This is a genomic window from Agrobacterium sp. ST15.13.015 (genome assembly GCF_027871645.1).
GTDB lineage: Bacteria > Pseudomonadota > Alphaproteobacteria > Rhizobiales > Rhizobiaceae > Agrobacterium > Agrobacterium leguminum.
The window spans coordinates 56,967-168,076 of the sequence record NZ_JAQAHF010000010.1 but is presented as its reverse complement, the minus strand read 5'-3'; the positions used below and the strand labels follow the sequence as shown (position 1 = coordinate 168,076).

Here is a 111,110-nt window from a genome sequence, read left to right as displayed (position 1 = left end):
TCCTGGTCCGTCAGATCCTTGAGTGACGGAAGCTTTTTCTTCGCATGGCGGCGGACCTCCTCGAACCTGCGGCGGTAATGATCGCCGTTGAAGGGTTTCCATTCGCGCTCGTTCAGAACCGCCCAGGGCGATATGATGCCGGCATCGTTACGGCGCTTCTGGGCGGCGTCCATTCGCTTCTTGAGCTCCGGAGCCTCGATGATGGAGACGATCGCGCCGGTCTTGGACTGCTGCAGGATGATGCGGCCGCGCTTGTGGCCCTTGCGGGTGTATTGCAGGCGGTCCGCCTGGCGCTGGCCGGACCATACGGCAAGAGTGAACATGTCGCCCATTTCCGGTTGGTTGAGCGCGTCGGCCGTCTCGATCAAAACCTTGAGCTCCTGTTTCGAGGCGATGCGCAGGCGCGCGTCTGGCGTCTTCATTTTGAGCTTGTGGGCAGGGTTTATCAGCATCGAGGGCAGGCGGCCGCGATCCATCGCCCATTGCAACGCAACGCCCAGAATACGCATTGCGCCGACGGCTGACGTGTTGCCCACCTTCACCCGAAGGCTCTCATAAATCCCGATGCAGATCGGCTTTGTGAGGGCTTCCGCTTCCGAGCTCCACACGTCCGGTTCGTGCTTCTGGATGATGCGGCTTTTCTGGCGGTAGTCGTCCCGGGTCTTTTTGGACAGATCCCCGAAGCGTGGGTTTTTCGTCTCGTTCAAAAACTCGTCGAACAATAGGCTGACGGGGAAGGCCGGCCGGATCGCGGCGATCGGCATTGGCGGAATGACCTTTTCGCGCGGTTCGCCGGCCCGCAGACGCTGCTTGCGTTTGTCGAGCTCGATCTTGCTGGAGAGCTTGCGTGACCAGTCTAGAGCCTCGCCGGCGCTCATCCAGCGGCCGTCCTTGTGCCGCAGATCCTCGCCCGCATAACCCGCCTCCCGCAATGTCTTCGAGGGATTGAAGCGCGGCCGGCCGTTGCGCCAGGACACGTGTGGAATTTTCAAATCGTCTTTCGCCATGAATTTTACTCCTTGATACAAAAATGCCCGGCGGTCACGCGAAACAAAGACCGCCGGGCAGGCAGGCTCCGGGAGACTGGAGCCACTGGAGAGTTAGCGGGGCCGGTGGTCCGCCATTGGTACCGGCCCCGCATCACCGCCCGCTGCGGGGGAAGCTGGCGGTGATTGCTTCCGGCGCGTGGCGCGCCAGATTGCGATAAAGGTAAGCGTCTGTGCGATGAGCACCGGCGCGATCGACATGGACCACTGCGCGATCGTCATTGTACGGTCCTCAGTGTGGGGCGGCGAAAGCGTGCCAGGTTGAATACCGGGCAGCCGCTATCGGCGTCCTCTAGAGCGCGACGGGCTTCGATGAGCATGATTGTCCGCGACGCCTTTGCTGCGATCGCGCCCTGCAGGTAGGCGTCGATCTCGGCCCTGGCGGCGCGCATTTCGCGCAACTCGTCCTCGAGGCGCTTCATCAGCGCGTCCTGGACGCTGCCTAGGCGCTCGAGCTCGTGGATGGTTCTGTCTGCGCTCATGGTGCGTTCTCCTGCTCGATGAAGCGGGCGAAGATGTCCTCGATCTCAGCAAGTTCCTTTTTCGCCTTGACGAGCGCCGCTTTGGCAACGTCTTCTGCGATGTCGCTCATTTCGGCAGAAAGGAGTTCCATCGCTTGGTAATAGCCGCCCATGCCGTTTGCCCATGTTTGGATTACGCTGACGTTCGGCTCGTGCAGTATGGTGTCGCGGCTGGCCGGCTCCAGCCACTCGATTGCCTTCCGAAGATGCTCGGCGCGGTTGGCAGAGGCGGCTACCCGGCTGGCGAAGGTTTTCATATCGCTCATGCGTCACCGCCTTTCTTCTTCTCCGCTCGAAGAATGCGGCGGGCGTGCGCGGCAGATTTGCGCAGCTCCTCCATACGGTCATCCACCATTGCCAGAAGACGCTTTGCAGCTGCCGCCTTGTCGGGGAAGATGCCGAAGCCGTCATCCGTCTGCGTGACGCGCAGATTGTTGGGGTTCACGCCGACCGAGATTGCAAAGCTCGTCACGCTGGCGCGTGGTGGCGGCCGGTCCAGTCCGCAGATGCGGGCGGCAAGCCGGATGCCCAATGGCTCCGTCGACGTCGCGGGCTTCATTTCCTGTTTGTCCGCACCGTTCATGCTTCACCACCTTTCACGGCCGTCAGCTTCCGGTCTACAAGCGCCTCGATCTCGGTGAGCGGAATGCGGCCGCAGGCTACTTTGGTGAGTTCTGAAACGAACCGCATACGCAGATCGTTGTTGTAAGGTGCCAAATTAGCAAAGGTCGGGTAGGCCTTAATGAGCGTCTGCAGATGGAATTCGAGCTTGTCGAGATCGTACCTGCATTCCACCTGCGTTGCGGGTTCCCGTGGCTCTATATCGACTTCTATGGCGATCAACTTCGAAATCGCGTAGGGTATAGAAGGCTCTGGCTTCGCAGGAGACAGCGCGGCTTCCAGCCTGTCTGCCAGTGCGCCGATGCGTTTGACCTCGTGATGGTCGCGAAGAACCTCAACGATGAGATCGCGCACGTTCTGTGCTGGAGTAGCCTCAAGAGCGCGGTGGATTGCGCTAAGAGCAAATTCCGCATCCTCGGCCTCGATAACGCTGCAACCCTTGTAAGTCAGGATGGGACGCCCGGCAGAGTTGTCGACTTTCCAGTCGCTCAGTTGCATCTTCTGGTTCATGCGTCACCTCGAAGCTTCTGCAGGGCGAGACCGCCGCCAGTGGTGAGGGATATGTTCGGCACGCGGCCGCGCACGAGCTGCTTTTCCTCGAGGCGCTTGATGGTGGCCAGATTGAAGCGCTTGTTGCCGACCTGCAGGCGACCATCGACGATGCGCTGCTGGCGGAAAAAGTCGATCGAGGCGAGGGCATCTTTTTCTGCCCGCTCGAGGTTCTTGCGAGGATCCAGCACGGCCGGGTTTTCGGTGAGGGGCGTCATTGTCATGCCGGTTCCCCCTCCGCCAGCTGCTGCTGTATCTGCTTGACGTGGACAAGGTAATTTTCGCCCACCATCTCCTGATACATGCGGGCGGTCATCTCGATGGCCTTGATCGGCATCGTCTGGGCGGCCACGGATGCGTGGACCGAGATATGGAACCGCGCCATGGCGATCATCAGCGTGGCAATCTCCGTGCCGCGCTGCAGTTCGGAATTGATGAAGTCGCCCATCCGCTCGGCGAAATCGCTGGCGGCGAAGCGTGCCAGGCACTGCTTGAAAGGATCGTCGCTGAATAGCGCCTCCTCGAAGCTCATGCCGTTTTTCAGGAACTCCATCTTGCTCATGCCGCTGCTCCCGCCGCATAGGTGGCTGTGAGCTGGGCGCGGTCTACGTGGATCCGGACAAGGGATCCGGCGGTGCGCATTGCGTGGGCCTTGATCTCGCCGTACTGGCGAAGCCATTTTTCCATGCCTTCCCGATGCCAGCGCAGTTTCTTCTGCCCGGGCAAAGGTGCCGGCATGCCGTGCTCGATGATGAGGCCGTTGCGCTTGCGCAGAAAGGTTGCTCTTTCCAGGCCGAGCGCTTCGGCCACTTCTTCCGCCTGCATGAAGCGGTCGTTTGAATTCTGGAGCATGTTTCGCGTCTCCCCATTGCTGAATTGCAATGCTGCAAATCAATAAGCGAAAATGCTTATTTGAGCAAGCGCATATGCAAATCTGCTTAAGCGGTTTTGACGCTGCTGCGATTTTAGGAGCGCTCCTAAATTTAGCGATTTGGAGCGCTCCTAAATTTAATGGACGATAAGTCGTAAGCATGAAAAAGGAGCGCTCCTAAGTTTAACGACTTGGAGCGCTCCTTAATTTAAGACCTGCTATCCTAAATGCGACGCTTAGTGTTCCCAGCGGATCAGCCCGACGCGGACGCCGAGAATTGATATGCGGTCTTCATCGACGTGCTCGGGCCGCCCTGGGCCAAGCCGCATGCTGTGTGTCGTGATAAATGGTGCCTGATACAGCCGCATTACCATCTCGGCGCTGCCGCTTGCCAGATCCAAAATCTGTGCCAGCACCACGTCGCCACTGCTTGCGCGAGCATTCTGGTCAATTATGGCTATATCGCCGGGCATAACGCCGATACCGTCTAGGGCGGCACCCTTCATAACCCACGCCTCTATGCCGTTCTTGCCAGCCTTGGCTGCATCGACGGCCGCAATAACCCACTTCGGCCATTCGGTATTATCTTGCTTGAGAGGGATTGTGTCAGGCTCTGCGGTTCCGGATCTTGCGCGGCCCGGCATCTGGTGCGGGCGGAAGCCGGAGTAGCTGGCGACCTTTTCGAGTGACGTCTGGGTGATGCCGACCGAGTTGCTGTTGTCATTGATAAAGCGAGTTATCGTTGACGCGGCCATGCCTGAATTCAGGGCGAGCTGCGACGGCGACAGGTTTAAATGTCGTGCAATCGCTTTAAGCCATTCTTTTGTTTCGCGCTGATCAAGTGCCATGCGCGCAAAACTAATCCTGTGTGGTGCTAACGCAGTCACTAAAAAACACCTTGCGGAATAAGCAATTTCGCTTATCACATTAAGCAAATCAGTTGACAAGGTGATTTGCATGTTTTCCGACATTGAAGCGAGACGGGCCGCAGCGGGCATAGATCAGAAGACGCTCTGTGAGCGCGCTGGTGTTCACGAGACGACCTACACGGCCCGGAAAAGCGGTCGCCGTACTCTCTCGGAGAGAACCATAAAGAAGCTCGACAATGCGCTTGCCGAGCTCATCAGCGAAAAGCGCGCGGTGCTCGAGGAAATTCAGGATCCGGAGACGCGGCAATGAGAAAAGCCACGCCCGCGATGTTATCCGCCCTGTTGTGGTTGAGGAACCGGAACGGTGATGGCGTTTTCGATCGCAACCAGGTGCTGACCGCTGCAGGCGAAAGAGCGCCTGTAATGCGCAGCACCTGGTCAAAGCTCGAAAACGACGGACTGGTCGAGCGCTATCTGAACAATCGCCGCCTTCGCATCACTGATGCCGGAAAACTCGTTGACCTTCGTGGTGTGCGGGAAAGTGAGGCGTCTGATGACTGAGCTTCCGCAAATGGCACTGTCGATCATGCAGCCATGGGCCTGGCTGATCGTCAACGGCCACAAGGATATTGAGAACCGCAAATGGTCGACGACGTTTCGCGGGCTGGTGGCTATCCATGCCGGCAAGAAAATCGATGGTGACGCTGCCTATGATCTCGCCGTCGGCGATCATCCGGTGACAGGTACTGAATACGAGTTTCCAGACATTCCCGATCGGTATCAAACCAGCGGCATCGTCGGTGTCGCCGAGATCGTCGATTGCGTGCGATCCAGCGAAAGCAAATGGTTTGTCGGTAAATATGGCTTCGTCATACGCAACGCGCGGCCGATCGAGTTTATTCCGGTGCGTGGCGAGCTCAGCTTTTTCGAGTGGCGCAAGAACCTGCCGGTGGCGCCATGATCCTCGCCGAAGACTGGATCCAGCAGCTGGACGAAAACGCCGACGAACTGGGGCTGACTGACACCATGGTCTGCCTGGGCGGCAAGCCGCCGGCGGAGTTTGCCGAGAACCGCGCCTTTCATCTGCAGCTGATCGAGGATCTCGCTGCAGAGGCGAAGCGGCGCGAATGGCCCGGGGCGCAATTCTGCTTCTACATGCGCCGTGACGGCTTCGTTTCCATCTACATCGCGCCGTCGAAAGGCGGCGAATTGACCTTGTCCGGTCTCGCGGAACACCGCGAGGCCCAGAAAACCGCGACCAGCAAGCCGCCCGAACTGGTGGCGCTCGTCTGAAATGTTCACGCCGGTTTGTATTGCGTCCGGCCTTTGCTTGCAGGGGCTGATAATGAATTCTGTCGCCGAAATAGATCTGGCGATCAAATCCGCGGGGCTCGTCGAGTGCGAGGTATTGCGCGCCGCCGGCGTCGCATCGCGGTATCTGTACAATATCCGGGCCGGGCTCCGGCCGCTCACGCCGCGCACTGTCAACCGCGTGCGCCTGGCGATCGCGCAGCTGAAACGCCAGCGGGATCTCGAGGCGAAGGGCAGGGATCTGGAACTGCGGTTTCCGGAGCGTTCCTCTGCCATCCGGTCTTATCGCCTGGCTGTGGCGCTGGTGGCGCACAAGGCCAATGTGCAGCCGGGTTTCATCCTCGCCGCCGATCCTTCCAGGCGCGCGACGGCCGACGAACAATGGATGCGGGCAACCAGGCTGCGCCGGCTCGCGATCTACATCACCGTAACCTACCTCGATATCCCGCAGGCGGACATGGCCCGCGCCCTTGGCGTGAGCAAGGCCACCGTTTCGCTTTTGCTGAAAGAGCTCGGCGACGAACGCGAGCGGCCGGAGATCGAGGCGGCGCTGGCCTATGTTGAGGAGGCGTTTCAGTCATGAGCTGGGAATTCAAACCGGGCATGCGCGTGGTGTGCGTGAATGATGATTTCGGGGCAGATGCTCCTGCCGTTTCCACGCGCTTGGGGATCACGTTGCCGACTAAAGGCACGGTTTATACGCTGCGAGAGGTCGTGAAATGCGGTTGCTGCACTCACTTAAATGTGCGGCTAGCGGAGATCCGAAATCCCATCATCCGGATGCTTGACGGCGGCCAAGATGAACCGGCTTTCGGTGATTTTCGCTTCCGGCCGCTGGATGAAAGCCGCCTCGATGTATTCCGCGATCTGCTGGTGGATCTCCCGAAAGAGGAGGAGCTGGCGTGACGGACCAATTTTGCAGCTGCCCGACCTGTGGCGCGCGCCTCAAGCCCGATCATTTCAGCTTCGATCCCGATAGCGGCCTAGTTGTTGCCGGCGGACGTTTCGCCGTGTTGCCGCGCCGGGAAATGCAGATCTTCGAATACCTCCTCGAGCGCCGGAACCGTGTCGTGACGCGGGGCCAGCTCTTTGAGGAAATTTACCGGCGCGATGACGAGCCGGACAACGAAGCCGTCGTTGAAAGCCACATTTCAAAGCTCCGGAGAAAGCTCGTGCCGCTTGGCATCAGCATCAGTTCCGAGCGCTTCAAAGGCTACCAGCTCACAATGGAGGTGAAGCATGACTGACGTATCGCAGGATCTCGGCCAGAAGCCGGAATTGAAATGGATCGCCATGGATAAGATCCGTGTCGATCATAACTACCAGCGCGAGATCCGGCCCGGCCGCGTTGCGCAGATCCTCAGGGAGTTCAACTGGGCCCACTTCCAGCCGGTCATGCTCGCCGAGCAAGAAGACGGCACCTTCACCGTTTTTGACGGTCAGCACCGCGTTGCGGCCGCCCGAGCCCATCCTGGTGTAACCGAGATCCCGGCCGCCGTGGTTCAGATCGACGGCGCACGCGAGGAGGCTGGCGCATTCCTGGGCGTCAACGTCAACCGTACCAACGTTTCCACCGTGGAGAAATACTGGGCAGGCATCGAGGCCGGCGACGCCGACATGATGGCTGTTTGCTCCGTCCTCGAGGAGGCCGGCTGCGAAGTTGTCCAGGCACACGGCTTGAAGCCGGCCGCCAACAGAACGCACGCCGTGACAGCGGTTAGCCGGGCGATCAAGTCTTATGGCGATGCCGCCGTGATTTCCGCCTGCAGGGCGATCGTCGCGGCCTGGCCGAATGATACCGGCGCGCTGAATGGCGTCGTCATCCAGGCCATTGCCCGCCTGTATCGGAACAACAAAGCCACGATCAACGACGAGCGCATGGTGATGAAGCTGCGCGGGAAAAACCGCCAGATCCTTTCCAGCGATGCTGAGGCGATCCGGCGGCTCTCCGGAAGTGACGCCGGCCTGGCGCTGAGCAAGGCGCTTGTCGAGATCTACAATAAGGGTCTGCAGACGAACACGATTTCCATCGGCGAAAAGCGGTGAGTGGCGACCCATGAACCGTTCCGATACCTCCGAAATCAAACAGGCATTGAAAGACCGCATCGAAAGCGTCTGCCAGCGCCTGCTGCCCACCGGCAAGAGGCAGGGGCGGCTGTGGGTGTCTCACAATCCGATCGAGAATGATTTTCACCAGACGCCGGAGCTCAAGGTCGCGCTCGATCGAGATCCCGGCGCCTGGAAGGATTACCGCACCGGCGAAAAGGGCGACGTGCTCGGCCTGGTGCAATATCTGACCGGCGGTGATTTCCGCGCGGCCATGGATTGGTCGCGCGATTTTCTCGGTTTGCGCTCGATGACGGCCGAGCAGCGTCAGGACATGAAGCGTAGGGCCGATGATGAGCGCCGCAAGGCGGAAGCCCGGGCGGAAGCCGATCGGCTGAAACGCATGGGCCGGGCAGAGCAGGTCTGGAACAGCGGTTACCAGGACGGCGCGCGATCGACGGCAGAAGCGCACGCCCGGGCATACTTCGCCGCACGCGGTTGCCCGATCGACGAGATCCCCAACCGCGATATGCAGACATTCCGTTTCGCGGCCGCCCAGGAATACTGGAAGCGGGCACAATTCCGTCATGAAAACGGCCGGCGCATCAAGGTGCAGGACGGCCCGAAGTTTCCGGCCGTGCTTTCGGCCATGCGCATGCCCACGGGCCAGATCTCGGCCGTGCACATGACATTCCTTTCGCCGCTCGGCCCGCAAAAGCTGCCGGTGACCGGCGATGAAACCGCCAAGATTATGTTTGGCGAGGCGCGCGGCGCGATGATCCGGATCAGTCACGGTCCGGAGGGCGAACCGCCGGAAACGGCAACGCGGCCTTATCCGCTCATCCTCTGCGAAGGCGTCGAAGACGGTCTTTCGCTGGCGCTGGCCATTCCCGAAGCCCGTGTGTGGGCGGCCGGGTCGCTCGGCGCCATGGCCTCGGCGCCAGTGTGGTTGCCGTGCGTCGGCTCCATCATCGTTGCTCGCGACAATGACTGGGAAAAGAAAACGGCCGTCAAGCAATTCGAACGGGTGATGGAGGAGCTTTCGCGCGCGGAAAAGCCGCTGACCGAGATGACCAGCCACCTGGGCAAAGATTTCAACGACCTGATGAAAGGGGAAGATGATGAGTAACGAGTTCAGAAAAAAGCCTGTCGTGATCAAGGCGCGGCAGCTGCTGATGGAAAATCACCAGGACGTGGCCAACTGGATTGCCGGAAGCGGTTACGAGGTTCGCCATGCAACAAAGCCACCAATGCGGGCGGTGACGGGCCTCGTTATCAAAACGCTCGAAGGTGACATGGCTGCCGACTATGGCGACTGGATCATTTGCGGCGTTGCGGGCGAGTTCTACCCGTGCAAGCCGGATATCTTCGCTACGACCTATGACCCGGTTATTTATGGCGGCGACACGGATCCCGCGCCTGCAGCCGCCGCAGAACACAGCTGGTTCTCGCAAGCCGCCCTCGATGTCACGGCCGAACGTCGCCGGCAGATCGAGGCGGAAGGCTGGGGCAATGTGCATGACGACGGCCACACGAATTTCGAGTTGAGCAAAGCGGCCGTTGCCTACGCCCAGCGCGCGGCGATGGTCCACGATGTTCGCATACTCGAGGAGGAGCGCAATCACGTCCCGAGCATCTGGCCGTGGACACGCGCCTGGTGGAAGCCGAAAGACCGGCGCTCAGATCTCGTGCGCGCCGCCGCGCTCCTTATCGCTGAAATCGAGCGCCTCGATCGTGCGGAGGCCAAATCTTGAGCGAGATCGGCCACAACATCGAAACTTCCGAGACCGTCGCGGCCGCCGAGCTGCGCCAGTTCATCGAGCGCTTCGAGCGTCTTGAGGAGGAGGGCAAGGCCATCAATGCCGACAAGGCTGATGTTCTCAACGAGGCCCACGGGCGCGGCTACAACAAAAAAGCAATCAAAACCATCGTCCGTCTTCGCGCCAAAGATGCCAACCAGCGCATCGAGGAGGAGACGATTTTGCAGACCTACATGGCCGCACTGGGCATGGAGTAACCACAAGGAGAAAGAGCATGTCGAAACGTAAAGGACAGACCAATGGAAGCACCACACGAAACAAACCAACGTCGGCAGCAAGCGGAAATGCGCCTGAGATCGATGCTGCAGGCGCACCTCGATCAGCTGACGGCGCTCCCTTGGACACCGCGTCGATCGTGGATGGATCTAATGGCGTCGACGGCGCTGCAGACGGCAAGGGGCTGAGCGATGGCGGGCGGCAAGAGCTACCGGGGCTGGAAGCCGGCGAAGGCGCAACACCAGGCGCTGACACCAAAGCAGCCGATCCCGCCGGCGAAATCGTTTCGGGCGATATCGGCGCTGGATCCGGTTCCGGATCAATCGAAAATGACGGCGACGCAAGCGCTGATGGTGCAACGGATGACGGAAAGAACGGCTCCGTTTCCCGACAGGGCGGCGACCAGGCCGGAAGTGTTGGAGGGGGAGATCCTTCCACCGCGGACGGAACAGGAGATGCAGGAGGAAGTCCACAAGGAAATGGTGATCAAGTCGCAGCAGCTGCAGACGGCGATGGATCGGGTATTGCTGGGCCTGATATTTCGCCAGATCTGAAAGCCGCGCTCGAGCTCGCCGGCTGCGATACGGCCGAAAATCTCATCGACATGGCGCGGATCGGCTCCAACGTCATGGAGGCGATCGACGATATCCGGAAGCTCGACGGCCCGTTCAAGGATTGGGCCCCGATGGATGATCCGGCCGAGATCGTCCACGACCTTTTCAACGCCCTCGAGTATGCCCGGGAAAGAGCAGGGGCCACGCCGGCGTCGGATCCGGACGGCAGCCCGGCCAGCAACGAAGCGCCTCCGGAGATTGATTGCTGCCCGATCTGTGACGTTCCTTTCAAGCCGGATGATGTTTGCGCCACCGATGTTACGGAGGGAACTTGCCATGCCGAGTGCCTGGCAGGAACTTCGGTCGTCGATCTTGAGACCGGGAAGCCCCACGACGGGCCAATCTGCACCTTCCTCTATTCGGATGATGTTCCCGGGATGCCTGCGGCGACGATCGGCGCGGAGATGGCGATCATGGACAACCTGGCGGGATCCGCGATGCTCTCGGCCGAGTTCGCCTGGGATGGTGCATGGGATGCGTTCTTCACCCATACCCACCCGGAAACATGCGCCGATGGACAGCCGGAATTCCCACTGTCTCCGACCATGGGCCGCGACCTCGCCGAGTACGTCCGCAGGATCGGCCGTCGCGCCACGCCGGAAATTCTCGTCCAGCAGCTCGTCATCCTCAAGCATCGTCAGTCTGCAGATCTGAGCGAGCAGGAACGCATTGCCCTCCGGACATTCGTCGCGACCTTGCTTGATCTCGACGACTTCGCCGCGGCTGAAAAGAAGCGCCTCGAGGAACTGGCGGCCGAGAAGCCGGAGCCAAAGCCCCTACCGATCGAGGACACGACCATGGAGACCGTCAGCGGCACCATGGACACATTTTAATCCAGCTTACCAACGGGCCCGGCAATGGTGCCGGGCCAAACCACGAGGAGAATGCCATGAATACCACCGTTGACAGCGCCAGCGATGACCGCACCGTAAACAACACGATGCGCCATGCGTACCGCGTTCTGTCTCCCGAAGAAAAGGAAGATGGGTGAAATCAAGGATATGGGCCTTGCCTTTCATGATCGCATCGCCGGGCTCGGCAACAGCCGCGAGATCTCGCTTGCCAAGACCAAGGTGGAAGAAGCGGTCATGTGGGCCGTGAAGCACCTGACGGCCTGACCGGCCAAAAGCAATACCCGCCGCGCCTGCGACCAGGTGCGGCGACTTCCTCTCATTCATGCGGGCAGTTATGGCAAGAAAACCGAAAATTCAGGGTGGTATCCAAGGCATTCGCGCGCAGTTCCTGGACGCGCAGCAGGTGCTGGACGAAAAGAAAGAGTTGGTCGATCCGGACGCCAATCTGCTGCGCAATGGCATCAAAGCCGGCCAGTGGGAAGGCGCACCTCACCACAACATGCCACCCGATTGCCCGATTACTGTTCTGGGCAAGAAGGGGGAGACGATCTATGTCATCAACGCGATCGGCGAGCTCGAGGAGATCACCCGGCATGATCTGCCGACGTTGCTCCGGATCTTTTCCCCATTCGTGAATTACGTATTCTGGGCATGGCCGGCCTGGTCGAAAGCCAAGGGCGAGCCCGGAAGTGAAGGTTATGTTCCGCCGAAGGTCGAGCGCGTGCAGCGTGACCAGGCCTGGACGGCGATCATTGGCGAGGCCGGCCGCAAAGGCCTGTTCGATCCGCAGAACAATGTGCGCGGCCGTGGCGGCTGGAAGGCGCAGGATAAATTCATCTGGCATAGCGGCAAGCACCTGTTTTCTGTCGACATTAAAACCGACAAAAATAACCGAGCGACCGACTGGCAGCTGCAGGCGGCCAAGCCCGGCGATTACGACGGGTTCTTTTACGCCCAGGACAACGATACCGTACACCCGTGGCAGACGCCGATCGGCGTCAACGACAGCCCGGCGCATATCATCCTGCAGGATCTGAAAAGCTGGAAATGGGAGCGGCCCTACATCGATCCGATTTTTTTTCTGGGCTGGATCGGCTCGGCTTTCCTTTCTGGCGCGCTTGACGTTCGCCCGATCATGTTCACCATGGGTGGTGCCGGCACGGGTAAATCGACCCTGCACGGGATCCTTCGGGCGCTTTTCGGATCCGCGCTTTATTCCACGGCCAACACGACGGCCGCCGGCATCTACCAGAATATCAGGCAGGACAGCCGACCGGTTGCCGTCGACGAATTCGAGCGCAAGGCGCAGGGCCAGAAAGAGCAGGCCATCATCGAGCTTGCCCGCCAGTCATATTCCGGTGCTAAGGGATATCGCGGCGGTGCGAACGGCGACGGTACCGAGTTTGAATTGCGCTCGAGCTTCATATTTTCGGCGATCCTGCATCCACACCTTGGCGTCCAGGACCGCACCCGCATGATAATTCTGAACCTCAATGCCCTGGATAAAGACGCCAACGCAACGCAGCCGCTGATCAAGGAGGAGTGGGGCCGCATGATACTCCGGCAGATCATGGACGGCTTTCATGACTTCTATTGGCACATTCTGCCGAAGTGGCGGCAGATCCTTTCTGACCAGCGCCTGGCGTTGGATCCGCGCGCGATCGACACCTATGGCACAGTATTGGCGTGCGCGGAGCTCCTTGTGGGAGAGCAGGGGCTTGTTGACGCTGGCATGCATCAGGATCCCACCGCCGATGGCGTTCGTCTGGATCTCGATATGCTCGTGGAAACCATTGAGGCCGCGACGTCGGCCGACAGAGCGGAGCAGGTGCCGAAATGGCAGGAAGTCATCGAAAAGATCATGGGCGCGAAGGTAGACGCCTACAAGGCCGGCGAGCGGCAGACCGTTGGCGGCATCATCGAGGCGCTGGAAAACGATCAGCGCAGTGACATGAACATTGATGAAGCCCGCGCCCGCCTGGCGCTGATCGGGCTCGGCCTGCGCGACAAGAACAAGCCCTGCAGGGGATATGCACTGGCGATCCCTCACAACGATGACAATCTAAACCGGGTGTTCGCCGACGGTGAGTTTAACCACGGTGGCTGGACGCTGGCGCTGAAACAGGCACCGCAGACGATCGTGCCGCGTGAGCTTTCGAAGGCGGACAAAACCGTGAAGATCAACCGTGTGGCCAAGACGGTTACGCTCGTCGACCTGGCTGGTTATGACGAGCGCATGGAGGCTGCTGGGTGACCGTTGAACTCGTTCGCTATTCTTTGGCCTGGCGGCGTCCAGATATCCCGCCGCCTGGCCCTCGTGTGCTCAAAGCCATGCTCGTCCCTCGAGGTGAGCGATGCCCGCCTGAAATCATGGCCCTGTGGGTTCCTGGCGGCGGCTACAGCATCGGATGGGAATTGGTAACGCAGCAGCCAATCCGGCGCTGGAGCCGTGAAGCGAAATCAAAAGCGCGCATACGGAACCTGCAGCACCGAATGCGGAAGAAATACCCTCTGTTTGCGGACACATTTATACAGGCCGAGCTCGAGCGCAGGCCGGCATACTACGCGGCCGAGGACTAGCGTTAGTCAGCGCCGCCGCCGTCAATCAGCCCGCTGGAGCGATCCGGCGGGCCTTTCTGTTTCTACCAGCGTGATATCGGCCGTTGCGGCCGCTCGGCCTTCCTGTTGCCCGGGAGAACGAACGTGACGCTGATCCGCCGGTTGCCGCATCGCGGACATCGCAGCCTGCCGGCGATGCTTGCCAGCGGGAAATCCCGGCCGCGTGTCGCAACCAGCGTCATCATGTCCAGATCATAGCGCCATTCGCATTTGAGCGCCGCGTGGCCGAGATCCACGCGGCCGTCCACACAGCGTGCGAACAGCTGCCAATCCGCGTTGAATGCTTCTCCGATCGTCTCAACCATGGGCGACTGAATTACCAGAACAGAATGAGAACATCAATTCACTTTCGTCAGCCCACACCCTGTCCTTATTGCGTCATTTTCCCCCGCCCTTTGCCCCTCGCATTTAACTCTCTTACCCCCGCCCCGTGACTTCAAAAGCGGTGTCCGCGCCGCCGCATTGAACGGCGATTGGAGAGAGGCGACACGAGAGAAGAAATGCCGGGGCCAATCGCTACGAAAGCTTGGAGCAAGTGAGGCGCGGACGGTGCCAGCGCCTGCCGTTGCAGCCTGTTCACGGCCTAGGCCTCCGCTTCGCTCCGGCCTTGTGGCCGCTCACTACGATATGCCGGGGAAAATCCCGGCGCTGGCACTTAACACGGGGGAATGCGTCATAGCGTGAACGTTGCGGGGCCTGTCTGCCCTGCCGGGTGCGGGTGGTTACCAGCGGTTACCATTCGGTTGGCGGCAGAGTAACCGCGATAAATCAATAAAATCAGAGGCTTGTAATGTCGGTTGGCGAGTTACCCATATATTGCACCCTTTTACGCGCGCGCGTGCATACGCGTAGATGGTGATTTGATGGTAACCGGGTAACCGGTAGGTATATGTTCCTGTTTTTCTTGCAGAAATGCGGTTGGAAAATCGGTTGCCACCGGTTGGCGAAAGCCGCCGCCGGTAACCGGAATAAACAAATAGGGAAATATCTGGTGAGCGACGAAACCGAGCAAAATCAGGGGCTTCAAGTGGCACACACGCCGCCGGAAATTTCGCCGGAGCGCGCCGCGAAAGTCGGATCGATGGCGGCGATGACGGAAACTGTCATGGCCGGCCTTGCCCAATCCATCGCGGGCGGGCGCGAGGAACCCGAGCAGCAATCCCTCTTGCTTGCCGATCCTGAGGGCGAGAACTGCCTATTCGCCGGTCCGGTCAAACACGTCGCGTCAATCATGGATGCCGCCAAGCGGGCGAGGGGGAGGCCGAAAGGCTCCCAGAACCGCCGTTCCACCGATCTGGCGAACTACCTGCTATCCATGGGCTATCGCGATCCGGCTTTGAACCTCGCTGACCTGGCCAACTCCAATCCGGTGGCGCTTGCCGCCGAGCTGGCCTGTCTCCCAACCTTCGAAGGTGCTACGCCAGAACAGGTGATGGAAGCGGCGGTGCGGACTGGCGTGCTCGACCGCGACCAGGTGTTCAAGATGATGAGCAAGGCATACGACATGATCGAGGATGCCAACGCCGAGCTCATGCCGTTCTTCCATGCCAAGCGACCGCAGGAAGTCCATGTCAAGGAAACCAAACTCGGCGTCATGTTCATCGGCGAAATGTCGACTGAACGGCCAGCCGCAGGCGCGGCGCTGGACCTGACGCGGGTAGATGCGCCGAGCGAAAAAGATCAATGAAATCAATGTCCGTTCGTGCGACTTCGAGGGCTTGCGACATATCTATAGATAACCATTTGAAATCATTGATGCCGCAACTGATGGTAAATCAGTGGGCAGGTTTGGTTTCCGGCCTCGCGCGGGCGGGAAACCGGCTGGCCTCCTGCCCGTGGTGGGGGTGGTTCATGCGGACGCGGGCAAAGGCCCGCGACTTCACTTTGAAAAGCCCCTTCGGGGCTCCCCCTATGGGTGTGCCGCCTCACACACACGGCCCTTTTGGCCATTGCCCGACTTAACGGTGGCGGGCGGAAACTAATCTTTCCTCATCGAGGGCGGGCGCGGGCGCGCGGGCTCTGGGTTTTGAAAGGGTTTCAGGGTCATGGGAAATATCGATGTTGCGCGCTATGTGCCGCCGGGTCCGGTGGGCGCGGCTTTCATTCATTCGAAGGGGCCCATTGATATCATTATGGGGCCTGCCGGCTCGGGAAAGACTGTTGCCAGCTGCATCAAGGGGCCGTTGCTCGCTGCCTCGTACATGCCCGTGTGCAGGGACGGGCGTGTGCGCGTGAAGCTGATCTGCGTTCGTGACACCTATCGAGACTTCGCCAGAACGGCGCTGGCGAGCTGGCACGAAATGTTTCCGGTCGGTCACCCTTGGCAGCGGCCGGACAAGGGGTATGAGGGCGGGCAGGATCGCCCGGTCCGCCACCATCTGGTCTGGGAAGCTTGGCGCGGTCCGGATAAGGTGATCGTCGAATTTACGCTCGAGACCGGCGCGATCGCGGACAGCAACGTGATGCAGTTCGTCAAAGGCTATGAGGTCTCGATGGCCTGGGGAAACGAAGTGGACATGATGAGCCCGGAAGTTCCGGGTGCTCTGTTCATGCGTACCGGCCGATATCCGCCGGTGAAAGACATCGCGCCTTCCGAACTTGATCGAGTTTCGCGCGACGGCCGCGAGGCGATGCGGCGGATGGGGATGACGGTCGACGACACCGAAATCACCCTGCCGCGTATGTTCTGGGGCGATATGAACCCGCCGGACGTTGATCATCCGCTGCTGAAGGAGGTTGGCTGGGAGGATCCTGAAAAGAAAAACCCGGCCTATAATTTTTTCCGCCAGCCGGGCGGCCTCGATGACGGAGCGGAAAACCGCGTCGGCCGCCCGCGATCGGCTTACGAGATGGATCTGCGCGCCATGTCGGAAAACCTTTCGCGGCGCATGGTGCATGGCCTGCCCGGTTACGCCCAGGACGGAAAGCCGGTCTATCCAGAGTACAACGAAAAAATTCACAAGGCAGACCAGCCGCTGGCGCCGACGCCTGGCCGTGGCATCACAATCGGCATCGATGGCGGCGGATCTCCGTCGGCGACCATCGGTCAGCCCCAAGCGAACGGGCAGGATCGTTTGCTTGCCGAGCTGGTGACGGAACCCGGCACGGGACCCACGCGGTTTTCTTTGATGTTGCTGGATCTGCTGATGAGCCAGTTTCCCGGCCTGCCTATCATCGGGATCTATGGCGACCCCGCGATTTTCTACGGTGGTGACACTGAAAACGACGAAATGAATTTCGCGATGACGGTGCAGAAAACGCTTCGCTTCCCCATCATGCCCGCTCCTTCGAACGAACCCGGCGTGCGCCAGGACGCGGTGCGCATGGGGCTTACAACGATGATAGACGGCCGGGTTCCGGGCTACCTCGTCGATCCGCGCTGCAAGATGATCCTGGGCGGATTTGCCGCCCACTACAAGCTGACGAAGCAGGCGACGATCGGCGGTACCGACAAGCTGGCTGTGGTCAAGAATTCTTACTCGCACCCTCACGACGCCGAGCAATACCGCCGGCTCGGTTATATCGGCCTCGCGAACGTCATTGCCCATGGGGCTAACAGCGCGCTGCCGGCCGGCGTCGTCAGCTTGCATGAACAGCGCTTGGCGCGCAATCAGCCGAAACTGCAGCGGCCCGGAGATTTCAGCGTATGGGACGTCTGAACGTGAGTAGCCCCGCCGCCTGGCTCGACTGTCTCGCGTGCGCGGGCGGGCGGGCGCTCGCGCGTAAGGCTGCGATCTGGCAACGATCGAACGGCGAGAGTGTCGCGCTGCACATCGATGGCGAGCTGTTGGCGGTTGCTTATCTCGTCCCGGATGATGAGGGGCGATGGGAATTCTGCCTCACGCTGCGCCCGCACGCCCGCGCGTATATGCGTGAGCTCGTCCGGTTTGCGCATTTGACGCTGTTGGCCTTCGCCCAAAATCGGACCGTCATAACCTTCGTGACGGAAAACAACGAAAGCGGCGTGCGCATGGCGCGCCTGGTCGGCTTCCGTCACCAAGGTGCAACCCTCTGGATTTTTGACGGGGAACATCATGGGCGGCATCGTACAGAACCTTTTCGGCGGCGGCGGCAAAAAACAGGCGGCCGACGCTGCGAAGAAGCAGGAAGAAAGCCAGCAGCTGCAGCGTGTGGCGAATGACCGCCAACTGGCGGAGGCCAACCGCAACAAGCAGGCAGTAGGCGCGACCCGCAAAGCGCCTCGCGGTCGTCGTCTGTTCGAGGATGGCGGCACTGATGCGGGCGGCTCGAGCGCGGTGCTCGCCTGATGGATGGGGATTTCAACGTTGACGTCCAATCCCTGAAAACCCGTGTCGACAACACCTGGGGTGCGCGTGCTCATTGGACCCCGATCTATCAGGAAGCCTACGATTTCGCCGTGCCAATGCGTCGGCCGAGCGGTGGGGCAAACGGCAAGGCCCGTGGGCCTGATCGGCTTTTCGACATGACAGCGCCCATGTCCGCGATGTATTTCGCGGGCAACCTGCAGCGGGATCTGTTCCCGGCCGGGCAATCCACGTTCGAGCTCGAGGCTGGCCCGCTGGCTGCCATGGCGCTCGAGGATGCCGAAAAAAAGCAGTTCAATCGGGAGCTATCTCGGGTTTCGAAGCTTATTCACCCGTTCTTTCTGGCGGGTGATTGGGATACGGCCATCCACGAAATGTGCATTGATCTGGCGGTCGGGACCGGTGCGCTTCTGCCCGTCAAGGGTACGCCCAGCAATCCCATCATGTTTGCCTGCATACCCTTTGACCAGTTGGCGATCTCGACTGATGCTTATGGCCGAGTCAATCTGGTTTCGTGGCGGCAGCGGTTGCGGCGTGACCAGATCGTTGACGCCTGGCCGAAAGGTCGCTTTCCGGATGATTTCAAGGAGAAGGCGAAAACCAAGCCATCCGAAGAATTTACGGTTTACCAGGATTGGTGGGCAGATCCCCGCCCAGGCGGTGGCTGGCACTTCGGCGCACGCATCGACAACACACTGGGGCTTGTGACGCATGAACGTTACCGGACCCAGCCGATTGCTATCCCGCGCTACTACCGCGTTCCCGGCGAAGCTTATGGACGTGGTGTCATCCTCACGGCGCTGCCGACGATCAAGACGCTGAACAAGGCGCAGGAATTGGCCCTGAAAAGCGCGGCTATCAACATGCTGGGTATCTGGGGGTATCGCGCCGGCGGGACGTTCAATCCGAATACGGTGCAGATGGCTCCTGGTCAGTTCTGGGCCATGCAATCGACCGGCGGCGTTCTCGGGCCAGACGTGCAGCGGCTCGATCCTGCAGGTGCAAATATGAATGTTGCCCAGATGCTGATCGGAGATCTGCAGGGCCAGATCAAGCAAGCCATGTTCGATACGCGCTTACCGGATTACGAGGGTACGCCTCGATCGGCATCGGAGATGGCGGGTCGCCTGCAGCAGCGGGCGAACATTCATATCGGTGCTTTCGGCCGCCTGGTGCGCGAGATCATGCCGGTGGTTGTGCCTCGTGCGGCTGAAATCCTGATGGAATTCGGCATGCTGCCCAGCATCCAGCGGGTGGATGATCTGTTGGTTTCGGTAAACGTCCGTTCGCCGATGCAGGCCGCACTCAACGCCGATCGCATCGCAGCGATCGCCAACTACCACGATATGGTCATGGCCTTTGCCGGACCTGAACAGCGCGAGCTCTATCTCATCCAGGACAAGGTCATGGAGCGGATCGCCGACGGTCTGCAGATCGACAAGGATCTAATCCCCGACGAAGCCGAGAAGAAGAAAGTTCTCGTCAAGATCGAGGATGCGCGTCGCCAGCAGATGGAGGCGATGATGGCGGCGGAGGTTGCAAAGCAGGCTCCGGGTGCGCTCAAGGATCTGGCCGTGGCTGACATGCGGAGGGCTGCTTGATGTCTGGGCCTTTTATTCCAGAGCGTGCTGCCCAGCCCATGGATTTGCTCGAGCAGCTGACGGAAGACGGTAGTGGTTGGGATGGGCTGGAAGCGCTGTTCCGTCCGCAGATGCAGGCTGCGCCGCTGCAGCCGCATGAGGGCGTCGCCAAGTTCATGTACGGGCTTTACCACACCGCCGAAGGCCGGGCGATGTTCGAATGGATGATGGATATCACCCTGCGCATGCCTTTGCGCTCAACCGGCCAGACCTTTGAGCAAACCGCGCTCAACACCGCAACGCGGCAGGGCATCAATGGTGTGGGTGAAGCGATCCTGGCCGCGATCGGCCACGGTGGAAAACTTGTCGAAAAATCACAAAACCAGAATGGAGCTGGATCATGAAATTTAGATTTTTAGGCGGCGTCAATTTCTTTGACGCGATGCTGTTCAATTCAGAAGGCGGTGGCTCGGGTGGCGGCGGTGATGCTGCTGCAGCAGCTCCGCCTGCAGGTTCCTCCGCGTCGGCAACTCCTCCCGCCGACGCGGGCGTGCAGCCGCCTCCATCGGCTGCCGCTCCTCCGGCGGGTGCTTCGTCACCGCCCGCCGGAGATATCTACAAGCCGGACGGGTTGGCCGATCATTTGCTTGGCAAGAGCAATAACGAGACGATCGACAACATGAAAAAGGCTCTTGACGGTTACCGCGATCGCGACGCGGCAAACAAGGTTGGGGCAACCGTTGAAGCCTATGCAGAGTTTTCCGGCGACATTCCGGAAGCGATCAAACCGCATCTGGAAACACTGAAAAGCGATCCGCTCACCGCGCGCATGCAGCAATTCGCCTTCGAAAACAAGGTTCCGCTGCCAGTTTATCAGGGTATGGTTCAGCAGTTCCTTTCGGTCTCCTCTGAAATGGGTCTGATGGAGCCAGTCGTTGACGAGAAGGCGGAGCGGGCCGCGCTCGTTCCGGAGGTTGCGAAGCACCTGCCGGAGACGGAACAGCGCCAGGCTGTCGAAAAGCGGATGAATGAAAATTATGCGTTCCTTGACAGTGTCGCCGCCAAGGGTGTTGAAAACGGCGGACTTGCAAAGGATGACGTCGAATTCGCCAAGGCGATGCTTGGCGACAGTGCCAAAGGACACCGCATGTTCGAATGGATCCGTGGCATAGCCGGCGGCGGGCAGGGCGGCGGTCCAGCGATGCAAATCGGCCAGACCGGCGGACTTGATCCGAAGGCGGAGCTCGCCAAGCGTGGCGGACTTCCTCAGAACACGGTTGGCCACAAAGATTTCGACCGTGCGTCTTACGATCAGCTGCAGGCCGACTATAAACGCGTTTATCCCGGCTGACGCACTGAACGGCTCCCGCCCGCTGGCATGATTTGCCTGCTACCGGACGGGAGCGACCTGGGGAACATGCTGGCTATCCTTCACCGGACCCAGTAGTGCCCGGCTAATCGGCCCTCACGGTGATTTCGTCCATCACACCATTTGAGGGTCACACATGCCTGTTGAAGCTTGGTTCAAAGAAAAAATCCGCGACGACGTTGCAACCCGTCTGAAGTCCAAGGGTGGATTTCTCGACGGCACGATGAAAACCGGCGAAAACGTCGCCGGTACGGTCAAGTTCCCGATCGCGGGCGGCCGCATCAAAATGTACAAGCTTTCCGGCGCAATCGAGGAAGTACGTCCGCAGGGGCTCGACATCGACGTCGTTTCCTTGCAGGCCTCCGACTATACGGCGGAAGCGACCATTCGCAACCAGGACACGCTGCGCCAGGCTCCGTCTTATCAGGCGGAAGTTGCCGACGCGATGTCCAAATCGGTGCGCATGAAGCGCGACAACCTGAAATTCGATGCGCTCGACGCCTTCTGCAACGTCGGCAATGCCAACATTCCGGGCGGCGGCCCGACCGTTCCGAAAACGATCGGCGACGGCAGTGCGCGCATCGACCTTCCCTTCGTCAACCGTGCTGCCGCGCAGGTTCGTGGCGTCGGCTCGGATGAGGAAATTTACTACCCGATCCCGTTTATGTGGTTCGAGCAGCTTTGCTGGTACAAGGAATTCTCCTCCAAGGACTATCAGGGCGATAAGGATCTTCCCTTCGCTCAGTCCGGTATCGTTGACAAAAAGACCTGGAAGGGCATCCATATCATGGCGCTGCCTGATGAGCATTTCAACTACGGCACGGCCAAGTGGGTGGAAGGTCAGGACGAATGGAATGCCGGCTACCTCGATACGTTCATGTGGACGAAATCCGCCGTTGGCTGCGAAACCTTCTGGTCGAAAGAGCAGATGGACATCAACGAATGGATCGGCAAGGCCGGCAAGCCGCTCCTCTGTGACACGGCTCTTTCTGGTGCGGCCATCGGCCTCCTCCCGGAAGGTGTCAAGCGTCTGCGTTACCTCGCAATCAACGATACGGTTCGCCCGACCTGATGTGACATGCCGCCCGTTTCGCGCGGGCGGCTCGCCCTCCTGTCTCAACTGAAAAGGATACGACTATGGCTCATCGCCCCCGCGATCTGCGCCGCCGGACCACGATCAGCATTCCCGGTCAGCGGCAGATCATGTTTTTCGACTATGCCACCGTCCACACGCTGGCTGAGGTACAGGCCGCCGGTTTCTTCAATGACAGCCGTGACAATCTGACAGTCGGCAGCATCATCGATTGCGTCGCGGATATCAACGGTACGACGGCGCGCGTGGTTCTTCGCACCACGGCCGTGCCGCCGACCGGCAACGTCACCGTCGCCGTAGATGGTGGTCTGGCCGCGTCTTAATTCGCGTCGCACTCAACGATGGACCGTGGCCGGTATTCTCTGGCCACGGTTTTCTTTTTTTCGGGCGGTGGTCATGGCAATCAACAAGACGACGATCATCAACCAGGCGCTGACGTTGATCGGCGCTGGCAGCATGTTCTCTGTCGACGATGGCTCTGAGCTCTCCGAGCAGATCGAGGCAACCTGGCCGATGGCCGTTGACCACATCTTTGGCATGCATGATTGGAGCTTTTCGAAGAAAACGTTCAAAAACAGGCGTCTTGCTGACCGTCCTGAGAACGGCTGGGCTTACGCCTTCGAGTTGCCAGGTAATCGTCTAGGCCCGCCGCTTCTCAACCTCGAAAGCGCTGGAAGCAATCCACGCACGTTGCGAAATTTCGCGCTCGAGGAAGGGCTACTTTTCGCGAATGTTCCGGACACCTGGTCGCAGTGCAAGGTGCTTGTGGATCCTGATTACTGGGATCCGCCCTTCCGCTCCGCCTTCATTGTTGCGCTCGGCGGGTATCTTGCAGTGCCGGTTTGGCAGGATGCAGATCTGCAGGATCAGAAATTCACCCAGGCATTCGGCACGCCGTCGCGTGAAGGGACGGGCGGCATGTTCGGCCGCCTGATGGCGCAGGACAAAACGGCCGCGCCGATCGGCGCTGATTTTATGGCGTCGGATCCGCTGACCGCTGTTCATCATACCGGCGGGCGTGGCTTGCTTCCCTGGCACGGAGAGTTTTGATGGCGCGTGTTGCGGGACAACTGAAAAGCTCCGCCAATGCGGGGCAGCTTGCACAAAGCCTTCTCGGGAAGGTCAACCTCAAGCAATATTATTCCGGCGCAAAACGCATGCTGGGTTTCGAGCCTATTCCGCAAAGTGGTTTTTCGCTGTTGCCAGGATCCCGGCTTGCTGGACTTGCTGCCGCAGTGCCGGTTGTGCAGACCACGCTCACCGTGAGCTCGTCGCTTTCCTACACTCTGTTTTTTATGGCTGGGCAAGTGGAAATCTGGAGACAGGATCTGGTGAAGGTCGCAACCGTCGCTGTGCCCCAGATTACGGCGCAGATATTGCCTGAGATCGAGTTTTACGGTGAGGCCAACACCGTTGGAATTTTTCATCCGTCGATATGGGACGGTATCCGTTTGCTGCGCAACACCACGAATGATGCGCTATGGACGGTTTCCGCCTGGCCGTTTCAATTCATTCCCGACGTCGATCTTGGCGGGTCTTACACCAAGACTGATGATGTTTGGGAGATTTACTTCCGTTGGGGATCCGGCGTCGACAATGTCGTCGTCTCGCTCACCGTCGAAGGGTCAACCACGGCAGCTGTTTCGATGGGGGCTGCTCCCGGATCTGGTGACTGGGGAGCGTTTTCCAACAGCATGCGTGCGGCTATCGCGGCGCTGCCGGGGTTTGTGTCGGGGGTTTCTGTCAGTGATCTCGGTGGATCCTCCACTTTCCGTCGTATTCAAGTCCGTTTTTCAGGAATTCTGCAGGGTGCCGAATACGATCTCGATGCATCGATTGTGAACACCTCAGAAATGTCTGCGCTCGCCACGCATTCCAGCATCGGCGAAACATCCGGCGAGCCGCTGATTTCCTCTGCTCGCGGTGGTTTCTCCGGCATGACCAATTATCAGGATCGGTCCATTTACATTGCACCGAAGGCAAAGCCGGCCGCGATTGGCATGTCGCGCATCGGTGAGTATTTCGATCTCAATATTGAAAGCCAGTCGGAGAATGCTGCCCGCCTTGAGGCATTGCGGACAGAGGTTTCCGAAACTGCGCTCTATGCGCTGGATGCGACTTATCTCGTCGTGTTTACCGACAGGGCGGAATATTTTGCCTCAAACCGTACGGTCGAGCGCGGGAAGCCATTGAACTGGGTGCGCGCATCTGCGATCGGCACGAAGAAGGGGTGCAAGCCCGTCTTGATGGATAGCACCATATATTTCGTTTCGCGTGATGGCGGCAGGCTTTATTCTGCCAGTTACGATGCTGTATCGGAAGCATTCCAGCCATCTCCCGTCAACGATCTCAACAACGATATCGTGTCGAACATCGGCCGGATGATAGTGCAGCGCAAGAGCGGCAATATGAGCGGCGATCGGCTTTGGTTGTTGCGTGAGGATGGCCGCCTCATCTGCTGTGCGGCCAATGTCAGCCAGGACATCCGACTTGCTGCATGTGAATGGCCCGTTGCTGGCAACGGCTTTGTGCGTGGTATCTCTGTCGATGGTCTCGATCGCGTGTGGATCACGGTCGACCGAAACGGCGTCTACAGCCGCGAATTGCTTGTGGAGCAGGAAGATAGTCTTTTCCAGACAACTGTTTCCACGACGACGGATCTTGCCGGTGCGGTTGCCGGGCTCGCGATGTTTGAGGGCAAGACTGTCTGGGCGGAAATCGACGATGATATTCATGGGCCATTTGTTGTTTCAAGTGGCTCGTTTCAGACCGATGTTGCGGGACGGCCGGCCATCGTCGGTGTCTGGACGCCGCCAATCTATGAAAGCATGCCCTATGTGCGGGTGCTTCCAAACGACGACGTCGTGCGGCGTCCTGGCAAGGTGGTTTCGGCACGCCTTTACCTCGAGGATGCGGCCAGCATCGCAATTGGCGCGAATGGGCGTGCCGCGCGTGAGGTGCCGCTGCAGCTCGCGAACGACAACCTTGATGCCAAAAAGCAGAATTTCACCGGGCATAGGACCGTTGCCGGCCTGATTGGTGTCTGCATGGATCCGACACTGACCATTACGCAGGTGCGGCCTGGGCGGCTGCGCGTGCGGGATTACATCGCGGGGGTGAAACTGTAATGGAATTGGCAGCGAGTTTTGTGACGTCTATTTTTGGGGGCGGCGGTGCTGCTGCAGCGGGTGCTGCCGCCGGCACCACGGCAGCTGCAGCTGCGCCGGCTGCTGCTGGGTTTTCTCTCTCGACGTTACTGCAGGGGACCGCGACTGTCCTGGGTGTCGTTCAATCCATCAGTGCGGGAAAGGCGGATGCTGCGGCATTAAATGCAGCAGCTGATGATGCCGCCCGCGAGGTGCCTTTGGAGACGCTGCAGGGCATCAACCGTCGTACAGCGATCAAGCAGCAGATGATGGAGAGTATCGGAGAGCAGGATGTTGCCTATGCGGCATCCGGGGTTGATCTTTCCTTCGGTACGCCGACGCAGGCGCGAAAAGAAGCCTTCCGGCAGACCGATCTCGCCGTCACCTCAGATGTGGGAACTGAGCAGACACGTGTCGGGCGCTTGCAGGAGCGCGAGGCTGAGTATCGAAAGAGAGCGTCGCGCGCAAAGCGGTCCGCCATGGTTGATGCCGCATTGACCGGCCTCAAGGGTGCAACTTCCATCGCAGACAGGTACTGACATGGCAAATAGACGGCTGGATCCTGTATCCTATAAGCCATTCCACGCGCAGCCACTCTTGAGTGAGGGGCTGCTATCGGTTTCACGCGAGGGCGGAGATCTCGAGCGCAAGGTCGCGGCAGGCCTTGCGCGCATGGCTGACGAATTTGGTCAGCGTGCTGATCGCGAGGCGGAGCGAGCTGGTGAACTCGCCGGCAGGCGCGCGGCGCTGGAGGGTGCGCCAACGGCTTCCGTCATGACGGGTGGCGGATATTCAGGCGAGAAAGTTTCAAGTGGGGTCCGCGTGAAGGTGCCGCCCGCGGAGCTCCGGACGATGATTGCCGACGCGGCTGTGCGTAACGGTGTCGATCCGCACGCCTTGACGGAGATCGCCGGCATTGAGAGCTCATTCAATCCCTACGCAAAGAACAGCAGCTCATCGGCAGGTGGGCTTTTTCAATTCGTCGATAAGACCGCCGGGCAATACGGGTTGAGAGACCGCTATGATCCCGCCCAAGCGTCAGATGCTGCCGCTCGACTGATGCGTGACAATCGCAATCATTTGCGAAACACACTCGGTCGCGACCCCAGTGCGGGAGAGTTATACCTTGCACATCAACAAGGGGCGGGCGGTGCCTCGAAGCTGCTTGCAAATCCAAATGCCTTGGCTGTTGACGTCGTAGGTCATGATGCGGTTCGTCTGAATGGCGGGACCGCTGATATGACGGCTGGCCAGTTTGCGAGCAAATGGATTTCGAAAGTTGCTCCCGGCGGTGGCTCCTACGACAAGCTGCCGTCTGCGTCGTCTGTTGAGCCGGTTTCCGTTACTCCTGTCCGCGAGGAGGTCACTATCACCTCGGGCAAAGTGGGTACCTTCCGCCCAACCGGGCGAGACACGGTTTATGGTCGTGCTTTCGACGTCAAGGGGACCCGCACTTATCTGGAGATGGCTGATGCTGCCATGGTGCAAAACCAGCAGGCGGTCTATGAGCATTACAAGGATGATCCGGCGATGCTTGAAAAGGCATTGTCGGAAAATCTGACGGCAGATCTCCGCGACAATGTTTTCGAGGAAATCGCGCCCGAATATACTGCCGCTTATAATAAGCGATCTGCGGCCCTATTGAGTAAAGCCAGGGCGGATCAGAAAGAGCGGGCCGACGCTGCAAACCGTGTCGATTTTCTTGGCCGCGTCGATGATCTGGAAAATCGTAAAAGCCAGCAGCTCGCCGGCCTCAAGGTGGATGACGATGCAGCCGGTGCGGCGCTGGCGGACACGCAGTCGACGATCGATGCGCACTATGACAGCGCCGTTGCGCGCGGTGTGCTTACGGTAGCGGAAGCGGAGAAGGCCAAGCGCAAAAGCCGCTCTGATCTGACGGTTGGCTTTTACACGAAGCAAGCGGCGACGATGAATGCCGACCAGATCAAGACAATGCGCGCAGATATGCAGCGCGACTACGCGGCCGGAAAGCTGGATGGTGTGACGGCCGATGACTGGGATGCGATCGACAAAGGTCTGACCGGAGCTGAAAGCGCCCGCCGGACGCAGGACACCAAATCGAATGCGGACCTCGAGAAGCGCGGGGAGGAGATGGCAAAGCGCATCGCCCGTGGTCTTCCGGTTGGCGCTGACGAGCTGGCGCGTTTCCAGCTCGATGCTGGTACAGCTCCGCGCGGGAAGGAAATTGTTTCCTCCACGCTCACACGGATGAAAGTTTCCAACGCCATTCGAACCCAGCCGATCAGCGATGTTGAAAAATCCGTCAAGGCGATCCTGGGTGAGAATGCGACGGCTGACGATATCGATTTTGCCCGCAAGGCGATCGCGGATCATCGCAAGGAACTGCAGAGCGACCCGCTCGGTGTTGCGGAGCGCTTCGGCGTGCTCCCGGTTTCGGAGGGCTTGCCACTGGATGGTGACGTTGATCCCGCGATGGTATCGGGTGCCTTCTCTGAGCGCATCAATGCATCGAACGCCGCGGGGCAGCACTTTGGTGTTTCGCCGCGATACTTCCGGCCGGGTGAGGCCGAGCAGATCGAGGCCGCGGTGAAAGCGGATCCGACAAAGGGGCTGGCGATCGCCGCCGGCCTAGTCGATGCGGCCGGCCGTGATGCCGATCGCGTTTTGCGCGAGTTGGGTGAAGCTGCGCCGGCGGTGGCTCTTTCCGGCGGGCTGGTTGCGGCTGGTGGCAATAAGCAGGCGGCGCTCGATCTCATTTCCGGTTTCGGTAAAAGTCCGGAGGGCAAGGCCTATACGGATATTCCGAATACAAAGCGCATTCCGGTCGCGCAAAAGATCGCCGGCGATGCGCTGCAGTTTTCTCCTGCGGAGGTGAACCGGCTGGATGAGGCGGCCGCCGCGATCGCGCGCAAGCGTCTTTACGATGCCGGCATTGATCCCAAGAAGGATGATGCGCGGCCGTTCTACGAGAAGGCTTATCAGGAGGCCGCAGGCGCCACCTTTTCAAATGGCGTTCAGTTTGGAGGCTTCACAAAATTTGGTGGTGGCGTCTTTTCCCGCGCGCGACAGATCCTCGTGCCGCCATCGATCCGCGCTGACAAATTCGGCGATCTCATCGATGCGCTCGAGGATAGCGACGTGGGGCAGGTGGTGGCGAAGAACGGCCGCACCTGGACGGCACGTGATTTTCAGAAGGCTGCGCCTATTGCTGTCAACGGTGGTTATGCATTTGCGTTGGGCGATCTTTCCAGCAGCTCGCCGCAGTTCATCGCCGACAAGGACGGCAATCCCGTTGTGCTCGATCTTGCTGGCATGCGCGGCAAGCTCGGTGCGCGCGTTCCGGGGGCATATCGATGATACAGCTGCCGAACGTCAAGGAATTGCCTGCAAGCCGCTCGGCCGGTCCCGAAAGCTGGGGTGAGGCCTGGACGAAGGCCGCCGGCGCGACCGATGAAACCATGCGGCTGATCGAGAACACGAATGCGGATTATTATGGTCTCGATAAAGCCTATGAAGAACGCATCAAGCTCATCGCCGACATAACCGGCCAGACGTTGCCCAATCCCATGCGCGAGGCGGCGGCTGTTGATCTGGATCCAGATCGCGCTGCCGTCATGGCGATGTCACTGGGTGGTGGCGGTACGGCGTTTTCGTCGGTTGATGATGAAACCAGGGCTTCTCGAGAAGAGGAATTCAACGCAAGAGCTCTTTCCCTGTCGGGAAAATATCGGCAGGAAATCGAGCAGGTTTTGTCCACCAGTGTCGAAGAAGCCCACAATCAGGTGATGCGAGATGCCGAGAAGGCGTCTCAGGAAGCACTGAATTCGCCCGAGCTCGGCGCTGCTGGCCGATTGGGCGCGCAGCTCGCCGGCGGCCTTCGAGGGGCGGCCAGAGATCCGACGCAATGGGGCATGGCAATGTTTGGTGCCGGCGGCGCGCAATCGGCGACGGTTGCGGGGCGGATCGGCAAGACCGTGCTGACGGAAGCGCTGTTGAACGGTGGGCAAGAGCTTGTCCTGCAGGGGCTGAGCCAGGAGCGCAAGCGCGCTGCCGGCCTCGAGCATGGCATGGGTGATATGCTGCAGAACGCCGGCGTTGCAGCAGTGTTCGGTTCGCTGTTTGGCGGGTCCATCCAGGGCGGTGCGGAGCTAGCTCGAGTTTATCGCATGGGAAAAGGCGGCGAAGATATCGTTGCGCGCGTCCTCGATGGCAACCCGCAGCCTGGTGATATCGAGGCGATGGCGAAGGCCATGAATGTTGAGCTCACGCCGGAAAAGCTTGATCTCATCAATCGCAGTTTCGAAGAACGTGTTCTCGATGATTACATGGTGGCGCAAGATGCCACGCCCGCCCAGCTCGTGGTTATGCAGGCGGCAGAGCGATATGCGGCAGATCCGGACAATTTCCCGCCTCCGGAGATCGTCGAGCGCATGCTTGCGGAGCAGGAGGCCGGCCGCCTCCTTACGATGCGCCCGGATGACTACGAGCGGATTTATAGCGGCGATGCAAATGCGATCGACGATATCGCCGACACCTTCTTCGCATCTGACATTGCCGATGCATCGCGGCGCATCGATGCTGCCACCTCGCGGGTGGAGGCGGCGGCGGATGCTGTATCCGATCGGGCCATTTCGCCCCAGCCGGCGGCGCGTCGGGTGGAAGATCCTGCAGGGGCATCGTCATCGGTGCAGTCGCTGCAGGAACAGACGATCCGACCGCGCAACGTTGCAGAGCCGTTGGACGATGCCGGCATGCTTAATGCCGAGATCCGCGCTGGCGAGCTCGCTGAGCCTGCACGCGATGTGAACGGTAATCCTGAAAACTATTTCGACTTTATGGCGATCGAGGATGGTGACGGCAAGGTCAGCGTGGTGTCCGCCCGTGAAGCGCTTGAAATGGCGTCGGAGCCTGAATTTCTCGCCGATCTTTTGGAGGCATGTAAACTATGAGCTTGCGAGATTGTCTGGCTTCCGCCGTTGCGCAAGGTGCGATCAATTCGCGCCAGGCGGATGAGCTGCACCGCTATTACGACGCCCGCTTTAACAGCAAGCGCACGGCCATGTCGGAGCGGGAGGCAATGGCCGCCGCACGCGATGAGGTGGCGGCCGCCTTGCGCGCCGACGCCAAAGAGATGCGCCGGCAGGTAAATCTGACGGAAGCCGCCCGCAAGGATCTGGCAGGCTTCATCGAGAATTATCGCAATAAGAGTGGCCGTCCGGACAAGCTCGATGCGGTTTTGTCTCTCATGATCCATAATGGCTTCAAGGGCACCCAGAGCATGGCCGGTAAGGCCAATGCCATCATCGCCATGGCGCATCGCCAGCTTTCCGATGTGATGTATCATTTCCGCCGCTCCAAGGGTCTCGGTCGTCGTTTGAATAAGGTGGACATTCCGGACCTCATCACCGCCATGCATGGCGAGCATGTGAGCAACCCGACCGCTAAAGCGCTTGCCGGCGCTCTTACCGGCGTCCTCGAGGATCTGCGTCTGCGCTTCAATGATGCCGGCGGGAATATTCCGAAGCGCCAGGACTGGGGCATCGTGCATAGCCATAACCGGCGCGCGATCCGCAAGCTCGGCCGGACGCCGGAGGAGGCGCGTCAGCGCTGGAAAGATTTCATCCGGCCGTTGCTCGATCCGGAAAACATGACCAATCCGAACACGGGGGAGGTGATCGGCGCCAACGGCCTCGATAGCTCGCTTGATTATGTGTTCGAAACCATCACCTCCGATGGTTGGGCGCATCGGAGGCCGGAAGGGCGCAAGTTCGGCAAAGGCAAGGTTGCCAGCAAGTACCAGGACAGTCGCTTCCTGATTTTCAGGGATGCAAAAAGCTGGCTGACCTATAACGAGAAGTTCGGTAGCTCCGACGCGATCGGCTCCATTTTCAACCACATCAACAGTGTGTCGCGCGATATCGCTGCCATGGAGCGTTTCGGGCCGAACCCGGACGCGACGATCGAATGGCTGAAGCAGGCAGTGCAGGTCGATATCGGCAAACGGCAGGCTGGAGCGCTCACTATCGAGGGTGTGAAAGTTCCGGGGTTGGATGCGGTGAAGATTGCGGAATACCGTGTAGACAGTCTCTGGCGGGCATTGCGAGGCCGGGAAACCGTGATGAGTGGTCCGGCCCAGTGGGCAGGCGATATCCGAAATCTCGCAACGTCGGCAGCGTTGGGCTCAACCGGCATTCTGGCCGCCGCAACGGATCCGTTCGTGGCTGCTGCCTCCCGCCGCCTTGCAGGCCTGCCGGTCGTTCGCGGTTTCGGCGGGATACTCAAACGCTTTGCCAGTGACGGTGATAGAAAGGCCATGGCACGGCGGGCGATGATCTGGGACGATTATCTGCACACGATGAATGAAAGTGCACGCTTCGTCGATCAGATGTTTGGCCACGAATGGAGCCGATACGTTGTCGACCGGTCGTTGACCTGGAATGCGCTTTCGCCCCTGACCGATGCCCGCAAGCGCCTCGAGGCGACGGCCTGGCATGAGACGCTGGGCGGCCTGGCTGAAAAAGATACAGACTGGATCGACCTTAACCCGCTTCTGCAGCGCGCCATGGAAGGTTTTGGCATTACGCCCGACGACTGGCATAGGATGCGCGCCGGCGTTGACAGTATGGGTTTTCTGGATCCCGGCGGCGTTTTCGAAAAAACAGGTGATCGGACGCTTGCAGAGAAATATGCCGAGCTGATCCAGCAATGGCAGGAAAGATCTGTGCCGGCCGGAGATCCGCGTATCAAGAGCGTGCTGACCGGCAAGGTAGAGCGCGGCACCATTCTCGGGGAAATTGCCGAATTTGGTTCCCAGTTCATGAGTTTCGGCATGAGCTTCACGGCGCGGCAGATGGAAGCGATGTATGTCTATTCCATGCTTTCGAAAAGCGCTGGCGGGCGGATCGCGCGCGGATCCGGATATTTTGCTGCCATGGCTATTCCATTGACGATGGGTGCGGCGATGTACACCCAAATATTGGGTGTCCTCAACGGGAAAGACCCCGAGGACATGACGGAGGTCAAATTCTGGGTAAAAGCCTTCGTCAAGGGCGGTGGCGGCGGCCTGTTCGCTGACTTCGTCGACAAGTCGGAAAACCGCTTCGGGCAGGGTCTCACTGCCACGTTGGGTGGCATCGGTGGCGCGTTCATTTCGGACACTGTGGATCTGACGCTAAAGGGCGTTCAATCGATCATCTACCCGGAGGATCAGCAGGTTGGCCGCGCGGCGGCGAAATATGTCGGCCGCTATACGCCGATCCTGTCTTCGCATCCGGCAACGCGTCACTGGTATCGCCGCGCCTTCGTTGACCAGTTGCAATGGTTGCTGGATCCGGACGCGGACAAAAGCTTCAAGTCTCAGAAGGCGAAAGCCTCGCATTGGTGGGAGCCTGGCGAGCTGACGTTCCGGCGGCTTCCCAATCCTGAAACTGCGCTGGGGACAGATTAGAGTATAGCTTTTAATTTGTTGTGGCTTCGTGCCATGGTTGTTCTGTCGCTTTCTTCTGGGGGTAAAATGAAAAGAGCATTGATTATCAGCCTGGCGGTTATGCTTGCCGGTTGCACTGTCACGCCGGATAAATACGCAGCATCGCTGCCGGAAAATGATCCGAAATACAACACGAAGGAATGCCGGGATATTAGAAAGGCCGCGCTCGAGTTTGACAACAAGACTGGTCAAAGAATGGCGGTGGGGCTTGTCGGCGGCGCGTTGCTCGGTGTGTTTTTCCTGCCGTTTGCGGCCGCGAGTGATGCCGAGCGTGAGGAGGCGCGTAAACTCTTCGCGCGTGAGATCCATATGCGTTGCTCGAGCAAGCCTCTTCCGAAAAATCTCGAGGTAACATCAAAGTCTGGAGCCGATCGCGCCAAGCGCACTTAACGTTCCCTTCACTCCCTTACGCTCTGCCTGATCGAAATTTCAGGCAGGGCAACCATGGCCGATACACCCTATCCATTGCCGCGCCAGTTGCGCATGAGTCAGATCCTGCTGGGTGATGGCCGGCTCACTTATGGGCCTTTCGATTTTCAGATTTTCGATGCTGAGGACGTTTCTGTTTTCACCCGCCTGGCAACTGGCGGAGACTGGACGCTGGCGTCGGTTGGTGTCCAGAAAGTTTCCGGCCATCCTTTCGATCACTTCACCATCGAGTTTCCCGCGACCATATCGAGCCTCGTTCAATATGTAGTTGTTGGCGAGCGCCTCCCAGAGCGTACCGCAGGCGTTCGCAAGGGGACGCAAATCAATCCAGACGCTGTAGAGCGAGAGTTCTCAAAGATCGCTTCCACATTGCAGGAACTGCGCCGAGACGCCAACAGGGCAGTCCTGCGTGAATTCGGCGGGCAGGGCGTCATACTCGAAAACGGCATTCCCGATGGTAGCTCACTATACATCGAGGGGAATACCCTGCGCGCGGGCCCTCCGGCTGGCGCAATCGGTGACTATGTCGCAGAGGCGGCGGCGCACGCCGCTGCAGCTCAAGCCTCAGAGCAAAATGCGCAAATCTATTCGCAGCAGTCGTCGGTTTCTGCAGCGCAATCGCAGGCCAGCGCTGCCCAGGCGCAAAACCTCGTGGATGCAGCGCAGGCTGCATATGTCGGGTTTCAGCCCGGCACTTTTTACGATCTCGGTTGGCTCGAGGATGATCTCACTCTTTTTGGTGACGATCTCGGCTGGCTCGAAAATCTTTAACAGAGCGGAGAATTACGTTGGTCACCCCTATCTCTCAAGTCAAATCGACCGCAGTTGGTGTTGCCACAAAGGTTATTCCCCTGGGCGTCTTTGTCTGGAATGTCGTTACTGGTCGGATCCATGGCGGTGATGGCGTTACTGTCGGCGGCATCCCCATGGCGCGCGAAGATCAAAAGAATGATGGCTCGTTTGGTTACCTGACCGAAATCAAGATCGATAATTATGCGGTCACCTCCGGGGATAACGGCAAAATCCTGCTCGCCAACAAGGCAACATCAATCAGCTTCGCCCTTGATGCTGCTGTGACGTTGGGTGCCAAATTCACGATTGCCGTAAAAAACATTGGCGTTGGCGCTTTGTCACTGGTGCCGAACGGATCGGAGCAAATAGACGGGCTCAATGCGCCGTTCGTCGTACCTTCCGGCGCTTCTGCTGTTCTCAAGTGCAATGGAAGCTCCTTCCGAACTGTTCTTGCCACGCCCGGAATTACCGGTGAGGGGATGGACCCGTGGGCTCTCGTTCCGTTGGGCGTGCCTATTCCGGCTGACGTCGGCATGGCCGGTTTTGTCGCGCCGCCCAAGAACAGGAGTTATCGTTACATCCTTCTTTCCGCCGGTGAGGCTGGCGTTGGTGGTTATAATGAGGCCGTCTTGACGGCTGAGAGTGTTTCGGGATCCAGCCCCACCATCAGCGCAACCGCAACAGTGTCGCTTGTCGGCTCGCCGTTTAACGGTGCGACGGCGCGCCTGATCAACACGACGCGAGAAATCCTGCGCCCCGGCTCGCCCGGCGTTCTGCAGGCGGGGCAGATCTCCTCGCACACGCATGGCGTCAACGATCCGACACACGGTCACGTTTTGCAGAACCCTTCGGACAACAGTCAGGTCTTTGCCTATGCGGGAAATAGCCCCGGCACGAATGGTAACCAGATCGGCCTCGGTGGCCAGGGCGGCGCAAGTCCTGGAACGGCCGTAAGGAATTCTGCCACGGGCATTACCATTCAATCGACGGGCGGTGATGAAAACCGAATGCGCAACATGGGTGCTAATTTTTATCTGAGGATCAAGTGATGCCATATGCTTTTGAAGGTGGTATTTCCACTGAGCCGCGTGAAGACGCGATACCCATTTCAGACGCTGACTACGCTCTTGCCCTGCAGGCCATCTTGGGTGGGCGCGCGGTTTCGATCGTCGGCGGCTTTCAGATCGTTGATGCGCCGGCCGCTGTTGAGCCAGATCCATCGGACCATCTTGACCTGGCGCAGTGGAAAGCGCTCCTCATTTCCGATATCGATGCCAGCGCTGAGATCGCGCGATTGCGATACATCACGGGTGGCAGCGGTCAGGCGATGACATATCAGCAAAAGGCTCAGGAAGCCGCGCAGTGCCTTGCTGACAGCGCTCCTGTTGGGGAGAACTATCCGCTTCTTTCTGTTGAGGTCGGCATCACGGCGTCCACGCTCATCGATGTTGCCCAGATCGTCAATGCGGCCTATCGGTCATGGTTGCAGATCGGCGCGCAGATTGAGGCTTTGAGGCTTTCTGCCAAGTCGGCCGTGATGGCGGCGACAACGATCGCAGACGCAAAAGCGGCAGCAGCGGTCGCTTGGCCGTAGCTGACGCATTTGACCGCACATCCTTGCCACTACCATGGCTCCAGTTGAAAAACCGGAGCCATTTTTTATGCAAAAGGGTGCTTTCTTTGATGCTGTACGCGGTCCGCTTTTTGGTGGAACGCTTTCCAGTTCGCAGGTTAACGGAACGGAGGCGATCCTTGATCGCGCTCTGGCTGTGCGCACACCGTTGCGGCATCTGGCTTACATGCTGGCAACGACCATTCATGAGACGGCAGCGACGATGCAGCCAATTCTCGAAACCCGCAGTCCCAAGGAGAGAAGTAATCCCTCGATCGATGTTGCGATCAAGCGGCTGGATAATTCCTTTGCCGCGGGAAAGCTGCCGTGGGTGAAAAAACCGTATTGGCGTAAGGATGATGAGGGGAAAAGCTGGCTCGGCCGCGGCCTCGTTCAGCTTACTCACAAAAGCAATTACGACCGAATGGGAAAGATGGTCGGCGTCGATCTTGTGGCAGATCCTGATAGGGCTCTGGATCCTGGTATTGCGATCAGCATCATGTTTTTCGGAATGACGAGCGGCGACTTCACCGGCCGCCCGCTCTCGGATTATCTGGATGGCCGGACCGCTGACTATGTGAACGCACGCCGGGTCATCAACGGTATCGAGAGCGCCCGAAAGGTAGCTGATTATGCCGTGCGTTTTGAACAGGCTTTGCTGGCTTCCGGATATTCCGGCGACGGGAAACAGCTGCAAGCTGAAAAGCCATCAGCACCGGAATTGCCGCCTGGTGCGGATCCGGTCGTTAGTGGCGCTCCCGCTGAACCGACGTTGCCGGTCCAGAACGTCGATCCGGAAAAGCTCGATAAGCCGCTGCTGAAATCGAAAACCGTCTGGCAGTGGATCCTGACTTTTCTGGGTGCTGCAGCGGCGGCCTTCGGCGGGTTGGACTGGCGTGTGCAGATCCTCATCGTCGTGGCGATCGGCCTTTCCGGAATTTATGCCATCAAGCGCCGGGCGGACATCGCGAAGGTATATCGCGAGATCAAGGCCGAGTTCGATGCTTGACCGCCTCAAGACTGCGCTTGTGGCGATCGGGGGCGGAGTGGCGGGTATAGCCGCCACTTATGCCGTCGCCTCGCTGCTGATGGTGCCGGCGGCGAAGCGGGAGGGCAAGTCGGCCGCGATCGCAGAAATGGCTGTGGCGGCCGCCAGGGCCGAGATGCAAAGGAAGGGTGACGATGCGAGCCTGCAGACCAAAACAGATTTTGAGCTTTGCGTTCTTGGCCTTCGCAGCAACGGCATGCCAGTCGATGCCTGCGACCAGCTGCGCGGGGTGGACGAAAAATAATCTTTCTCCTTCCGGCCTGGTGGCGCTAATTGCCGCCGATAGGTCGGGCGCGGAAAGGGTCATCGGAAACGACCGCAACGGACAGCGGCAAGGATGCTGGAGCTAAAACATGCCGACGAAAACACTCACGCAGAATGGCACCGAGAATATGGGTATCGAGGCGAAGAGCGATGCGGGTTACCGCGTTCTCTCCTATTCCGGATCGCTGGGCGGTGGAACGCTGCAGCTTCTTACCCAGTGCGCCGACGGTGCTGACCAGGTGCCCGTTCCGGACGGTAAGCTTTCCGCTGCAAATGTGGACGGGAACGGCGATCCAATCCGGCAGGTTGTCTTCGTCAGCGCGGGCAACGTTTACGTCTCATTGACGGGTGCAACGGCTCCAAACTGCAAGGTGTCGGTGCAATGACAACATCGTTGCGGCGTCTGGCGTCCACCTCGCTTGCTCGCGGAAAGGCTGGGCGAGGATTGCTTTCGATCTCGCCATGGCGGGGTTTGAATGGCGGGCCGGTTCGGGTTTCTACGGCTTTCAGCCCCGTAAAGGCGAAGTTGACGGCGGGCCAGAGCGCGTCTCTCCTGATTATCGGTGACAGCACGTCCTATACGAAGTTCGGCCCCTACTATCTTTTCGGGGCTTGGCTCGGCGCGCAGCATAACGCCACCGTGCGAATTCGTCGGTGGGATGAATGGGGTCCGAGCGGTGCTGGCGATGGTCCGAAGGCTTACGCCGCCGCTGATGTTGTCGCGACGGGTACAGGCTCCACTCTGGATATCTGGCTTGCGTCTTTGCCTGGTTCAGGGCCGTATGCCATGTTCGATAAGGCCCGCCGCCCCACTGCTATTGATGCGCTGGCGCGGCCCGATCTTGTTGTGTGGCACCATGGGCACAACATCACCAGCTACGAAATGCCGGTGGCGGGCATGAATTACCTTGGTAGGGGTTTGTTCCTCGGTCCAATTGGTATGATTTCTCATAAATGGCCCGGTGTACCGCAGGCGTTGACCAATCAAACGCCTTGGCGTGACAATTCTGATATGAACAAAGTCGTTGATGCATTAAATGCAGTCAGGCTTGCCAAGCCTGATATAACCATCATCGATACGCATAGCAGATTTCTGCCGAACAAATCAGACCCTCTGTATTACAGACTGGGTGAAGTTTCTCCCGGCGTTCATCCATCAGACCTAGAAGGCCGTAACATCGGTGCGCAATCACAGGCTGACGCGATTTCCTCAGCATGGATGCAAAGCGCGGCTATCGGCGGCTTCTCGACGGCAGACTGGGTTTCTCTGACCGGCGCCAACCTGATGCCCAATGGTGACATGCTGTGGCCGTCTGGTGGTACGCCTACAGGCTGGACGGTATCCGGCTCGACTGCGGTAATTGTGAAGAATACAACTGAACAATATCCCGGTTTTGACTATTGTGTGGAAATCCAACCCGGCGCTACACCTAGTGCTGCGCGTTTGCAGCGAACGTTTCTGGAAGCGGACGTAGCCCCTCTGCGTGGAAAGACTGTAAGTTTGGCGATACTTGCCAAACGCACTGCGGGTCAGCGCCCGCCTTACATGCCGTTTGTTACCAGAACGCAGTCCCCGCCGGGACGAACATTGCCTGCTGGCCCACTCACGACAACAGGTCTGGACACCGCCAATCCGGGTGACTGGAACTGGTATGTCGTAGCGGGCATTCCTATCGATGCGGACGCGGCGGCCAACCTTATGTCTCTGGCCTTCTATCCATCGTTCAACAATGCCGGTAACGGCGGTTCTCTGTTTATTCAAAAGGCAGTTATTGTCGAGGGTCCGATGCCAAAGGGTCTGATGCCATAGGTGCCTCATTTGACGGCATGGGCATGATGGCAAAATGCACTTGTCAACTCCTGATCCGAAAGCGCTGGCATTATGTCCTTCACTGATTTTCTCGATGCAATTGGTATCAAGCTGGGCGTGCTGCTTGCTGGCCTTTTCGGTGGAGTATTACGGGCGTTGTCGCGTCCAAACGTCACATGGAAAGAAATGATCGCTTCGCCCGTCTGTGGAGCCTTGGCGGCCGCTTATCTTACGACGCCCTTGCTGCATTACCTCTACAGCATCAACTGGCCTTTGCCGGAGGATCCGATCGCGACGATGAATGCGGCCGCGTTCCTGACAGGCACAAGCGCGATGTGGATTTCAGATCTGATTATATCGAGGCTGACGCGTTGGGCCGGTGGAAAGCCTGTCTAGGGAGGCGAAAATCGGCGTGCGACACGTGCGACTTTTATTAGTCGCAAAATGTCGTAAACAGGTCGCACGACATCTTGAAATCTCCGGTAAGATATTGATTTTTATAGGGTTTTTGGTGAGAGCGCAGGGATTCGAACCCTGGACCTACTGATTAAAAGTCAGTTGCTCTACCGGCTGAGCTACGCTCTCCCGTGTCGGGGCTTGGCTGCCCTTCGGAAGTGCGCGGAACATATGTAGAGCGATCCGTTCGGTCAACCCAAAAAAAGCGGTTTCGACAATCAATCCGGTTTTTTTTGTCGCACCCCCGAAAAGGTGATTGGAGAGAGGGGGCGGCTGGGGATAAAACCGGCTTCAGACATGTCGGCCGGACGGGTGAAATCCTTTTGCAGCAATGACATGCACGAAAATGAAGCGTGAAGTGCCGGCGAAGCTCGAGAATCGCGGCGGCTTTGCGGAATGCGGAGTTGTTTCTTGTCGATTGCCGATATTTCCCTGTTCAGCGCGCTTCTGGCCGGCGCTCTTTCGTTTCTGTCGCCCTGCGTTCTGCCGCTGGTGCCGCCTTATCTCTGTTATATGGCGGGTGTTTCGGTCGAGCAGTTCAGGACGGAAGATACAGCGCCGCGGCCGGAGATTCGCAGGGCCGTGCTGTTTTCGGCCTTCTTCTTCACGCTCGGTTTCGCCACGGTCTTCGTGGCGCTGGGGGCCGGCGCCTCGACGATCGGTACGCTTCTGCGCCAGAATCTCGATATTCTCGCCAAGATCGGCGGTTTCATCATCATTCTGATGGGCCTGAATTTTCTTGGCGTGTTTCGCATTGGCCTGTTTTCGCGCGAGGCGCGGTTTCAGGGGGCGGGCAAGCCTGCCACGCTGTCCGGGGCCTATGTCATGGGTCTTGCCTTCGCATTCGGCTGGACGCCCTGCATTGGCCCGGTTCTGGGGGCTATTCTCGGCGTCGCCGCTGCGCGCGATACGGTTGGCGACGGTGCGGCGCTGCTTGCGGTCTATTCTCTTGGCCTTGCGGTGCCGTTCTGGATCGCGGCGGCGTTTTCCGGCTCCTTCATGCGTTTTCTCGTTCGCTTCCGCCGCCATCTCGGCCTCGTGGAAAAGCTGCTCGGCGTATTGCTGGTGCTGACCGGTCTCGCTTTCATGTCCGGTTTTATCACCAATGTGGCGATCTGGTTCCAGGAGACCTTTCCGATCCTGATGCAAATCGGCTAAGCCTCCCGCTGGAGTTGCTTGCGGGGGAAACATAGTGACGGATATCGTCGGATTGCTGTTGCCGTTTTTCGGCCTGATCTTCATCGGCTACGGGGCGGCGCGCATTACGAAGCAGCCGGTCGAGGCGATGGGCTGGCTGAACACCTTCATCATCTATGCGGCGCTTCCGGCGCTGTTTTTCAAGCTGGTGTCGAAAACGCCGGTGGAAGAACTGGCGCGAATGGATTTCGTCGCGGCCAGTCTCGCCTGCACCTATGGCATTTTCTTGGCTGTGTTCCTGATCGGCCGGTTCGTGCGGAAAAACAGCCTTGCCGAAACCACGATCCAGAGCTTCGCGGCAAGCTACGGCAATATCGGTTATATGGGGCCGGGGCTTGCGCTTCTGGCGCTTGGCGAAAAGGCGGCGGTGCCGGTGGCGCTGATCGTCTGTCTGGAAAATGCCGCCCATTTCATCGTCGCGCCGGCGATGATGGCGGTTGCTGGCGGTGACAAGCGCTCTCCGGCAAGACTTGCGCTGGATGTGGCGCGCAAGGTCGTCACCCACCCCTTCATCGTCTCCGTCATCGCCGGCTTTCTTGCCGCTTCGCTGTCATGGCAGCCGCCGGAGGCGGTGCAGCGGCTCGTGGATTATCTGGCGCAATCGGCGGCGCCCTGCGCACTGTTTGCAATGGGCGTGACGCTGGCGCTTCGGCCGATGAAACGGGTGCCGGTGGAAATCAGCTATATCGTGCCGGCAAAGCTGATCCTGCATCCGCTGGCCGCTTATCTCGTGCTCTCGTCGCTAGGGCGGTTCGAGCCGGTGTGGATCTATTCGGCCGTGCTTTTGGCCGCGCTGCCGACCGCGACGAATGTTTTCGTCATCGGCCAGCAATATCACGTCTGGCAGGAGCGGGCGTCGGCAACGATCCTGATCTCGACGGTGCTTTCGGTCCTCACGCTGACCGGCGTGGTGTATTTCATCCAGCCTTTCTGAAGCTGCCGAACAGCAGCGAGGGCAGGGCCTTCAGCCCACGACCGGGTTCGATGCCCTCGCGCATGACCATGCTTCTAAGCGTGCCGATGCCGGAAAGCACGTGCAGGCCCGCCGCGCGCGCCATCTGCACCGGCAGGAGATCGGAAAGCAGCGAGCGGTTCAGGAGATCGACGCTCAGCGTGCGGCTGTAGACATCCGCCCGCCGCCTGCGGTCGAAGCTGCTGCCGGCATCGGCCGCAACCGGCCGGTCGGAGACGGCGCTCAGCAATTCCGTCAGTGCGATGATGTCGCGCAGGCTGAGGTTCAGCCCCTGCGCGCCGATGGGCGGAAAACCATGTGCGGCCTCGCCGATCAGGGCGACGCGGCCCTTACCGAAGCGGTGTGCGGTCATGGAAGAGAGCGGCCATGCCTGCACGCTGTCCTCGACGGTGACGGCTCCCAGCATGGATTGCATGCGCTCCTCGACCCGGAGGCTGAGCGCTTCCAGCGGCAGCGCCGTCAATTCCTCCGCCTGTTGCGGGGTGACGACCCAGACGAGGCTGGAGCGGTTGCCGGGCAGGGGAACCTGGGTGAAAGGGCCGGTGGGGGTGTGGAATTCCGTCGAGACATTGCCATGCGACCGGCTATGGCCGAAGTTCAAAACAATGGCCGTCTGCGGATAGGACCAGGATTTGACGCCGATGCCGGCAGCATCCCGCACAATGGATTTGCGGCCATCCGCACCGATGAGGAAATCGGCGGAGAGCGTTTCGCCGTCGCCAAGCGTCACCGATACACGGTCGTTGCCGATGTCGATTGTCTCGGCTGTGGCATCGAGGCGGGTAATATTGTGTTCCTGCTCGACCGCTTCGCTCAGAACGCCGAGCAAAGCCTCGTTGGGGATGTTCCAGCCAAAGGCATCCAGTCCGATTTCGGACGAACGGAACTGCACGGTGGGTGCACGCAGCAGGCGCTCGGTGCCGTCGATGATCTGCATGGTGGAAAGGCGTGCGGCCGAAGGCGCGATGCGCGACCACAGGCCGAGACGGTCCATGAAGCGGATGGACTGGTCCATCAGCGCCGTGGTGCGCTGGTCCTTCCTGTCGCTGGAAGGTGCAACGAGCGCCACGTGGCGGCCCGCCCGCGCCAGCGCGATGGCCGCGATCTGGCCCGCAAGTCCCGCACCGGTGATGGCGATATCGAAGTGTCTCATGGTCCTGATCCGTTGTTATTTCCAAAGCATCATAAAGGCTTTGGTCGGGTAAATCCACTTCGGTCCCGGAACATCCGGTTGTGAAGATTCGTTGGTTGTGCCGCGATATTAGTCTTAGGATAAGCGGATTGAGCCGGTTGCAAAGCGTGGTGAATGGCCGCATACCGGAATGAACAGGCGGATGAAAAAACGGGGCACAGACGCTGACTATGAAAATTTTCAACTATAAGCGTGTTCCCTACGCGGAAATCCGCGCCTTTTCCGTCCATATGCTCACGGCCTCCGGCTCGTTCCTGGCTTTTCTCGGCGTGGTCGCCGCAGCCGAACACCGTTTCGTTGACATGTTCTGGTGGCTGGGGCTTGCGCTTCTGGTGGATGGCATCGACGGCCCCATCGCCCGCAAGGTCAGGGTTAAGGAAGTGCTGCCCAACTGGTCTGGCGATACGCTCGATAATATCATCGACTATGTTACCTATGTGCTGCTGCCCGCCTTTGCGCTTTATCAGAAGGGCATGATCGGCGAGCCGCTGTCCTTCGTGGCCGCCGGCATGATCGTCGTGTCGAGCGCCATTTATTATGCCGACATGGGCATGAAGACGGACGAATATTTCTTCTCCGGCTTTCCGGTAGTGTGGAACATGGTGGTGTTCACCCTGTTTGTCATGGACGCCAGCGCCACCACGGCGATGATTGTCGTTACCGTTTCGGTGTTTTTGACATTCCTGCCGATCAACTTCCTGCATCCAGTGCGGGTGAAGCGATTGCGGCCGCTCAATCTCGCCGTGGTCTTCATCTGGTGCGCGCTTGGCGGTTATTCGCTGCTGATGCATTTCGAAACCCCGACCTGGGCCGTGATCGGCTTCGTGGCGAGCGGCATCTATCTTTATTGCATCGGTGGAATATTGCAGTTTTTCCCCTCGCTCGGCGCGAAATGAAAAAAGGGTAAAGCCGTTTATTGCTTGTGCAAATTGCATTTAAGCGGCTTCTTTTTCAGTTGTGCGCAGCAGCAAAACCGTTATCAATAAGTTCTGATCGCGTATCATTGCATACTTTTTGGCGCGGGATTGGGAACAATGACCGCAACCGTTTGAAACGCCTCGAAGAAGGCATGACGGTTGGTGAGAGAGGGAACTCGTGACTGGAACTTTGGCGCCGGAGGCCGTGCCTCTCCTGTCCGTTCGCAAGCTGACCAAGCTGTTCGGCAATTTCGCCGCCTGCAACGGCATCGATCTCGATATTGCGCCGGGCGAAATCCACGCGCTTCTGGGTGAAAACGGCGCGGGCAAATCCACGCTCGTCAAGATGCTGTTCGGCGTTCTCGCACCGACCGAGGGCGATATTATCTGGCAGGGCCAGCCGGTTTCCGTAGGCTCACCCAGTGAGGCTCGCCGGCTCGGCATCGGCATGGTCTTCCAGCATTTTTCGCTGTTCGAGGCGCTGACGGTTGCTGAAAACATCGCCCTGTCGCTCGATCCGAAAATTTCATTGAAGGAAATCGCCGGGCAAGCGGAAAAGCTGTCGCGCGCCTATGGTCTGCCGCTCGATCCCAATGCGCATGTGGCCGATCTTTCGGTCGGCGAGCGCCAGCGCATCGAAATCGTCCGAGCGCTTCTACAGAATCCGCGCCTGATCATCCTTGACGAGCCGACCTCGGTGCTGACGCCGCAGGAGGCCGACAAGCTGTTCGAGACGCTGGAGAAGCTGAAAGCCGAAGGCCGTTCCGTGCTTTATATCAGCCATCGTCTCGAAGAGGTGCAGCGCATCTGCGACCGCGCCACCGTTCTGCGTCACGGCAAGGTGACGGGGGCCTGCGATCCGCGCAGGGAAACGCCTGCATCGCTGGCGCGCATGATGGTGGGCAGCGATGTCGCAAGCGTTTCGCGGGCCACGGGCGAGGCGTTGGGTGCGCCGCAGATCGAGGTCATGGGGCTTTCGGTCGCGCCGCGCACGCCTTTTGCCGTGGCGTTGAAATCGATTTCCATGACTGTGCGCGCCGGCGAGGTGCTGGCGATTGCCGGCGTTGCCGGAAACGGGCAGGGCGAGTTGTTCGATGCGCTTTCGGGCGAATATCCGGTCTATAATAACGATGCGATCCATCTGCGGGGCAAGCCGGTCGGCCGTATCGGCATCAATGGTCGCCGGCTGATGGGTGCGGGTTTTGTGCCGGAAGAGCGCCATGGCCACGCCGCCGTTCCCGGCATGAGCCTTTCCGACAATCTGCTGCTGGCGCGGGCGCGTTCCGACCGCAAGGCGTTTCTGACCGGCGGTTTCCTGCGCATCGTGCGTGGCTCAGTCATTAAGGCGGCGGCGCGGCGTATTTCGGAAACCATGGATGTGCGCAAGAGTGGGGCAGACCCGCTGGCCGGGTCGCTATCCGGCGGCAACCTGCAGAAATTCATCGTCGGGCGCGAGCTTGACCGCCAGCCTGCCGTGCTGGTGGTCAATCAGCCGACCTGGGGCGTGGATGCGGGTGCGGCAAGCCGCATTCGCCAGGCGCTTGTCGATCTTGCCAAAGCGGGTTCGGCCGTCATCGTCATCAGCCAGGATCTCGATGAAATATTCGAAGTCGCCACCAATATCGCGGTCATTTCCGACGGCAAGCTCTCCGATGCCCATCCGGTGGAAGAGATGACGCTTGAAAAGATCGGCCTTTTGATGGGCGGCATTCACACGTCACATTCGGGAGCCGCCCAGCATGCGCATTGAGCTTGAAAAACGCGCGGGGGTTTCGAAGCTTTTCACCCTGCTTTCCCCGCTTCTGGCGCTCACGCTGACGCTGCTTGTCGGCGCGGTCATGTTCGCCATGCTCGGCAAAAATCCGGCTCACGCGCTTTACGCCTTTTTTGTCGAGCCGCTGCTGGAAGTCTGGTCGCTGCACGAGCTGGCGATCAAGGCGGCGCCGCTGATCCTGATCGGAGTCGGCCTGTCGATCTGTTATCGCTCCAATAACTGGAACATCGGCGCGGAGGGGCAGTTCACCATCGGCGCGATCACCGGCTCCATCCTGCCGGTGCTTTATCCCGACTGGCATTCGCCGCTGCTTTTGCCTTTGATGCTGGTGATGGGCGCCGTGGGCGGCGCGCTTTATGCCGGTATTCCCGCACTTTTGAAGACGAAGTTCAACACCAACGAAATCCTCGTCAGCCTGATGCTGGTCTATGTCGCGCAGCTTTTCCTCGACTGGCTGACACGCGGCATCTGGCGCGATCCGGGCGGTTACAACTTCCCGCAGACCAAGCCGTTCAACGACAGCGCCGTTCTGCCGGAAATGCTGGCATCGGGCCGTGCGCATTGGGGCTTCGTTTTCGCCATCGTCGCGGCCATCGCGCTGTGGTTCATGATGCGCTACATGCTGAAGGGCTTCGAGGTCACCGTGCTCGGCCAATCGGCGCGGGCAGGGCGCTTCGCCGGTTTTTCCTCCAGCCGCATGGTGTGGTTTTCGCTGCTGCTCTCGGGCGCGCTGGCGGGGCTTGCGGGGATATCGGAGGCCTCCGGTTCCATCGGCCATCTCCAGCCCAGCATTTCGCCGGGTTACGGCTTTACCGCCATCATCGTCGCCTTTCTCGGCCGTCTCAATCCGCTCGGCATCATCCTTTCCGGGCTGGTGCTGGCGCTGACCTATCTGGGCGGCGAGGCGGCGCAGCTTTCGATTGGCGTCTCCGACAAGGTGACGCGCGTGTTTCAGGGGCTGATGCTGTTCTTCGTGCTGTCCTGCGATACGCTGATTTTCTATCGCATCAGGGTCGTCTTTTCCGGCAAGGCGCATCGTAAAGAAGGAGCGGCATGATGGATATGCTTCAGGCCATTCTCCTCACCGTCATCACCGCCGCCACGCCGCTCGTTATCGCCGCTTCCGGCGAGCTGGTGACGGAGCGCTCCGGTGTCCTCAATCTCGGTGTCGAGGGCATGATGATCATGGGTGCGGTCTGTGCTTTCGCGGCCGCGCATATGACCGGATCTCCCTATCTCGGCATTCTGGCCGGCATTGCCTCGGGTGCGGTTTTCTCGCTGCTCTTCGGTTTCCTGACGCTGACGCTCGTTACCAATCAGGTGGCGACGGGCCTTGCGCTCACCATTCTCGGCCTCGGCGTCTCGGGCATGCTGGGTGAAAGTTTCGTCGGCCTGCCGGGTGTGAAACTGCAGCCCATCGTCTTTCCGCTGCTATCGGATATTCCCTTCTTCGGTCCGTTGTTGTTCCGGCAGGATTTGATCTTCTACCTCTCCATCGCGCTTGTCGCCGGCATCGGCTGGTTTCTGTTCAAGAGCCGGACGGGCCTCAAAATCCGCGCCATCGGCGACAGTCACGCTTCAGCCCATGCGCTCGGCATCAATGTCATCCGCACCCGTTATCTCGCCGTCATGTTCGGCGGCGCCTGTGCGGGGCTTGCCGGTGCGCAGCTGTCGCTGGTCTATACGCCGCAATGGGTGGAAAACATGTCGGCCGGGCGCGGGTGGATCGCGCTGGCGCTCGTCGTCTTCGCCTCCTGGCGTCCATGGCGGGTGCTGGCGGGCGGCTATCTGTTCGGCGCCGTCACCATCGGCCAATTGCACGCGCAGGCCTTCGGCATCGGGGTGCCATCGCAACTGCTTTCGGCACTACCTTACCTTGCAACTATTGTCGTGCTGGTCATCATCTCGCATAATCGCCGCACGACCTTGATCAACACGCCGGCCTCGCTTGGCAAATCCTTCGTGCCGGACAGGTGAAGCATTCTCACGTCTCCAAACCAACAGGGGTAAAAATGAAAAAACTGGTCATCGCACTCGCCGCTTCGGTTGCGGCTCTCGGCGGCGTCGTTTCCTCGGCGGAAGCCGCCGACGCCAAGAAGGTCTGCTTCATCTATGTCGGTTCAAAGACCGATGGCGGCTGGACGCAGGCGCATGATATCGGCCGTCAGGAACTGCAGGCGCATTTCGGCGACAAGATCGAAACGCCTTTCCTCGAAAGCGTTCCGGAAGGTCCGGATGCCGAACGCGCCATCGAGCGCATGGCCCGTTCGGGCTGCGAACTGGTGTTCACCACCTCCTTCGGCTTCATGGATGCGACCGTGAAGGTCGCCCAGAAGTTCCCCAAGGTGAAGTTCGAACACGCCACCGGCTTCAAGACCGCCGAAAACGTCGCGACCTACAATTCGCGCTTCTATGAAGGTCGCTACATTCAGGGCCAGATCGCCGCGAAGATGTCGCAGAAGGGTCTCGCCGGCTACATCGCCTCCTTCCCGATCCCGGAAGTGGTGATGGGCATCGACGCCTTCGTGCTCGGTGCGCAGTCCGTCAATCCCGACTTCAAGGTGAAGGTCGTCTGGGCCAACACCTGGTTCGACCCCGGCAAGGAAGCCGATGCCGCCAAGGCGCTGATTGACCAGGGCGTCGACATTCTGACCCAGCACACCGACACCACCGCGCCGATGCAGGTTGCGGCAGAACGCGGCATCAAGGCCTTCGGTCAGGCTTCCGACATGATCGCGGCCGGTCCGAAGACGCAGCTTACCGCCATCAAGGACACCTGGGGCGCCTATTACATCAAGCGCACACAGGCTCTTCTCGATGGCACCTGGAAGTCCGAATCCGTCTGGGACGGCCTGAAGGACGGCATCCTGACCATGGCGCCCTATACCAACATGCCTGACGACGTGAAGAAGATGGCTGAGGATACCGAAGCCAAGATCAAGTCGGGCGAGCTGCACCCTTTCACCGGCCCGGTGAAGAAGCAGGATGGTTCGGAATGGCTGAAGGCGGGTGAAAAGGCCGAGGACGGCGTTCTGCTCGGCCTCAACTTCTACGTTGCCGGCGTGGACGACAAGCTGCCGCAATAACGGGACTTTCCATTCCCGCTGATAACAGGCCGCGCATGAAATTCATGTGCGGCCTTTGTTATTTTCATATGTTTTACGCCGTGGACGAAGTTTGCCTTTGCTTTTCAGGCGACTTGATGTTTTTCACTATATTCTGACTTGAGATATACACGTCTGGCGCGATTTTTTAAGATCGCCAACCGAACGGAAGGACATGGCACTTGCAGCGCGGAATGCTCGATGCGGCTATCGGTTTTCGAAAGCTGCAGACAAATCATGCACAGGTCGTTCACAAGCTCGGTCTCGATATCGTGTCCGGCACCTTCAAGACGGGTGATATCCTGCCGGGCGATGCCGAGCTGATGGAGCGGCTGAAAGTATCACGCACAGTGCTGCGCGAAGCGATGAAGACGCTGACCGCCAAGGGCATGATTTCCCCCAAGGCGCGTATCGGCACCCGGGTGACGGAGCGCGAAAGCTGGAACATGTTCGACAGCGAAGTGCTGCTCTGGCATTTCGAGGCGGGCGTCAGCGACGAGTTTCTGCTGCATCTTTACGATATCCGTCAGGCCTTCGAGCCATATGGTGCGGGGCTTGCCGCGACGCGGGCAAAGGACGCGGATATCGCCAAGCTCGCCGCTTATGCCAACGAGATGGGCAATACGGCCTATTCAAAGGAAAAGCGCGCGCTTGCGGATATGAATTTCCATGTCCTCATCACCGAAATGTCCGGCAATCCGTTCATGCGCACCGTCGGTTCGCTGATAAAGGCGGCTCTGGTGGGCATTTTCCGGATGAGCAACCCGGAAACCGATCCCAATGAGATTTCCGACGTTTCCGCGTCCCACCTGCGGCTCGTGGAGGCGTTTCGCCTGCGCGATGAGGCCGCAGCGCGCCGCGAGATGGAAAGGCTGATCGAAAACGGCCGCCAGCAGGTGCTGGAATTCACTGCCCGCAACCCCCGGCGATAAATCACACCGCGGGAGCGGGATGCGATCCCGTTCCAATCACGTTTGATGAAAATCGGTGCGGAAATTTGGTGCAGATTTGCATGGTTTCTTAAGTGGGCCGCCGTTATAGCAATTCCGGAATGAAATTACCGATGCGCGCGTTCGTTTGCCGGACGGCGTGAAGTCAAACATATGCCGCCGTCCTGGCCGCCCTGCGGTCGGTGACTGGGTGTTGGAGGTCTTATGGAGCGCAGCTCTCTAGCCGTTATTCTCGCAGCGGGCGACAGCACGCGCATGAAATCGTCGAAATCCAAGGTGCTGCATCCGGTCGCCGGGCGTCCGATGATCAGCCATGTGGTTGAGGCGGTGGCTGGATCTGGCGTCGGCACGGTGGCGCTGGTGGTCGGGCGCGATGCCGACAATGTCGCTGCCGCCGCAAGCATGAAGGGTCTTCAGGTCGAAGCTTTCCTGCAGACGGAACGCAAGGGCACCGGCCATGCGGTTCTTGCCGCACGCGCAGCCATCGAGCGCGGTTTCGACGATCTCATCGTTGCCTATGGCGATGTCCCGCTCATCACGTCTGCAACGCTCGACCGGGCGCGTGAGGCGATTGCCGCCGGCGCCGATGTCGCCGTCATCGGTTTCCATACCGATCGCCCGACCGGTTACGGCCGGCTTCTGGTCAAGGATGGCGAACTTGTCGCTATCCGCGAGGAGAAGGATGCGACCGATGCGGAGCGTAAGGTTACCTGGTGCAATAGCGGATTGATGGCCATCAACGGCCGCAACGCGCTGGACCTGCTCGACCGGATCGGCAACAGCAATGTGAAGGGCGAATATTATCTGACCGATGTGGTCGAGATCGCCCGTTCCCTCGGCCGCCGCGCCGTCGCCATCGATGCGCCCGAAACGGAACTGGTCGGCTGTAACAACCGCGCCGAACTGGCCTTTATCGAGAAGCTCTGGCAGGAACGTCGCCGCCACGAATTGATGGTGGACGGCGTTTCGATGATTGCGCCCGAAACCGTCTTCCTCTCCTATGACACGAAGATCGGTCAGGACGTCTTGATCGAGCCGAATGTCGTCATCGGTCCCGGCGTCACCATCGAGCCGGGCGCCGTCATCCATGCGTTTTCGCATCTGGAAGGGGCGCATGTCGCCGAAGGTGCGGCCGTCGGCCCCTATGCGCGGCTGCGTCCGGGCGCGAACCTGCATGCCAATGCCAAGGTGGGCAATTTCTGCGAGGTCAAGAAGGCGGAGATCGGTGAGGGCGCCAAGGTCAACCATCTGACCTATATCGGCGATGCATTCATCGGCGCGGGCAGCAATATCGGTGCGGGCACCATCACCTGCAATTACGACGGCTACAACAAGGCCGAAACGCGGATTGGTGCGAACAGTTTTATTGGTTCGAACTCGTCGCTGGTCGCTCCTGTCACCATTGGAGAGGGGGCCTATATCGCCTCCGGCAGCGTCATTACCGATGACGTGCCTGAAGATGCGCTAGCGTTCGGGCGCGCACGCCAGGAGGTGAAACCCGGTCGCGCGACGGTGGTGCGCGAGCGGGCGAAGGCGTTGAAGGAAGCGAAGAAAAAGTCGTCCTGACGGACGTTACCAAACGATACCGAAAGTGACCGGCGCCATAATTGCGGATTGTTCGGGAACGGTTAGTAGTTTCGGCGAAGAGATCGCCGCTGGAGAAATATATGTGCGGAATTGTCGGAATTGTCGGAACCCAGCCCGTTGCTGAACGGCTTGTCGATGCGCTGAAGCGTCTCGAATATCGCGGTTACGATTCGGCTGGTGTCGCCACCATCGACAATGGCGCGATGGACCGTCGCCGGGCGGAAGGCAAGCTGTTCAATCTCGAGAAGCTGGTTTCGGAAAAGCCGCTGCCGGGTGTGGTCGGCATCGCCCATACACGTTGGGCGACGCATGGTGTTCCCAACGAAACCAATGCCCATCCGCATTTCGTCGATGGCGTTGCCGTCGTCCATAACGGCATCATCGAAAACTTCGCCGAACTACGTGAAGAGCTGACCGCCGAGGGCGCGACCTTCACCACCCAGACGGACACCGAAGTGGTGGCGCAGCTTCTGGCGAAATATACCCGCGAGGGTCTTGGCCATCGCGAGGCGATGCTGAAGATGCTGAACCGCGTGACGGGCGCCTATGCTCTGGTGGTGATGTTCAAGGACGATCCCGGCACGCTGCTTTCGGCGCGCTCCGGCCCGCCGCTTGCCGTCGGTTACGGTCGGGGCGAAATGTTCCTTGGTTCCGACGCCATCGCGCTGTCACCCTTCACCAACGAGATCACCTATCTTGTGGATGGCGACTGCGCCATCGTGACCCGGCAGGGTGCGGAAATCATCGATTTCGCCGGCAAGCCGGTGAAGCGCGAGCGTCAAATCTCGCAGGCGACGGCCTATGTGGTCGATAAGGGCAACCATCGCCACTTCATGGAAAAGGAAATCTACGAGCAGCCGGAAGTCATTTCCCATGCGCTCAGCCACTATGTGGATTTCGCTTCCAAGACCGTGAAGCAGGCGGACACGGCCATCGATTTCGCCAAGCTTTCCGGCCTTGCCATCTCCGCCTGCGGCACGGCCTATCTGTCCGGCCTGATCGGCAAATACTGGTTCGAACGTTATGCCCGCCTGCCGGTGGAAATCGATGTCGCCTCGGAGTTCCGCTACCGCGAAATCCCGCTCGTCCCCACGCAGGCTGCGCTGTTCATTTCGCAATCGGGCGAAACTGCCGATACGCTGGCGGCCCTGCGTTATTGCCAGCAGGAAGGGCTGAAGATCGGCGCGGTGGTCAACACTCGTGAATCCACCATGGCGCGCGAATCCGATGCGATCTTCCCGATCCTCGCCGGTCCGGAAATCGGCGTCGCCTCCACCAAGGCCTTCACCTGCCAGCTTGCCGTGCTCGCGTCGCTTGCCGTTGCCGCCGGAAAAGCGCGCGGTACGGTCACGCCCCAGCAGGAAACCGAACTGGTTCGCCATCTCACCGAGATGCCGCGCATCATGAGCAAGGTTCTCAACAGCATCCAGCCGCAGATTGAAGCGCTGTCACGCGATCTGTCGAGGTTCAAGGACGTGCTTTATCTCGGCCGTGGCACCAGCTTCCCGCTGGCGCTGGAAGGCGCGCTGAAGCTCAAGGAAATCTCCTATATCCACGCCGAGGGTTATGCCGCCGGCGAGCTGAAGCATGGGCCTATCGCGCTGATCGACGAGAACATGCCGGTCATCGTCATCGCGCCGCATGATCGTTTCTTCGAAAAGACCGTGTCGAACATGCAGGAGGTCGCCGCGCGCGGCGGCCGCATCATCTTCATCACCGATGAGAAGGGGGCTGCCGCCTCCAAGCTCGACACCATGGCGACGATCACCCTGCCCAATGTCGATGAGCTTATTGCGCCGATGGTCTTCTCGCTGCCGATCCAGCTGCTCGCCTATCACACTGCCGTCTTCATGGGCACGGATGTGGACCAGCCGCGCAATCTGGCGAAATCGGTAACGGTGGAATGATCATCCGGCCGGAGCGTCAGGGCGATGAAGAGGCGATCGCTCGCGTTACGGAAGATGCTTTCCGTAACGTCGATTATAGCGACAAGACGGAACATCTGATCGTCGAGCGGTTGCGCAGGGCAGGCGCGCTCACCGTTTCACTGGTTGCCGAGGATAGCGAAGGCATCATCGGCCATGTCGGTTTTTCGCCTGTGACGCTCACCAGCGGCGAGACCGGCTGGTTCTGCCTCGCGCCGCTTTCCGTGACACCGGAACGGCAGGGGCAGGGCGTTGGCTCCAGGCTGGTGAGGGACGGGCTTGCCGTTCTGGAGCGTCTGAATGCGTCCGGCGCGGTTGTCGCGGGCGATCCGGACTACTATGGCCGCTTCGGTTTTCGCCATGTCGAAGGGGTGAATGCGGAAGGGATTCCTGACGAATATTTCACAGTTCTTCGCTTGCATGGTGGAACTCCATCCGGCATTGTCGGTTTTCATCCGGGTTTCGATGGCGACAACGCTTAATTCCGAACGGTAAATGACCGATATTCCAGTTAAAATTTCATTCGCAGCCCGGCTGCGCAATAGTTTCCTCACGGGCGTTCTGATCCTCGCGCCCGTCACCATCACCATGTGGCTGGTGTGGAGCTTCCTGCAATGGGCCGATAGCTGGGTGAAGCCCTATATTCCGGCCCGTTACGATCCCGAGCAATATTTCGATGTGGCTATTCCCGGTTTCGGCCTGCTGATCGCCGTCATCGGCATCACCCTCATCGGTTTTCTCGGCAACAACCTCATCGGCAAATGGATTTTCGGCGTCGGTGAATCCATCCTCAACCGCATGCCGCTGGTGCGGCCGATCTACAAGAGCATCAAGCAGCTGTTCGAATCCGTCCTGAAGGAGCATTCGAACTCCTTCAAGAAGGTCGGCCTGATCGAGTTTCCGTCATCCGGCACCTGGGCGATGGTGTTCGTCGCCTCCGAGGCCAAGGGCGAGCTTGCCCATCGTTTCAATGAAATGGGCCAGCAGATGGTCGCCGTCTTCCTGCCGCCGACACCGGTGCCGACAGCCGGTTTTCTGCTGTTCGTGCCGAAAGACAAGATCGTGATGCTGGATATGACGCCGGAAGATGCGGCGAAACTGCTGATATCCGGCGGTCTGGTGGCCCCGGATTTCAAGCCGCCGAAGATGATCGCGCCGGTTTGAACGCGTTCGCAAGGCGCTAGATTCCTTCCTCCATTCTCACGGAGGGAGGTAAAGCCATACGGTTGACGAACCAATGTGGTTCACCAATAATCACAGTGAACCAACAAGGTTGCGATTATGACTGCATTTACTGTTCGTCTGCCTGATGAGGTTGCCGACAAACTCGACCAATTGGCGGAAAAACTTGACCGGTCGCGATCCTATATGGCGGCGCGGGCGATTGAGGACTTTATCGCCCGCGAGGAGTGGCAGCTTGCCGAGATTGAGGCGGGTGTGGCGGAAGCCGATCGCGGCGAGTTCGGGACATCTGAGGATCTCGCAAACATTGTCGGGAAATATGTAAAATCCGCTCGGCCGTCATGAATGACCGGCGAATTCGTTGGACCTTACGGGCGCTGCGACGGCTCGATGAAATTGGTGTACATATCGAAAAGGATAATCCAGCGGCTGCGGCCCGGGTGATTTCCCGCATTGTTTCAGCGGTTGATATGTTGGTGGAACAGCCAGCCATGGGGCGGGTCGGACGCATCAGAGGAACACGGGAAGCCGTGCTTTCCGACATTTCCTATATCATTGCCTATCGTGTGGACGAGGATATCGAAATTTTGACGATCATCCACACATCGCAGCGGTGGCCTTCGGCGCTTTAGCCCAACAGTCTCCGGACTTCATGGTCAGTCCTCATCATCCAGATCATCCACTTCGGTCCCCGTATTGGTCGCGTGGAATACGGGAACGAAAAGCCGCATATAGACCAGCCGCACGCTCCAGCCTTCTTCCAGTGCCTGGCTCCACCCCTTCTTGCGGCCGGGCTTCTTGAACGCCTTGCCGATCGCCTTTTTCGCACTCTTCGCAAATGTCTCGGGCTGCAGGATATTCTGCGGCGAACAGAGCGCGTAGCCCTTGCGGAAGGCGGGTGGCGGGCGGCGTGGGTCGATCATGTTCATGGCGGTTCACTTTCAGCCGGCGTGCAGGAAGCGGATCGCTTCGTCGCGGCGGTGCAAATAGAGCAGGGTACGCAGCGCATTGCCGCGTGGACCTGTCAGTTCGGGGTCACGCTCAATGACGTAGGCTGCGTCCTTGCGGGCGATTTCCAGAAGGTCGGCATGGGCTTCGAGGCTTGCGATGCGGAAGCCCGGCGCGCCGGACTGGCGGGTGCCGAGCAGCTCGCCTTCACCACGCAGCTTCAAATCCTCCTCGGCAATCAGGAAGCCATCTTCGCTGTCGCGCAGGATGGAAAGCCGGGCGCGGCCGTTTTCGCTGAGCGGGCCTTTATAGAGCAGGATGCAGGTGGAGGCCTCCTCGCCGCGCCCCACACGGCCGCGCAGCTGGTGCAGCTGGGCGAGGCCGAAACGCTCGGCATGTTCGATGACCATGATCGTCGCATCCGGCACGTCGACGCCCACTTCGACCACTGTCGTGGCCACCAGCAGGCGGGTTTCGCCGTTCTTGAAGGCGAGCATGGCAGCGTCTTTTTCCGGGCCGCTCATGCGTCCATGGATCAGGCCGATATTGGCGCCGAGCATCTGTGAGAGAACCGCGTGGCGCTCCTCCGCCGACATCAGCTCGGACTCTTCCGTTTCCTCCACCAGCGGGCAGATCCAGTAGGCCTTCTTGCCTTCCTTCAGCGCCGCACGAAGTCGCTCGACAATATCGCCGATCCGTTCAGTCGGGATCGTCACGGTCTGGATGGGTTTGCGGCCCGCCGGTTTTTCGGTGAGCTTGGAGACATCCATATCGCCGAAAGCGGCCAAAACCAGCGTGCGCGGAATGGGCGTGGCGGTCATGACCAGCATGTGTGGCGTGATGCCCTTGGCGGTGAGGCGCAGGCGCTGGTGCACGCCGAAGCGATGCTGTTCGTCCACTACTGCCAGCACGAGGTTCCTGTAACTCACGCTGTCCTGAAACAGCGCATGCGTGCCGATGACGATCTGCGCTTCGCCGGAAGCGATGCGCTCCTCGATCTCGCGGCGCTCCTTGCCCTTGGTGCGGCCGGTCAGCACTTCGACGGTGATGCCTGCTACCTGAGCGAGTTTGGATATGGTGGCGTAGTGCTGCCGGGCAAGGATTTCGGTCGGCGCCATCAGCACCGCCTGTCCGCCGGCTTCCACGGCCGTTGCCATCGCCATCAGCGCCACCAGCGTCTTGCCGGCGCCGACATCGCCCTGCAGCAGGCGTAACATGCGGTCTTCGCCGGCCATGTCGGTCAGGATATCTTTCACCGCAGCGCTCTGGCTCGCCGTCAGCGAGAAGGGCAGTTGCGACAGGATTTTTGCGGCGACATCACCCCTGGCGCGGATCGGCTGGCCCGCCACCTTGCGCAGTCGCTGGCGCACCAGCGCCAGTGACAGCTGCCCGGCGAGGAATTCGTCATAGGCAAGCCGCCTGCGTGCCGGCGCCTGCGGCTCGATATCGGCGCTGTCGCGCGGGTCGTGCAATTCGCGGAAGCTTGAAGCGACGTCGCCGAAGCCATGGCGGGTCTTGAGCGTCTCATCGATCCATTCCGGAAAGACCGGCAGCTTTGAAAGCCCGCCTTCGATTGCCTTGCGCAGCACCTTGGCAGACAGCCCGGCGGTCATGGGATAAACGGCTTCCACCAAAGGCAGGTTTTCCGCCTCGGAAAGCTTCACCATGAAATCCGGATGCACCATGGAGGCGCGGCCGTTGAACCAGTCCACCTTGCCGCTGACGAGAACCTCTTCATCGACGGGCAGGGCCTTGGACAGCCAGTCGCCCTTGGCGCGGAAGAAGGTCAGCGCCAGTTCACCGGTTTCGTCATGCAGGAAGACGCGATAGGGCGCGTTGCGGTTTCCCGGCGGTGGCGGCTGGTGGCGGTCGATGCGTCCCTGAATGGTGACAATGGCGCCGGGTGCTGCCAGCGCAATGCCGGGGCGGTTGCGGCGGTCGATGACGTTGGATGGCGCGTGGAAGAGGAGATCGATGACGCGGGTGTCGTCGGCGCTTTCCCGGCTGAGCAGCTTGGCCAGAAGATCGGCAAGTTTCGGCCCCACACCGGCAAGGGTGGAGACGGAGGCAAACAGCGGATCAAGAATGGCCGGGCGCATGGGTCAGCAAAATCGGGGAAGGGGGCGGCTTATGCAAGACTTCGCTGGCCACAAAGGCGGGTTATCACCGGCAGATTTTCACCGCCGTGGCATTATTTCGATAAAAACCGGTTCCCAAGCGTTCGCCTCCTGTTCTATAGGAGGTCGTAATGGACGGCACAAAGATTGAGCAGCAGGCTGCAAGTTCGAAGCCTGCTGTTTTCCGTGACGCTCACCTCTCCTCATCCCTGTGCTTGTCACAGGGATCCAGTCAGCCCAAGTCCTTGGGCTGAAAGGAGTCTCTCCGCCGCGCCGACGCGCGTCGGCTGGATTCCTGTGACGAGCACAGGAATGAGGGGGTGGATGGCGTGTCAGGTGAAATCATGTGCTGCAAACCGATACGGGAAGGAAAATGCGATGACTGGACTGGTGCGCACGAGTGCCGACCTCGATCCGAGACGCCGGCGGATTCTTTACCGCTGCTGGCATCGGGGCATTCGCGAGATGGATCTGGTGCTCGGGCAATTCGCGGAAGACAATATTGCCGGGCTTTCCGATGACCAGCTCGACGAGTTGGAAGTCATTATGGCGGAAGAGGATAACGACCTCGTCAAGATGGTGACCGGCGCCCTTGCCATACCGGAAAAATTCCAGACCCCGCTGTTTGAGAAGATCGCCTCCTACCGTCCCGATTTCGATCTCGTCACCACTGACACCCTGAAAGCGTGAGAATATGATAGCCGGATTCGATGCAAAGCTGGTGTCGTCGGCCGATACGCCGCTGACCATCGGAAACGTGCCTTCCGGCATGGAAGCCCTGTTGCTTGCCGATATGGCGCGGGCGGGCACGTCGGTGGCTTATGTGATGTCGGATGGCCAGCGGGTCGCCGATCTCGAACAGATCCTCGGTTTCGTCGCACCTGATATTCCGGTGATGACGCTTCCCGCCTGGGACTGCCTTCCCTATGACCGCGTGTCACCGAGCGCCGACACCTCTGCGCGCCGGCTGGCGGCGCTCTCCGGTCTGATTGCCCATGCGAAGAAACCGCATCCGGCCATCGTGCTGGTCACCGTCAACGCCATGCTGCAGAAGATGGCGCCGCGCGACATTATCGAGAGTCTCGGCTTTTCTGCCAAACCCGGCAACCAGATCCGCATGGAGGAGATTGCCGCGCGGCTGGAGCGCAACGGTTTCGACCGGGTGGCGACAGTGCGCGAAGTGGGCGAATTCGCCGTGCGTGGCGGCATTCTCGACGTCTTCGTGCCGGGCACGGAAGAGCCGGTGCGGCTCGATTTCTTCGGCGATACGCTGGAAAGCATCCGCACCTTTGATCCGGCCAGCCAGCGCACCATCGGTCAGGCGCGCTCGCTCGATTTGAACCCGATGAGCGAAGTGACGCTGACGCCGGATACGATCAGCCGTTTCCGCAAGAATTACCTGTCGCTGTTCGGTGCGGCGACGCGAGACGATGCGCTTTATCAGACCGTCTCCGAAGGCCGCCGTTATGCCGGTATGGAGCACTGGCTGCCGCTGTTTTACGAGCAGCTGGAAACCGCCTTCGATTATCTGAAGGGCTTCCGCATCGTCACCGATCATACGGCGCGGGAGGCGGCGAAAGAGCGCTCCAAGCTGGTGCTCGATTATTACGATGCGCGCCGCAGTTCCGGCGAAACCAAGGGCTCGACGCAGGGCGCGCCCTACAAGCCGGTTTCGCCTGGCCAGCTTTATCTCGATGGCAAGAGTTTCGATGCCGCGCTCGCCGCCGTTAACGCCGTGCGTCTCACGCCCTTCAACGAGCAGGACAGCGAAGGCCGCCCCGTCGCGACGCTCGATGCCCATGTCGGTCCGCGCTGGGCGCGCCCGCCAACCGAAGGCGAGAGCGAAGAACGCGTCAATGTTTTCGATCTGGCGGTGAAGCACATTGCCGAACGCCGCGCCAAGGGCTGGAAGGTGCTGATCACTGGCTGGTCGGAAGGTTCGCTCGACCGGTTGTTGCAGGTGCTGAACGAGCACGGGCTTGAGAAGATCAAGCCGGTCACCTCGCTGAAAGAGGTGGAGAAGCTTGGCAAGGGCGAGGCGGCCTCGGCGGTTCTCAGCCTTGAGGCGGGTTTCGAGACCGGAACGCTGGCCGTTATCGGCGAGCAGGATATTCTCGGCGACCGCATGGTGCGCCGCTCCAAGCGCCGCAAGCGCGGCGCGGATTTCATCTCGGAAGTGGCGGGGCTGGATGAGGGCTCGCTGGTCGTCCATGCCGAACATGGCATCGGCCGCTTCGTCGGCCTGCGGACCATCGAGGCGGCGGGTGCGCCACGCGCCTGCCTGGAACTGCATTATGCCGATGACGCCAAGCTGTTCCTGCCGGTTGAAAACATCGATCTTCTGTCGCGTTACGGCTCGGATGCGGCGGAAGCGCAGCTGGACAAGCTTGGCGGCGGCGCATGGCAGATGCGCAAGGCCAAGCTCAAGAAGCGCCTGCTGGACATGGCGGACGAGCTTATCCGCATCGCGGCTGCGCGCCTGGTGCGCCATGCGCCGGTGCTGACTGCGCCGGATGGGCTTTATGACGAATTCGCCGCTCGTTTCCCCTATGACGAGACGGAAGACCAGCTGAACGCGATTGAGTCCATCCGCGAGGATCTCGGCGCCGGCCGGCCGATGGATCGCCTGATCTGCGGCGATGTCGGTTTCGGCAAGACGGAAGTGGCGCTTCGCGCCGCTTTTCTCGCCGCCATGAATGGTGTGCAGGTGGCGGTGGTGGTGCCGACCACGCTGCTCTCCCGCCAGCATTTCCGCACCTTCTCGGAACGTTTCCGTGGGTTGCCGATCCGGGTGCAGCAGGCTTCGCGTCTCGTCGGCTCCAAGGAACTGGCGCTGACCAAGAAGGAAGTTGCTGACGGAAAGACGGATATCGTCGTCGGTACCCATGCGCTGCTCGGCGCGGGCATCAGCTTCGCCAATCTCGGCCTGCTGATCATCGATGAAGAGCAGCATTTCGGTGTGAAGCACAAGGAGCGGCTGAAGGAGCTGAAGAGCGACGTGCATGTGCTGACGCTCTCCGCGACGCCCATTCCGCGCACCTTGCAGCTTGCCATGACGGGCGTGCGCGAGTTGTCGCTCATCACCACGCCGCCGGTGGACCGTATGGCGGTGCGCACCTTCATCTCGCCGTTTGATCCGCTGGTGATCCGCGAAACGCTGATGCGCGAACATTATCGCGGCGGCCAGAGTTTTTACGTCTGCCCCCGTCTTGCCGATCTTGCCGACATTCACGCCTTCCTGCAATCGGATGTGCCGGAGCTGAAGGTAGCGGTGGCACACGGCCAGATGCCGGCCGGCGAACTCGAAGACATCATGAATGCCTTTTATGACGGCAAGTATGATGTGCTGCTGTCGACCACCATCGTCGAATCCGGCCTTGATGTGCCAACTGCCAATACGCTGATCGTGCACCGTGCCGATATGTTCGGCCTTGCCCAGCTTTACCAGCTGCGCGGCCGTGTCGGCCGTTCCAAGGTGCGCGCCTTCGCGCTCTTCACCCTGCCGGTCAACAAGGTGTTGACGACGATGGCCGAGCGGCGGCTGAAGGTGCTGCAATCGCTCGATACGCTCGGTGCCGGCTTCCAGCTGGCGAGCCACGACCTCGATATTCGCGGTGCGGGCAATCTGCTCGGCGAGGAACAGTCCGGCCATATCAAGGAAGTTGGTTTCGAGCTTTACCAGCAGATGCTGGAAGAGGCGGTTGCAGAAGTGAAGGGTGACGAGCAGGTGCAGGATAGCGGCTGGTCGCCGCAAATCTCGGTTGGCACCTCCGTCATGATCCCGGAAGACTACGTGCCGGATCTGCATCTGCGCATGGGTCTTTACCGCCGTCTCGGCGAGCTTGCGGATATCAGCGAGATCGATGGTTTCGGTGCGGAAATGATCGACCGTTTCGGCCCGTTGCCGAAAGAAGTGCAGCATCTGCTCAAGATCGTCTACATCAAGTCGCTCTGCCGCATTGCCAATGTCGAGAAGCTGGATGCCGGGCCGAAGGGCGTTGTCGTGCAGTTCCGCAACAAGGAATTCCCCAATCCGGCGGCGCTGGTCGGTTACATCGGCAAGCAGGGATCGATGGCGAAAATCCGCCCCGATCACAGTCTGTTCCTCAATCGCGATCTGCCGACGCCGGAAAAGCGGCTGGCGGGTGCGGCGATGGTCATGACACAGCTGGCGGAGCTGGCGCGTTCCTAAAGCTTTCGAGAGGTTGCCGATCCATAGCGGACCGATGAGCATGGGGCTTTACCCCCCTCTGCCCTGCCGGGCATCTCCCCCTCAAGGGGGGAGATCGGCAAGAGGCGCTACCATCGCTTCACGCGTAAGCTTCAAGGTGGGCGAGACCTTGCCGCAGATCGATCTCCCCCTTGAGGGGGAGATGCCCGGCAGGGCAGAGGGGGGTAAAGCCCCACGCGCATCGGTCCGCTGTCAATGGACAACCTCCCCAAAGCCAACACCGACGCGGAAAGCGAAACGCAGCTTCCGGCCTTTGGCCGGTAGCTGCTGACGACGCTCTGTTCAATGTCAGTGCATCCCTCGCCATTGGGCTGGCGTCACGCCTTCCCAGGTTCGAAACGCCCGATAGAACGAGCCGGTGTCCTGGAAACCCAGCAGGAAGGCTATCTCTTCAATTCCATTGCGTTTGTCTGAAAGCAGGTCGCGGCCGAGTTCCTGCCGCGCCTGCTCAATGAGCGCTCGATAGTTCGATCCCTGTTCGGTGATACGACGCTGTAGGGTTCTTTCGCTCATGCCGAGTTCGCGCGCCACCTCGGAAATCTCCGGCTTGCCGCTTGCGATGCGGCGTTTGATCAGAATCTTGACCTGCTCCGGCAGCGAGGATTGCGCCTCGATCTCCCCAAGGGAGGTCGCAAGCGCGGGCTCCAGTATAGCCAGCAGTTCGGGATTATGGCCGGCAAAGGGAAGATCGAGATCGTTGCGTTTCAGCACCATGGCATTCTGCGGACAGCCGGTGCGGATGGGTGCATTGAAATAACTCCGATGGACGTCGGAAACAGGTCCACGGCGAATCATCTCCACTCGAACCGGGGTGACGTGTCTGCCGGTGCCCCGCCGCCCCAGTTCCAGAAGGGCGGCGAAAGTGACGTCGGCCGCAGCGTCCGGCTCGGCCTCGTCAGTGTGCAACCATCTTACGGCGATCCGGGCCTCGCCGCCGTTTTCCGTTACCGAAAGCTCTTCCGGGGTGCACAGCCGCTTGAAGCGGGCCAGGCGGTGCAACCCGTCGCGATAGTCGCGGGCAAAGAAGGCTGACATGGTGGCGGGTGGATGCATCGCCGTGTCTGTCTCGACCGTCATCCGGACGCCGATGGCCGGATCCTGCGACAGGGCCTCGACCGCCCGCCACAGGTCGAAATATTGCGCCGTGGTCAACCATGCATCCGGGGCGATGTGCAGCGTTGCGGGAAGCTTCGCCTGCCGCAGCAGAGCCGGAGCGGGCAGCCCAATACGCTCCGCCGCCCGCCAGAAAGCCTGGGGCAGCCTGCACCTGTCGCTCAAATCCCTGCTCATGATCCGACCTCCGGCCTTCTTTCTACATCTGGCTTCTGATCAGCCTGTCGAAGGCCCGGTCGCCGAACCATTTGCGCACGCCGATCATCAGCCGGGCGTATTTGCCGGCCGCATAACGTGTCTTTGGGCGGGCGGACCTGACCGCCTTGCTCACCACGTCGGCAATGACCTCGGGATCGGTGCCCATACCCTTACCGTAGCTTCGGTCCATGGAAGCCGCAACGCTCTGCGCCATCTTCGCATAAGGGCCGTTTGCCGAGCGTTCGAGGAGACCCTGCGCTGCGGCAGCGCCGAAACCGGTCTCGATCAGGCCCGGCTCGACCACCACGACGCGGATGCCGAATGGCTCGGCTTCCAGCCGCAGACTGTCCGACCAGCCTTCCAGCGCGTGTTTGGTCGCGTGATACCAGGCACCCAGAACGGTGTAGATCTTACCACCCATCGAGGTGATGTTGACGATGGTGCCTTTGCTCCTTGCGCGCATGGCCGGCATAAGGAGTTGGGTCAGACGGGCGGTGCCGAAAACGTTGACCTCGAACTGGTAGCGCGCCTCGTCGAGCGGAATCTCCTCGACGGGGCCGTAGAGCCCGTAGCCGGCATTGTTCACGAGCACATCGACGCCACCGGATCGTGCGGTAATCGCGGCAACGGTGGCGACGATGTCCTCGTCGCTTGAGATGTCCATGCGCAGCGCAATCGCGCCCAGCTTTTCCAGATCCGCCATCCTGTCTATGCTGCGCGCGGCGACATAGACGAGATAGCCATCGGCGATCAGGCGTTTGGCGATGCTTTTGCCCATGCCGGATGATGCGCCGGTAACGAGGGCGGTCGGTTGGGTTCGTATGTTCATGTCGGCACCTCTTGCTCTTGGAGAGTGCCAACATAAGTCGCGCATCGTGCCATCGCAGTGGCGGAACACGCCATTTTTATGGTGCAAGCCGCCAGGTCTCGTCTTTCAACCTTATGAGGGGCAAACTTATGAGGGATTTTCCGGCGTGATGCCGACGGCCACGTTCTGGTCGGTGGCGGCGATCGAGGCGGGCAGCGGCACCTTTCTCTGCTTCTCGCGGATCAGCGTCAACAGGCCGGAGCCGACGATGAGGGCGATGCCGACCAGCATCCAACCGTCGATACGGTCGCCGAAAATCAGGTAACCGAACAGGATGGCCCAGAGCATCTGGCTATATTGCGTCGGTCCGATCATGGCGGCGGGCGCATATTGGGCGGCATACATGACCAGGACGTTGCCAAGCGCCCCGAGCAGGCCATATCCCGCCAGCAGCAGCCATTGCTCGCCCGCTGGCATGACAAAAGTCGGCACCATGGCGATACCGCTGATGGTGAGACAGCCGAGCACGCCGGCACCATAAAGCGAGACGTTCTTTTCCGATGGCCCCATGGCGCGGAAAATGACAATGCTGAGCGCACCGCTGAAGCCGCCGATGATCGCGCCGAGATGGCCGATGCCGAGTTCGCGGAAGCCCGGACGCAGGATGACCAGCACGCCGAGGAAACCGATGATGACGGCCGACCAGCGCTTGATGCCCACCTGTTCCTTCAGGAACACCACCGACATGATGGTGACGAAGGAAGGGAGCAGGAAGATCAGCGCGAAGGCTTCCGCCATGGAAAGATGGGTGAAAGCGGTCACGCTGCCCACTGCGCCGGTGCCGGCTGCAAAAAAGCGAATGATCCACAAGGGGCGGTTCGTCGTCTTCACCACATCCACCCAGTGATCATTGCGCTTGCGAATGAAGGGCAGGGCGACGAGGCCGAAAAGGGCGCCGAAGAAGGCCGATTCGATTGGTGAAATCTGGCCTTCTATGAGTTTAACGCTTGCATCGCTCCAGGCGTAGGCAGCGAAGGCGGCAAAGGCGAGCAGAATGCCTTTCAGGGTCTGGTCGGACACGGAAACACCGGCGAAAAATCGAGTTGATGAAAACCGCCGGTGGTTTGACCGTCAGTTCATCGATCTATGCTCGTCCGCCTTGATTTTTGCAATATCCCGCAGTGCAGCAATCAATACCTCCGGCGTTTGTGCACCGCTTATGGCGTATTTCTGGTCGATGATGAAGAAGGGCACGCCGGCGACGCCCATTTGCTGCGCCGCATCGATTTCGGCGATGACGGTGTCCTTGTCGGCGTCGGAGGCGAGAAGCCGCGCCACGACCTTGGCGTCCATGCCGGATTTTTCGGCCACATCGGTCAGCACCGCGTGATCGCCGATGTTGCGCCCTTCCTCGAAATTGGCCTTGAACAGGGCGGTGACGACCTTTTCCTGAATATCGCGGCCTTCGGAATGCGCCCAGAGCGACAGCCGATGGGCGTCGAGCGTGTTCGGGCCGATCTTGATCGCATCGAAATCGTAATTGATGCCGACTTCCCTGCCGAGCTGTACCAGCGTGGCATGCGCCTGTTCGAGGCGCTCCTTGCCGAGCTTTTCCTCGAGAGCGGCTTTCTGGTCAACGCCTTCTGGCGGGTAATCCGGGTTGAGGCGGTAAGGACGCCAGTTCACGTCGACGCTGATTTCGTCCTGCACCTCGGCAATGGCGAGATCGAGCCTTGCCTTGCCGAGATAACACCACGGGCAGACCATATCCGATACGACGTCGACAACGATGCGTTCCATGGTTTTATCTTCCCTTTTCTCTGCCGGGGATGGGTGCGGTGCGGTTTATTGCGCCCGCGCATCCCACCAGGTCTGTTTCTGATTGCCGGATATCGGCGTCATATCCGGGCGGTCGATATATTTCCAGCGGGCCACCCATTGCGCGCCGATATAATAGAGCGGAATGACATAGTGGCCGGCAACGAGAAGGCGGTCGTAACCGCGCACCGCCGCCTGAAAATCCTCCGTCGACCTTGCCTGCAGCAGGGCCTCGATCATGCGGTCTATATCGGGATTTGCAGCACCCGCATAGTTGAAGCTGCCCTGCGCATCCCGCGAGAGCGAACTCCAGCGGTTGAGCTGTTCCATGCCCGGTGAGAGCGAGGAGGGCAGGGAGCGGATGATCATATCATAGTCGAAGCTGTTCGAGCGGGCCTGATATTGACCGTCATCGACCGAGCGGATGCCCATGGCGACGCCGATCAGGTTGAGCGAACGCTGATAGGCAAGCGCGATGCGCTCCTGCGCCGGGTTCTGCGTCATGATTTCGAAGGCAAGCTGACGGCCGCTGGCGTCGGACATTCTGCCGTTCTTGATGCTGTAGCCAGCCTCTTTCAGCTTGTCGACGGCCATTTTCAGAACTTTGCGGTCCGCGCCGGTGCTATCGGTGGTCGGCATGGCATAGGTTCCCGCCAGCAGTTCCGGCGGCATGGTTTTCGCCGCGTCGCCAAGCAGGGCAAGCTCGCGCTCGTCTGCGGCATTGCCGTAGGCCCCGAGCGGGGAGTTCTGCCAGTAACTCTGCGTGCGCTTGAAGGAGCCTCCGAGGATGTTCTTGTTCATCCATTCGAAATCGAGCGCATAGGACAGGCCCTCGCGCACCTTTTCGTCGGCGAAGACGGCGCGGCGGGTGTTGAAAACGAGGCCGAACATGCCGGTGGGCAGACGCGGCTGGAAGACGTCCTTGACGATATCGCCGCGATGGACGGCCGGGAAATTGTAAGCCTGTCCCCAGTGGGAGGTATCGGACGTGCCGTTGATGGCGTCGCCTTCAGGATAAATGTCGATATCACCCTTCTTGAAGGCCTCGAACATGGTGGTGACCTGAAGGAAATAGGTGACGCTGATCTCGTCGTAATTGTCGAAGCCGACCTTGCCGGGAATATCCTTGCCCCAATAGTCCGGGTTCCGCTCCCAGATGATTCGTTCGCCCGGCCGCAGGGTTTTGATTCGGTATGGACCCGAACCGACGACCGGGCCGAGGCCCGCCTGCTCGAATTTTCCCGGATCGATCGCATGTTTCGGCAGGATCGGGGTGGAGGAGGCGAGAATGAGCGGCGTTTCGCGGTTCGCCTTGTCATTGAAGGTGAAACGTACGCTGCGATCGCCGATTTTTTCCAGCTTCGCCACGCCGTCCAGACGGGTGTTGAAGGGTGGGCGGCCTTTTTCCTTCAGGAGATTGAAGGTGAAGATGACGTCATCTGCGGTCACCGGCTCGCCGTCGGACCATTTTGCCTTCGGGTTAAGGTTGAACTGGACGAAGCTGCGCTCCTCATCCCACTCCGCGGTTTCGGCGAGCAGGCCGTAAAGGCTGAAAGGCTCGTCGCTGGAGCGAAGCATCAGCGGTTCGTAAAGAAGATTGCCGAATTCCGGGTCCCAGACGCCGCGTGCGGTGGTGCGCATTCCCTTGAGAACGAAGGGATTGAGGCTGTCGAAGGTGCCGACGACGCCGTAAGAGATTCGGCCGCCTTTCTTCACGTCCGGATTGACGTAAGGGAAGTGGCGGAAATCTGCCGGCATGGCAGGCGTACCATGCATGGAAATGCCGTGAAGCGGCTGTGCCAGGGCGGTTCCGGCGGGAAGCAGGGATGATCCCAGAAGGAACAATGCGGGGATGAAGGCCGCAAGGTTGCGCATGTCACTATCCTGTCTCAACGGTCAGTCCGATATGTGGACCTGACCGGTTATCGTCATGATTCTGGCAGATATGTAGCACACGGACATTGCATGACCCATGCAACGGCGGGAAATCTTGGGTCAGCTCAAGAAAAAGTTAAAGAAGTGCTGGATATCGCCGCGATCGGCATGTAACAGGGGGACCGGAAGAGACGGGTCACGCATTTGCCTCATTTAAACGACAGTTGAACGGGCAGAAGGATACCGCCATCGGCGAACAGGATCTTGCGGTTCTGTTCTGGCAGACATTCAGGAGACGGAACTCTTATGATGCACAAGGCAAACACATTCACCCGGACGGCTCTGTCCGCTCTGGTCCTTTCTCTCGGCGCAATTTCCGCTCCGGCCATCTCGCAGGCTCAGGATGCTGCTCCCGCCGCTCAGGGCGCTGGCGCTCCGCCGCTCGGCTGGTTCAAGACCTGCTCCAAGCAGGAAGACAACGATGTCTGCGTCGTGCAGAACGTGGTTCTTGCCCAGAACGGCCAGATGATCACCGCCGTCGGCCTCATCACCGTTGAAGGCAAGGTCAACCGCAAGCTGCTGCAGGTCTCCGTTCCGACCGCGCGTCTCGTTCCTCCGGGCGTGATGATGCAGATCGATGGCGGCAAGGGCCAGAAGCTCGATTACGCCGTTTGCCTTCCCGACAAGTGCACGGCTGAAGTTCCGCTGACGGACGCCATGATCGCTTCCCTGAAGAAGGGTAGCGAGGTGGTCTTCACCTCCATCAACTTCCGCCGCGCGCCGAACCCCATCAAGATCGCGCTCTCCGGCTTCACCGGCGCCTATGACGGCCCGGCGATCACCCAGTCGCAGCTTGCCGAAAGCCAGCGCAGCCTGCAGGAAGGCATGCAGAAGAAGGCTGAAGAGGCTCGCAAGAAGCTGGAAGCCGCACAGGACGCCGCCAAGGGCGCGCCGAAGCCCTGATTGCAGCGTAAGCTCCAAAAACAGGAAAACCGGTCTGGCGACAGACCGGTTTTTTTATGCCCCTGGGAGGGAGGGGAGACATTTGGCGGGCGTCAATGCGCCGTCGACATTTTCGGGCGCCATTCGCCGTTCGGCGCCTTGTCGAAGATGCGGCCGATATTGGGGTTTCGGAGCGGCGTATCGTTTTCGTCGTGGACGAGGTTCTGTTCGGAAACATAGGCGACATATTCCGTCTCCTCGTTTTCGGCCAGAAGATGATAGAAGGGCTGGTCGCGATCCGGCCTGATTTCCGCAGGGATGGCGTTCCACCATTCCTCGGTATTGGCATATTCCGGGTCCACGTCGATCACCACACCGCGGAACGGAAACACCTTGTGGCGGACGATTTCGCCAAGCGTGAATTTTGCGTTTCTTTGTTTCATGGCATGTACTTCCTTTCCCAATACTAGTTGGTATCGGAATGCGAAATATCAAGACCTAGCGGTCTTGGCGCCGGTCTGCCTTCCGCGTTCAGCGCCTTCCGCCGATGGGCGCGGTGGCGATGATGACGCCGCCGGTGACGAGCACGATGCCGACGGCGTGATAGGTCTCGAAAGTCTCCCCCAGGAACAGCGTGGCCATGAGAATCGAGACCGGCGGCATCATGTAAAGCGTGACGCCAGCGGTGGCGGGACCGAAGACGCGCACCGTATGAGTGAAGCAATAAAAGGCCAATAGTGAGGCAAACAGGATGATGCCGCCGATCTTGGCCCAGGCCATTGGCGTGGCGGGCAACATGCCGCCCTGCGCCAGTTCCAGAGCCGCTGGCGGCAGAAGCACGAGCGCGCCGGAAAAGGCGATAAGGCCGAAAAGGCTGAAAGAGGCCATCTGCCGTGCGGCAGGATCGCGCAGCAGCAGCGAATAGACCGCAAAGGCGATGGCCGCCGTCAGGATCGCGAAATCGCCAATGTTGAAATTCAGGTGCCAGAGAGCGGAGATATCGCCCTTGAGCACGATGGCCGCCACGCCGGCAAAGGCGATGACCATGCCCGCCACTTCCAGCTTCCGGATCGGGCGGCCCTGGAAGACGCGCTGGAACAGGATGATGAACAGCGAGGACGTGGTGTAGATCAGCGTGCCGTTGGCGGCCGTCGTCATGGTCAGCCCCCAATAGACCACGCCGCCGCAGATGCCCATGCCGAGAATGCCGAGGACGAGCCAGAGCAGCGTTTTCCGCCGTACGAAGGCAAGGCAGTTGCGCCAGTCGGCGATCATGAAGGGGGCGATGATGAGGGTCGAGCCGATCCAGCGGATGAAGGCGGCGATGAAAGGCGAGACTTCGCCGACGACGCCACGGCCGAAAATGACATTGCTGGAGAAAAAGAACGGCACCGCCAGAAAGATGAGCCAGTCCGTGAGGCGCGTTTGCTGAGAGGCTGGCTTGTTCGACATTCTTCGCAATGATGGCTGGGCTTCAAAAGAAAACGGCGGCTTTCCAGGGAAAACCGCCGGAATGGATGGAGCGCCCCGATGGGAGCGCTCCAAAGGCCGATCAGGCCGAGTAGTACATGTCGAATTCGACCGGATGCGGGGTCATTTCGAAACGCATGACTTCCTGCATCTTCAGCTCGATGAACGAGTCGATCTGGTCGTCGTCGAACACGCCGCCGGCGGTCAGGAACTTGCGATCCTTGTCGAGGCTTTCCAGCGCTTCGCGCAAGCTACCGCAGACGGTCGGGATCTTTTTCAGTTCCTTCGCAGGAAGGTCGTAAAGGTCCTTGTCCATCGGCTTGCCGGGGTGGATCTTGTTCTTGATGCCGTCGAGGCCGGCCATCAGCATGGCCGCAAAACCGAGATAGGGGTTCTGGGTCGGATCCGGGAAGCGGACTTCGACGCGCTTTGCCTTCGGGTTGGAGCCGAAGGGAATACGGCACGATGCGGAACGGTTGCGCGCGGAGTAGGCGAGCAGAACCGGCGCTTCATAACCCGGCACCAGACGCTTGTAGGAGTTGGTGGTGGGGTTGGTGAAGGCGTTGATGGCCTTGGCGTGCTTGATGATACCGCCGATGTAATAGAGGCAGGTCTCGGAAAGACCGGCATATTCGTCACCTGCGAAGGTCGGCTTGCCGCCCTTCCAGATCGACTGGTGAACGTGCATGCCCGAGCCGTTGTCGCCGAAGATCGGCTTCGGCATGAAGGTTGCCGTCTTGCCATAGGCATTGGCGACCTGGTGCACGACGTACTTGTAGATCTGCATCTTGTCGGCGCTGGAGACGAGCGTGTCGAATTTCACGCCCAGCTCGTGCTGTGCGGCAGCCACTTCGTGGTGGTGCTTTTCGACGACCACGCCCATTTCGGCCAGAACCGTCAGCATTTCAGAGCGCATGTCCTGCAGGCTGTCGATCGGCGGAACCGGGAAATAACCGCCCTTGACGCGCGGACGGTGGCCGAGGTTGCCGGTCTCGTAGTCGGTGTCGTCGTTGGATGGCAGTTCGGACGAGTCGAGCTTGAAGCCGGTGTTGTAGGGATCGGCCTTGTACTTCACGTCGTCGAAGACGAAGAATTCCGGCTCGGGACCGACGAAAACGGTGTCGCCGATGCCGGATGCCTTGAGGTAGGCTTCGGCCTTCTTGGCGGTGCCGCGCGGGTCGCGGTTATAGGCTTCGCCCGAGACCGGGTCGAGGATGTCGCAAAGGACGACCAGGGTGGACTGGGCGAAGAACGGGTCGATATGGGCGGTGGCCGGATCGGGCATCAGCACCATGTCGGACTCGTTGATGGCCTTCCAGCCGGCGATCGAGGAGCCGTCGAACATGACGCCATCGGCGAACATGTCTTCGTCCACACAGACAACATCCATGGTGACGTGCTGCAGCTTGCCCTTGGGGTCGGTAAAGCGCAGGTCCACGAACTTGATGTCGTTATCCTTGATCTGCTTCAAGATATCGTTTGCGGTCGTCATTTAAACGTTTTCCTTGAGTGTGATGATGACGAGGTGAAAACCCAAGCCTCCCCGGCTCGGGACGTTCTTGATTATATGGCGTCCACGCCTGTTTCACCGGTACGGATGCGGATGACTTCCTCGACATTGGAAACGAAAATCTTTCCGTCGCCGATACGTCCTGTCTGCGCCGCATTGCGGATCGCCTCGATGACGGCTTCCGCATTCTCATCCGCCAATACGACTTCGACTTTCACTTTCGGCAAAAAGTCCACGACGTACTCCGCTCCGCGGTAGAGTTCCGTGTGGCCCTTCTGACGACCAAAGCCTTTTGCTTCCGTGACCGTGATTCCCTGAAGTCCGACTTCCTGAAGGGCTTCCTTCACTTCATCGAGCTTGAAAGGCTTAATGATCGCTTCGATCTTTTTCATGAGAAAATATCTCTCCGCTTCTCCCGTTAAAGCAGGTAACTCCCGCTCTGCCACAAGAATGCACGTATTGTGCCAGATCGGAAGCGGGCTTGAAGAAAAAACTTCGATCCCCCGGCTTTCCGACACAAAATGCATTCGCTTTTTGCGCTTTTCCAGCCAATTTCTCGCGGAAACCCGAAAAATCCATCAGCATTTCTGTGAATTTGTATTATTTTAGTTGATTTGAATATTTGGAAAGGTGCGAACAGGGGAATGGTCGTTTGTTTATATTTTATGCATTTGTCTATTATTTAGACATGGCAATTTGCTTATTTTTGTATCGATTGCCTTTCCGGCGTTTTGAAGGGATGATCGGGACATGAAATCCCTTCCGCGCCTCTTCCTTATCGACCCTGTTGCCATGGCCCGCATCGATGCGGCGGCCGGGCAATCCGGCATTCCTCTTTATGACCTGATGGAGCGGGCGGGGCAGGCCGTTGTGGCCTCGGTGCTGCGTTACTATCCGCAGGCGCAGCGTTTCGTCGTGCTCTGCGGGGGTGGCAACAATGGCGGCGATGGTTATGTGGCGGCGCGGGCGCTTTTGCAGAGCGGGGCGGTCGTCGCGGTTTATCATCTCGGTGATGTCGGTGCGCTCAGTGGCGATGCACGGACGGCATTCGAGCGGAGCGGCGTGACGCCGTTGCCGCTTGATGGCTATGCGCCTCTTGCCGGTGACGTGGTGATCGATGCGGTGTTCGGGGCCGGATTGTCCCGCGATGTTCCGCAGGAGCTTATCCGGGTGATCGAGGCGGTCACGCGGGCGAAGGTGCCGGTTCTCGCCGTCGACCTGCCCTCGGGCCTCTGCGGCAGGCGGGGCGTGCCTCTCGGCGTATCCTTCAGGGCTGAGCGGACGGTGACCTTCATGGCGCGCAAGCCGGGTCATCTGCTGATGCCGGGGCGGGAGCTTTGTGGAACGCTCGAGGTGTTCGATATCGGCATTCCGTCCCGCATCCTTGACGCCCATGCGGGATCGGTGGCGGAAAATGATCCGCTGATCTGGCGGGATGCCTTGCCTCATGCCGATATGGAAACCCATAAATTCCGTCGCGGGCATCTGACCGTCTTTTCCGGCCCGGCCCATGCGACGGGCGCAAGCCGCATGACCGCGCTTTCGGCGCTGAAGGCGGGGGCGGGGATCGTCACCATCGCTGCGCCTAGGCAAGCGCTCGATGTGCTCTCCGTCACGCTGACGGCGGTGATGAACGCACCGGTGGACGATGCCGACGATCTGCGGTCGTGGCTGGACGATGGGCGTCATGGCGCTTTCGTTCTCGGCCCGGGTTTCGGCGACCTCGAAAAGGCGCGGCAATTCGTGTCCCTGCTTGAAGACAGGGCGGCGGTGCTGGATGCCGATGCGATCACGGCTTTCAGGGATCACAGGGAGGCTCTGTTTGCGCGTGTCACGTCGGGCACAGGCAAATTCGTGCTGACGCCGCATGAGGGCGAATTTGCGCGACTGTTTCCCGATCTTGCCGCCGACAAGATGCTGAGCAAGATCGAGAAGGCGCAGGTCGCCTCGGCCCGCAGCGGCGCCGCGCTGGTCTATAAGGGCGCGGATACGGTGATTGCAGCGCCGGATGGCCGGGCGCTGGTCAACACCAATGCTCCCGCGAGCCTTGCGACAGCTGGATCAGGCGATGTGCTGGCCGGTATCATCGGCGCGCTGCTGGCACAGGGCGCGCCTGCCTTCGAGGCGGCCGCGGCCGGGGTCTGGCTGCATGGCGAGGCAGGCCATAGGGCAGGCGACGGCTTGACGGCGGAAGACCTTGCCCATGCGGTTCGGCCGTTTGGGTGAAGTGGTCTGATTGTGTTTGGTAGCCGCTGACAGGTTCGGTGGTTTAGCAAAGTTCCATCATCCCCACTCCGTCACCCCGGACTTCATCCGGAGTCCAGCGCGATCAAGTCCTTGATCGCGAAAGACTCTTCTCACGGCGCAGACGCGCCGTGACTGGATGCCGGATCATCCTCGGGCTTGTTCCGGGGACCGGCATGAGGGAGGAGCGGTTTTTTATCCTGAAACAAGCTCCGTCGCGTTTGCGGCATTAGCCCGCATTCAATGCGCAGCCTTGCCTGCCTGGCTCGCCATCGCCATTCGCGATGCGCTGATGAGGAGTTTGCGTTCGGCGCGCTCCTGCTGCGGCGTGCGATTGTAGATTTCGCGATAACACTTGGAAAAATGCGAGGCGGAGACAAAACCGCAGGCGACGGCGACTTCGACCACTGGCATGGCCGATTGCACCAGCAGGTGGCGGGCGCGGTCGAGGCGGATTTCGAGATAATAGCGGGCGGGTGAGCGACCCATTTCCTGGCGGAAGAGGCGCTCCACCTGCCGGCGCGACAGATCGGCGGCGTCGGCGATATCGAGCAGCGACAGCGGTTCGGCAAGATTACCTTCCATCAATTCAATGATCGACAGGACCTTGCTGTTCTGCACGCCGAGGCGGGCGCGCAGCGGCAGGCGCTGGCGGTCATTGGGGCTGCGCACCCGGTCGGTCAATTGCTGTTCGCAGACGCGGTTGACGAGGTTTTCGCCGAAATCCTGACCGATCAGGCTCAGCATCATGTCGAGCGAGGCCGTGCCACCGGCGCATGTATAGATGTTGCTATCGACTTCGAAGAGGTCGGCATAGACTTCCACCTGCGGGAAGGCCTCGGAAAAACCGGGCAGGTTTTCCCAGTGGATCGCGCAGCGCTTGCCGTTCAAGAGGCCGGCCTGCGCGAGAATATGGGCGGCGGTACAGAGGCTGCCGATGGCGATGCCGCGATTATAGGCTTCGCGCAGCCAGGCATTGACGGATTTGTTGATGTGTTGATCCACATCGATGCCCGAACAGATGATCGCCATTTCCGGGCGGTTTTCGCCGTTGACGTAGCGCCGCTCATCGGCAAGACAGGTATCGGGCTCAAGACAGATGCCGCTTGACGACATGACCTTCTGGCCATCGAGCGAGGAGAGACGCCACTCATAGGCCTGATAGCCCAACATTCGGTTGGCGATGCGAAGCGTTTCAACCGCTGCGGCGAATGGCAGCATGGTAAATTGCGGAATGAGAAAAAAGACGATTGAGCGCTTCTTCTGGGAGTTTCTGCTCATTTGCCCGTGCTCCGTTGCGAATACGCAATTCCTCCCTTGGAATTGGTCTTCTGGATGTCCTGTCTACGACATCTTTAACGAAAAATACGCCGTGGAATCGGGGCTGTCAAAAAATCGCTTTTGAAATATGCAAATTTTGCGACAAGCATTTAAAAAAGGCGGCGTGTCGCATGTAAAACAGGCACGCTATTTTACGCCCTTGTCCCTCCATCCGAAGGGCGGGCAGGGATGGCTCGCACGTCTGGAAACGTTGCGGGCCACCGGTTGAATGTCATCTGCGGATGACGTTTATGCGGCTGTTGTCCGTCGTCGGCCATCCGATATCCTTCAATGTTTCAGGTGGCAATGCTTCCAGTGCGCGAAGCATTTTTTCGCGACGCCATGCGGCGTAACGGGCGGCAACATGGTCGGACAGGCGATGAAGCCAGCCGCTTGATGACGGACGGTGTGAGGAACGGTTCGTCACCGGGAGATAATGTATCATGGTCATGTCTTGATCCTTTCCTGAACCACGATCCTGTTTGCGACTTCGGTATGCGCTTGCCGACGAGGCTAAATCCGCCCCGTCAATCGATGTCCCGGATGGTGCGCGCTTGTTGACATTCAATCAAACGAAATGATATCCATCTATAAATCAAAATATTTGAAGGTGCGTGCCATGACCGTGACTTTCCGCCAACCGCTGCCGTTGCTGGATAACGACATATTGAGAACCTTCGTCGCCATCGCGGAAACGGGAAATTTCTCCACCGCCGCGGAAGTGGTGTTCAGAACACCGTCTGCGGTTTCCATGCAGATCAAGAAGCTTGAGGAGCAGTTGAAAACGACGCTTTTCCTGCGCGATGCCCGTTCGGTGACATTGACGGCGCATGGGGAGACGCTTTTGACCTATGCGCGGCGCATGATTGCGCTGTCCAACGAGGCTGTGTCACGTTTCGTCATGCCGGAGCTTTCCGGCGTCGTCCGTCTCGGTGCGCCGGAGGATATTGGCGAGCGTGGCCTGCTGCCGGGCATTCTCAAGCGTTTTGCCGAGGCTTTCCCCGGCATCATGATCGACGTCACCATCGATTCCAGCTCCAATCTTTATAAGCGCATGGATGAGCAGAGGCTCGATCTTGCCCTCGTCAACTGTGCCTCCCATCCCCTTCGGGATACGGGCGAGGTGCTGATGCGCGAGCGTCTGGTCTGGGCGGGTGCAAAGTGTGGCACGGCCTATCTGCGCGATCCGCTGCCAATCTCCATCTGGGAAGAGGGCTGCATCTGGCGCTCGGAAGCGATCCATTCGCTGGAAAAGCGCGGCCGTAATTTCCGCGTGGCCTATCTCAGCGGCCATACCATGGCGCAGCGCGCGGCGATTGCCGCCGATCTCGCCATCGCGCCGCTGCCGCGATCCTATGTGCAGAACGACATGGTCATTCTGGGCGACAAGGAAGGCCTGCCGGAACTTGGCTGTTTCGATATCCGCCTGATCATGGGTGACAAGGCGTCGCGCCCCGTTCTTGCCGTGGCTGAAAGCATTCGAAACGCTTTTGTCGAAGTCGCCAAGGCGGCCTGAGATATTGGAGGTGCGCGGCGGCCGTGGCCCGTCGCGCCGTTAGAATCGCGGTTTTAGCCGGTCATTGAATCCGGCGATGCCGAACTGTCCACCGCGCCGGTTTGCCAGCTTCCGCGCTTGACCAGCCAGTCGGCCGAATTCTGCAATCCTCCGAAGGGGAAGACGTGAATTTGCCGGATCTGCCCCTGCGGATTGGCCTGCCAGTGCCGCTCGATCGGCCCGACGATGCTTTCCGGTGAATGGCCCTTGGCAAGCGTCGTCAGCGAAAGCGCGTTCTTCTTGAGATAGGCGATGGAATTGCCGACGCCGCAAAGCGCGGCATATTTCAAAAGCGTCGTGATCTTGGCCGGGCCGGAAACGCCGATATGCACCGGAAGCTCGATGCCTGACGCCGCTAACCCTTCCGCCCAGGCGATGAAACGCGCGGGATCGAAACCGAACTGGGTGACGATGCGCATTGCGGCATCGCTTCTTTCGGCAAAATCGCGTTTCAGCCTGAGTGCGGCCATCGCCGTTTCGTCGTTGAAATCCGGGCTGCCTTCCGGGTGGCCGGCGATGGCGATCTGCCCTATACCGCAACGGTCGAAAATGCCGGTGGACAGCATGTCCATGCTGGATGCGAAGGGACCGGCCGGGCGGTCGACGCCGCCGCCGACAACCAGAACATCGGTTACGCCCGCTTCTCCGGCAAGCCGTTTTACCTGTTCCTCAAACGCTGCGCGGGAGGAGATGCGCCGCGCTGCAAGATGCGGCACCGGCTCATAACCGAGATCGCGCAAATGTCCCGCGGCTTCGACGAGCCTTTCCTGCGAGGCGGCGCCAGTGTCAGTGAGATAGACGCGCACACCCTGCGGAAAGAGCCCGGCAAGGTCCGTCGAGCCAAGCACCTGCGCGGGCGAGGCTTCGATGGAGGCGGGAATGATGGAAGCGGTGGAGATATCGGGCAATTTGTGCGTGATCCTTTTTATTATCATGCACCTATTTTGCGGCGAAGTCTGTGCCTGTTGCGGCAAGACAGGCTTGCATCTGCGACGAAGCTCGGCCCCAATCAATGACGCGCGGTTTCACCAGATCCGTTTCGTCAGGCCATTCCAAAGCCATGTCCAGATGGTCGGCGGGAAGCGCAGTACCGATTTGCCGGGTGAGGGCGGCTGCGGCGCAAGGCTGCCGGAAAGGGCGTCCTCGATGGCGCTGATGGCGATATCCACCGAAGCGGCGGTCAAAAGCAGGGGATAGGTGGCAATCGTGTCGGAAGGGGATGGTTTCACCCGCTTCTCGTAGAGCGTGGCGCCGGTATCCACGCCCTTGTCGACCAGATGCACCGTTGCGCCGAAATTGCCGCGGTCTTTTTCCACCAGCGCCCAGTATCCGCCCATCTGCCCGCGATAGGCAGGATTGATACCGGCATGGAAATTGATGACCGGGCATTGCAGGGCCTGAAGCGTGGTCGGTGTCAGCAGGCGGCAGGAAATGGTGAAGATTGCCGCCGGTTTCAGCAGATTGGCGGCCTTGCGGCATTCCTCATCGTTGAGCGAGGCGAATTGGGTGACGGGGAGGCTGTGATGGAGATCGGGAGAAAGGCCGTGTTCGGCGATGATCGCATCGCTTCTGCGAAGCGTTAAGCGTTTGCCGAGCCGCGAGGCGATCATCGTCGCCATCTGGCCCGCAGCGACAATCCAGCCGAGCCGTCGCGCGCGCCGCCTGAGAATGACCGACTTGCTTTCCGGCTGCTCCATGAAAACATGGATGTCGGGAAATCGGGCCGCCAGCGCATTGATCATGACATTGGGGTTCACCCCGCCCGCCGTCATCACCAGAAGCCGATTGTTGATGTCAGTCATATCACCCACGGGATTTTCCTAAGCCATGATCCAGACGCCGAGTTTCACGCGTGAACTTCAAAACCATGTTAATTTTCATCGACAGGATTTTTTGAAATGCCGCTGGAACGTATTTTTGGGACTCACGTTATTGTGACGCATATCACATCGGTACTTGCCTTTGGACGGCAAGTCATAGGGGAGTAGTTTCACATGATCACACGCATTCTTTCGACCGTTTTCGTGGCTTTGTTGACCGTTGTCACCCTGAGCTCCTGTGGTAACACCATTCGCGGCATGGGTCGTGACACGGCGAACGCCGTCGACGCGACGCAGGATGCCGGCCGCAATGTGGACCGCGCCGCCCGTCGCTGACGACATCTCCCCTTAAAGGTCCGGCGTCATCCTGAAACACGGGTGACGCCTTTTCTTTGACCGAATTTTCCTGCGAATGTGCCCGTACGAGAATCACGGGGCGGGCATGAACGGATCGATGAAAAGACTGGCGAAGCTGCTGTTGCCATTGCTGTTGCCGTTTTCGGCTCAGGCCGGCGGGCAGGCAGATTTCTGCAGGATCATGGACCATGCCGGCGGTCGTTATACCGTCTGCAGTTTCGACCCGGCAAAAAGCACCATCCGGATATACGACCGCGATCATGTCTCCGGCCAGGGATATGGCTCGTTCGCCGCTCTCTCGTCGGCGCTGTGGCGGCAGCACATGTTCAGCGTCTTCGCCATGAACGGCGGCATGTACCATTCGGACTATTCCCCCGTCGGGCTCTTTATCGAAAATGGCATCGAACGCTCGCCGATCAGCACCGGCGGCGGCTGGGGCAATTTTCATCTTCTGCCCAATGGCGTGTTTTATCTGAAGGGGGCGGCGGCCGGCGTGCTGGAAACGCAGGCCTATCTGGCAGCGGATCCCAAGCCGGACTTCGCCACGCAATCCGGGCCGATGCTCGTCATCGATGGCAAGCTGCATCCGCGCTTTCTGCCCGATAGCGACAGCCTGAAGCGGCGCAACGGCGTCGGCGTTTCCCGCGATGGCATGGTGCATTTCGCCATTTCGGAAAATACCGTGCGCTTTTACGATTTCGCCACGTTGTTCAGGGATGTGCTGGACGCGCCGAATGCGCTCTATCTCGACGGCACCATATCCAGCGTCGATATTCCCGCAATGAAAAGGCGGGACTCGCTGTTCCTGATGGGGCCGATCATCGCTGTTGTCGACAGGGTGCCGGATTAGCCTGAACGATCAGATCGGCGCCTTGGGATAGGCTTTTTCGAGACCGGCCGATGCCGTCAGTCCCTTGCGGAAGGCGAGAAAGGCGGGGTGCTGGCTCGCCCTTGCTGTTTCCATGATGCGGATCTGCAGGCGGGCAGGGGCATTGCCGCCAAGCCATTCGCCGGTCGTTTCCAGCTTCAGGCTGTTGAGGAAGCGGGCATTGGTCTGCTGGTCAAGATAAAGATTGAGGCCAGCCAGCAGGTTCTCGTCCTGCAGGGCGTTTTCCATCAACAGCAGCACCCAGGCTTTATCCTCGCTTGCAAGCGAAGTGAGTTTCGATGCGACCGTTTCGCGATCGGGGAAGGAGGATGCCTGCTGCATGGGGTGACTCGCATCGTTGCCGTTGCCATCGTCGATAAAGCACAGGTCATGCCCTTTCAAGGCGCGACGCTTCAGCGCAAGAAATTCGATCGTAAGGTGTTTGGCCGGCGGGGTTTTCAACAGGTGTTTGTAGGAAAGCTTTAAATAACGGTTACACTTTAGCCTAAATTGCGGCGAAGCCCAAAATGGCGCTTCTACGGGCCTCACGCTAACACCTTGTTTTTTCACATACCTATGCGCGGGGCGAATGGCAGCCTGTCGAAAACGCCTTCATTTAGCCGCTTTTTGCATTTGCCTTCGCCGCCAGATTTTAATAAATGCTTGCCTCAACGGGCCGGGTCTTGAAGACCGCCCGGAGAGTGAATAGCTGGAGTAATCATGGAAGAAACCGCTCAGAAATCCTGCTGGGGCGTCACCTTGCGCGCACTTGCAGGCTTTGCCGCTTTTCTCGCATTGACGTACATTTTTGGCAGCCCATAAGCATCTCTCCTGAATGACGGGTTTTGAAACGGCGCGGTTTTCCTTTGGAAACCGTGCTGTTTTCGTTTGAGGTCAATTATGTCGCAGCTGCGCAAACCGCTGACGCTCTTTTGTGGCGATCCGTTTTGGCTTTGGATATGATGGTGGTGGAATCCATTCTCATCAAGGCGAACTTCATGTTTCTTTCGGTCTTTGACGTCTTCAAGATCGGTATCGGTCCTTCGAGCTCCCATACGATGGGGCCGATGACGGCAGCCAACCGCTTTCTGGCGCTGATCCTTAGCGATGAGTGGCCGCGGCCGGCAGGCGCGGCCGTTGCGCAGCTGAAGGTCAGCCTGCATGGCTCGCTCGCCTTTACCGGCATCGGGCACGGTACCGGGCGTGCCGTCATTCTCGGCCTCACCGGCGAACGGCCGGATATTGTCGACCCCGATGCGATGGACGCCATCATCGAGACGGTGGAAAAGGCTGGCACCGTGACGCCGCCCGACCATCCGTCCTATGTGTTCCGCCCGGCCGAAGATCTGGTCTTCGACAAGAAAAACCCGCTGCCCGGCCATGCCAACGGCATGATCTTTTCCGCCTTCGACAATCAGGGCAGGCTGCTCGTCAAGCGCATCTATTATTCCGTTGGCGGCGGTTTCGTCGTGACCGATACGGAGCTCGAGGCGATCAAGCAGCGTGGCAAGACAATCGATAACGGTCCGCGCGTGCCTTATCCCTTCGCCACCGCGCGGGAAATGCTGGATATGGCGGCCCGTTCCGGCCGCACCATCGCCCAGATGAAGCGGGCCAACGAGGAGACGGTGGTTTCCCGCGAGGAGCTGAACGAGCGTCTCGACCAGATCTGGGAGGCGATGAACGGCTGCATCGAGCGCGGCCTGAAAGTGGACGGCATCATGCCTGGCGGCCTGAAGGTGCGCCGCCGCGCCCGTTCCATTTACGAGAAGCTGAATGCGGAATGGCGCAGCAACCGGCTGAACCCGGTCATGGCCAATGACTGGCTGAGCGTTTACGCCATGGCGGTGAACGAGGAAAATGCCGCCGGCGGCCGCGTGGTGACTGCGCCGACCAACGGTGCGGCGGGCGTCGTTCCTGCCACCGTCAGATATTTCCGGCATTTCCATGAGGATGCGAGCGTCGATGACGTGCGCGACTTTTTGCTGACGGCGGCCGCCATCGGCGGCATCATCAAGCACAATGCCTCGATTTCAGGCGCGGAAGTGGGCTGTCAGGGCGAGGTGGGCTCGGCTTCCGCCATGGCGGCGGCAGGCCTTGCCGCGGTCATGGGCGGATCCCCGGAACAGGTGGAAAATGCCGCCGAGATCGCGCTCGAGCATCATCTCGGCATGACCTGCGATCCGATTGCCGGGCTTGTACAGGTGCCGTGCATCGAACGTAATGCCATGGGCGCGGTGAAAGCGGTGACGGCGGCCTCGCTGGCGCTGAAGGGCGACGGCCAGCATTTCGTGCCGCTCGACGCCTGTATCGAGACCATGCGCCAGACCGGCAACGACATGAGCGAGAAATACAAGGAAACCTCCACCGGCGGCCTTGCCGTGAACGTTGTGGAGTGCTGAACGGGCAGGGCGTCAGGCATGGTTGCCATGCTTGACGCCCGCCGCAAAAAGGCATTGATAGAACCATGCCTTTACATCTCATCAAACTTTGCGTCGGTGCGGATTCAATCCAGGACTTGAGAGACTGGGTCGCGCATCGTGCGCTGACCGCAATTGCCGCAGGCCTCGAGCCGCACAGCGTCCACACAACCCGGATGATCCCGAAACGTGTCGAGGAACTGCTCGAGGGCGGTTCGCTCTACTGGGTCATCAAGGGGCAGGTGCAGGCGCGGCAGAAACTTCTCGATATCCGCTCCTTCAAGGGCGAAGACGGTATTTCCCGCTGCGATCTCATTCTCGGCCCGGAGGTCATCGAAACCTCACCTGCGCCGAAGCGCCCGTTTCAGGGCTGGCGTTACTTGAAGGACGACGAGGCGCCCCGCGATCTCGGCGGCGGCACGGGCGGCGAGGACATGCCTTCCGATCTCAGGCGGGAACTGGCGGAGCTTGGGCTGCTCTGACGCTTAACGGATTTGACAATGAAAAAGCCGGCATCCTTGCGGAGCCGGCTTTTTCTTTTGGGGGGAGACGGGTCGTTTTCTGGCTTCAGTTGATGCCGCCGACCGCAGTGGTGGCGCGGCCATCCTGAATTTTCACCCAGCGGCCGGGATTGGCGGTGTCCTGGCGCTTCAGGTAGGTATATTCGGTTTCAGACCAGTTCATGACCTTGTTGCGCATGTTGTCGAGAACGAAATCGCCACGATCGGTGCGGACGGTCAGAACGGCGTGGCCTTCGCCATTCGGCTGCAGAACCACGGTGATCAACAGGTTGGAGGCGGAGAAGCCCTTGTTCATCAGCATCTTGCGCTTCAAGAGCACGAAGTCTTCGCAATCGCCGACCGTGGTGGGATAGGCCCAGCGTTCTTCAACGCCATAGATTTCCATGTCGGTCATCGGCGTGATGGTGGTGTTGACGGTGTAGTTGACGTCGAGCATCGTCTTCCAGCGCTCTTCGGTCAGCTTCATCGGGCCGTTGTCCAGCGAGGTCGGCTGGCATTCGCTCTGATAGGTCTGGCAGAATTCATAGTGGCCGATCGGCGGGTTGGCCTTGCCGATGACGCGCATGACGGCGGCCGGCGAGGCGCTTGCCTGATGCGCGAAGGCGCTGACGATGAATGCGATCAGAGTGAAAACGAAACGGTTGTTCTTGTTCATTGCTTGTCTCCCCGTGGTGAGAAGACATTCGCAGGTATATTTTGACCCGGCGGAAATTTGCGAAGCGCAATTTGAGCTTAAATTTCAGCAAATTAGCCGTTGTTTTGAACTGTATTCGAACTAGTTTTTATGCGTCTTTGAAGCAAATTTTATTACAATTTTACGCATCGTGGCTTTAGGTTTTTGGTAGCCATCTAGACCGCTGTATTGACAGCCATTTTCCGCGTGCTGCGGTTTCCGTGGTCGTGTGCGGCCGGCTTGCGGCGCGTGGCGAAGAGCTGGATTTCCCGTTTTGGGATGGCTGTTTCAGGCTGATACAGGCCGGAAAAAGCGACAAAAAAAACTTCAAAAAAACTGCATTTTTTCTGGAAAAAAGTTTTGCGGAGCGGTTTTCGCGCCGTGGATGAGCTGGCCAATGGCGCAACATGTTCCGCCGCGCTCATCCCTTTTACCGACTATGATGGGTCCAGGCCGGTCTGCCGTAGGCGTCAGGGCGTGAAAATGGAAGTTCGGTAACGAGAAATGAGAATGAAGAACCTGACGACAGGAGCGGCCCGATATGGCCGAAGACAGAACATAGCCCGTCAAGGCACCGTCCGGGAATCTTCGCAATTATGCGATTGGGTCGAGCGCAAAACGCGCCAAAAATGCTGCACGCATTCTTACGGGCGCAAAACCTGCCGTGTCCGGGTGGAATGAGTTAGAGAAATTCGATCAGTGCGTCGGGTGACTGGACGCGGTCGAATTCGACAGCGACGCCTTCCATGAAGTGGCGCACGATCTTGCCGCTCATGTTCTTGCCGAGCTGGACCCGGCTTCCGAGCGGCGGCCGGTTTTCGATCTCGATTGCCGCACCCGACAGGGAAAGGTCGATCAGCCGGCAGGCGACGAGCACGCCATCTTCCAGAACGAGCTGGGCTCTCGCATTGCGAGGTGTCAGGCGGTCGTGGCGGCGGTCTTCCGGCAGGCCGAGCAATTGACGCTTGGCGATCCAGGCGAGCTGCGCTGTGAGTTTTTCCCGCTTGCGCTCCGGCGCGTTGATGGCGATGAGGAAGCCCGATGCGGTGAGCGATGTCACCGTGCCTTCGATCCGGCCGATATGCTGGAGATAGGCGATGACGCGGTCACCGCGGCGGGCAATGCCCGAGCAGGTGAACTGCGCCCTTTCGGCGGTCATCTCGGTCGCGGTGCAATCATATTCTTCATGGTCGGGCAACATCAGGCGGCCGGTGAAGGACACACGGACGGCGTCGTCGAGATGAGCTTCCTCAACCGGACGCAGGATTTGGGCGGTGTTGACCGAGCGGGACGAAAACATGGGCAGCGCAATTGTAATGAATGATGACGGTAAATTTCTACCGTGCGCGAGTTAACAGACTGTATTGTTTAACCTCTACAATTTTTCTGATCGGCAATATTGTTGCAGTTCTGACGTATTTTTTTGAGATTCCGGCGCTGTCGGACCTCTCCCGGAGGGCGGGAGCGTTGGAACAGGTCCGTCAGCAGCTTTCGGCGCGCGGTGTATCCTCGGCCCCCTTGTTCACCGGAAACCCTGCCGGGGCGATGTCCAGGCGCAGCAGGCGGCTGCTTTTCATGGACAAGCACTGGATTGGCGCGGCGAATTCGTGTCTTGGCCGCTCTGCAAGCAGCGCCCCGAGCAACCTTGGGGCGGTGTCGGGATCGGTGCGAAGCGGCAGGAGCAGCATTTCGAATGCCAGCGGTGCCGCGCCATGGCCGTCCTCCGCCTCGACATCGAAGACTACGGGCAACTGGTGGTGCAGGATGCCGCGCGCGACGCGGCAGGGGAAGACGGCATTTGCCGGCTGCCACAATTCCGAAAACGGGCGATCCCGCAATTCCCGGCCGAACAGGTCGCAAAGACGAGTACCGGCAAGGCGGAAGAACGGCGTGTTCTCTCCCTTGTCCGTAAGGATGAAAAGATCGCCAAGGTGATGTTTCAGCTTTGCTGGATCGAGGTCCTCGCGTCGCGGGGCCGATCGCTTGCCGCGCAGTTCATCCCAATAGGCATATATATCCAGTCCGGCCATGCTCTTCATAGCATCTCTCCATGTTCGTTTTTGGGACATCATGTCCATCCGAACGTCTGTATCTGGAGGTGTAGCGATTTTCGTGCCAAGTGGATTTATTAAGGTTAACAAAGGGTTGATATTGCCCGATGGCGATAGTCGTGGCATCGGAGCGGCAATGTCGGGGAAAGCTCCGTCAGCACAATTCGATGGCGTCGCCTGTTATTTTAAGGCGGGCCCGCAAGCCGGACCGCCCGCGGCCCGGCGTCCTTGCCGATAGCGGTTTGGGCGTCGAGCGCTTCAAGGGCGGGACGGCTTTTTTTTCGTTCGGGCTTCCTATATTGCTCGGGGAACGCAAAATTCGACCAAGACAGGGATGGGATCATGTCCTATGGGGACGGCGAACAGCCGCCGGTTTCGGAAACGCCGGAGCCGAAAGACGACACGAACAATCCCGTCTTCAACCTGCCATCGCTGCTGGTCGGCATTCTGGCCGCGCTGATCGTCGCTTATGTCATTCCCGCCTATCTTCTGTCAGAGGAAGGCAATGGCTGGTTCATCTTCACCTTCGGCTTCATTCCGCTGCGTTATGCGGTGCCGTTTTCCCAGCAGGGGCTGGAATGGCTCTGGACGCCGGTGACCTATTCTTTCCTGCATGGCGGCATCGAGCACATTCTCTTTAACGGATTGTGGCTGATGGCCTTCGGCGCGCCGGTTCTGCGCCGGATCGGAACAGTGCGCTTCGTGCTGTTATGGTGCATTTCCGCCGCCGTTTCCGCCTTCGGCCACGCGGCGCTGAACTTGGGCGATGTGACGGTGCTGATCGGGGCGTCGGGTGTCGTTTCGGCGCTGATGGGGGCAGCCTGCCGCTTCGCTTTCCCGGCACGTGGCGGATATAGCGCCTCCTTCGGCCATCTGATGCCGCGACAGAGCATTCTTGGGGCGCTTTCCAACCGCACCGTGCTTATCTTCACGCTGATGTGGCTGTTCGGCAATGTGCTGATCGCTGTCGGTGTGCCGCTGTTCGGCGATGTCGGCGGTGAAATCGCCTGGGATGCGCATGTTTTCGGCTTTCTGCTCGGCTTCCTGTTCTTCGGGCTTTTCGATCGACGACTGGCCTGAGCCGATCACGCTCCTTGTCGGCCGTGGCGCAAATTTGCTTTCGCGCGTCCCATCCGGGATTGCATTCATGCGGACCTCAGCGCACGATATCCCATGATTTGCAACCGCCGGGGGAGACTGCGGCGCTGCGTATCGCTGAAAAGAGGAGGAAGGCATGCCAACATTCGTAAAGGATCTTCTCGACCGCAAGGGCCGGGACGTCGTGACTGTCGGTCCGGAGGTCAGTATCGGTGAGGCGGCGGGAACGCTGCACGCGCATAAGATCGGTTCCGTCGTCGTGACCGACGCCGATGGCGTCGTTCTCGGCATCTTCACGGAGCGCGATCTCGTAAAGGCCGTGGCGGGCCAGGGTGCCGCTTCCCTCCAGCAATCCGTGTCGGTGGCCATGACCAAGAATGTCATTCGCTGTCATCACAATTCCACCACCGATGAGCTGATGGAAATCATGACGGGCGGGCGCTTCAGGCATGTGCCCGTTGAAGAGAACGGCCGCCTTGCCGGCATCATTTCCATCGGTGACGTGGTGAAGGCGCGGATTGGCGAGATCGAAGCCGAAGCGGAGCACATCAAGGCCTATATTGCCGGGTGAGTTAGTTCGCGAAGCGTATTACTTCCCTCATTCCTGTTACAAGCACAGGAATGAGGCGAGGGTCGCGCATCAGCGGCGGAATGCCTGCTGCATGCGTTCAAGCTCCGGAATGCGGGAGCGCGTTTCCTCATATCCCCGGTCGATGGCTTCGCTGGCGCGATGGAATTCCGAGAGGCCGATATCGTTGATGCGGGGATGCATCATCAGGTCGGGAGGATCGCCCGCCAGGCGCGAGCGCGAAATCCGGTCCTGAATAATGTTAAACGCCTGCACCATGACGCCTGGAAGGCCGGGACGCGGCGGGCTTTCCACCGCCGGTGCTGCGCCGCCATGCGACGGTGAGGCGGCGTGCTTGACCACGGCGGAACGGCCGAAAAGGTCGTAATTGAGATTGACGGCGACGACCAGCGCCTGCTCATAGGCCCGGCAGACCGAAACCGGCACGGGGTTGACGAGCGCGCCGTCTATCAGGGTGCGGCCGTTGCACTGCACGGGTTCGAAGATGCCGGGCAGGGCATAGGACGAGCGCAGCGCGGTGACGAGATCGCCCTGGTGAATCCAGACCTCGTGGCCGGTGCGCAGTTCCGTCGCGACGGCGATGAAGGGATGGTCGAGGTTTTCGACGCGCAGGCCTTCCAGATGTTCCTGCATGCGTTTGGTCAGCCGCATGCCGCCGAAGAGCCCGCCGCCGCCGATGGTGAGATCGAGCAGGCCGGCAATACGGCGCATCGTCAGCGAACGGGCGAACTCCTCCAGCTCATCGAGCTTGCCGGCGAGATAACAACCGCCCACCAGCGCGCCAATCGACGTGCCTGCAATCATGCCGATCTTCACGCCAGCCTCGTCCAGTGCCCGCAGGACGCCGATATGGGCCCAGCCGCGAGCTGCGCCGCCGCCAAGGGCGAGCGCTATCCGGTGTTTGTCGACGATCTGGGTGACGGGCGGCTCATTGCCGGTGGCTTCGGGATTTCCAGCCGCAAGTTGATTGTGACGATTTCCCCATCCCAACATGACCGCACTCCCTGCCAGTTCCGTGAGGCTCCCCTCAAATCCCCGGAGCCCGCTATATTGGTAGCAAATTGGTGCGGCCGATGGAAGGTGGCCGTTTATGTGTCCGAATAGGTTGTGGCCGGATCGAAATGGCGGGTGTCGTCGGTGATCTTCGTGACCGCATCGCCGTTGGAGAGCTCGACGGTACGATAAAAACAGGAGCGGCGGCCGGTATGGCAGGTCGCGTCATGGCCGGTGACGGAGACCTTCAGCCACACGGCGTCCTGATCGCAATCGGTGCGGAATTCCTTCACCGTCTGCAGATTGCCTGACGTTTCGCCCTTCTTCCAGATTTTGTCGCGCGAACGGCTGTAATAGTGGGCGATGCCGGTCTCCAGCGTCAGCGACAGGGCTTGCGCATTCATATGGGCGACCATCAGCAACTCGCCGTCACGGGCATCGGTGACCACGGCGGTGACGAGGCCGTGGGCATCGAATTTCGGCGAAAAAAGACCTGCGTTTTCGAGCACTTCCTTGTCCGCAGGTGCGGACGGAAACGAAATGGACATGGCTACCCCGGGAGAAAAGCGGAAGGTTTCAGAGCGGCGGAGGCAATGGAATCAGTCCGCCACTCCAAAATTTGTCTGGGCATCGGGTTTCTCGGAAACCCGCGCTACACTTTTCGGTCCAGCGCTTAGCGGTTCCGCACCATGGTCATGAAGCGCACCTGTTCGGCCGGATCGTTCTTGAACGTGCCGGTGAAGCTGGTGGTCAGCGTCGTCGACCCCTGCTTGTTTACGCCGCGCATGGACATGCACATATGTTCGGCGTCGATCATGACGGCCACACCGCGCGGTTTCAGGGTTTCCTCGATCGATCTGGCGATCTGCGCGGTCATGTTTTCCTGCGTCTGCAGGCGGCGGCCGAAGATTTCGACGACGCGGGCGATCTTCGACAGGCCGAGCACGCGGCCGGCCGGAAGATAGGCGACATGGGCCTTGCCGACGATCGGCACCATATGGTGTTCGCAATGGGAGAAGAAGGGGATGTCGCGCACCAGCACAACATCGTCATAACCGCCGACTTCCTCGAAGGTCGTGCCGAGCACGTCCTGAACGTTCAGCTCATAACCGGCAAAAAGCTCGCGATAGGCCTTGGCGACGCGCTTCGGCGTATCCAGAAGTCCTTCGCGGGCGGGATTTTCTCCTGCCCAGCGCAGAAGAACGCGCACTGCTTCTTCCGCTTCGGCCTGGCTTGGGCGAGCTTCTGCCACGTCGGGTTTTGCGCCAGCGCCGGGGAAATTCTTCACGATCGCATCCATTCCGTCTCTCCCGATGCGGGTAAAGGCCGCACCTGAATTCGTTTTTCATCGCGAACTCATGTTCGCAGTTGCTGCTATCTGGTTGTTTTACAGCATTTTGGCAAGACCGATGCTGTTATTTCGGTATCGGAGCCGTTAATTTCATCACGGCTTGATGTCCAGAAAGCTCGTTAGCATATAATGAGAATGGAGGGCAGGAAAGCTTCACTGCGACAAACGCTGTGTTTGAAAAATTTGACCTGTCCTATTTTTGGGCAATCTCGAGCGCGCCGGGCACCGACGATGGACGACATCTACAATAATCGCATTCTGGACTTTGCCGGGAATATTCCTCTCATCGGCGTTCTTGAGGATGCCGACGCCAGCGCCGAGAAACACTCCCGGCTGTGCGGCTCTAAGCTCAAGGTCTATCTGAAGGTCGAAGGCGGCATCGTGACGGAGTTTTCGCATGAGGTTCGCGCCTGCGCGCTCGGCCAGGCCTCTGCCTCCATCATGGCGCACCACATCATAGGGGCTTCCAGCGGCGAAATCCGGCAGGCGCGGGAAGACATGCTCGCCATGCTGAAACAGGACGGTGAGGGGCCGGCGGGCCGTTTCGAAGACATGCGGGTGCTTCAGCCCGTCCGCGATTTCAAGGCGCGCCACGCCTCTACCATGCTGACCTTCGAAGCGGTGGTCGATGCGCTCGACCAGATCGAGGGGCGGCCGGCTCTCAACGCCGCGGGTTAGGCGATGTGCGGCGAACCGGGCTGCCGGCACCAGCAGACGACGAAAAAAGCGGGCCGATCCCGCAACTGGACAGGCAGCTTTGCCAAAACGCCGGGGCGGCTTCTGGGCGTCGGTTTCATCCGCTTTTATCAGCTCACGCTATCCGGCTTCATCGGGAATTCCTGCCGTCACATCCCCACCTGTTCCGAATATGGCTATGAAGCCATTGCCCGACACGGGCTCTGGGCCGGCGGATGGATGACCCTATTTCGCGTCGCGCGCTGCGGACCGGGAGGCACCAGCGGGCTGGACCCGGTGCCGGAAGCGCTCGGTGGCGGCAGGCGCTGGTGGATGCCCTGGCGTTACTGGAGCCTGCATCGATGAATGACTATGTGGCCCTGCTGCACAGCATCGTGCTCGGCGCGGGCAGGCGGCTCGTCATGGCCGATCTCAGGGCCTTGGCGGAAGAGCTGGGATTTGCCGAATGCAGAACGCTGGTCGCGACTGGAAATCTGGTTTTTCGCGCCGGGGCGGCACCTGTTCGTGAGATTGAGGACAGGCTGGAGCGTGCCTTCGAAGACCGCTTCGGCAAACATGTCGATATTCTCGTTCGTTCGGGCGGCGACTGGCTGAAATTGGCGGCGGACAATCCTTTCGTCCAAGGCAATCCGCCGGATGTCTGCGTTCGGGTGATGCGCGCGCCGCTGGACAACGGCGTCCTCGAATTGCTGGAGAAATACCGCGGGAGGGAAAAGATCGCTCTTGCCGGCGGCGATCTATGGATCGATTTTTGCGGCAAGCCGAGCGAGAGCAGGCTGCTGTCCGTGCTGACCACCAAAAGGCTCGGTATCGGCACGACCCGCAACGCCAATACGGTCAATGGTCTCGCGCAAATGCTTCGCTGAGCGATCCTTCGCCTTTGACTGCAATGGCAAAAGCCTTTATCAGCCTGCCTGTCCGCTTGTCGCGGGCAAATCATTATTCCAACACCACCCGCATTCGTTGGCGGGACTGGACAGGAGATTAGACAATGTCTGAAGCTGTTTCCCTTACATTTCCCGATGGATCCGTGCGCAGCTACCCCGCCGGTACGACCGGCCGCGAGGTCGCCGAATCCATTTCCAAATCGCTTGCCAAGAAGGCTGTCGCCATTGCGCTTGACGGTACCGTGCGCGATTTGTCCGAGACCATCACCGATGGGAAAATCGAGATCGTCACGCGTGAAGACGGTCGTGCGCTGGAACTCATCAGGCACGATGCCGCCCACGTCATGGCCGAAGCCGTGCAGGAACTGTGGCCCGGCACGCAGGTGACGATCGGCCCTGTCATCGAGAACGGCTTTTATTACGACTTCGCCAAGAACGAACCCTTCACGCCGGAAGATCTGCCGAAGATCGAAAAGCGCATGAAGGAAATCATTCTGCGCAACAAGCCGTTTACCCGCGAGGTCTGGTCGCGCGAGAAGGCCAAGGAAGTGTTCGCCGCCAAGGGCGAGAACTACAAGGTCGAGCTGGTCGACGCCATTCCGGAAGGTCAGGACCTGAAGATCTATTATCAGGGCGACTGGTTCGATCTTTGCCGTGGTCCGCATATGGCCTCCACGGGGCAGATCGGCACGGCCTTCAAGCTGATGAAGGTGGCCGGAGCCTATTGGCGCGGTGACAGCAACAATGCGATGCTGTCGCGCATCTACGGCACCGCCTGGGCGACGCAGGAAGAGCTGGACAATTATCTCCACGTGCTGGCCGAAGCCGAAAAGCGTGACCACCGCCGCCTCGGCCGCGAAATGGACCTGTTCCATTTTCAGGAAGAGGGTCCGGGCGTGGTGTTCTGGCACGGCAAGGGCTGGCGGATGTTCCAGACGCTGACGGCCTATATGCGCCGGCGGCTTGCCAATACCTATCAGGAAGTCAACGCGCCGCAGGTGCTGGACAAATCGCTGTGGGAGACCTCTGGTCACTGGGGCTGGTATCAGGAAAACATGTTCGCGGTGAAATCCGCCCATGCCTTCACCCATCCCGATGACGAGGAAGCCGATCAGCGCGTGTTTGCCCTGAAGCCGATGAACTGCCCGGGTCACGTACAGATCTTCAAGCATGGCTTGAAGTCTTACCGTGAAATGCCTGTCCGTCTTGCGGAATTCGGCACCGTGCATCGTTATGAAGCTTCCGGCGCTCTGCACGGCCTGATGCGCGTTCGCGGCTTCACGCAGGACGATGCGCATGTCTTCTGCACGGAAGAGCAGATGGCGGCGGAATGCCTGCGCATCAACGACCTGATCCTCTCCGTCTACGAGGATTTCGGTTTCAGCGAAGTCGTCGTCAAGCTCTCCACGCGCCCGGAAAAGCGCGTCGGTTCCGACGATCTGTGGGATCGCGCCGAAAGCGTGATGATGGATGTTCTGAAGACCATCGAGGAACAGTCCGAAGGCCGCATCAAGACCGGCATCCTGCCGGGCGAGGGCGCGTTCTACGGGCCGAAGTTCGAATATACGCTGAAGGACGCCATCGGCCGTGAATGGCAATGCGGCACGACGCAGGTGGACTTCAACCTGCCGGAACGTTTTGGTGCCTTCTATATCGACCATAACTCGGAGAAGACCCAGCCGGTGATGATCCACCGCGCCATCTGCGGCTCGATGGAGCGTTTCCTCGGCATTCTCATCGAGAACTTCGCCGGCCATATGCCGCTGTGGTTTGCGCCGCTTCAGGTCGTGGTTGCGACGATTACCTCGGATGCCGATGATTACGGCCGCGAAGTCGCCGAAGCGCTGCGCGAAGCGGGCATGGCGGTCGAGACCGACTTCCGCAACGAGAAAATCAACTACAAGATCCGCGAGCATTCGGTGACCAAGGTTCCGGTCATCATCGTCTGCGGACGGAAAGAGGCGGAAGAGCGCACCGTCAACATCCGCCGTCTCGGTTCGCAGAACCAGACGCCGATGTCGCTGGAAGATGCGATTACGAGCCTCGTGGACGAGGCGACGCCGCCGGATGTGAAGCGCAAGCTTGCGGCGAAAAAGCAGGTTGCCTGATAGCAGTTACGGCCCCTTCGGGGGCCGTTTTGTTTTTGGGGATGTGCGGGTAATTTCACTGGCAAAGGCGACGCATTCACCTCCGTCACCCCGGACTGGATCCGGGGTCCAGCGCGATCAAGTCCTTGATCGCGAAAGACTCTCTTCACGACGCAGACGCCTCGTGGCTGGATGCCGGATCAAGTCCGGCATGACGTATGAGATGTAGGCGACGCCTACTCGAAGTCCCCGGTCATATCTTCCGGCGCCTGATCCTTCATCAGCACTTCCACGTCTGAATCCCGGCCGGAGGTCACTTTGAAGTTGCGCTGGTAGACCTTGTCCTTGTTACGGGCGATGGCGGTATATTCGCCTTCCGCCAGCACCATGGTCGAAAAGGCGCTGACGCTTTCGTTCACCACATCGCCGCCGCCGTTGAGCACCGACCAGGCCGTATCGGCAATGGCTTCGCCGCCCTCTTCGGAAACGAGCTTGAGGGTGATCTGGGCAGCCTGGTGCTGGAGCGTCGCTTCCGTCAGCTTGCCGGCTTCCACCTGGATGTCGGCGCGCACCACCGCGTTGACGTTGCCATATTCGGAAACCACGTGATAGGTGCCGGCATTCAGGCGCACGATGGTGTTGGGCTTGATATCGGCCATAACGAGGCCGCGTTCGCCATCGGGGCGGGCGTCTGACGAATAGACGGAAAATTTGAGCTGGTTGCCGGAAATCTGCTTGTCGGAGCCCGCAACCGCATTCAGCACGAAGCCGCCGGCATCGAGAATCAGCACCTGTTTCTGCACATTGCCGGAGGTCGGGACATTGAGTTTCTTGGTAACGCCCGCGCGGCCGAAGGCGACGTTGACGAAATATTCGCCCGGCACCAGATGGAATTCCGCCGAGCCGCCTTCCGAGCTTGCCAGCATCGGCAACTTGCCGTCCGCGCCGGGAATGGGGCTGAAGACGCGCCAGGACAGGCCTTCCTTCACCGCTTCGCCTTCGCTGGTCAGCTTGGCTTCCATGCTGATATCGCGGGCGGTGCTTTCCGGGGCGTTGGGTGCGGAAGGGGCGGTGAAAGCGTTCAGCTTCGGCATTTTAGGCGTGCCGCCGAGCTGCTTGAAGTCTTTGAAGGCATCCTGCGAAAAAGCGGCTTGCGATAAAAGGCCAAGCACGGCACATGCAATGGTCAGACGTGCCGCGATTTTGATTGCCGACATTTTCGATACCGATTGACTTCTTGATTTTCCCGGATCACTTCAAAACCAATGCCGTGGCTATTTCAAGGCCCATGTTTTTGCGATGACAGCAGAATGGAAGATTTTTGATCATGACAAATGATATCAAGCTCCTCGATTATCTCAAGGTTCGCCGTTCCACGCCGGCCCTGCAACTTGCCGAGCCGGGGCCTTCGAAGGCGGAAATCGAGGACATCCTGCGCCTTGCCGTGCGCGTGCCTGACCATGGCAAGCTCGCCCCCTGGCGTTTCGTCGTCTATCGCGGCGAGGAGCGCTTGCGTCTCGGTGAGACGGCGCTGAGGATCGCGCTTGAAAAGAACCCGGAACTGGACCTGCAGCAGCAGGAAGCGGAACGCACGCGTTTCACCCGCGCGCCCGTCGTTATCGCCGTCATCAGCACCGCAAAGCCGCATTTCAAGATTCCGGAATGGGAACAGGTGATGTCCGCCGGTGCTGTGTGCCTCAACCTCATCTTCGCCGCCAATGCCAGCGGTTTTGCAGCGAACTGGCTGACGGAATGGCTTGCTTTCGATTCCGCATTTCTCGCGGAAATCGAGGTCGGCGCGGAAGAGAAGGTCGCCGGGTTCATTCATATCGGCTCGACGACATTCCCGCCGGTGGAGCGGCCGCGGCCGGAGCTTGCCGATGTCGTCACCTGGCTCGGGGATGTTTGATGTTCTACACCACGGACACCAACCAGCATGGCCTGCCGCATGATCCGTTCAAGGCCATCGTCGCACCGCGTCCGATCGGCTGGATCGGCTCGAAGGGCAGGGACGGTTCCCTCAACCTCTCGCCCTATTCCTTCTTCAATGCGATTTCGGACCGGCCAAAGCTTGTGATGTTCTCCTCCAGCGGCAGGAAGGACAGCCTGCGCAATGTCGAGGAAACCGGCGTCTTCACCGCCAATCTCGTCAGCCGCCATCTGGTGGACCGGATGAATGCGTCTTCTGCACCCGTCGGTTATGACGTCGACGAGTTCGCCCTTGCCGGTCTCACCGCCGTCGACGGGCGGGTGGTGGATGCGCCTTTCGTGGGCGAGGCGCTGGCGGTTCTGGAATGCCGCGTGACCCAGATACAGCAGCTTAAGGACGTCGACGGCCAGCCGGCGGATTCGTGGATGGTGATCGGACAGGTCATGGCGATCCATATCGATGAAACGATCATTCGCGACGGGCGCATCGATATGGGGCTGTCGCGACCCGTGGCGCGCATGGGCTATATGGATTACTGCGATGGCGGCAGCGATGTATTCCAGCTGCAGCGCCCCTCTACTGAGCCGTCAATATAGTCCTTCTTCGGCTACGGTTAATTTTTATGGTGAACCAAACGTAAACCATTTGCGCCTAGAGTTTTATACATGGCGGCGGCGATGATGCCGCCATCCATTGTTGCGAATGTTTTCGAGGCTCAGGTGATCGTACAGGCATTTCTTCGCTGGTCTGAAAAGGCTGGCTCGACCGAGCGGGCGAAGGCCGCCAATGCTCTCGGCCGTGCCTATCTTCAGTCCGACATGGCGCGCGAGAACCGCGATGCCGCCTATATGGCGATGACCTATCTGCTCGACGATCCTTCGCCGCGTGTGCGACTGGCGCTTGCCGAAGCGCTGGCGGATGCCCATGACGCACCGCGCGCCATTCTCGTTTCACTCGCCGAAGACCAGCCGGAAATCGCCTGCACCGTTATTGCCCGCTCGCCGGTTCTCGGCGAGGCCGATCTGGTCGATCTCGCCGGGCGTGGAGAAAGCCTGACGCGCGCGCTCATCGCCGCACGACCGGGCCTGCCGCGCGGTGTCTGCGCAGCGCTTGCCGAAGTGGGCGACCTGCCGGAAACCATCATCCTGCTCGAAAACGACGATGCTTTCATCACGCCGTTTTCGCTCAGGCGCATCGCCGAGCGCCATGGTTCGGACGCCGATATTCGCGACCTCCTGCTCCGCCGCGAGGCGCTGCCCGCCGATGCACGTCACCTGTTGATGGGCCGCATCAGCGAAGCTCTCGCGGGCTCCGCGTTGGTTCACGCAATGATCGCACGCAACCGCGCCGACAGTCTTTTCCGCGAGGCGGAAGATTCCGCCACCATCCTTATCGCCGCCAGCGTCTCCTCGCCGGAGCTGCCGGCGCTGGTGGAGCATCTGCGCCAGCGGCTGGAACTGACGCCGGCGCTGCTCATCCATGCCGTCTGTTCGGGCCGGCTGGAATTTTTCACGGCGACCATGGTCAATCTCTCCGGTCTCGATGACCGCAAGGTGCGCGCCATTCTGGCGACCGGACGGCCGCATGCCTTGAAGGCGCTGTTCCAGTCGGTCGGTCTTTTCGGCGATGTTGTCGATGTCTTCATGGAGGCGACGCTGATGTGGCGCCGTGCCGCCCGCTCGCAGCTTTCTGATGTGGCGGCCTCCGTCTCGGCGGAACTGCTGGCGCATTTCCGTGACGTCAACGGTTCCGAAACGCTGTTCGAACTGCTGCATGCCGTGCGCAAGCTCGCCATCGCCGAAGAGCGGCAGAAGGCGCGGTATTATGCGGAAGCGCTGACGGTCGAGGCGGCGTAGCGTCCGGGTTTCCGCGGGTGCATCCTCTCACCCTCATTCCTGTGCTTGTCACAGGAATCCAGCTAGCCCAAGTCCTTGGGCTGAAAGGACTCCTCCCGCCGCGCGGACGTGCGTCGACTGGATTCCTGTGACAAGCACAGGAATGAGGGTAGTGTGCGCTTTCCTCTCACAGGAAACCTCTGCATTGCAGCGGGAAAGAAAGCGGGCGTGACATTTCCCGCAATTACTTATCGAACCGTTTGGCGATCCACGAATAGCTGTTTTCAACCATCCTCACCGGCGTTCCCAAAAGATGCTTTATGCCTTCGGTGGAAGGCAGGATACGGCTGACGCGGCTGATCGCCTGTTTGGTGAGGCTTTCCTCTTCCTTCGGCGTAACAGCCGCCGTTGCCTGCGGTGCAGTGGCTGGTGCCGAGGCGGGAGGTTGCGTGCCGGCCGTCTGCGGGGCCTGTTCGCCCGGTGTCTGGCATACGGCTACTACTACTGGGTAAGGTGCGTTGGCGTAACGCTCCAGCTCCTTTTCCGACACGGCGTCGCACAGTTCGATGCTCGTCCAGCGCTGCTGGGAGGTGGCGAGGTAATGGCAATCGGTGGCGCTGTCATCGCAGCCAAGGAAGGTCATGAGGACGAGGGCTGTTTTCATGGAGTGTGTTGCCTCTGTCGGGATTTATGCTCTAGAAACTCATCTATCCCGATTGCAGTGATATTACGACGAAATACGCATTTTTATAGAGAAGGCAGGCATCGCATTGGCCACCGAAATCACGCTTGAAACACCCCGGCAGGATGCGGTTCTGCGCCTCATCGACCTTTCCAACGACTATATGGCCTCGCTTTATCCCGCCGAGAGCAATCATCTGGTCGATATCGGTGCGCTCGAGCAGGACAATGTCTCGTTTTTCGTGGCCCGGCACGATGGCCGCGTGGTCGGCTGCGGCGCGCTGGTGGAGGCGGGAGACGGCACGGCGGAGGTGAAGCGCATGTTCGTCGATCCCGATGCACGGGGATTGCGGATCGGCAAGCTGATCATGGACACGCTTGTCGCGCGCGGCGCCGAGCTTGGCCTTTCCGCCATCCGCCTCGAAACCGGCATCAGCCAGCCGGAGGCGATCGGTCTTTACCGCAAGGCGGGGTTTGTGGAGATCGAGGCCTTTGCGCCCTACAGGCCGGATCCGCTCAGCCTGTTCATGGAGAAGGTGCTTTAGGCCTACGGCGCGAGATTGCCGTATCCTGCACGTCATCCCTCGGCCCTGTGCCGAGGATCCAATCACGTATCGTGGAATCAATCGGTGGCAGATGCTCGGGACAGGCCCGAGCATGACGGATGCGCCGTTTAAGGACTATCTATAGGCACCAGCGTCGAGGCGTGTGCCCGTAGGCTTCACCGATCAAAACGCCGCTTTCCGAAACGCCGTCGTTTCCTCGCTATTGTCTTCGAGCGCGGCAACCTCATCGATGGCGTCTTCCTGCGTGGGCGGGGGCGGAGCCTCGGCGCTGGCGGCGGCGGAGATTTCCACCTCACGCACCCATTCGCGCCAGATCGCGACCAGGAGCGCCATCAGCACCGGGCCGATGAAGAGGCCGAGGAAGCCCATGGTCTTGACGCCGCCGACGAGGCCGAAAAAGGTGGGCAGGAAGGGTAACTTGATCGGCCCGCCGACGAGTTTCGGACGGATGGTCTTGTCGACGATGAAGAGTTCTACCGAACCCCAGACGAACAGCGCCAGCCCGTGGGCGGGCGAGCCGCTGGCGACCAGATAGATTGACACCAGCGTAAAGGAAAGCGGCGCGCCGCCCGGAATGAGCGCCATGACGCCGGTGAGCACGCCGAGCGTGACGGGCGAGGGCACACCGGCGATCCAGTAGGCGATGCCGAGGATGATGCCTTCGCCGATGGCGATCAGCGTCATGCCTGTGACCGTGGAGCTGATGGTGGCGGGCACGACGCGGGAAATGCGTTCCCACCGCGTCGGCAGGATGCGTTCGCCGACCAGATCGACCTGCCGGGTGAAGCCCGCGCCGTTGCGGTAGACGAAGAACAGCGCGATCAGCATGAACAGCAGGGTCAGCACAAGGTGGAACGCGCCGTTGCCGGCGGCGAGGATCGCCCGGTAGATATTGCCGATATTGGCACCGCTGACGAGCTGGATGAGTTCGCCGATGGCGCCCGGCGTGCCGATATATTTCACCCATTGTTCGCCGAGCCAGGGGCCGACGGCGGGCAGCGCCGCGATCCAGTCCGGCACGGGGGCGCCCGTCTTGTTGACATGCACCGCCCAACCGAACCATTCGCGAATTTCGCTTGCCGTATAGGAGGCGGCGATGAAGATCGGCACCACGAGGAAGGCGAGGATGAGGATGATGGCGATGGTGGCGCCGAGCGTGGTGTTGCCGCCCACCTGCCGCAAAAGCCGGGTATAAACCGGCCAGCTGGCAAAACCGATGACGAGAGCGGCGAGAACGGGGACAAGAAAGCCATGGAAGAAATAAATGCCGGCAAGGGCGACGAGAACGAGAAGCCAGCGCGCAGCCGAGATGGGCGGGATCAGGGCGATCCGCGTCGGGCTGGCGGGACCAAGCCATCTCGGTTCGCCACTGGGCTTACGGCTGTCAATATTACTCACGGCAGGCTCTTTCTCGCATTCTCCCCGAAGGGTGCATTCACTCTGTCACACCGATACATATAAGTGCAATATAATCGGATCACATTACCGTTGTGTGTTTATTGCTGAACCTATTGAACGATTTTGGTAAAAATAGAACATCGGTCTTGGCGCGCGCATTGAAATATGACAATTGAACTCCGTTTTTCTTGCGGCGTAAGGTTGCCGCGCCCGATCTCCAGGTCATGCCATGCTCCGCCGTTTCTTCGCTTATTATCGCCCCTATCGCGGTCTGTTCATTCTCGATTTTTCCTGCGCGGTGTTGTCGGGCGTGCTCGAACTCGGTTTTCCGATGGCGGTGAAGGCCTTTGTGGATGTGCTGCTGCCGGGCGGTGAATGGGCCATCATCCTTGCCGCCTCCGTGGGGCTGCTGCTTATCTATGTGCTGAATACCGGGCTGATGGCGACCGTCACCTATTGGGGACATATGCTCGGCATCAATATCGAGACCGACATGCGGCGTCTGGCCTTCGACCATCTGCAAAAGCTCTCCTTCCGTTATTTCGACAACCAGAAGACCGGTCATCTGGTCGGGCGGCTGACCAAGGATCTGGAAGAGATCGGCGAGGTGGCTCACCACGGCCCAGAAGACCTGTTCATCGCCATCATGACCTTTATCGGCGCGTTCCTCTTGATGCTGTCGGTCAATGTGCCGCTGGCCCTCATCACCGCTGCCGTCGTGCCCGTCACCGCCTGGGTGACCAGCCGTTATGGCGGCCGCATGACGCAGAATTTTCGCGCGCTTTACGGCCGGGTAGGGGATTTCAACGCCCGTATCGAGGAAAATGTCGGCGGCATGCGGGTCGTGCAGGCCTTCGCCAATGAGGATCACGAGCGGGCGCTGTTCGAGAAGGACAATCAGAAATACCGCCGCACCAAGCTCGATGCCTACAAGATCATGGCGGCCAGCACCTCGCTCAGCTATATGAGCATGCGCCTGACGCAGATGATCGTGATGATCTGCGGCGCCTGGTTCGTGCTGACGGGCAGCCTGACGGAAGGCGGCTTTGTCGGCTTCCTGCTGCTGGTGGGCGTGTTTTTCCGGCCGGTGGAAAAGATCAATTCCGTCATCGAGACCTATCCGAAGGGCATTGCCGGTTTCCGCCGCTTCACCGAGCTTCTGGACACCGCGCCCGATATCGTCGATGCGCCGGATGCGGTGGAAGCGCCGCTGCTGCGCGGCAATATTGAATATCGCCATGTCGGTTTCGGTTATGCCGAGGGCAAGACGGTTCTTACCAATATCGACCTGAAGATCAGCGCCGGCGAGACGGTGGCCTTTGTCGGCCCTTCGGGGGCGGGCAAGACGACGCTCTGCTCGCTTTTGCCGCGTTTTTACGATGTCACCAGCGGCGCGATCACCATTGACGGCATCGATATCCGTAGGATGAAGCTTGCTTCGCTGCGCAACCAGATCGGCATCGTACAGCAGGATGTCTTCCTGTTCGGCGGCACGATCCGCGAGAATATCGAATATGGCCGGCTCGGCGCTTCGGATACGGACATCATGGATGCGGCGCGGCGCGCCCGTCTCGATGGCGTCATCGAGGCCATGCCGCTCGGGCTCGACACCGTCATTGGCGAGCGCGGCGTCAAGCTTTCCGGCGGCCAGAAACAGCGTCTTGCCATTGCCCGCATGTTCCTCAAGAACCCGCCGATCCTCATTCTCGATGAGGCTACCTCGGCGCTCGACACGGAAACCGAACGCGCCATCCAGCAATCGCTGACCGAGCTTGCCAAAGGCCGCACCACGCTCGTCATCGCCCACCGGCTGGCGACGATCCGCGACGCCTCGCGCATCGTGGTGGTGGACCAGACCGGCATTGCCGAAACCGGCGCCCATGCCGAGCTGCTGGCCGCCAAGGGCCACTACAGCCGCCTGCACGAGGCGCAGTTCAGCGGGCACCTTGCGGGCCTGAGCTGATAAGCGGCGCGTTGGCGCCGCAATCTATCCGCCGTTCTCGGCTGCCTGTTCCTCCACGATGCCGGGGTTGGGCTCCGGCTTGCCGGGATGGCTGGTGACGAGATAACCCATGGCGACCGCGGCGGCGACGATGAACAGCAGCACGATGCCGCTGATCGTCATCAGCCAGTCGCGCGGCTTTCTGTGCGCCATGATATATTTCGGCCATCGGCTCGGATGGTTCACCAGACTGAATTTGTGGCCCTGTCGCATGAACTTTCCCGCAATAGGTTGCTTCCTAAAAGATCAACGCAGGCGGGTGAGCGGCCGTTCCGAAATCGACGGGGCGGGGCGATGACAAGGCCGTGAGGCGCTCGAGATGACAGCGCCTCCGCATTCGCCGCCGCCCTTTTTCCCCGACCTCCATCATCCCGGCCTTAGACGTAATCCAACCGGCGCACGGCGGGAGGGAGAGGAGGGCCAGCCATAAGCGCGTGATCGTCTGCCGGTTCGTGCCCGAACCGGACGCGCGTCTGCGTCATCGTACCCTGATATCCGGCCGTAAAACTCCCCTTGCCAGTCGCTGCTGCTTATGCGAATGATTTGCAATTGCACCAATTCAATCTCCCATTTGAAAGCGCAGAAAATGGATAAGCCAGTCTTTGGATGGCGACGGAACGGCGACGATCTCTCGTTGTCCGACGTTCACAGCTCGATCCGCGTCAAACCGAATGCCGGCACGTTTCGCCGGGCGATGGCCTTTTTCGGCCCCGGCTATCTCGTTGCGGTCGGTTACATGGATCCCGGAAACTGGGCGACGTCGCTCGCCGGCGGTTCCAGATTCGGCTACACGCTGCTCACCGTCGCGCTGGTTTCCAACATCATGGCGATCGTGCTGCAATCGCTCTGCGCCCGTCTTGCGATTGCCTCCGGCCGCGATCTCGCCCAGGCTTGTCGCGACGCCTATCCGAAACCGGTGGCGATGGTGCTGTGGCTGCTGGCCGAAATCGCCATCATCGCCACCGATATCGCCGAGGTGATCGGCACGGCCATCGGCCTCAACCTCATTTTCGGTATTCCGCTGGAACTCGGCGTTCTCATCACCGCGCTTGATGTATTCCTGATCCTGTATCTGCAGAAGCTCGGTTTTCGCTGGGTGGAGGCGCTGGTCATCACGCTGCTTGGCGTCATCGCCGTGTGTTTCGCCATTCAGGTGGCGCTCGCCGACCCTGACTGGGGGCAGGTGATCCTCGGTTTTGCGCCGACGACGGAGATCGTCACCAATCCGGACATGCTCTATCTGGCGCTCGGCATTCTCGGCGCCACCGTCATGCCGCATAATCTCTATCTGCATTCGGGCATCGTGCAGACCCGCGAAATCGGCGAGACGCTTGCCGAAAAGCGCGAGGCGCTGAAATTCGCCACGCTCGATTCCACCATCGCGCTGATGTTCGCGCTTCTCATCAACGCCTCGATCCTCATTCTGGCGGCGGCGACCTTCAACAAGGCGGGGCAGACGACCGTTGCCGAACTCGGCGAAGCCCATAATCTGCTGGCACCGCTGCTCGGCCTTGCCATTGCGCCGACACTATTCGGCGTGGCGCTTTTGTGCTGCGGCATCAACTCCACCGTCACGGCAACGCTTGCCGGCCAGATCGTGATGGAAGGTTTCCTCAAGATGCGGCTCGCCCCCTGGCTACGCCGCCTCATCACCCGCGCCATCGCCATCGTTCCCGCCGCCGCCGTCACCATCTTCTATGGCGATAGCGGCACGGCGGAACTGCTGATCCTGACGCAGGTGGTGCTCAGCCTGCAACTCTCCTTCGCGGTCTTCCCACTCGTGATGTTCACCGCCGATAAGGCCAAGATGGGCGAGCTGCGCTCGCCGCTCTGGCTCTCGGCCTTTGCGTGGCTGATCGCGGTGGTGATTGCGGGGCTGAATGTGAAGCTGCTGGTGGATTTTATGGGGTGAGATGGGTCAGGCCGCGCCTTTACGAAGGGCGGCGGCCGTTCCCTCCGGATCGACGGCGATAACCTTTAGATAAGCGCGGGCCGGTTGATCCGGCTCGCTGCGACCCTGTTCCCAATCGCGCAGGGTGCCGAGCGGAATATGATAACGCACGGAAAACTCTTCCTGCGTCAGCTTCAGAGCCCGGCGGATGATCTTGATGCGCGGCATTCTGGGAGCTGCGGCGAGCTGTTCGGCGGAAAGCGGTAGATTATCAGGGTCGGCCAGCGCATTGGCCTGCGCTTCCTCGTCGGTCATGGCGTTCATATAAGAATAATCAGTTTTGAACATCGTTATGCAAAAAAGCTCATTTGCGCCTCTCCTTCAGGAGCAAGTAATGGCGGCTTTTTATAAATTGATTTTATCAATTTATTGACAGCTCTGGCATCAAATAGATCTCCTCGCCTTCGAATACTTTTCAATCTATTCAAAACGAATGCAGCCTGCCGAGTGGACATATTATATTTTTTGCTAATTTCAGTCTCTGGTGTGGAGCCATCAATTTGTGAAAGCGGTATCAGTAGAAGTATCGCAAATGTGTCCGCTTGCCACTCCGCGCTGTGAAAATTTTCTGTGTCACGAATCTGCTTTTTATAGCCGTCAAATGTGAAATGTTTTGTTTCGAAGCCCTTGTTGTGATGCAGAAGTACATGACCGAATTCGTGGGCGAGTATTTTTCTTGCATAAAAAAGTCCACCAACAGCATCGTTGTAGACGCTTTCAGCGACAACAATACATTTAGAGTCTTCAGTAACAAACGCTTTGCTGCCACTCATAGCGTCGTCATTTTCTATAAAAAGATAGAAGTCTGGAATTATCCGCAGCACATCAATTTCGAGGAATTTGATTATATCTAAATGCTGATCGTCGCTAATATCACAGATGGAGCGCGTAGCTTTTGCAAGCGCGTTAACGGTTGTTGCTGATAAGCCAGTCGAAATAAAAATATCGCGTGCCATTAAAGCCTCTGGAATGGGAGAACATTCTCTGTGCTAGGTGTGCCGTTTAAGATATCCTCTTCAATAGCTAGTCTCACTTCGGCAGATGAAAGCCCCAAAATCCCCGTAACTCTACAAATATACTCTTCAGATGGTCTACGTTTTCCGGATTCGACGTCTGAAACATATTTCACTGAAACATATTTGACTGAAACTACAAGTTTTCTGACCATCTCAGGCCTTGTCATGTGCATCCGAGCTCGGCCATGTTTGCATAGCTCTCCAAACTGGGTAAGTTCAAAGTTGCTTGACGTCATCATGGCCGATCTCCGGTTCCGATTTTAGCGCGTTAACTTTCTCAGCTGCAACCGCTCGTCGCACCACAAGTATCGCACTTCTCGCAAGTGCCGTTTCGCACCATCGTGAAGTTCTGGCATTCCGAGCACATGTTGCCGGTATACCCTTGAGCAATCGAGCGCATGCGGCGTTCGTTTTCCACCTTCTTGGCTTCCGTCTTGGCTGAAGCTGCGTCTGCGGCGGCCTTGTCGGAGAAGAGGGCGGTTGCCGTCTGCTGGGCTTCCTGGACGACGTCGTCGATCACTTCCTCGGCGATTTCTTCGGCCAGTTCCCTGGCGCGCTCTTCATAGTCCCGCTTGAAGGAGACGATTTCTGAGGTTGCGATGGAGACGGTCGGTTCCAGCTTGCGGGCGGCGGAGCCGGCGAAGGAGGTGACGTTGGCCGAGGCGCGGGCAGGGGCTGCCGTTGCCGAACCCTTCGGCTCGGAAGACGACCGTTCGCCACCATTGCTGGAAACCAGCGTCGGCTTGTAACCGCGGGTCCAGCCGGTGGAAACGAGGTTGGTCTTGCCTTCCTGGATACCCTTGCCGAGCGCCGTGTTGGAGAAGTCCGACGTATCGACATGGGCGAGATCATGGCGGCCGAGATAGGAGACGGCGAGTTCGCGGAACACGTAGTCGAGGATCGACGTGGCGTTCTTGATCGCGTCGTTGCCCTGCACCATGCCGGCCGGTTCGAACTTGGTGAAGGTGAAGGCCTCCACATATTCTTCCAGCGGCACGCCATATTGCAGGCCGAGCGAAATGGCGATGGCGAAGTTGTTCATCATCGCACGGAAGGCCGCACCTTCCTTGTGCATGTCGATGAAGATTTCGCCGATGCGGCCGTCACCGAATTCACCGGTGCGCAGATAGACCTTGTGACCGCCAACGGTCGCCTTCTGGGTGTAACCCTGACGGCGGTTCGGCAGCTTTTCACGCTCACGCGAGACACGCTCGATGACGCGTTCGACGATCTTTTCGGTGATCGTCACGGCCTGCTGTGCAGCCGGCTGCTGGATCAGTTCTTCGATCAGGTCTTCTTCGTCCTCATCTTCCACCAGCGACGCATTGAGCGGCTGGGAAAGCTTGGAACCATCGCGGTAAAGGGCGTTTGCCTTCAGCGCCAGCTTCCAGGAGAGCATGTAGGCTGCACCGCAATCCTCAACCGTCGCATCGTTCGGCATGTTGATCGTCTTGGAGATCGCACCGGAGATGAAGGGCTGTGCCGCCGCCATCATGCGGATATGCGATTCGACCGAGAGGTATCTCTTGCCGATCTTGCCGCAGGGGTTGGCGCAATCGAAGACAGGCAGATGCTCGGCCTTCAGGAACGGTGCGCCTTCCAGCGTCATCGCGCCGCAGACGTGAACGTTTGCCGCTTCGATGTCCTTCTTGCCGAAGCCGAGGTGCTCGAGCAGGTTGAAGCTCATGTCGGAGAGCTGCTCGTCGGAAACCTTCAGCGTTTCCTTGAGGAAGTCGGCGCCGAGCGTCCACTGGTTGAAGACGAACTTGATGTCGAAGGCGCTCTTCAGCGCGCCATTGACGGCCTCGATCTTCTCATCGGTGAAGCCCTTGGCCGTCAGCGTCGAGGGGTTGATGCCGGGGGCCTGGTTGAGATTGCCGTGGCCGACGGCATAGGCCTCGATCTCGGCGATCTGGCTTTCGGAATAGCCAAGCGACCGCAGCGCATCGGGAACGGCGCGGTTGATGATCTTGAAGTAACCGCCGCCGGCGAGCTTCTTGAACTTCACCAGCGCGAAGTCGGGCTCGATACCGGTCGTGTCGCAGTCCATGACCAGGCCGATCGTTCCTGTCGGCGCGATAACGGTCGTCTGGGCGTTGCGGTAGCCGTGCTTTTCACCAAGTTCCAGCGCCTTGTCCCAGGCGGCTGTCGCGTGGGCGATCAGGTCCTGGTCCGGGCAGTCGCCATGGACGAGTGCGACTGGGTTGACTGACAGGCCCTCATAACCTTCCGACTGGCCTAGGGCGGCGCGGCGGTGGTTGCGGATGACGCGCAGCATGTTGTCGCGGTTCGGCGCAAAGCCCGGGAACGGGCCAAGCTCGCCGGCCATTTCGGCCGAGGTGGCGTAGGACACACCGGTCATGATGGCGGTGAGCGCACCGGCAATCGCGCGGCCTTCGGCGCTGTCATAGGGAATGCCCGAGGACATCAGGAGGCCGCCGATATTGGCGTAACCGAGGCCCAGCGTGCGGTACTCATAGGAGAGTTCTGCGATCTGGCGCGACGGGAACTGCGCCATCATGACGGACACTTCGAGCACGACGGTCCATAGGCGAACGGCATGTTCGTAATCGGCGATATCGATGCGCTTCGTCGCCTGATCCTTGAACTGCAGAAGGTTCAGCGAGGCGAGGTTGCAGGCCGTGTCGTCGAGGAACATATATTCCGAGCACGGGTTAGAGGCGCGGATCGGGCCGGCGGCTGGCGAAGTGTGCCAGTCGTTCATGGTGGTGTTGAAGTGCAGACCCGGATCGGCAGACGCCCAGGCGGCGTGGGAAATCTTTTCCCAGAGGTCGCGGGCCTTCAGCGTCTTCATGACCTTGCCGTCCTTGCGGGCGGTGAGGTTCCAGTCACCGTCATTTTCGACAGCGCGCAGGAAGTCGTCCTTCAGCGAGACGGAGTTGTTGGAGTTCTGGCCGGATACCGTGAGGTAGGCTTCCGAATCCCAATCCGTATCGTAGGTCTTGAACTGGATGTCCTTGTAACCCTGTTCGGCGAACTGGATGACGCGCTTGACGTAGTTTTCCGGCACCATGTCCTTCTTGGCAGCACGGATTTCGCGCTTCAGGGCCGGGTTCTTGGCCGGGTCGAAGCAATCGCCATTGTCAGCCTCGCAATTGACGCAGGCCTTCATGATTGCCTTCAGGTGCTTGGCGACGATCTTGGAGCCGGTGACGAGCGCGGCAACCTTCTGCTCCTCGTTCACCTTCCAGTCGATATAGGCTTCGATATCGGGGTGATCGGCATCGACAACGACCATCTTCGCCGCACGACGGGTCGTGCCACCGGACTTGATGGCGCCGGCTGCGCGGTCGCCGATCTTGAGGAAGCTCATCAGGCCGGAGGAGCGGCCACCGCCGGAAAGCTTTTCGCCTTCGCCGCGCAGATAGGAGAAGTTGGAGCCGGTGCCGGAACCGTATTTGAACAGGCGCGCTTCACGCACCCACAGGTCCATGATGCCGCCTTCATTGACGAGGTCGTCCTCAACGGACTGGATGAAGCAGGCATGCGGCTGCGGATGTTCGTAAGCGGACTTGGACTTGGTCAGCTTAGCCGTGAAGGGATCGACATAGAAGTGGCCCTGGCCGGGGCCATCGATGCCATAGGCCCAGTGCAGGCCGGTGTTGAACCATTGCGGGGAATTCGGCGCAACGCGCTGGGTGGCGAGCATATAGGCAAGCTCATCGCGGAAGGCCAGCGCATCTTCTTCGGACGAGAAATATTTGCCCTTCCAGCCCCAATAGGCCCAGGTGCCGGCCAGACGGTCGAAAACCTGACGCGCATCGGTTTCGGAACCGAAACGTTCGGCTTCCGGCACATCCTTCAGCGCCTTTTCATCGGGCACGGAGCGCCACAGGAAGGAAGGAACGTCGTTTTCCTCAACCTTCTTCAGGAACTTCGGCACGCCGGCCTTGCGGAAATATTTCTGCGCCAGAACGTCGGTGGCAACCTGGCTGAACTGCGCGGGAACGTCGATATCCGCCAGACGGAACACGATCGATCCATCCGGGTTCTTGATTTCACTGACGGCCTTGCGGAAGTCGATCTCCGCATAAGGCGATTGGCCGGGCTTCGTGAAGCGGCGTTCAATGCGCATGGTTTCTGTCCTCGTCCATTGGGCGCCCGGTGCAGGGCGCAAAAATCCGGTCCAGCCGTGCGATGCCTTCGCGCAGCCGGGTGTTGCCGATCTGAAAGGGATGTTCATCCTTGGATGTCATCCCTGTATCTCGTGGCTTATTCGGCTGCAAGCATGTCATGGAATACTAAATATAGTATCAACAGCTTCCTGCCGCCAGTCCCCGCGTCATGTTTTTGGCGGTTCCGAAAAGGCGCGCAAAAGCCCGCGGCGAACCGCCCCCTCATGGCCGGGACGCCGCTTTGGACATGCGCGCTGGAGATGGAGAGGAACCGGCCTCGTTACTTTCCGGTCCGTTGCCGCCGCAACATAATTGTCACTTTCCTCTCGCGGCACAGATTCGTCAAGCCATAGATTGAAACCCATTTTTAACCACAAGATATTGTGTGGAGGCCTGTGGAAAACGGGGATAGGAAAAGCTCTTAGAAAAATCAGTGACTTGGCGGGAAAGTTTGAAGCTTGCGCGAGGCTGGTTTCCGCAAGGGAAAGGCAAAACCCCGCATTTCCGGGGTGAGGCATAAAGGCGACACTGCGGTTTTTCCGTGTTTTTTAGCTGTCGCCATAAAGGCGTTTCCCGACAAAAAAACCGCCCCGATGGGGCGGTTTCAAAGCGTCATTTTCCCCTGCGGGGCTGGTCAGCCGCGCGATCCCTTGGCGATCGGCTCCTGATAGGTGAAGCCCATGTCCCAGGGGAAATAAATCCAGGTGTCCTGGCTGACTTCGGTAACGAAGGTATCGATGGTCGGCACGCCCTTCGGCTTGGCGTAAACACAGGCGAAATGCGCCTTGGGCAGCATTTCGCGCACTTCGAGCGCCGTCTTGCCGGTATCGGTCAGGTCGTCCAGCACCAGCACGCCTTCGCCGCCATCCGCCGAAAGTTCCGGGGCGACACCCTTCAGCAGAACCGTTTCGCCCTGATTGACGTAATCATGGCGGGTGGCGATGCAGACCGTGTCGATCAGGCGGATATTCAGTTCGCGGGAAATGATCGCCGCCGGCACGAGGCCGCCGCGGGTGATACAGACGATCGCGCGGAACTCGCGCTCAAGGCCGGCAAGACGCCAGGCAAGCGCACGGGCATCGCGGTGAAACTGGTCCCAGGAGACGGGAAAGGCTTTATCGGGAAGGGACATGTCGTCTACCATCTGGTCAAAATTGTCGATGGCTTTGGCTAATAGCCGCAAGACCGGCAAAAAGGCAAGCTTTCCGCACGGTCTTGTAGCTCAATCCACTTCCACCGGTTTTAACGCGACAGTAGCGTCAGCGCCGTCATGGAATCGAGCAGGGTGCGGGTGACACCGCCAAACAGCAGTTCCCACCAGCGGGAATGGCCGTAAGCGCCCATGACAAGAAGGTCGATGCTGTTATCGGACAGCCGGTTTTCGATGGCCGCCTGCGGCGAGACACCGGCGATCTTTTCCTGCGAGGTCACGGTGACGTTGACGCCGTGGCGGGCGAGCGTGGCGGCCAGTTCCGCACCGGCGAGGCCGGAAGACTGCGTTTCGCTCTCCGCCTGATCGACGGAGAATATCTCGACGCTATCGGCTGCCTTGAGGAAGGGCAGGGCGTCGAAGGTGGCGCGGGTCGCCTCGCGCGAGCCGTTCCAGGCGATCAGGACGCGCTTGATCGGTTTCGCAACGGTCAGCACATGCGGCACGAGGAGAACGGGGCGACCGCTTTCATAGAGGAAACCGTCAATATCCGAGCGGCTGTCGGAAAGTGCGGAGGAGCTGCTCTGGCGGGCGACGACGAGATCGGCGCAACGGGCGCTGTCGATTGCCGATGCGGAGGCGTAACCCACCGATGTGACGAAGCTGCGCCATTCATGCGAGATGCCGTTGGCGGCCAGCGTACGCTCGAAGATGGTTCCGACGTCGGTGGTTTCCTTATGCGCCACATCCTGCAGCGCCTGCACGGTGGCGGGGTCGGGAATTTCCATCGGCGCGACGAGGGGAACGGCGGCCAGCGTTTCCATATGCAGGCCGATCACATGCGAGGAAAACTGATCGGCAAGGCTTACCACGAATTCGCCGAGCTTCTGCGTGTTCGAAACATTGTCGACCACTGCCAATATCGTCTTGTAACCCATTTCTCTCTCCTCGGTGACATGTCGTTTTCAGGTAGTTCTGGTCTTTCTTCGAGTCGCCAGAACGATCCAAGTCTCTGTTTTATGCATTGTCCGGACGGAGAAGCTGTTCCGCTTTTCCTGGAATGCTCAGGGGGAGAGTGGCCGCCTTTACAGGCCGCCACCTTGATTTTGGTCAAAGCTTCCCGTCTCAAGCCTTTTCTGTCTCAAGCTTTTTCTGCCCTAGGCGGTTGCATCGCCCTTGCTGGCTGCCAGTCTTTTTTCATGGCCGATAGTCTCGATCATGGCGGCAACCGCGTCTGCTGCCGCCTTCAGGACGTCGGCGTCGCGGGCGCGCACCACGATCTCCGTCGAAAAGCGCTGCCCGTCATATTTGGGATAGGAGCCGATGCTGGTTTCGGGATGGGCTTTCTGGATGGCCGTCAGCGGCGTGCCGATATCGCCTTCGCCATAGGGCGACCGCACGGCCTGCGACATGACCTTCGCGCCGGTGCGCAGCGTCGGCATGACATTGTCCAGCATGGCCTGAAACACCTGCGGGACACCGGCCATGACGTAAACATTGCCGATGACGAAGCCGGGGGCGACGGAAACGGGATTGGCGATGTGGGCGGCTCCTCTCGGCATACGCGCCATACGCTTGCGCGCGTCGGTGAATTCCATCTCGCGGACGCGATACATGTCACCCAGCAGGCGCAGCGCCTCGGCATCGTGCTCGCAGGGCAGGCCGAACGCCGCAGAGACCGCATCCGCGGTGATGTCGTCATGGGTCGGGCCGATGCCGCCTGACGTGAAGACATAATCATAGCGGCCGCGCAGCGCGTTCAGCGCCTCCACGA

119 protein-coding genes and 1 tRNA gene (2 of these 120 cut by a window edge) are annotated in these 111,110 nt (G+C 59.7%); 72 read left to right on the top strand and 48 right to left on the bottom strand.

The genetic code is table 11. The annotated features are described in order from the left end of the window. The 9 genes from PIB16_RS17085 to PIB16_RS17045 form a co-directional block, all read right to left on the bottom strand. On the bottom strand, positions 1-1,007 hold the 5' portion of the coding sequence (locus PIB16_RS17085; protein ID WP_271046016.1) for a tyrosine-type recombinase/integrase. It extends 214 nt beyond the left edge of the window; only the first 1,007 of its 1,221 coding nucleotides appear in the window; the start codon lies at positions 1,005-1,007; its stop codon lies beyond the left edge, outside the window. A gap of 257 nt (positions 1,008-1,264) precedes the next feature. After that, entirely contained in the window at positions 1,265-1,528 is a 264-nt protein-coding gene (locus PIB16_RS17080) for a hypothetical protein (protein WP_271046015.1), read from the bottom strand. Continuing rightward, a complete protein-coding gene (locus PIB16_RS17075) occupies positions 1,525-1,833 on the bottom strand; it encodes a hypothetical protein (RefSeq protein WP_271046014.1) in 309 nt (102 codons plus the stop codon). Before PIB16_RS17075 ends, PIB16_RS17080 begins: the two co-directional genes overlap by 4 nt. After that, complete coding sequence (locus tag PIB16_RS17070; protein ID WP_271046013.1) at positions 1,830-2,150, bottom strand: hypothetical protein; 321 nt, start codon at positions 2,148-2,150, stop codon at positions 1,830-1,832. Before PIB16_RS17070 ends, PIB16_RS17075 begins: the two co-directional genes overlap by 4 nt. Continuing rightward, a complete protein-coding gene (locus tag PIB16_RS17065; protein WP_271046012.1) occupies positions 2,147-2,698 on the bottom strand; it encodes a hypothetical protein in 552 nt (183 codons plus the stop codon). Before PIB16_RS17065 ends, PIB16_RS17070 begins: the two co-directional genes overlap by 4 nt. Continuing rightward, positions 2,695-2,961, bottom strand: a complete 267-nt coding sequence (locus PIB16_RS17060) for a hypothetical protein (protein ID WP_271046011.1) — start codon at positions 2,959-2,961, stop codon at positions 2,695-2,697. Before PIB16_RS17060 ends, PIB16_RS17065 begins: the two co-directional genes overlap by 4 nt. Then, complete coding sequence (locus PIB16_RS17055) at positions 2,958-3,299, bottom strand: hypothetical protein (RefSeq protein WP_271046010.1); 342 nt, start codon at positions 3,297-3,299, stop codon at positions 2,958-2,960. Before PIB16_RS17055 ends, PIB16_RS17060 begins: the two co-directional genes overlap by 4 nt. After that, a complete protein-coding gene (locus tag PIB16_RS17050; protein WP_271046009.1) occupies positions 3,296-3,589 on the bottom strand; it encodes a hypothetical protein in 294 nt (97 codons plus the stop codon). The genes PIB16_RS17055 and PIB16_RS17050 overlap by 4 nt, the downstream gene beginning before the upstream one ends. Before the next feature lie 255 nt (positions 3,590-3,844). After that, positions 3,845-4,456: a LexA family protein gene (locus PIB16_RS17045; RefSeq protein ID WP_271046008.1), complete on the bottom strand. Its 612-nt coding sequence runs from the start codon at positions 4,454-4,456 to the stop codon at positions 3,845-3,847. 109 nt (positions 4,457-4,565) lie between these two features. Here PIB16_RS17045 and PIB16_RS17040 point away from each other — a divergent pair, with 109 nt between their 5' ends. The 14 genes from PIB16_RS17040 (at position 4,566) to PIB16_RS16975 (ending at position 13,592) form a co-directional block, all read left to right on the top strand. Beyond that, entirely contained in the window at positions 4,566-4,787 is a 222-nt protein-coding gene (locus PIB16_RS17040; RefSeq protein WP_271046007.1) for a helix-turn-helix domain-containing protein, read from the top strand. Further along, a complete protein-coding gene (locus PIB16_RS17035; protein WP_271046006.1) occupies positions 4,784-5,038 on the top strand; it encodes a hypothetical protein in 255 nt (84 codons plus the stop codon). Before PIB16_RS17040 ends, PIB16_RS17035 begins: the two co-directional genes overlap by 4 nt. Positions 5,039-5,048: 10 nt before the next feature. Continuing rightward, positions 5,049-5,438: an ASCH domain-containing protein gene (locus PIB16_RS17030; RefSeq protein WP_271046005.1), complete on the top strand. Its 390-nt coding sequence runs from the start codon at positions 5,049-5,051 to the stop codon at positions 5,436-5,438. Next, a complete protein-coding gene (locus PIB16_RS17025; protein ID WP_137410573.1) occupies positions 5,435-5,770 on the top strand; it encodes a hypothetical protein in 336 nt (111 codons plus the stop codon). The genes PIB16_RS17030 and PIB16_RS17025 overlap by 4 nt, the downstream gene beginning before the upstream one ends. A gap of 52 nt (positions 5,771-5,822) precedes the next feature. Continuing rightward, the gene (locus PIB16_RS17020) at positions 5,823-6,371 is read left to right on the top strand and encodes a hypothetical protein (protein ID WP_271046004.1); all 549 of its coding nucleotides are present in this window, start codon (positions 5,823-5,825) and stop codon (positions 6,369-6,371) included. Then, positions 6,368-6,694 (top strand): hypothetical protein, encoded by a 327-nt coding sequence (locus PIB16_RS17015; protein WP_271046003.1) that lies wholly within the window; start codon positions 6,368-6,370, stop codon positions 6,692-6,694. Before PIB16_RS17020 ends, PIB16_RS17015 begins: the two co-directional genes overlap by 4 nt. Next, positions 6,691-7,035 (top strand): winged helix-turn-helix domain-containing protein, encoded by a 345-nt coding sequence (locus PIB16_RS17010; RefSeq protein ID WP_271046002.1) that lies wholly within the window; start codon positions 6,691-6,693, stop codon positions 7,033-7,035. The genes PIB16_RS17015 and PIB16_RS17010 overlap by 4 nt, the downstream gene beginning before the upstream one ends. Beyond that, entirely contained in the window at positions 7,028-7,834 is an 807-nt protein-coding gene (locus PIB16_RS17005; protein ID WP_271046001.1) for a DUF6551 family protein, read from the top strand. The genes PIB16_RS17010 and PIB16_RS17005 overlap by 8 nt, the downstream gene beginning before the upstream one ends. Positions 7,835-7,844: 10 nt before the next feature. Then, on the top strand, positions 7,845-8,963 hold the full coding sequence (locus PIB16_RS17000; RefSeq protein ID WP_271046000.1) for a toprim domain-containing protein: 1,119 nt from the start codon (positions 7,845-7,847) through the stop codon (positions 8,961-8,963). After that, a complete protein-coding gene (locus PIB16_RS16995; RefSeq protein ID WP_271045999.1) occupies positions 8,956-9,588 on the top strand; it encodes a hypothetical protein in 633 nt (210 codons plus the stop codon). The genes PIB16_RS17000 and PIB16_RS16995 overlap by 8 nt, the downstream gene beginning before the upstream one ends. A 5-nt stretch (positions 9,589-9,593) precedes the next feature. Continuing rightward, positions 9,594-9,851: a DUF2312 domain-containing protein gene (locus tag PIB16_RS16990; RefSeq protein ID WP_271046036.1), complete on the top strand. Its 258-nt coding sequence runs from the start codon at positions 9,594-9,596 to the stop codon at positions 9,849-9,851. A gap of 17 nt (positions 9,852-9,868) precedes the next feature. Next, complete coding sequence (locus tag PIB16_RS16985; RefSeq protein WP_271045998.1) at positions 9,869-11,317, top strand: hypothetical protein; 1,449 nt, start codon at positions 9,869-9,871, stop codon at positions 11,315-11,317. A 150-nt stretch (positions 11,318-11,467) separates the two neighbouring features. Beyond that, a complete protein-coding gene (locus PIB16_RS16980) occupies positions 11,468-11,602 on the top strand; it encodes an Acb2/Tad1 domain-containing protein (protein ID WP_271045997.1) in 135 nt (44 codons plus the stop codon). A gap of 70 nt (positions 11,603-11,672) precedes the next feature. Further along, positions 11,673-13,592 carry a hypothetical protein gene (locus PIB16_RS16975; protein WP_271045996.1) on the top strand — a complete coding sequence of 640 codons (1,920 nt, stop codon included), beginning with the start codon at positions 11,673-11,675 and terminating at the stop codon, positions 13,590-13,592. A 388-nt stretch (positions 13,593-13,980) separates the two neighbouring features. On the opposite strand, the gene PIB16_RS16970 is transcribed toward PIB16_RS16975, so the two are convergent. Next, positions 13,981-14,262 carry a hypothetical protein gene (locus PIB16_RS16970; RefSeq protein WP_271045995.1) on the bottom strand — a complete coding sequence of 94 codons (282 nt, stop codon included), beginning with the start codon at positions 14,260-14,262 and terminating at the stop codon, positions 13,981-13,983. Positions 14,263-14,846: 584 nt separating this feature from the next. Between PIB16_RS16970 and PIB16_RS16965 the strand changes: the two genes are divergently transcribed. Both PIB16_RS16965 and PIB16_RS16960 read left to right on the top strand, forming a co-directional pair. Next, the gene (locus tag PIB16_RS16965; protein WP_271045994.1) at positions 14,847-15,644 is read left to right on the top strand and encodes a hypothetical protein; all 798 of its coding nucleotides are present in this window, start codon (positions 14,847-14,849) and stop codon (positions 15,642-15,644) included. Between the two features lie 358 nt (positions 15,645-16,002). Further along, positions 16,003-17,616, top strand: coding sequence for a hypothetical protein (locus tag PIB16_RS16960; RefSeq protein ID WP_271045993.1), 1,614 nt, complete (start codon positions 16,003-16,005; stop codon positions 17,614-17,616). On the opposite strand, the gene PIB16_RS16955 is transcribed toward PIB16_RS16960, so the two are convergent. Then, the gene (locus tag PIB16_RS16955) at positions 17,568-17,993 is read right to left on the bottom strand and encodes a hypothetical protein (protein WP_271045992.1); all 426 of its coding nucleotides are present in this window, start codon (positions 17,991-17,993) and stop codon (positions 17,568-17,570) included. The two genes, PIB16_RS16960 and PIB16_RS16955, sit on opposite strands and share 49 nt — an antisense overlap. Here PIB16_RS16955 and PIB16_RS16950 point away from each other — a divergent pair. From PIB16_RS16950 to PIB16_RS16850, 21 genes are all read left to right on the top strand, one after another. Beyond that, positions 17,992-18,225 carry a hypothetical protein gene (locus tag PIB16_RS16950; protein ID WP_271045991.1) on the top strand — a complete coding sequence of 78 codons (234 nt, stop codon included), beginning with the start codon at positions 17,992-17,994 and terminating at the stop codon, positions 18,223-18,225. The two genes, PIB16_RS16955 and PIB16_RS16950, sit on opposite strands and share 2 nt — an antisense overlap. Further along, the gene (locus PIB16_RS16945) at positions 18,225-19,844 is read left to right on the top strand and encodes a portal protein (RefSeq protein ID WP_271045990.1); all 1,620 of its coding nucleotides are present in this window, start codon (positions 18,225-18,227) and stop codon (positions 19,842-19,844) included. The genes PIB16_RS16950 and PIB16_RS16945 overlap by 1 nt, the downstream gene beginning before the upstream one ends. Then, positions 19,844-20,227, top strand: coding sequence for a hypothetical protein (locus tag PIB16_RS16940; protein ID WP_271045989.1), 384 nt, complete (start codon positions 19,844-19,846; stop codon positions 20,225-20,227). The genes PIB16_RS16945 and PIB16_RS16940 overlap by 1 nt, the downstream gene beginning before the upstream one ends. Beyond that, positions 20,224-21,174: a hypothetical protein gene (locus PIB16_RS16935; RefSeq protein ID WP_271045988.1), complete on the top strand. Its 951-nt coding sequence runs from the start codon at positions 20,224-20,226 to the stop codon at positions 21,172-21,174. The genes PIB16_RS16940 and PIB16_RS16935 overlap by 4 nt, the downstream gene beginning before the upstream one ends. A 154-nt stretch (positions 21,175-21,328) precedes the next feature. Next, complete coding sequence (locus tag PIB16_RS16930) at positions 21,329-22,264, top strand: phage capsid protein (RefSeq protein ID WP_271045987.1); 936 nt, start codon at positions 21,329-21,331, stop codon at positions 22,262-22,264. A gap of 65 nt (positions 22,265-22,329) precedes the next feature. Beyond that, positions 22,330-22,608, top strand: a complete 279-nt coding sequence (locus PIB16_RS16925; RefSeq protein ID WP_269313745.1) for a hypothetical protein — start codon at positions 22,330-22,332, stop codon at positions 22,606-22,608. A 73-nt stretch (positions 22,609-22,681) separates the two neighbouring features. After that, positions 22,682-23,335 (top strand): hypothetical protein, encoded by a 654-nt coding sequence (locus PIB16_RS16920; RefSeq protein ID WP_271045986.1) that lies wholly within the window; start codon positions 22,682-22,684, stop codon positions 23,333-23,335. Continuing rightward, positions 23,335-25,413 carry a hypothetical protein gene (locus tag PIB16_RS16915; protein WP_271045985.1) on the top strand — a complete coding sequence of 693 codons (2,079 nt, stop codon included), beginning with the start codon at positions 23,335-23,337 and terminating at the stop codon, positions 25,411-25,413. Before PIB16_RS16920 ends, PIB16_RS16915 begins: the two co-directional genes overlap by 1 nt. After that, positions 25,413-25,970: a hypothetical protein gene (locus PIB16_RS16910; RefSeq protein WP_271045984.1), complete on the top strand. Its 558-nt coding sequence runs from the start codon at positions 25,413-25,415 to the stop codon at positions 25,968-25,970. Before PIB16_RS16915 ends, PIB16_RS16910 begins: the two co-directional genes overlap by 1 nt. Positions 25,971-26,103: 133 nt before the next feature. Next, a complete protein-coding gene (locus PIB16_RS26715; RefSeq protein ID WP_333779998.1) occupies positions 26,104-28,770 on the top strand; it encodes a transglycosylase SLT domain-containing protein in 2,667 nt (888 codons plus the stop codon). A 101-nt stretch (positions 28,771-28,871) separates the two neighbouring features. Further along, positions 28,872-30,362 carry a hypothetical protein gene (locus PIB16_RS16900; RefSeq protein WP_271045983.1) on the top strand — a complete coding sequence of 497 codons (1,491 nt, stop codon included), beginning with the start codon at positions 28,872-28,874 and terminating at the stop codon, positions 30,360-30,362. Then, positions 30,359-32,860 carry a hypothetical protein gene (locus tag PIB16_RS16895; protein WP_271045982.1) on the top strand — a complete coding sequence of 834 codons (2,502 nt, stop codon included), beginning with the start codon at positions 30,359-30,361 and terminating at the stop codon, positions 32,858-32,860. The genes PIB16_RS16900 and PIB16_RS16895 overlap by 4 nt, the downstream gene beginning before the upstream one ends. A 33-nt stretch (positions 32,861-32,893) precedes the next feature. Beyond that, a complete protein-coding gene (locus tag PIB16_RS16890; protein ID WP_271045981.1) occupies positions 32,894-33,289 on the top strand; it encodes a hypothetical protein in 396 nt (131 codons plus the stop codon). Between the two features lie 54 nt (positions 33,290-33,343). After that, positions 33,344-34,099, top strand: coding sequence for a hypothetical protein (locus tag PIB16_RS16885; protein ID WP_271045980.1), 756 nt, complete (start codon positions 33,344-33,346; stop codon positions 34,097-34,099). 17 nt (positions 34,100-34,116) lie between these two features. Then, positions 34,117-35,169: a hypothetical protein gene (locus tag PIB16_RS16880; protein WP_271045979.1), complete on the top strand. Its 1,053-nt coding sequence runs from the start codon at positions 34,117-34,119 to the stop codon at positions 35,167-35,169. After that, positions 35,169-35,714: a hypothetical protein gene (locus PIB16_RS16875; protein ID WP_271045978.1), complete on the top strand. Its 546-nt coding sequence runs from the start codon at positions 35,169-35,171 to the stop codon at positions 35,712-35,714. The genes PIB16_RS16880 and PIB16_RS16875 overlap by 1 nt, the downstream gene beginning before the upstream one ends. A 34-nt stretch (positions 35,715-35,748) precedes the next feature. Then, the gene (locus PIB16_RS16870; RefSeq protein WP_271045977.1) at positions 35,749-36,741 is read left to right on the top strand and encodes a glycoside hydrolase family 19 protein; all 993 of its coding nucleotides are present in this window, start codon (positions 35,749-35,751) and stop codon (positions 36,739-36,741) included. Beyond that, positions 36,734-37,024: a hypothetical protein gene (locus PIB16_RS16865; RefSeq protein ID WP_271045976.1), complete on the top strand. Its 291-nt coding sequence runs from the start codon at positions 36,734-36,736 to the stop codon at positions 37,022-37,024. Before PIB16_RS16870 ends, PIB16_RS16865 begins: the two co-directional genes overlap by 8 nt. 109 nt (positions 37,025-37,133) lie before the next feature. After that, positions 37,134-37,430, top strand: a complete 297-nt coding sequence (locus PIB16_RS16860) for a hypothetical protein (RefSeq protein WP_271045975.1) — start codon at positions 37,134-37,136, stop codon at positions 37,428-37,430. Then, positions 37,427-38,854 carry an SGNH/GDSL hydrolase family protein gene (locus PIB16_RS16855; RefSeq protein WP_271045974.1) on the top strand — a complete coding sequence of 476 codons (1,428 nt, stop codon included), beginning with the start codon at positions 37,427-37,429 and terminating at the stop codon, positions 38,852-38,854. Before PIB16_RS16860 ends, PIB16_RS16855 begins: the two co-directional genes overlap by 4 nt. A gap of 72 nt (positions 38,855-38,926) precedes the next feature. After that, positions 38,927-39,250 (top strand): hypothetical protein, encoded by a 324-nt coding sequence (locus tag PIB16_RS16850; RefSeq protein WP_271045973.1) that lies wholly within the window; start codon positions 38,927-38,929, stop codon positions 39,248-39,250. 113 nt (positions 39,251-39,363) lie between these two features. Here PIB16_RS16850 and PIB16_RS16845 read toward each other — a convergent pair. Beyond that, a tRNA-Lys gene (locus tag PIB16_RS16845) sits at positions 39,364-39,439 on the bottom strand. A gap of 282 nt (positions 39,440-39,721) precedes the next feature. On the opposite strand from PIB16_RS16845, the gene PIB16_RS16840 reads away from it, so the two are divergent. Then, positions 39,722-40,468: a cytochrome c biogenesis CcdA family protein gene (locus PIB16_RS16840; RefSeq protein WP_003523449.1), complete on the top strand. Its 747-nt coding sequence runs from the start codon at positions 39,722-39,724 to the stop codon at positions 40,466-40,468. A gap of 34 nt (positions 40,469-40,502) precedes the next feature. Beyond that, positions 40,503-41,441, top strand: a complete 939-nt coding sequence (locus tag PIB16_RS16835; RefSeq protein ID WP_271045972.1) for an AEC family transporter — start codon at positions 40,503-40,505, stop codon at positions 41,439-41,441. Here PIB16_RS16835 and PIB16_RS16830 read toward each other — a convergent pair. Next, positions 41,425-42,633 carry a UbiH/UbiF family hydroxylase gene (locus PIB16_RS16830; protein ID WP_271045971.1) on the bottom strand — a complete coding sequence of 403 codons (1,209 nt, stop codon included), beginning with the start codon at positions 42,631-42,633 and terminating at the stop codon, positions 41,425-41,427. The two genes, PIB16_RS16835 and PIB16_RS16830, sit on opposite strands and share 17 nt — an antisense overlap. Before the next feature lie 209 nt (positions 42,634-42,842). Here PIB16_RS16830 and pcsA point away from each other — a divergent pair, with 209 nt between their 5' ends. The 12 genes from pcsA (at position 42,843) to PIB16_RS16770 (ending at position 54,743) form a co-directional block, all read left to right on the top strand. Next, positions 42,843-43,568: a phosphatidylcholine synthase gene (gene pcsA / locus PIB16_RS16825; protein WP_035263562.1), complete on the top strand. Its 726-nt coding sequence runs from the start codon at positions 42,843-42,845 to the stop codon at positions 43,566-43,568. Between the two features lie 211 nt (positions 43,569-43,779). After that, positions 43,780-45,339 carry an ABC transporter ATP-binding protein gene (locus PIB16_RS16820; protein WP_065655174.1) on the top strand — a complete coding sequence of 520 codons (1,560 nt, stop codon included), beginning with the start codon at positions 43,780-43,782 and terminating at the stop codon, positions 45,337-45,339. Then, positions 45,329-46,420 (top strand): ABC transporter permease, encoded by a 1,092-nt coding sequence (locus PIB16_RS16815; protein ID WP_003523441.1) that lies wholly within the window; start codon positions 45,329-45,331, stop codon positions 46,418-46,420. The genes PIB16_RS16820 and PIB16_RS16815 overlap by 11 nt, the downstream gene beginning before the upstream one ends. Beyond that, a complete protein-coding gene (locus tag PIB16_RS16810) occupies positions 46,420-47,340 on the top strand; it encodes an ABC transporter permease (protein ID WP_170985897.1) in 921 nt (306 codons plus the stop codon). Before PIB16_RS16815 ends, PIB16_RS16810 begins: the two co-directional genes overlap by 1 nt. Positions 47,341-47,375: 35 nt before the next feature. Beyond that, a complete protein-coding gene (locus tag PIB16_RS16805) occupies positions 47,376-48,449 on the top strand; it encodes a BMP family ABC transporter substrate-binding protein (protein ID WP_003523439.1) in 1,074 nt (357 codons plus the stop codon). Positions 48,450-48,661: 212 nt separating this feature from the next. Next, positions 48,662-49,399 carry a FadR/GntR family transcriptional regulator gene (locus tag PIB16_RS16800; RefSeq protein WP_065655172.1) on the top strand — a complete coding sequence of 246 codons (738 nt, stop codon included), beginning with the start codon at positions 48,662-48,664 and terminating at the stop codon, positions 49,397-49,399. A gap of 222 nt (positions 49,400-49,621) precedes the next feature. Next, positions 49,622-50,983, top strand: coding sequence for a bifunctional UDP-N-acetylglucosamine diphosphorylase/glucosamine-1-phosphate N-acetyltransferase GlmU (gene glmU / locus PIB16_RS16795; RefSeq protein WP_271045970.1), 1,362 nt, complete (start codon positions 49,622-49,624; stop codon positions 50,981-50,983). 101 nt (positions 50,984-51,084) lie between these two features. Next, positions 51,085-52,911 (top strand): glutamine--fructose-6-phosphate transaminase (isomerizing), encoded by a 1,827-nt coding sequence (gene glmS / locus PIB16_RS16790; protein WP_271045969.1) that lies wholly within the window; start codon positions 51,085-51,087, stop codon positions 52,909-52,911. Beyond that, positions 52,908-53,411: a GNAT family N-acetyltransferase gene (locus PIB16_RS16785; RefSeq protein WP_271045968.1), complete on the top strand. Its 504-nt coding sequence runs from the start codon at positions 52,908-52,910 to the stop codon at positions 53,409-53,411. The genes glmS and PIB16_RS16785 overlap by 4 nt, the downstream gene beginning before the upstream one ends. A 13-nt stretch (positions 53,412-53,424) precedes the next feature. Continuing rightward, positions 53,425-54,093 (top strand): DUF502 domain-containing protein, encoded by a 669-nt coding sequence (locus PIB16_RS16780; protein ID WP_059760288.1) that lies wholly within the window; start codon positions 53,425-53,427, stop codon positions 54,091-54,093. Positions 54,094-54,207: 114 nt separating this feature from the next. Beyond that, positions 54,208-54,456 (top strand): CopG family ribbon-helix-helix protein, encoded by a 249-nt coding sequence (locus tag PIB16_RS16775; protein ID WP_442866785.1) that lies wholly within the window; start codon positions 54,208-54,210, stop codon positions 54,454-54,456. Continuing rightward, positions 54,453-54,743 (top strand): type II toxin-antitoxin system RelE/ParE family toxin, encoded by a 291-nt coding sequence (locus PIB16_RS16770; RefSeq protein ID WP_271045967.1) that lies wholly within the window; start codon positions 54,453-54,455, stop codon positions 54,741-54,743. Before PIB16_RS16775 ends, PIB16_RS16770 begins: the two co-directional genes overlap by 4 nt. A 24-nt stretch (positions 54,744-54,767) precedes the next feature. On the opposite strand, the gene PIB16_RS16765 is transcribed toward PIB16_RS16770, so the two are convergent. Both PIB16_RS16765 and recG read right to left on the bottom strand, forming a co-directional pair. Next, a complete protein-coding gene (locus PIB16_RS16765; RefSeq protein WP_271045966.1) occupies positions 54,768-55,040 on the bottom strand; it encodes a hypothetical protein in 273 nt (90 codons plus the stop codon). A 12-nt stretch (positions 55,041-55,052) separates the two neighbouring features. After that, positions 55,053-57,158: an ATP-dependent DNA helicase RecG gene (gene recG, locus PIB16_RS16760; protein WP_271045965.1), complete on the bottom strand. Its 2,106-nt coding sequence runs from the start codon at positions 57,156-57,158 to the stop codon at positions 55,053-55,055. 396 nt (positions 57,159-57,554) lie between these two features. Between recG and PIB16_RS16755 the strand changes: the two genes are divergently transcribed. Beyond that, positions 57,555-57,866, top strand: coding sequence for an FAD assembly factor SdhE (locus PIB16_RS16755; RefSeq protein ID WP_065655165.1), 312 nt, complete (start codon positions 57,555-57,557; stop codon positions 57,864-57,866). Positions 57,867-57,870: 4 nt separating this feature from the next. After that, positions 57,871-61,368 (top strand): transcription-repair coupling factor, encoded by a 3,498-nt coding sequence (gene mfd / locus PIB16_RS16750; RefSeq protein WP_271045964.1) that lies wholly within the window; start codon positions 57,871-57,873, stop codon positions 61,366-61,368. 327 nt (positions 61,369-61,695) lie between these two features. On the opposite strand, the gene PIB16_RS16745 is transcribed toward mfd, so the two are convergent. The 5 genes from PIB16_RS16745 to PIB16_RS16725 form a co-directional block, all read right to left on the bottom strand. Further along, on the bottom strand, positions 61,696-62,634 hold the full coding sequence (locus PIB16_RS16745) for an AraC family transcriptional regulator (RefSeq protein WP_271046035.1): 939 nt from the start codon (positions 62,632-62,634) through the stop codon (positions 61,696-61,698). A gap of 85 nt (positions 62,635-62,719) precedes the next feature. Beyond that, the gene (locus tag PIB16_RS16740) at positions 62,720-63,547 is read right to left on the bottom strand and encodes an oxidoreductase (protein WP_271045963.1); all 828 of its coding nucleotides are present in this window, start codon (positions 63,545-63,547) and stop codon (positions 62,720-62,722) included. Between the two features lie 126 nt (positions 63,548-63,673). Beyond that, positions 63,674-64,606 (bottom strand): DMT family transporter, encoded by a 933-nt coding sequence (locus PIB16_RS16735; protein ID WP_271045962.1) that lies wholly within the window; start codon positions 64,604-64,606, stop codon positions 63,674-63,676. Positions 64,607-64,657: 51 nt separating this feature from the next. Further along, positions 64,658-65,326 (bottom strand): DsbA family oxidoreductase, encoded by a 669-nt coding sequence (locus tag PIB16_RS16730; RefSeq protein WP_078052686.1) that lies wholly within the window; start codon positions 65,324-65,326, stop codon positions 64,658-64,660. Positions 65,327-65,371: 45 nt separating this feature from the next. Then, positions 65,372-67,219 carry an extracellular solute-binding protein gene (locus tag PIB16_RS16725; protein WP_271045961.1) on the bottom strand — a complete coding sequence of 616 codons (1,848 nt, stop codon included), beginning with the start codon at positions 67,217-67,219 and terminating at the stop codon, positions 65,372-65,374. 306 nt (positions 67,220-67,525) lie between these two features. Here PIB16_RS16725 and PIB16_RS16720 point away from each other — a divergent pair, with 306 nt between their 5' ends. Next, complete coding sequence (locus PIB16_RS16720; RefSeq protein WP_174039291.1) at positions 67,526-68,182, top strand: invasion associated locus B family protein; 657 nt, start codon at positions 67,526-67,528, stop codon at positions 68,180-68,182. Between the two features lie 92 nt (positions 68,183-68,274). On the opposite strand, the gene hspQ is transcribed toward PIB16_RS16720, so the two are convergent. The 4 genes from hspQ to PIB16_RS16700 form a co-directional block, all read right to left on the bottom strand. Then, positions 68,275-68,604, bottom strand: a complete 330-nt coding sequence (gene hspQ / locus PIB16_RS16715) for a heat shock protein HspQ (RefSeq protein ID WP_271045960.1) — start codon at positions 68,602-68,604, stop codon at positions 68,275-68,277. An 88-nt stretch (positions 68,605-68,692) separates the two neighbouring features. Beyond that, complete coding sequence (locus PIB16_RS16710) at positions 68,693-69,613, bottom strand: DMT family transporter (RefSeq protein ID WP_078052688.1); 921 nt, start codon at positions 69,611-69,613, stop codon at positions 68,693-68,695. 100 nt (positions 69,614-69,713) lie between these two features. Further along, positions 69,714-71,123, bottom strand: coding sequence for a type I glutamate--ammonia ligase (gene glnA / locus PIB16_RS16705; protein ID WP_003523416.1), 1,410 nt, complete (start codon positions 71,121-71,123; stop codon positions 69,714-69,716). A gap of 71 nt (positions 71,124-71,194) precedes the next feature. Continuing rightward, a complete protein-coding gene (locus tag PIB16_RS16700) occupies positions 71,195-71,533 on the bottom strand; it encodes a P-II family nitrogen regulator (protein WP_003515720.1) in 339 nt (112 codons plus the stop codon). A gap of 358 nt (positions 71,534-71,891) precedes the next feature. On the opposite strand from PIB16_RS16700, the gene PIB16_RS16695 reads away from it, so the two are divergent. Then, on the top strand, positions 71,892-73,367 hold the full coding sequence (locus tag PIB16_RS16695) for an NAD(P)H-hydrate dehydratase (RefSeq protein ID WP_271045959.1): 1,476 nt from the start codon (positions 71,892-71,894) through the stop codon (positions 73,365-73,367). A 258-nt stretch (positions 73,368-73,625) separates the two neighbouring features. On the opposite strand, the gene PIB16_RS16690 is transcribed toward PIB16_RS16695, so the two are convergent. Together PIB16_RS16690 and PIB16_RS16685 are read right to left on the bottom strand one after the other, a co-directional pair. Next, positions 73,626-74,666: a GlxA family transcriptional regulator gene (locus PIB16_RS16690; protein WP_065655157.1), complete on the bottom strand. Its 1,041-nt coding sequence runs from the start codon at positions 74,664-74,666 to the stop codon at positions 73,626-73,628. A 271-nt stretch (positions 74,667-74,937) separates the two neighbouring features. Beyond that, a complete protein-coding gene (locus PIB16_RS16685) occupies positions 74,938-75,156 on the bottom strand; it encodes a hypothetical protein (RefSeq protein ID WP_080856461.1) in 219 nt (72 codons plus the stop codon). Positions 75,157-75,282: 126 nt separating this feature from the next. Here PIB16_RS16685 and PIB16_RS16680 point away from each other — a divergent pair, with 126 nt between their 5' ends. Then, a complete protein-coding gene (locus PIB16_RS16680) occupies positions 75,283-76,221 on the top strand; it encodes a LysR family transcriptional regulator (protein WP_020810641.1) in 939 nt (312 codons plus the stop codon). 53 nt (positions 76,222-76,274) lie between these two features. Here PIB16_RS16680 and PIB16_RS16675 read toward each other — a convergent pair whose 3' ends face one another. Beyond that, positions 76,275-77,195 (bottom strand): methylenetetrahydrofolate reductase, encoded by a 921-nt coding sequence (locus tag PIB16_RS16675; protein ID WP_271045958.1) that lies wholly within the window; start codon positions 77,193-77,195, stop codon positions 76,275-76,277. Between the two features lie 90 nt (positions 77,196-77,285). Further along, on the bottom strand, positions 77,286-78,062 hold the full coding sequence (locus tag PIB16_RS16670; protein WP_271046034.1) for a formyl transferase: 777 nt from the start codon (positions 78,060-78,062) through the stop codon (positions 77,286-77,288). Between the two features lie 192 nt (positions 78,063-78,254). Here PIB16_RS16670 and PIB16_RS16665 point away from each other — a divergent pair, with 192 nt between their 5' ends. Continuing rightward, on the top strand, positions 78,255-78,416 hold the full coding sequence (locus PIB16_RS16665; protein ID WP_003495552.1) for an entericidin A/B family lipoprotein: 162 nt from the start codon (positions 78,255-78,257) through the stop codon (positions 78,414-78,416). A 118-nt stretch (positions 78,417-78,534) separates the two neighbouring features. Then, a complete protein-coding gene (locus tag PIB16_RS16660) occupies positions 78,535-79,287 on the top strand; it encodes a phosphodiester glycosidase family protein (RefSeq protein ID WP_371259442.1) in 753 nt (250 codons plus the stop codon). A gap of 9 nt (positions 79,288-79,296) precedes the next feature. Here PIB16_RS16660 and PIB16_RS16655 read toward each other — a convergent pair whose 3' ends face one another. After that, complete coding sequence (locus tag PIB16_RS16655) at positions 79,297-79,647, bottom strand: hypothetical protein (protein WP_065655212.1); 351 nt, start codon at positions 79,645-79,647, stop codon at positions 79,297-79,299. Positions 79,648-80,303: 656 nt separating this feature from the next. On the opposite strand from PIB16_RS16655, the gene PIB16_RS16650 reads away from it, so the two are divergent. Continuing rightward, positions 80,304-81,707 carry an L-serine ammonia-lyase gene (locus tag PIB16_RS16650; RefSeq protein ID WP_174036089.1) on the top strand — a complete coding sequence of 468 codons (1,404 nt, stop codon included), beginning with the start codon at positions 80,304-80,306 and terminating at the stop codon, positions 81,705-81,707. A gap of 65 nt (positions 81,708-81,772) precedes the next feature. Continuing rightward, positions 81,773-82,207 (top strand): DUF1489 family protein, encoded by a 435-nt coding sequence (locus PIB16_RS16645; protein WP_035260632.1) that lies wholly within the window; start codon positions 81,773-81,775, stop codon positions 82,205-82,207. A gap of 85 nt (positions 82,208-82,292) precedes the next feature. Here the strand turns inward: PIB16_RS16645 and PIB16_RS16640 are convergent, their stop codons facing one another. From PIB16_RS16640 to PIB16_RS16625, 4 genes are all read right to left on the bottom strand, one after another. Beyond that, positions 82,293-82,901 carry a transglutaminase-like cysteine peptidase gene (locus PIB16_RS16640; protein WP_003523403.1) on the bottom strand — a complete coding sequence of 203 codons (609 nt, stop codon included), beginning with the start codon at positions 82,899-82,901 and terminating at the stop codon, positions 82,293-82,295. Positions 82,902-83,095: 194 nt separating this feature from the next. Beyond that, positions 83,096-83,344 carry a hypothetical protein gene (locus tag PIB16_RS16635; RefSeq protein ID WP_271045957.1) on the bottom strand — a complete coding sequence of 83 codons (249 nt, stop codon included), beginning with the start codon at positions 83,342-83,344 and terminating at the stop codon, positions 83,096-83,098. A gap of 257 nt (positions 83,345-83,601) precedes the next feature. Then, a complete protein-coding gene (locus PIB16_RS16630; RefSeq protein ID WP_080856456.1) occupies positions 83,602-84,219 on the bottom strand; it encodes a PilZ domain-containing protein in 618 nt (205 codons plus the stop codon). 181 nt (positions 84,220-84,400) lie between these two features. Further along, positions 84,401-84,958 carry a PAS domain-containing protein gene (locus tag PIB16_RS16625; protein ID WP_271045956.1) on the bottom strand — a complete coding sequence of 186 codons (558 nt, stop codon included), beginning with the start codon at positions 84,956-84,958 and terminating at the stop codon, positions 84,401-84,403. Positions 84,959-85,312: 354 nt separating this feature from the next. Between PIB16_RS16625 and PIB16_RS16620 the strand changes: the two genes are divergently transcribed. Both PIB16_RS16620 and PIB16_RS16615 read left to right on the top strand, forming a co-directional pair. Further along, entirely contained in the window at positions 85,313-86,050 is a 738-nt protein-coding gene (locus tag PIB16_RS16620) for a rhomboid family intramembrane serine protease (RefSeq protein WP_271045955.1), read from the top strand. A 154-nt stretch (positions 86,051-86,204) separates the two neighbouring features. After that, positions 86,205-86,639: a CBS domain-containing protein gene (locus PIB16_RS16615; RefSeq protein WP_003523399.1), complete on the top strand. Its 435-nt coding sequence runs from the start codon at positions 86,205-86,207 to the stop codon at positions 86,637-86,639. Positions 86,640-86,708: 69 nt separating this feature from the next. Here the strand turns inward: PIB16_RS16615 and PIB16_RS16610 are convergent, their stop codons facing one another. The 3 genes from PIB16_RS16610 to folE all read right to left on the bottom strand — a co-directional run bounded on the left by PIB16_RS16610 (position 86,709) and on the right by folE (position 88,950). Further along, the gene (locus tag PIB16_RS16610; RefSeq protein ID WP_065655147.1) at positions 86,709-87,650 is read right to left on the bottom strand and encodes a patatin-like phospholipase family protein; all 942 of its coding nucleotides are present in this window, start codon (positions 87,648-87,650) and stop codon (positions 86,709-86,711) included. A 95-nt stretch (positions 87,651-87,745) separates the two neighbouring features. Beyond that, complete coding sequence (gene hisI / locus PIB16_RS16605; RefSeq protein ID WP_271045954.1) at positions 87,746-88,198, bottom strand: phosphoribosyl-AMP cyclohydrolase; 453 nt, start codon at positions 88,196-88,198, stop codon at positions 87,746-87,748. A gap of 125 nt (positions 88,199-88,323) precedes the next feature. Beyond that, entirely contained in the window at positions 88,324-88,950 is a 627-nt protein-coding gene (gene folE / locus PIB16_RS16600) for a GTP cyclohydrolase I FolE (protein ID WP_003495569.1), read from the bottom strand. Between the two features lie 282 nt (positions 88,951-89,232). On the opposite strand from folE, the gene PIB16_RS16595 reads away from it, so the two are divergent. From PIB16_RS16595 to thrS, 4 genes are all read left to right on the top strand, one after another. After that, positions 89,233-89,679 (top strand): iron-sulfur cluster assembly scaffold protein, encoded by a 447-nt coding sequence (locus PIB16_RS16595; RefSeq protein WP_271045953.1) that lies wholly within the window; start codon positions 89,233-89,235, stop codon positions 89,677-89,679. A 3-nt stretch (positions 89,680-89,682) separates the two neighbouring features. Further along, a complete protein-coding gene (yidD, locus tag PIB16_RS16590; RefSeq protein WP_271045952.1) occupies positions 89,683-90,042 on the top strand; it encodes a membrane protein insertion efficiency factor YidD in 360 nt (119 codons plus the stop codon). Continuing rightward, a complete protein-coding gene (locus PIB16_RS16585; protein WP_174036086.1) occupies positions 90,039-90,563 on the top strand; it encodes a DUF1697 domain-containing protein in 525 nt (174 codons plus the stop codon). The genes yidD and PIB16_RS16585 overlap by 4 nt, the downstream gene beginning before the upstream one ends. A gap of 125 nt (positions 90,564-90,688) precedes the next feature. Continuing rightward, positions 90,689-92,692, top strand: a complete 2,004-nt coding sequence (thrS, locus tag PIB16_RS16580; RefSeq protein ID WP_142845128.1) for a threonine--tRNA ligase — start codon at positions 90,689-90,691, stop codon at positions 92,690-92,692. Between the two features lie 215 nt (positions 92,693-92,907). On the opposite strand, the gene PIB16_RS16575 is transcribed toward thrS, so the two are convergent. Continuing rightward, positions 92,908-93,888 carry a hypothetical protein gene (locus PIB16_RS16575; protein WP_059760238.1) on the bottom strand — a complete coding sequence of 327 codons (981 nt, stop codon included), beginning with the start codon at positions 93,886-93,888 and terminating at the stop codon, positions 92,908-92,910. 110 nt (positions 93,889-93,998) lie between these two features. On the opposite strand from PIB16_RS16575, the gene PIB16_RS16570 reads away from it, so the two are divergent. The 3 genes from PIB16_RS16570 (at position 93,999) to PIB16_RS16560 (ending at position 96,457) form a co-directional block, all read left to right on the top strand. Continuing rightward, on the top strand, positions 93,999-94,580 hold the full coding sequence (locus tag PIB16_RS16570) for a nitroreductase family protein (RefSeq protein WP_220318674.1): 582 nt from the start codon (positions 93,999-94,001) through the stop codon (positions 94,578-94,580). Next, complete coding sequence (locus tag PIB16_RS16565) at positions 94,580-95,197, top strand: flavin reductase family protein (RefSeq protein WP_271045951.1); 618 nt, start codon at positions 94,580-94,582, stop codon at positions 95,195-95,197. Before PIB16_RS16570 ends, PIB16_RS16565 begins: the two co-directional genes overlap by 1 nt. A 69-nt stretch (positions 95,198-95,266) precedes the next feature. Then, positions 95,267-96,457: a DUF2336 domain-containing protein gene (locus tag PIB16_RS16560; protein ID WP_220318672.1), complete on the top strand. Its 1,191-nt coding sequence runs from the start codon at positions 95,267-95,269 to the stop codon at positions 96,455-96,457. A gap of 223 nt (positions 96,458-96,680) precedes the next feature. On the opposite strand, the gene PIB16_RS16555 is transcribed toward PIB16_RS16560, so the two are convergent. Then, the gene (locus PIB16_RS16555; RefSeq protein ID WP_271045950.1) at positions 96,681-97,100 is read right to left on the bottom strand and encodes a hypothetical protein; all 420 of its coding nucleotides are present in this window, start codon (positions 97,098-97,100) and stop codon (positions 96,681-96,683) included. Between the two features lie 106 nt (positions 97,101-97,206). Here PIB16_RS16555 and PIB16_RS16550 point away from each other — a divergent pair, with 106 nt between their 5' ends. Beyond that, positions 97,207-97,662, top strand: a complete 456-nt coding sequence (locus tag PIB16_RS16550; RefSeq protein ID WP_271045949.1) for a GNAT family N-acetyltransferase — start codon at positions 97,207-97,209, stop codon at positions 97,660-97,662. A gap of 183 nt (positions 97,663-97,845) precedes the next feature. On the opposite strand, the gene PIB16_RS16545 is transcribed toward PIB16_RS16550, so the two are convergent. Continuing rightward, positions 97,846-99,081 carry an AI-2E family transporter gene (locus PIB16_RS16545; protein ID WP_174056920.1) on the bottom strand — a complete coding sequence of 412 codons (1,236 nt, stop codon included), beginning with the start codon at positions 99,079-99,081 and terminating at the stop codon, positions 97,846-97,848. A gap of 229 nt (positions 99,082-99,310) precedes the next feature. On the opposite strand from PIB16_RS16545, the gene PIB16_RS16540 reads away from it, so the two are divergent. Next, positions 99,311-101,044: an ABC transporter ATP-binding protein gene (locus PIB16_RS16540; RefSeq protein WP_271045948.1), complete on the top strand. Its 1,734-nt coding sequence runs from the start codon at positions 99,311-99,313 to the stop codon at positions 101,042-101,044. A 24-nt stretch (positions 101,045-101,068) separates the two neighbouring features. On the opposite strand, the gene PIB16_RS16535 is transcribed toward PIB16_RS16540, so the two are convergent. Then, complete coding sequence (locus tag PIB16_RS16535; protein ID WP_003523379.1) at positions 101,069-101,296, bottom strand: hypothetical protein; 228 nt, start codon at positions 101,294-101,296, stop codon at positions 101,069-101,071. Positions 101,297-101,669: 373 nt separating this feature from the next. Here PIB16_RS16535 and PIB16_RS16530 point away from each other — a divergent pair, with 373 nt between their 5' ends. Then, a complete protein-coding gene (locus tag PIB16_RS16530) occupies positions 101,670-102,995 on the top strand; it encodes an Nramp family divalent metal transporter (protein WP_174039231.1) in 1,326 nt (441 codons plus the stop codon). Positions 102,996-103,001: 6 nt separating this feature from the next. Here PIB16_RS16530 and PIB16_RS16525 read toward each other — a convergent pair whose 3' ends face one another. The 8 genes from PIB16_RS16525 to PIB16_RS16490 all read right to left on the bottom strand — a co-directional run. Beyond that, positions 103,002-103,289 carry a helix-turn-helix domain-containing protein gene (locus tag PIB16_RS16525; RefSeq protein WP_271046033.1) on the bottom strand — a complete coding sequence of 96 codons (288 nt, stop codon included), beginning with the start codon at positions 103,287-103,289 and terminating at the stop codon, positions 103,002-103,004. A 35-nt stretch (positions 103,290-103,324) separates the two neighbouring features. Further along, positions 103,325-103,990, bottom strand: a complete 666-nt coding sequence (locus PIB16_RS16520) for an ImmA/IrrE family metallo-endopeptidase (protein ID WP_271045947.1) — start codon at positions 103,988-103,990, stop codon at positions 103,325-103,327. Further along, the gene (locus PIB16_RS16515; protein ID WP_271045946.1) at positions 103,990-104,289 is read right to left on the bottom strand and encodes a helix-turn-helix domain-containing protein; all 300 of its coding nucleotides are present in this window, start codon (positions 104,287-104,289) and stop codon (positions 103,990-103,992) included. Before PIB16_RS16515 ends, PIB16_RS16520 begins: the two co-directional genes overlap by 1 nt. Positions 104,290-104,327: 38 nt before the next feature. Next, positions 104,328-108,146, bottom strand: coding sequence for a vitamin B12-dependent ribonucleotide reductase (locus PIB16_RS16510; protein WP_271045945.1), 3,819 nt, complete (start codon positions 108,144-108,146; stop codon positions 104,328-104,330). Next, positions 108,136-108,267, bottom strand: coding sequence for a hypothetical protein (locus PIB16_RS16505; protein WP_271045944.1), 132 nt, complete (start codon positions 108,265-108,267; stop codon positions 108,136-108,138). Before PIB16_RS16505 ends, PIB16_RS16510 begins: the two co-directional genes overlap by 11 nt. A gap of 553 nt (positions 108,268-108,820) precedes the next feature. Then, a complete protein-coding gene (gene gpt, locus PIB16_RS16500; protein WP_003523375.1) occupies positions 108,821-109,318 on the bottom strand; it encodes a xanthine phosphoribosyltransferase in 498 nt (165 codons plus the stop codon). Between the two features lie 110 nt (positions 109,319-109,428). Next, positions 109,429-110,274 (bottom strand): universal stress protein, encoded by an 846-nt coding sequence (locus tag PIB16_RS16495; RefSeq protein ID WP_125146679.1) that lies wholly within the window; start codon positions 110,272-110,274, stop codon positions 109,429-109,431. A 219-nt stretch (positions 110,275-110,493) separates the two neighbouring features. Next, positions 110,494-111,110: the 3' portion of a competence/damage-inducible protein A gene (locus PIB16_RS16490; protein ID WP_271046032.1), read on the bottom strand. 175 nt of this gene lie beyond the right edge of the window; only the last 617 of its 792 coding nucleotides appear in the window; its start codon lies beyond the right edge, outside the window; its stop codon occupies positions 110,494-110,496.

Coding starts and splice junctions, on each gene's coding strand:
- hspQ (WP_271045960.1), bottom strand. CDS start 68,604: ATGAAACAAAGAAACGCAAAATTCACGCTTGGCGAAATCGTCCGCCAC.
- PIB16_RS16860 (WP_271045975.1), top strand. CDS start 37,134: ATGCCGACGAAAACACTCACGCAGAATGGCACCGAGAATATGGGTATC.
- PIB16_RS16830 (WP_271045971.1), bottom strand. CDS start 42,633: ATGAGACACTTCGATATCGCCATCACCGGTGCGGGACTTGCGGGCCAG.
- PIB16_RS16595 (WP_271045953.1), top strand. CDS start 89,233: ATGGACGACATCTACAATAATCGCATTCTGGACTTTGCCGGGAATATT.
- glmS (WP_271045969.1), top strand. CDS start 51,085: ATGTGCGGAATTGTCGGAATTGTCGGAACCCAGCCCGTTGCTGAACGG.
- PIB16_RS17080 (WP_271046015.1), bottom strand. CDS start 1,528: ATGAGCGCAGACAGAACCATCCACGAGCTCGAGCGCCTAGGCAGCGTC.
- mfd (WP_271045964.1), top strand. CDS start 57,871: ATGATAGCCGGATTCGATGCAAAGCTGGTGTCGTCGGCCGATACGCCG.
- recG (WP_271045965.1), bottom strand. CDS start 57,158: ATGCGCCCGGCCATTCTTGATCCGCTGTTTGCCTCCGTCTCCACCCTT.
- PIB16_RS16810 (WP_170985897.1), top strand. CDS start 46,420: ATGGATATGCTTCAGGCCATTCTCCTCACCGTCATCACCGCCGCCACG.
- PIB16_RS16685 (WP_080856461.1), bottom strand. CDS start 75,156: ATGACCATGATACATTATCTCCCGGTGACGAACCGTTCCTCACACCGT.
- PIB16_RS16675 (WP_271045958.1), bottom strand. CDS start 77,195: ATGATAATAAAAAGGATCACGCACAAATTGCCCGATATCTCCACCGCT.
- PIB16_RS16635 (WP_271045957.1), bottom strand. CDS start 83,344: ATGAGCGCGGCGGAACATGTTGCGCCATTGGCCAGCTCATCCACGGCG.
- PIB16_RS16805 (WP_003523439.1), top strand. CDS start 47,376: ATGAAAAAACTGGTCATCGCACTCGCCGCTTCGGTTGCGGCTCTCGGC.
- PIB16_RS16570 (WP_220318674.1), top strand. CDS start 93,999: ATGACAAATGATATCAAGCTCCTCGATTATCTCAAGGTTCGCCGTTCC.
- PIB16_RS16940 (WP_271045989.1), top strand. CDS start 19,844: ATGTCTGGGCCTTTTATTCCAGAGCGTGCTGCCCAGCCCATGGATTTG.
- PIB16_RS16560 (WP_220318672.1), top strand. CDS start 95,267: ATGGCGGCGGCGATGATGCCGCCATCCATTGTTGCGAATGTTTTCGAG.
- PIB16_RS16970 (WP_271045995.1), bottom strand. CDS start 14,262: ATGGTTGAGACGATCGGAGAAGCATTCAACGCGGATTGGCAGCTGTTC.
- PIB16_RS16995 (WP_271045999.1), top strand. CDS start 8,956: ATGAGTAACGAGTTCAGAAAAAAGCCTGTCGTGATCAAGGCGCGGCAG.
- PIB16_RS16895 (WP_271045982.1), top strand. CDS start 30,359: ATGAGCTTGCGAGATTGTCTGGCTTCCGCCGTTGCGCAAGGTGCGATC.
- PIB16_RS16965 (WP_271045994.1), top strand. CDS start 14,847: ATGTTCCTGTTTTTCTTGCAGAAATGCGGTTGGAAAATCGGTTGCCAC.
- PIB16_RS16620 (WP_271045955.1), top strand. CDS start 85,313: ATGTCCTATGGGGACGGCGAACAGCCGCCGGTTTCGGAAACGCCGGAG.
- PIB16_RS16885 (WP_271045980.1), top strand. CDS start 33,344: ATGGCCGATACACCCTATCCATTGCCGCGCCAGTTGCGCATGAGTCAG.
- PIB16_RS17045 (WP_271046008.1), bottom strand. CDS start 4,456: ATGGCACTTGATCAGCGCGAAACAAAAGAATGGCTTAAAGCGATTGCA.
- PIB16_RS16930 (WP_271045987.1), top strand. CDS start 21,329: ATGCCTGTTGAAGCTTGGTTCAAAGAAAAAATCCGCGACGACGTTGCA.
- PIB16_RS16725 (WP_271045961.1), bottom strand. CDS start 67,219: ATGCGCAACCTTGCGGCCTTCATCCCCGCATTGTTCCTTCTGGGATCA.
- PIB16_RS16945 (WP_271045990.1), top strand. CDS start 18,225: ATGGATGGGGATTTCAACGTTGACGTCCAATCCCTGAAAACCCGTGTC.
- hisI (WP_271045954.1), bottom strand. CDS start 88,198: ATGTCCATTTCGTTTCCGTCCGCACCTGCGGACAAGGAAGTGCTCGAA.
- PIB16_RS16720 (WP_174039291.1), top strand. CDS start 67,526: ATGATGCACAAGGCAAACACATTCACCCGGACGGCTCTGTCCGCTCTG.
- PIB16_RS16875 (WP_271045978.1), top strand. CDS start 35,169: ATGCCATATGCTTTTGAAGGTGGTATTTCCACTGAGCCGCGTGAAGAC.
- PIB16_RS17025 (WP_137410573.1), top strand. CDS start 5,435: ATGATCCTCGCCGAAGACTGGATCCAGCAGCTGGACGAAAACGCCGAC.
- PIB16_RS16625 (WP_271045956.1), bottom strand. CDS start 84,958: ATGAAGAGCATGGCCGGACTGGATATATATGCCTATTGGGATGAACTG.
- PIB16_RS17055 (WP_271046010.1), bottom strand. CDS start 3,299: ATGAGCAAGATGGAGTTCCTGAAAAACGGCATGAGCTTCGAGGAGGCG.
- PIB16_RS16950 (WP_271045991.1), top strand. CDS start 17,992: ATGGGCGGCATCGTACAGAACCTTTTCGGCGGCGGCGGCAAAAAACAG.
- PIB16_RS16785 (WP_271045968.1), top strand. CDS start 52,908: ATGATCATCCGGCCGGAGCGTCAGGGCGATGAAGAGGCGATCGCTCGC.
- PIB16_RS16960 (WP_271045993.1), top strand. CDS start 16,003: ATGGGAAATATCGATGTTGCGCGCTATGTGCCGCCGGGTCCGGTGGGC.
- PIB16_RS16765 (WP_271045966.1), bottom strand. CDS start 55,040: ATGAACATGATCGACCCACGCCGCCCGCCACCCGCCTTCCGCAAGGGC.
- PIB16_RS16740 (WP_271045963.1), bottom strand. CDS start 63,547: ATGAACATACGAACCCAACCGACCGCCCTCGTTACCGGCGCATCATCC.
- PIB16_RS16690 (WP_065655157.1), bottom strand. CDS start 74,666: ATGAGCAGAAACTCCCAGAAGAAGCGCTCAATCGTCTTTTTTCTCATT.
- PIB16_RS16890 (WP_271045981.1), top strand. CDS start 32,894: ATGGTTGTTCTGTCGCTTTCTTCTGGGGGTAAAATGAAAAGAGCATTG.
- PIB16_RS17070 (WP_271046013.1), bottom strand. CDS start 2,150: ATGAACGGTGCGGACAAACAGGAAATGAAGCCCGCGACGTCGACGGAG.
- PIB16_RS16535 (WP_003523379.1), bottom strand. CDS start 101,296: ATGCGACAGGGCCACAAATTCAGTCTGGTGAACCATCCGAGCCGATGG.
- PIB16_RS16780 (WP_059760288.1), top strand. CDS start 53,425: ATGACCGATATTCCAGTTAAAATTTCATTCGCAGCCCGGCTGCGCAAT.
- folE (WP_003495569.1), bottom strand. CDS start 88,950: ATGGATGCGATCGTGAAGAATTTCCCCGGCGCTGGCGCAAAACCCGAC.
- PIB16_RS16865 (WP_271045976.1), top strand. CDS start 36,734: ATGCTTGACCGCCTCAAGACTGCGCTTGTGGCGATCGGGGGCGGAGTG.
- PIB16_RS17030 (WP_271046005.1), top strand. CDS start 5,049: ATGGCACTGTCGATCATGCAGCCATGGGCCTGGCTGATCGTCAACGGC.
- PIB16_RS16495 (WP_125146679.1), bottom strand. CDS start 110,274: ATGGGTTACAAGACGATATTGGCAGTGGTCGACAATGTTTCGAACACG.
- yidD (WP_271045952.1), top strand. CDS start 89,683: ATGTGCGGCGAACCGGGCTGCCGGCACCAGCAGACGACGAAAAAAGCG.
- glnA (WP_003523416.1), bottom strand. CDS start 71,123: ATGACGACCGCAAACGATATCTTGAAGCAGATCAAGGATAACGACATC.
- PIB16_RS16770 (WP_271045967.1), top strand. CDS start 54,453: ATGAATGACCGGCGAATTCGTTGGACCTTACGGGCGCTGCGACGGCTC.
- PIB16_RS16915 (WP_271045985.1), top strand. CDS start 23,335: ATGGCGCGTGTTGCGGGACAACTGAAAAGCTCCGCCAATGCGGGGCAG.
- PIB16_RS16510 (WP_271045945.1), bottom strand. CDS start 108,146: ATGCGCATTGAACGCCGCTTCACGAAGCCCGGCCAATCGCCTTATGCG.
- PIB16_RS16565 (WP_271045951.1), top strand. CDS start 94,580: ATGTTCTACACCACGGACACCAACCAGCATGGCCTGCCGCATGATCCG.
- PIB16_RS16515 (WP_271045946.1), bottom strand. CDS start 104,289: ATGATGACGTCAAGCAACTTTGAACTTACCCAGTTTGGAGAGCTATGC.
- PIB16_RS16525 (WP_271046033.1), bottom strand. CDS start 103,289: ATGACCGACGAGGAAGCGCAGGCCAATGCGCTGGCCGACCCTGATAAT.
- glmU (WP_271045970.1), top strand. CDS start 49,622: ATGGAGCGCAGCTCTCTAGCCGTTATTCTCGCAGCGGGCGACAGCACG.
- PIB16_RS16935 (WP_271045988.1), top strand. CDS start 20,224: ATGAAATTTAGATTTTTAGGCGGCGTCAATTTCTTTGACGCGATGCTG.
- PIB16_RS16815 (WP_003523441.1), top strand. CDS start 45,329: ATGCGCATTGAGCTTGAAAAACGCGCGGGGGTTTCGAAGCTTTTCACC.
- PIB16_RS16980 (WP_271045997.1), top strand. CDS start 11,468: ATGGGTGAAATCAAGGATATGGGCCTTGCCTTTCATGATCGCATCGCC.
- PIB16_RS16585 (WP_174036086.1), top strand. CDS start 90,039: ATGAATGACTATGTGGCCCTGCTGCACAGCATCGTGCTCGGCGCGGGC.
- PIB16_RS16650 (WP_174036089.1), top strand. CDS start 80,304: ATGTTTCTTTCGGTCTTTGACGTCTTCAAGATCGGTATCGGTCCTTCG.
- PIB16_RS16660 (WP_371259442.1), top strand. CDS start 78,535: ATGAAAAGACTGGCGAAGCTGCTGTTGCCATTGCTGTTGCCGTTTTCG.
- PIB16_RS16680 (WP_020810641.1), top strand. CDS start 75,283: ATGATATCCATCTATAAATCAAAATATTTGAAGGTGCGTGCCATGACC.
- PIB16_RS16920 (WP_271045986.1), top strand. CDS start 22,682: ATGGCAATCAACAAGACGACGATCATCAACCAGGCGCTGACGTTGATC.
- PIB16_RS16505 (WP_271045944.1), bottom strand. CDS start 108,267: ATGACATCCAAGGATGAACATCCCTTTCAGATCGGCAACACCCGGCTG.
- PIB16_RS16870 (WP_271045977.1), top strand. CDS start 35,749: ATGGCTCCAGTTGAAAAACCGGAGCCATTTTTTATGCAAAAGGGTGCT.
- PIB16_RS16640 (WP_003523403.1), bottom strand. CDS start 82,901: ATGAACAAGAACAACCGTTTCGTTTTCACTCTGATCGCATTCATCGTC.
- pcsA (WP_035263562.1), top strand. CDS start 42,843: ATGAAAATTTTCAACTATAAGCGTGTTCCCTACGCGGAAATCCGCGCC.
- PIB16_RS17005 (WP_271046001.1), top strand. CDS start 7,028: ATGACTGACGTATCGCAGGATCTCGGCCAGAAGCCGGAATTGAAATGG.
- PIB16_RS17075 (WP_271046014.1), bottom strand. CDS start 1,833: ATGAGCGATATGAAAACCTTCGCCAGCCGGGTAGCCGCCTCTGCCAAC.
- gpt (WP_003523375.1), bottom strand. CDS start 109,318: ATGTCCCTTCCCGATAAAGCCTTTCCCGTCTCCTGGGACCAGTTTCAC.
- PIB16_RS16615 (WP_003523399.1), top strand. CDS start 86,205: ATGCCAACATTCGTAAAGGATCTTCTCGACCGCAAGGGCCGGGACGTC.
- PIB16_RS16730 (WP_078052686.1), bottom strand. CDS start 65,326: ATGGAACGCATCGTTGTCGACGTCGTATCGGATATGGTCTGCCCGTGG.
- PIB16_RS16695 (WP_271045959.1), top strand. CDS start 71,892: ATGAAATCCCTTCCGCGCCTCTTCCTTATCGACCCTGTTGCCATGGCC.
- PIB16_RS16985 (WP_271045998.1), top strand. CDS start 9,869: ATGTCGAAACGTAAAGGACAGACCAATGGAAGCACCACACGAAACAAA.
- PIB16_RS16975 (WP_271045996.1), top strand. CDS start 11,673: ATGGCAAGAAAACCGAAAATTCAGGGTGGTATCCAAGGCATTCGCGCG.
- PIB16_RS16530 (WP_174039231.1), top strand. CDS start 101,670: ATGGATAAGCCAGTCTTTGGATGGCGACGGAACGGCGACGATCTCTCG.
- thrS (WP_142845128.1), top strand. CDS start 90,689: ATGTCTGAAGCTGTTTCCCTTACATTTCCCGATGGATCCGTGCGCAGC.
- PIB16_RS16610 (WP_065655147.1), bottom strand. CDS start 87,650: ATGTTGGGATGGGGAAATCGTCACAATCAACTTGCGGCTGGAAATCCC.
- PIB16_RS16700 (WP_003515720.1), bottom strand. CDS start 71,533: ATGAAAAAGATCGAAGCGATCATTAAGCCTTTCAAGCTCGATGAAGTG.
- PIB16_RS17000 (WP_271046000.1), top strand. CDS start 7,845: ATGAACCGTTCCGATACCTCCGAAATCAAACAGGCATTGAAAGACCGC.
- PIB16_RS16630 (WP_080856456.1), bottom strand. CDS start 84,219: ATGTTTTCGTCCCGCTCGGTCAACACCGCCCAAATCCTGCGTCCGGTT.
- PIB16_RS17020 (WP_271046004.1), top strand. CDS start 5,823: ATGAATTCTGTCGCCGAAATAGATCTGGCGATCAAATCCGCGGGGCTC.
- PIB16_RS17065 (WP_271046012.1), bottom strand. CDS start 2,698: ATGAACCAGAAGATGCAACTGAGCGACTGGAAAGTCGACAACTCTGCC.
- PIB16_RS16850 (WP_271045973.1), top strand. CDS start 38,927: ATGTCCTTCACTGATTTTCTCGATGCAATTGGTATCAAGCTGGGCGTG.
- PIB16_RS16665 (WP_003495552.1), top strand. CDS start 78,255: ATGATCACACGCATTCTTTCGACCGTTTTCGTGGCTTTGTTGACCGTT.
- PIB16_RS16900 (WP_271045983.1), top strand. CDS start 28,872: ATGCGGCTGATCGAGAACACGAATGCGGATTATTATGGTCTCGATAAA.
- PIB16_RS16925 (WP_269313745.1), top strand. CDS start 22,330: ATGGCTCATCGCCCCCGCGATCTGCGCCGCCGGACCACGATCAGCATT.
- PIB16_RS17040 (WP_271046007.1), top strand. CDS start 4,566: ATGTTTTCCGACATTGAAGCGAGACGGGCCGCAGCGGGCATAGATCAG.
- PIB16_RS16955 (WP_271045992.1), bottom strand. CDS start 17,993: ATGATGTTCCCCGTCAAAAATCCAGAGGGTTGCACCTTGGTGACGGAA.
- PIB16_RS16520 (WP_271045947.1), bottom strand. CDS start 103,990: ATGGCACGCGATATTTTTATTTCGACTGGCTTATCAGCAACAACCGTT.
- PIB16_RS17050 (WP_271046009.1), bottom strand. CDS start 3,589: ATGCTCCAGAATTCAAACGACCGCTTCATGCAGGCGGAAGAAGTGGCC.
- PIB16_RS16710 (WP_078052688.1), bottom strand. CDS start 69,613: ATGTCGAACAAGCCAGCCTCTCAGCAAACGCGCCTCACGGACTGGCTC.
- PIB16_RS17060 (WP_271046011.1), bottom strand. CDS start 2,961: ATGACAATGACGCCCCTCACCGAAAACCCGGCCGTGCTGGATCCTCGC.
- PIB16_RS17035 (WP_271046006.1), top strand. CDS start 4,784: ATGAGAAAAGCCACGCCCGCGATGTTATCCGCCCTGTTGTGGTTGAGG.
- PIB16_RS16645 (WP_035260632.1), top strand. CDS start 81,773: ATGCCTTTACATCTCATCAAACTTTGCGTCGGTGCGGATTCAATCCAG.
- PIB16_RS16540 (WP_271045948.1), top strand. CDS start 99,311: ATGCTCCGCCGTTTCTTCGCTTATTATCGCCCCTATCGCGGTCTGTTC.
- PIB16_RS26715 (WP_333779998.1), top strand. CDS start 26,104: ATGGCTGACGAATTTGGTCAGCGTGCTGATCGCGAGGCGGAGCGAGCT.
- PIB16_RS16555 (WP_271045950.1), bottom strand. CDS start 97,100: ATGAAAACAGCCCTCGTCCTCATGACCTTCCTTGGCTGCGATGACAGC.
- PIB16_RS16755 (WP_065655165.1), top strand. CDS start 57,555: ATGACTGGACTGGTGCGCACGAGTGCCGACCTCGATCCGAGACGCCGG.
- PIB16_RS16655 (WP_065655212.1), bottom strand. CDS start 79,647: ATGCAGCAGGCATCCTCCTTCCCCGATCGCGAAACGGTCGCATCGAAA.
- PIB16_RS16910 (WP_271045984.1), top strand. CDS start 25,413: ATGGAATTGGCAGCGAGTTTTGTGACGTCTATTTTTGGGGGCGGCGGT.
- PIB16_RS16855 (WP_271045974.1), top strand. CDS start 37,427: ATGACAACATCGTTGCGGCGTCTGGCGTCCACCTCGCTTGCTCGCGGA.
- PIB16_RS16575 (WP_059760238.1), bottom strand. CDS start 93,888: ATGTCGGCAATCAAAATCGCGGCACGTCTGACCATTGCATGTGCCGTG.
- PIB16_RS17015 (WP_271046003.1), top strand. CDS start 6,368: ATGAGCTGGGAATTCAAACCGGGCATGCGCGTGGTGTGCGTGAATGAT.
- PIB16_RS16800 (WP_065655172.1), top strand. CDS start 48,662: ATGCTCGATGCGGCTATCGGTTTTCGAAAGCTGCAGACAAATCATGCA.
- PIB16_RS16670 (WP_271046034.1), bottom strand. CDS start 78,062: ATGACTGACATCAACAATCGGCTTCTGGTGATGACGGCGGGCGGGGTG.